The organism is Desulfovibrio biadhensis, assembly GCF_055388615.1.
Genome location: NZ_AP042477.1, coordinates 1835959 through 1951301, shown reverse-complemented (window position 1 = coordinate 1951301; position 115343 = coordinate 1835959). Strand labels below are relative to the sequence as shown.

At 56.5% G+C, this 115343-nt stretch carries 101 protein-coding genes, 1 tRNA gene and 3 pseudogenes (2 of these 105 only partly in view); 41 read left to right on the top strand and 64 right to left on the bottom strand.

Features of this window, described 5'->3' with window-relative positions; genetic code table 11:
* The 3 genes from ACZ5EH_RS08525 to ACZ5EH_RS08515 all read right to left on the bottom strand — a co-directional run.
* Positions 1–263, bottom strand: the 5' portion of a protein-coding gene (locus ACZ5EH_RS08525) for a DUF2867 domain-containing protein (RefSeq protein WP_464277693.1). Its footprint begins 238 nt before the window's first position; only the first 263 of its 501 coding nucleotides appear in the window; the start codon lies at positions 261–263; the stop codon falls past the left edge of the window.
* 108 nt (positions 264–371) lie between these two features.
* Positions 372–785 (bottom strand): GFA family protein, encoded by a 414-nt coding sequence (locus ACZ5EH_RS08520; protein ID WP_464277692.1) that lies wholly within the window; start codon positions 783–785, stop codon positions 372–374.
* A 288-nt stretch (positions 786–1073) separates the two neighbouring features.
* The gene (locus ACZ5EH_RS08515) at positions 1074–1985 is read right to left on the bottom strand and encodes a LysR family transcriptional regulator (protein ID WP_464277691.1); all 912 of its coding nucleotides are present in this window, start codon (positions 1983–1985) and stop codon (positions 1074–1076) included.
* A 135-nt stretch (positions 1986–2120) separates the two neighbouring features.
* Here ACZ5EH_RS08515 and ACZ5EH_RS08510 point away from each other — a divergent pair, with 135 nt between their 5' ends.
* On the top strand, positions 2121–2711 hold the full coding sequence (locus tag ACZ5EH_RS08510) for a hypothetical protein (RefSeq protein ID WP_464277690.1): 591 nt from the start codon (positions 2121–2123) through the stop codon (positions 2709–2711).
* Positions 2712–3114: 403 nt separating this feature from the next.
* On the opposite strand, the gene ACZ5EH_RS08505 is transcribed toward ACZ5EH_RS08510, so the two are convergent.
* The 3 genes from ACZ5EH_RS08505 to ACZ5EH_RS08495 form a co-directional block, all read right to left on the bottom strand.
* Positions 3115–3666: a hemerythrin domain-containing protein gene (locus ACZ5EH_RS08505; RefSeq protein WP_464277689.1), complete on the bottom strand. Its 552-nt coding sequence runs from the start codon at positions 3664–3666 to the stop codon at positions 3115–3117.
* Between the two features lie 1174 nt (positions 3667–4840).
* Positions 4841–5275: an acetyltransferase gene (locus tag ACZ5EH_RS08500; RefSeq protein WP_464277688.1), complete on the bottom strand. Its 435-nt coding sequence runs from the start codon at positions 5273–5275 to the stop codon at positions 4841–4843.
* A 283-nt stretch (positions 5276–5558) separates the two neighbouring features.
* Positions 5559–6194, bottom strand: a complete 636-nt coding sequence (locus ACZ5EH_RS08495; RefSeq protein WP_464277687.1) for a Maf family protein — start codon at positions 6192–6194, stop codon at positions 5559–5561.
* Between the two features lie 193 nt (positions 6195–6387).
* Between ACZ5EH_RS08495 and ACZ5EH_RS08490 the strand changes: the two genes are divergently transcribed.
* A complete protein-coding gene (locus ACZ5EH_RS08490) occupies positions 6388–6795 on the top strand; it encodes a DVU0524 family FlgM-associated protein (protein ID WP_464278283.1) in 408 nt (135 codons plus the stop codon).
* A 27-nt stretch (positions 6796–6822) separates the two neighbouring features.
* Positions 6823–7131 carry a flagellar biosynthesis anti-sigma factor FlgM gene (flgM, locus tag ACZ5EH_RS08485; protein ID WP_464277686.1) on the top strand — a complete coding sequence of 103 codons (309 nt, stop codon included), beginning with the start codon at positions 6823–6825 and terminating at the stop codon, positions 7129–7131.
* A 214-nt stretch (positions 7132–7345) separates the two neighbouring features.
* Here the strand turns inward: flgM and ACZ5EH_RS08480 are convergent, their stop codons facing one another.
* The 11 genes from ACZ5EH_RS08480 to ACZ5EH_RS08430 form a co-directional block, all read right to left on the bottom strand.
* On the bottom strand, positions 7346–8161 hold the full coding sequence (locus ACZ5EH_RS08480; RefSeq protein WP_464277685.1) for a class I SAM-dependent methyltransferase: 816 nt from the start codon (positions 8159–8161) through the stop codon (positions 7346–7348).
* Positions 8162–8493: 332 nt separating this feature from the next.
* Positions 8494–10719 carry a polyribonucleotide nucleotidyltransferase gene (pnp, locus tag ACZ5EH_RS08475; protein ID WP_464277684.1) on the bottom strand — a complete coding sequence of 742 codons (2226 nt, stop codon included), beginning with the start codon at positions 10717–10719 and terminating at the stop codon, positions 8494–8496.
* 182 nt (positions 10720–10901) lie between these two features.
* A complete protein-coding gene (gene rpsO, locus ACZ5EH_RS08470; protein ID WP_464277683.1) occupies positions 10902–11171 on the bottom strand; it encodes a 30S ribosomal protein S15 in 270 nt (89 codons plus the stop codon).
* Positions 11172–11292: 121 nt separating this feature from the next.
* Entirely contained in the window at positions 11293–12201 is a 909-nt protein-coding gene (gene truB / locus ACZ5EH_RS08465; RefSeq protein ID WP_464277682.1) for a tRNA pseudouridine(55) synthase TruB, read from the bottom strand.
* 46 nt (positions 12202–12247) lie between these two features.
* On the bottom strand, positions 12248–13222 hold the full coding sequence (locus ACZ5EH_RS08460) for a DHH family phosphoesterase (RefSeq protein WP_464277681.1): 975 nt from the start codon (positions 13220–13222) through the stop codon (positions 12248–12250).
* 28 nt (positions 13223–13250) lie between these two features.
* On the bottom strand, positions 13251–13532 hold the full coding sequence (locus ACZ5EH_RS08455) for a DUF503 domain-containing protein (protein WP_464277680.1): 282 nt from the start codon (positions 13530–13532) through the stop codon (positions 13251–13253).
* A 265-nt stretch (positions 13533–13797) separates the two neighbouring features.
* Entirely contained in the window at positions 13798–16968 is a 3171-nt protein-coding gene (gene infB / locus ACZ5EH_RS08450; RefSeq protein ID WP_464277679.1) for a translation initiation factor IF-2, read from the bottom strand.
* Positions 16965–17273 carry a DUF448 domain-containing protein gene (locus ACZ5EH_RS08445; protein ID WP_464277678.1) on the bottom strand — a complete coding sequence of 103 codons (309 nt, stop codon included), beginning with the start codon at positions 17271–17273 and terminating at the stop codon, positions 16965–16967. Before ACZ5EH_RS08445 ends, infB begins: the two co-directional genes overlap by 4 nt.
* Positions 17242–18609, bottom strand: a complete 1368-nt coding sequence (gene nusA, locus ACZ5EH_RS08440) for a transcription termination factor NusA (RefSeq protein WP_464277677.1) — start codon at positions 18607–18609, stop codon at positions 17242–17244. Before nusA ends, ACZ5EH_RS08445 begins: the two co-directional genes overlap by 32 nt.
* Positions 18610–18666: 57 nt before the next feature.
* On the bottom strand, positions 18667–19344 hold the full coding sequence (locus tag ACZ5EH_RS08435) for a ribosome maturation factor RimP (RefSeq protein WP_464277676.1): 678 nt from the start codon (positions 19342–19344) through the stop codon (positions 18667–18669).
* Positions 19345–19610: 266 nt separating this feature from the next.
* A tRNA-Gly gene (locus ACZ5EH_RS08430) sits at positions 19611–19686 on the bottom strand.
* Positions 19687–19854: 168 nt separating this feature from the next.
* On the opposite strand from ACZ5EH_RS08430, the gene ACZ5EH_RS08425 reads away from it, so the two are divergent.
* From ACZ5EH_RS08425 to ACZ5EH_RS08415, 3 genes are all read left to right on the top strand, one after another.
* On the top strand, positions 19855–20301 hold the full coding sequence (locus tag ACZ5EH_RS08425; protein ID WP_464277675.1) for a YidH family protein: 447 nt from the start codon (positions 19855–19857) through the stop codon (positions 20299–20301).
* A gap of 16 nt (positions 20302–20317) precedes the next feature.
* The gene (locus ACZ5EH_RS08420) at positions 20318–20812 is read left to right on the top strand and encodes a hypothetical protein (protein WP_464277674.1); all 495 of its coding nucleotides are present in this window, start codon (positions 20318–20320) and stop codon (positions 20810–20812) included.
* Between the two features lie 103 nt (positions 20813–20915).
* Complete coding sequence (locus tag ACZ5EH_RS08415) at positions 20916–21836, top strand: DMT family transporter (protein ID WP_464277673.1); 921 nt, start codon at positions 20916–20918, stop codon at positions 21834–21836.
* Positions 21837–21893: 57 nt separating this feature from the next.
* Here the strand turns inward: ACZ5EH_RS08415 and ACZ5EH_RS08410 are convergent, their stop codons facing one another.
* The 13 genes and pseudogenes from ACZ5EH_RS08410 to ACZ5EH_RS08350 form a co-directional block, all read right to left on the bottom strand.
* Positions 21894–23411, bottom strand: a complete 1518-nt coding sequence (locus tag ACZ5EH_RS08410) for an ABC transporter ATP-binding protein (protein WP_464278282.1) — start codon at positions 23409–23411, stop codon at positions 21894–21896.
* Positions 23412–23486: 75 nt separating this feature from the next.
* Positions 23487–24407, bottom strand: coding sequence for an ABC transporter permease (locus tag ACZ5EH_RS08405; protein ID WP_464277672.1), 921 nt, complete (start codon positions 24405–24407; stop codon positions 23487–23489).
* Positions 24404–25498, bottom strand: coding sequence for an ABC transporter permease (locus ACZ5EH_RS08400; RefSeq protein ID WP_464277671.1), 1095 nt, complete (start codon positions 25496–25498; stop codon positions 24404–24406). Before ACZ5EH_RS08400 ends, ACZ5EH_RS08405 begins: the two co-directional genes overlap by 4 nt.
* 28 nt (positions 25499–25526) lie before the next feature.
* A complete protein-coding gene (locus ACZ5EH_RS08395) occupies positions 25527–26594 on the bottom strand; it encodes a BMP family ABC transporter substrate-binding protein (protein WP_464277670.1) in 1068 nt (355 codons plus the stop codon).
* A 54-nt stretch (positions 26595–26648) separates the two neighbouring features.
* Positions 26649–27170: a xanthine phosphoribosyltransferase gene (gpt, locus tag ACZ5EH_RS08390; protein ID WP_464278281.1), complete on the bottom strand. Its 522-nt coding sequence runs from the start codon at positions 27168–27170 to the stop codon at positions 26649–26651.
* Positions 27171–27342: 172 nt separating this feature from the next.
* The gene (locus ACZ5EH_RS08385; RefSeq protein WP_464277669.1) at positions 27343–28182 is read right to left on the bottom strand and encodes a sugar phosphate isomerase/epimerase family protein; all 840 of its coding nucleotides are present in this window, start codon (positions 28180–28182) and stop codon (positions 27343–27345) included.
* Between the two features lie 74 nt (positions 28183–28256).
* Positions 28257–28967 (bottom strand): hypothetical protein, encoded by a 711-nt coding sequence (locus ACZ5EH_RS08380; RefSeq protein WP_464277668.1) that lies wholly within the window; start codon positions 28965–28967, stop codon positions 28257–28259.
* Position 28968: 1 nt separating this feature from the next.
* On the bottom strand, positions 28969–30330 hold the full coding sequence (locus tag ACZ5EH_RS08375; RefSeq protein ID WP_464277667.1) for a L,D-transpeptidase family protein: 1362 nt from the start codon (positions 30328–30330) through the stop codon (positions 28969–28971).
* Between the two features lie 234 nt (positions 30331–30564).
* The gene (pyrE, locus tag ACZ5EH_RS08370) at positions 30565–31095 is read right to left on the bottom strand and encodes an orotate phosphoribosyltransferase (protein WP_464278280.1); all 531 of its coding nucleotides are present in this window, start codon (positions 31093–31095) and stop codon (positions 30565–30567) included.
* A gap of 72 nt (positions 31096–31167) precedes the next feature.
* Positions 31168–32454 (bottom strand): annotated as a pseudogene (gene purB, locus ACZ5EH_RS08365) (adenylosuccinate lyase); the annotation flags it as partial.
* A gap of 117 nt (positions 32455–32571) precedes the next feature.
* A complete protein-coding gene (locus ACZ5EH_RS08360) occupies positions 32572–32970 on the bottom strand; it encodes an FmdB family zinc ribbon protein (RefSeq protein ID WP_464277666.1) in 399 nt (132 codons plus the stop codon).
* 878 nt (positions 32971–33848) lie between these two features.
* Positions 33849–35018, bottom strand: a complete 1170-nt coding sequence (locus ACZ5EH_RS08355; RefSeq protein WP_464277665.1) for a homocysteine biosynthesis protein — start codon at positions 35016–35018, stop codon at positions 33849–33851.
* A 170-nt stretch (positions 35019–35188) separates the two neighbouring features.
* Positions 35189–35728: a helix-turn-helix domain-containing protein gene (locus tag ACZ5EH_RS08350; protein WP_464277664.1), complete on the bottom strand. Its 540-nt coding sequence runs from the start codon at positions 35726–35728 to the stop codon at positions 35189–35191.
* Positions 35729–35889: 161 nt separating this feature from the next.
* On the opposite strand from ACZ5EH_RS08350, the gene ACZ5EH_RS08345 reads away from it, so the two are divergent.
* Positions 35890–36378 (top strand): YbaK/EbsC family protein, encoded by a 489-nt coding sequence (locus ACZ5EH_RS08345; RefSeq protein WP_464277663.1) that lies wholly within the window; start codon positions 35890–35892, stop codon positions 36376–36378.
* 160 nt (positions 36379–36538) lie between these two features.
* Here ACZ5EH_RS08345 and infA read toward each other — a convergent pair whose 3' ends face one another.
* Positions 36539–36757 (bottom strand): translation initiation factor IF-1, encoded by a 219-nt coding sequence (infA, locus tag ACZ5EH_RS08340; protein WP_464277662.1) that lies wholly within the window; start codon positions 36755–36757, stop codon positions 36539–36541.
* A 272-nt stretch (positions 36758–37029) separates the two neighbouring features.
* Positions 37030–38352 (bottom strand): malic enzyme-like NAD(P)-binding protein, encoded by a 1323-nt coding sequence (locus ACZ5EH_RS08335; RefSeq protein ID WP_464277661.1) that lies wholly within the window; start codon positions 38350–38352, stop codon positions 37030–37032.
* 126 nt (positions 38353–38478) lie between these two features.
* Between ACZ5EH_RS08335 and ACZ5EH_RS08330 the strand changes: the two are divergent.
* The 4 genes and pseudogenes from ACZ5EH_RS08330 to ACZ5EH_RS08315 all read left to right on the top strand — a co-directional run.
* Positions 38479–39450: pseudogene (locus ACZ5EH_RS08330) on the top strand (glycosyltransferase family 9 protein); the annotation flags it as partial.
* A gap of 731 nt (positions 39451–40181) precedes the next feature.
* Positions 40182–40784 (top strand): DUF8043 domain-containing protein, encoded by a 603-nt coding sequence (locus ACZ5EH_RS08325; protein WP_464277660.1) that lies wholly within the window; start codon positions 40182–40184, stop codon positions 40782–40784.
* A gap of 13 nt (positions 40785–40797) precedes the next feature.
* Positions 40798–41163 carry a hypothetical protein gene (locus tag ACZ5EH_RS08320; protein WP_464277659.1) on the top strand — a complete coding sequence of 122 codons (366 nt, stop codon included), beginning with the start codon at positions 40798–40800 and terminating at the stop codon, positions 41161–41163.
* A gap of 110 nt (positions 41164–41273) precedes the next feature.
* Positions 41274–42200, top strand: a complete 927-nt coding sequence (locus ACZ5EH_RS08315) for a pseudouridine synthase (protein ID WP_464277658.1) — start codon at positions 41274–41276, stop codon at positions 42198–42200.
* Between the two features lie 21 nt (positions 42201–42221).
* Here ACZ5EH_RS08315 and ACZ5EH_RS08310 read toward each other — a convergent pair.
* The 6 genes and pseudogenes from ACZ5EH_RS08310 to thiC form a co-directional block, all read right to left on the bottom strand.
* A pseudogene (locus ACZ5EH_RS08310) lies at positions 42222–42779 on the bottom strand (methyl-accepting chemotaxis protein); the annotation flags it as partial.
* A gap of 21 nt (positions 42780–42800) precedes the next feature.
* A complete protein-coding gene (locus tag ACZ5EH_RS08305; RefSeq protein ID WP_464277657.1) occupies positions 42801–44393 on the bottom strand; it encodes a PDC sensor domain-containing protein in 1593 nt (530 codons plus the stop codon).
* A gap of 359 nt (positions 44394–44752) precedes the next feature.
* A complete protein-coding gene (locus tag ACZ5EH_RS08300; RefSeq protein WP_464277656.1) occupies positions 44753–45400 on the bottom strand; it encodes an Lcl C-terminal domain-containing protein in 648 nt (215 codons plus the stop codon).
* Positions 45391–45660 carry a hypothetical protein gene (locus ACZ5EH_RS08295; RefSeq protein WP_464277655.1) on the bottom strand — a complete coding sequence of 90 codons (270 nt, stop codon included), beginning with the start codon at positions 45658–45660 and terminating at the stop codon, positions 45391–45393. The genes ACZ5EH_RS08300 and ACZ5EH_RS08295 overlap by 10 nt, the downstream gene beginning before the upstream one ends.
* A 9-nt stretch (positions 45661–45669) precedes the next feature.
* Complete coding sequence (gene gpmA, locus ACZ5EH_RS08290; protein ID WP_464277654.1) at positions 45670–46416, bottom strand: 2,3-diphosphoglycerate-dependent phosphoglycerate mutase; 747 nt, start codon at positions 46414–46416, stop codon at positions 45670–45672.
* A 140-nt stretch (positions 46417–46556) separates the two neighbouring features.
* A complete protein-coding gene (thiC, locus tag ACZ5EH_RS08285) occupies positions 46557–47849 on the bottom strand; it encodes a phosphomethylpyrimidine synthase ThiC (RefSeq protein WP_464277653.1) in 1293 nt (430 codons plus the stop codon).
* 296 nt (positions 47850–48145) lie between these two features.
* Between thiC and rpmE the strand changes: the two genes are divergently transcribed.
* The 8 genes from rpmE (at position 48146) to ACZ5EH_RS08245 (ending at position 56398) form a co-directional block, all read left to right on the top strand.
* Entirely contained in the window at positions 48146–48364 is a 219-nt protein-coding gene (rpmE, locus tag ACZ5EH_RS08280) for a 50S ribosomal protein L31 (protein WP_464278279.1), read from the top strand.
* A gap of 173 nt (positions 48365–48537) precedes the next feature.
* The gene (locus ACZ5EH_RS08275) at positions 48538–49497 is read left to right on the top strand and encodes a DUF1385 domain-containing protein (RefSeq protein WP_464278278.1); all 960 of its coding nucleotides are present in this window, start codon (positions 48538–48540) and stop codon (positions 49495–49497) included.
* Entirely contained in the window at positions 49497–50570 is a 1074-nt protein-coding gene (prfA, locus tag ACZ5EH_RS08270) for a peptide chain release factor 1 (protein ID WP_464277652.1), read from the top strand. Before ACZ5EH_RS08275 ends, prfA begins: the two co-directional genes overlap by 1 nt.
* A gap of 6 nt (positions 50571–50576) precedes the next feature.
* A complete protein-coding gene (gene prmC / locus ACZ5EH_RS08265) occupies positions 50577–51473 on the top strand; it encodes a peptide chain release factor N(5)-glutamine methyltransferase (RefSeq protein WP_464277651.1) in 897 nt (298 codons plus the stop codon).
* A gap of 158 nt (positions 51474–51631) precedes the next feature.
* Positions 51632–52564, top strand: coding sequence for a UDP-3-O-acyl-N-acetylglucosamine deacetylase (gene lpxC / locus ACZ5EH_RS08260; RefSeq protein ID WP_464277650.1), 933 nt, complete (start codon positions 51632–51634; stop codon positions 52562–52564).
* 201 nt (positions 52565–52765) lie between these two features.
* Positions 52766–53626 (top strand): DMT family transporter, encoded by an 861-nt coding sequence (locus ACZ5EH_RS08255; RefSeq protein WP_464277649.1) that lies wholly within the window; start codon positions 52766–52768, stop codon positions 53624–53626.
* Between the two features lie 49 nt (positions 53627–53675).
* A complete protein-coding gene (locus ACZ5EH_RS08250) occupies positions 53676–55112 on the top strand; it encodes a B12-binding domain-containing radical SAM protein (RefSeq protein ID WP_464277648.1) in 1437 nt (478 codons plus the stop codon).
* 137 nt (positions 55113–55249) lie between these two features.
* Entirely contained in the window at positions 55250–56398 is a 1149-nt protein-coding gene (locus ACZ5EH_RS08245; protein ID WP_464277647.1) for a PAS domain S-box protein, read from the top strand.
* Positions 56399–56409: 11 nt separating this feature from the next.
* On the opposite strand, the gene ACZ5EH_RS08240 is transcribed toward ACZ5EH_RS08245, so the two are convergent.
* Positions 56410–58734: a sensor histidine kinase gene (locus ACZ5EH_RS08240; protein WP_464277646.1), complete on the bottom strand. Its 2325-nt coding sequence runs from the start codon at positions 58732–58734 to the stop codon at positions 56410–56412.
* A gap of 10 nt (positions 58735–58744) precedes the next feature.
* The gene (locus ACZ5EH_RS08235) at positions 58745–59368 is read right to left on the bottom strand and encodes a DUF4390 domain-containing protein (RefSeq protein ID WP_464277645.1); all 624 of its coding nucleotides are present in this window, start codon (positions 59366–59368) and stop codon (positions 58745–58747) included.
* A 248-nt stretch (positions 59369–59616) separates the two neighbouring features.
* On the opposite strand from ACZ5EH_RS08235, the gene ACZ5EH_RS08230 reads away from it, so the two are divergent.
* The 3 genes from ACZ5EH_RS08230 to ACZ5EH_RS08220 all read left to right on the top strand — a co-directional run bounded on the left by ACZ5EH_RS08230 (position 59617) and on the right by ACZ5EH_RS08220 (position 61641).
* On the top strand, positions 59617–60714 hold the full coding sequence (locus ACZ5EH_RS08230; protein WP_464277644.1) for an SO_0444 family Cu/Zn efflux transporter: 1098 nt from the start codon (positions 59617–59619) through the stop codon (positions 60712–60714).
* Between the two features lie 347 nt (positions 60715–61061).
* On the top strand, positions 61062–61247 hold the full coding sequence (locus tag ACZ5EH_RS08225; protein ID WP_464277643.1) for a hypothetical protein: 186 nt from the start codon (positions 61062–61064) through the stop codon (positions 61245–61247).
* A 103-nt stretch (positions 61248–61350) separates the two neighbouring features.
* On the top strand, positions 61351–61641 hold the full coding sequence (locus tag ACZ5EH_RS08220) for a hypothetical protein (RefSeq protein WP_464277642.1): 291 nt from the start codon (positions 61351–61353) through the stop codon (positions 61639–61641).
* A 136-nt stretch (positions 61642–61777) separates the two neighbouring features.
* Here ACZ5EH_RS08220 and treS read toward each other — a convergent pair whose 3' ends face one another.
* The 9 genes from treS to ACZ5EH_RS08175 form a co-directional block, all read right to left on the bottom strand.
* Positions 61778–65155, bottom strand: a complete 3378-nt coding sequence (gene treS / locus ACZ5EH_RS08215; RefSeq protein ID WP_464277641.1) for a maltose alpha-D-glucosyltransferase — start codon at positions 65153–65155, stop codon at positions 61778–61780.
* Between the two features lie 96 nt (positions 65156–65251).
* Positions 65252–66742, bottom strand: coding sequence for a 4-alpha-glucanotransferase (malQ, locus tag ACZ5EH_RS08210; RefSeq protein WP_464277640.1), 1491 nt, complete (start codon positions 66740–66742; stop codon positions 65252–65254).
* Between the two features lie 248 nt (positions 66743–66990).
* On the bottom strand, positions 66991–67560 hold the full coding sequence (locus ACZ5EH_RS08205) for a GNAT family N-acetyltransferase (protein ID WP_464277639.1): 570 nt from the start codon (positions 67558–67560) through the stop codon (positions 66991–66993).
* The gene (locus ACZ5EH_RS08200) at positions 67557–69332 is read right to left on the bottom strand and encodes a GNAT family N-acetyltransferase (protein WP_464277638.1); all 1776 of its coding nucleotides are present in this window, start codon (positions 69330–69332) and stop codon (positions 67557–67559) included. The genes ACZ5EH_RS08205 and ACZ5EH_RS08200 overlap by 4 nt, the downstream gene beginning before the upstream one ends.
* A 9-nt stretch (positions 69333–69341) precedes the next feature.
* Entirely contained in the window at positions 69342–70433 is a 1092-nt protein-coding gene (locus ACZ5EH_RS08195; protein WP_464277637.1) for a D-alanine--D-alanine ligase family protein, read from the bottom strand.
* Positions 70427–71476: a D-alanine--D-alanine ligase family protein gene (locus ACZ5EH_RS08190; protein WP_464277636.1), complete on the bottom strand. Its 1050-nt coding sequence runs from the start codon at positions 71474–71476 to the stop codon at positions 70427–70429. The genes ACZ5EH_RS08195 and ACZ5EH_RS08190 overlap by 7 nt, the downstream gene beginning before the upstream one ends.
* On the bottom strand, positions 71461–72966 hold the full coding sequence (locus ACZ5EH_RS08185; protein WP_464277635.1) for a KamA family radical SAM protein: 1506 nt from the start codon (positions 72964–72966) through the stop codon (positions 71461–71463). The genes ACZ5EH_RS08190 and ACZ5EH_RS08185 overlap by 16 nt, the downstream gene beginning before the upstream one ends.
* Positions 72956–73216 carry a hypothetical protein gene (locus ACZ5EH_RS08180; protein WP_464277634.1) on the bottom strand — a complete coding sequence of 87 codons (261 nt, stop codon included), beginning with the start codon at positions 73214–73216 and terminating at the stop codon, positions 72956–72958. The genes ACZ5EH_RS08185 and ACZ5EH_RS08180 overlap by 11 nt, the downstream gene beginning before the upstream one ends.
* A 247-nt stretch (positions 73217–73463) precedes the next feature.
* Positions 73464–74882 (bottom strand): sigma 54-interacting transcriptional regulator, encoded by a 1419-nt coding sequence (locus ACZ5EH_RS08175; protein ID WP_464277633.1) that lies wholly within the window; start codon positions 74880–74882, stop codon positions 73464–73466.
* A gap of 169 nt (positions 74883–75051) precedes the next feature.
* On the opposite strand from ACZ5EH_RS08175, the gene ACZ5EH_RS08170 reads away from it, so the two are divergent.
* Entirely contained in the window at positions 75052–78141 is a 3090-nt protein-coding gene (locus ACZ5EH_RS08170) for an ABC transporter substrate-binding protein (protein ID WP_464277632.1), read from the top strand.
* Here the strand turns inward: ACZ5EH_RS08170 and ACZ5EH_RS08165 are convergent.
* Positions 78080–79507 (bottom strand): sensor histidine kinase, encoded by a 1428-nt coding sequence (locus ACZ5EH_RS08165; RefSeq protein WP_464277631.1) that lies wholly within the window; start codon positions 79505–79507, stop codon positions 78080–78082. The two genes, ACZ5EH_RS08170 and ACZ5EH_RS08165, sit on opposite strands and share 62 nt — an antisense overlap.
* A 16-nt stretch (positions 79508–79523) precedes the next feature.
* The gene (locus ACZ5EH_RS08160) at positions 79524–80201 is read right to left on the bottom strand and encodes a winged helix-turn-helix domain-containing protein (RefSeq protein WP_464277630.1); all 678 of its coding nucleotides are present in this window, start codon (positions 80199–80201) and stop codon (positions 79524–79526) included.
* Between the two features lie 232 nt (positions 80202–80433).
* Between ACZ5EH_RS08160 and ACZ5EH_RS08155 the strand changes: the two genes are divergently transcribed.
* Positions 80434–80676 carry a hypothetical protein gene (locus tag ACZ5EH_RS08155; RefSeq protein ID WP_464277629.1) on the top strand — a complete coding sequence of 81 codons (243 nt, stop codon included), beginning with the start codon at positions 80434–80436 and terminating at the stop codon, positions 80674–80676.
* A 33-nt stretch (positions 80677–80709) separates the two neighbouring features.
* Here ACZ5EH_RS08155 and ACZ5EH_RS08150 read toward each other — a convergent pair whose 3' ends face one another.
* From ACZ5EH_RS08150 to ACZ5EH_RS08140, 3 genes are all read right to left on the bottom strand, one after another.
* Positions 80710–81120: a glutaredoxin domain-containing protein gene (locus ACZ5EH_RS08150; protein WP_464277628.1), complete on the bottom strand. Its 411-nt coding sequence runs from the start codon at positions 81118–81120 to the stop codon at positions 80710–80712.
* Positions 81121–81535: 415 nt separating this feature from the next.
* Entirely contained in the window at positions 81536–81811 is a 276-nt protein-coding gene (locus ACZ5EH_RS08145) for an HU family DNA-binding protein (protein WP_464277627.1), read from the bottom strand.
* 692 nt (positions 81812–82503) lie between these two features.
* Positions 82504–82770: an RNA recognition motif domain-containing protein gene (locus tag ACZ5EH_RS08140; protein WP_464277626.1), complete on the bottom strand. Its 267-nt coding sequence runs from the start codon at positions 82768–82770 to the stop codon at positions 82504–82506.
* 929 nt (positions 82771–83699) lie between these two features.
* Here ACZ5EH_RS08140 and ACZ5EH_RS08135 point away from each other — a divergent pair.
* The 3 genes from ACZ5EH_RS08135 to serB are packed head-to-tail and all read left to right on the top strand — an operon-like array spanning position 83700 to position 87096.
* Positions 83700–84656, top strand: a complete 957-nt coding sequence (locus tag ACZ5EH_RS08135) for an MBL fold metallo-hydrolase (RefSeq protein WP_464277625.1) — start codon at positions 83700–83702, stop codon at positions 84654–84656.
* A gap of 26 nt (positions 84657–84682) precedes the next feature.
* Positions 84683–85876, top strand: a complete 1194-nt coding sequence (locus tag ACZ5EH_RS08130) for an efflux RND transporter periplasmic adaptor subunit (RefSeq protein WP_464277624.1) — start codon at positions 84683–84685, stop codon at positions 85874–85876.
* Positions 85877–85878: 2 nt separating this feature from the next.
* Entirely contained in the window at positions 85879–87096 is a 1218-nt protein-coding gene (gene serB / locus ACZ5EH_RS08125) for a phosphoserine phosphatase SerB (protein ID WP_464277623.1), read from the top strand.
* 133 nt (positions 87097–87229) lie between these two features.
* Here serB and ACZ5EH_RS08120 read toward each other — a convergent pair whose 3' ends face one another.
* The 5 genes from ACZ5EH_RS08120 to ACZ5EH_RS08100 all read right to left on the bottom strand — a co-directional run bounded on the left by ACZ5EH_RS08120 (position 87230) and on the right by ACZ5EH_RS08100 (position 93371).
* Positions 87230–88192 carry an ABC transporter substrate-binding protein gene (locus ACZ5EH_RS08120; RefSeq protein WP_464277622.1) on the bottom strand — a complete coding sequence of 321 codons (963 nt, stop codon included), beginning with the start codon at positions 88190–88192 and terminating at the stop codon, positions 87230–87232.
* Positions 88193–88209: 17 nt separating this feature from the next.
* Positions 88210–88968, bottom strand: a complete 759-nt coding sequence (locus ACZ5EH_RS08115; RefSeq protein WP_464277621.1) for an ABC transporter ATP-binding protein — start codon at positions 88966–88968, stop codon at positions 88210–88212.
* On the bottom strand, positions 88965–89840 hold the full coding sequence (locus ACZ5EH_RS08110) for an ABC transporter permease (protein WP_464277620.1): 876 nt from the start codon (positions 89838–89840) through the stop codon (positions 88965–88967). The genes ACZ5EH_RS08115 and ACZ5EH_RS08110 overlap by 4 nt, the downstream gene beginning before the upstream one ends.
* A gap of 243 nt (positions 89841–90083) precedes the next feature.
* Complete coding sequence (locus tag ACZ5EH_RS08105; RefSeq protein ID WP_464277619.1) at positions 90084–91508, bottom strand: sigma-54-dependent transcriptional regulator; 1425 nt, start codon at positions 91506–91508, stop codon at positions 90084–90086.
* A gap of 15 nt (positions 91509–91523) precedes the next feature.
* A complete protein-coding gene (locus tag ACZ5EH_RS08100) occupies positions 91524–93371 on the bottom strand; it encodes a hybrid sensor histidine kinase/response regulator (protein WP_464277618.1) in 1848 nt (615 codons plus the stop codon).
* A gap of 381 nt (positions 93372–93752) precedes the next feature.
* Between ACZ5EH_RS08100 and ACZ5EH_RS08095 the strand changes: the two genes are divergently transcribed.
* From ACZ5EH_RS08095 to ACZ5EH_RS08045, 11 genes are all read left to right on the top strand, one after another.
* Positions 93753–95129 (top strand): glutamine synthetase family protein, encoded by a 1377-nt coding sequence (locus tag ACZ5EH_RS08095; RefSeq protein WP_464277617.1) that lies wholly within the window; start codon positions 93753–93755, stop codon positions 95127–95129.
* Positions 95130–95225: 96 nt separating this feature from the next.
* Positions 95226–96335, top strand: a complete 1110-nt coding sequence (locus ACZ5EH_RS08090; protein ID WP_464277616.1) for a C45 family autoproteolytic acyltransferase/hydolase — start codon at positions 95226–95228, stop codon at positions 96333–96335.
* A gap of 40 nt (positions 96336–96375) precedes the next feature.
* Positions 96376–97371, top strand: a complete 996-nt coding sequence (locus ACZ5EH_RS08085; RefSeq protein WP_464277615.1) for a radical SAM protein — start codon at positions 96376–96378, stop codon at positions 97369–97371.
* Entirely contained in the window at positions 97319–99319 is a 2001-nt protein-coding gene (locus tag ACZ5EH_RS08080) for a molybdopterin-dependent oxidoreductase (protein WP_464277614.1), read from the top strand. Before ACZ5EH_RS08085 ends, ACZ5EH_RS08080 begins: the two co-directional genes overlap by 53 nt.
* Positions 99316–100077 carry a type 1 glutamine amidotransferase gene (locus tag ACZ5EH_RS08075; protein WP_464277613.1) on the top strand — a complete coding sequence of 254 codons (762 nt, stop codon included), beginning with the start codon at positions 99316–99318 and terminating at the stop codon, positions 100075–100077. Before ACZ5EH_RS08080 ends, ACZ5EH_RS08075 begins: the two co-directional genes overlap by 4 nt.
* A 125-nt stretch (positions 100078–100202) precedes the next feature.
* Positions 100203–101768: an ABC transporter substrate-binding protein gene (locus ACZ5EH_RS08070; RefSeq protein ID WP_464277612.1), complete on the top strand. Its 1566-nt coding sequence runs from the start codon at positions 100203–100205 to the stop codon at positions 101766–101768.
* Between the two features lie 117 nt (positions 101769–101885).
* On the top strand, positions 101886–102845 hold the full coding sequence (locus tag ACZ5EH_RS08065) for a carbohydrate ABC transporter permease (protein ID WP_464277611.1): 960 nt from the start codon (positions 101886–101888) through the stop codon (positions 102843–102845).
* Positions 102845–103705, top strand: coding sequence for a carbohydrate ABC transporter permease (locus ACZ5EH_RS08060; RefSeq protein ID WP_464277610.1), 861 nt, complete (start codon positions 102845–102847; stop codon positions 103703–103705). Before ACZ5EH_RS08065 ends, ACZ5EH_RS08060 begins: the two co-directional genes overlap by 1 nt.
* Entirely contained in the window at positions 103702–104820 is a 1119-nt protein-coding gene (locus tag ACZ5EH_RS08055; RefSeq protein WP_464277609.1) for an ABC transporter ATP-binding protein, read from the top strand. The genes ACZ5EH_RS08060 and ACZ5EH_RS08055 overlap by 4 nt, the downstream gene beginning before the upstream one ends.
* Before the next feature lie 3 nt (positions 104821–104823).
* Positions 104824–105930, top strand: a complete 1107-nt coding sequence (locus ACZ5EH_RS08050) for an ABC transporter ATP-binding protein (protein WP_464277608.1) — start codon at positions 104824–104826, stop codon at positions 105928–105930.
* Between the two features lie 62 nt (positions 105931–105992).
* Positions 105993–106469 (top strand): pyridoxamine 5'-phosphate oxidase family protein, encoded by a 477-nt coding sequence (locus ACZ5EH_RS08045; RefSeq protein WP_464277607.1) that lies wholly within the window; start codon positions 105993–105995, stop codon positions 106467–106469.
* Between the two features lie 67 nt (positions 106470–106536).
* Here the strand turns inward: ACZ5EH_RS08045 and ACZ5EH_RS08040 are convergent, their stop codons facing one another.
* Positions 106537–107439 (bottom strand): LysR family transcriptional regulator, encoded by a 903-nt coding sequence (locus ACZ5EH_RS08040; protein ID WP_464277606.1) that lies wholly within the window; start codon positions 107437–107439, stop codon positions 106537–106539.
* Between the two features lie 93 nt (positions 107440–107532).
* Here ACZ5EH_RS08040 and ACZ5EH_RS08035 point away from each other — a divergent pair, with 93 nt between their 5' ends.
* From ACZ5EH_RS08035 to ACZ5EH_RS08025, 3 genes are all read left to right on the top strand, one after another.
* Entirely contained in the window at positions 107533–107937 is a 405-nt protein-coding gene (locus ACZ5EH_RS08035) for a CidA/LrgA family protein (protein WP_464277605.1), read from the top strand.
* A complete protein-coding gene (locus tag ACZ5EH_RS08030; RefSeq protein ID WP_464277604.1) occupies positions 107927–108616 on the top strand; it encodes an LrgB family protein in 690 nt (229 codons plus the stop codon). The genes ACZ5EH_RS08035 and ACZ5EH_RS08030 overlap by 11 nt, the downstream gene beginning before the upstream one ends.
* A gap of 306 nt (positions 108617–108922) precedes the next feature.
* Positions 108923–110638, top strand: a complete 1716-nt coding sequence (locus ACZ5EH_RS08025) for a mechanosensitive ion channel family protein (RefSeq protein ID WP_464277603.1) — start codon at positions 108923–108925, stop codon at positions 110636–110638.
* Positions 110639–110759: 121 nt separating this feature from the next.
* Here the strand turns inward: ACZ5EH_RS08025 and ACZ5EH_RS08020 are convergent, their stop codons facing one another.
* The 4 genes from ACZ5EH_RS08020 to ACZ5EH_RS08005 all read right to left on the bottom strand — a co-directional run.
* Entirely contained in the window at positions 110760–111839 is a 1080-nt protein-coding gene (locus ACZ5EH_RS08020; RefSeq protein ID WP_464277602.1) for a glycosyltransferase family 4 protein, read from the bottom strand.
* A gap of 81 nt (positions 111840–111920) precedes the next feature.
* A complete protein-coding gene (locus ACZ5EH_RS08015) occupies positions 111921–112916 on the bottom strand; it encodes a glycosyltransferase family protein (RefSeq protein WP_464277601.1) in 996 nt (331 codons plus the stop codon).
* A 9-nt stretch (positions 112917–112925) separates the two neighbouring features.
* Entirely contained in the window at positions 112926–114626 is a 1701-nt protein-coding gene (locus ACZ5EH_RS08010; protein ID WP_464277600.1) for an FAD-dependent oxidoreductase, read from the bottom strand.
* On the bottom strand, positions 114623–115343 hold the 3' portion of the coding sequence (locus ACZ5EH_RS08005; protein ID WP_464277599.1) for an RluA family pseudouridine synthase. It continues 260 nt past the right edge of the window; 721 of the gene's 981 nt are visible here — the last part of the coding sequence; the start codon falls outside the window, past its right edge — the gene reads right to left on this strand; the stop codon is at positions 114623–114625. Before ACZ5EH_RS08005 ends, ACZ5EH_RS08010 begins: the two co-directional genes overlap by 4 nt.

Below are 115343 nucleotides of genomic sequence, written 5' to 3'. Positions count from 1 at the left end.
AAACTGCCCATATCACCCGGCGCAAAGATAACGTCCTTTGGGCTGACCCTGTCAGCTCCTGGATAGCCGTCTTGCTTCATGCCCAGCAGTCGAACAAATACTGCTCTGACCTTGTAAAGCGCCTTCATCCAGCCAGGCATGTAGGATAAGGCGGCGGCTATGAACTCACGCATGGACGTGACGGAATCCGCATGCGTAATGTCAACGTGGTCCGCACCTTCCAAAAAGCCTCTAATTTCCGGGATGGTATCCATATAGGCCATTTTGAAGCTCCAATTGTTCTATGTCTCCAATTGCCCTGCCTCCACCTGCTGCCCCCCCACACGCCTCCTACTGCCGATGCCCATGCAGCAAACGTGCTATCCCCTTGCTCACCCTTCACTCTCTCCGGGAAGCCGGTCATAGGTGGGCACACTCTCCAGTTCGTAGTCCCAGTTGGCTTTGTTTGCCATAAAAATGTGGCCATCCGGCCTGATCGGTAAATCAGTGTCGAGGCTGCCCGCGGGAACGACAAGAAGGGCTCCTTCCATTTGAATATTTGGAAGAGCCGATCCACACGTGCTACAAAAACTTTTGATATGCCCCGTTGCATTGAAGTTGAATGTCCGCACTTCCTCTTCCCCTGCCAGCCATCTCAACGTGGCTGTGGAGGAAAACAGATTCGCGGCATGGGAGGAACCGGTGTCCTTACGGCAGCGTTCGCAATGACAAAGGAAAAAATTATCAAAATCCCCTTCCACCTCAAAAGCGACCTTGCCGCACAGGCATGCCCCTGTGTATTTCATTATACCTCCTTCTCGTGTACAGCACTTTTTCTGGATCGATCCACTGCTTGCGGGTCACAGAGGATACACGCATCCCTGGCGGGGGAGACGTCTCCACGATCCGGAGCTTCTCGTCCAGCCAGTGCCCGTTCAAAATGGGGGTTACTCCAGATTTTACCTGGATAATACTGCGAGCACACCATCTTTCTAGCCTCCCCCGGCACCATCACCCCCCCCACTCGATTAACACTTCCAACACACGCGCCAGGGGCAGCCCCCATGGAGCCCCGGGTGGGAGCCGCGCCAGCTCTACGAGTAAACATCCCTGTCGCCATCACAGAACCTTTTCATCTGTCTGCCTAAAATCATAAAATCGTTTAGCAGAGGGAATATAGTTCGCTGCTTGAGCCAAACCATGATCAGATCCATGGTTAGTTCATTCATCCATGCCAATTCAATGAGTTTTTGTTGCAACATTTCGTTTTGAATCGAAACTTTCGGCAGGATGGCAATAGAGTCATTAGCAAGAACATACTGTTTGATCGCTTCAATGCTTGTAAATTCCATGATGGAAGATGGGGTTGCAATATCCAATCCCAACATCTGCTTGATCATAAGACCATGCCCACATCCAGCCTTTGGCAGTAGTAATATCTTTTCGTTCAAATCAGAAACGTCTAAACGCTTCTTTTTTGCAAGCTTTGAATCTGTTTTAGTCACCATTGAAAACTCTACTTGCATGATCACTTCTGATTTCAAGCATGCCGAATCAATATGACTGGAGAAGATAAATGCGAGGTCAATTGATTCCGTCCTGAGTTCATTCTCAAGGCCACTCAGTGAACAATTGCTAATGTCAAAGTTCACCTTTGGATGTGATATTAACAGATTTTTAATCAAAGGTGTAAGGTAGTTGGCAGCAATTGCTTCGGGAGCTAAAAGTCTGAGCGTTCCAGTAGGACAAGCTTTGTTTGAGATATTGTCTCGTGCTTCTTTTTCAAGATTCAACATTTTGTCCGCATAAAACAGCATTGCTTCGCCCGCTTCGGTGAGCATAATTTTTTTATGTACCCTTTTAAACAACAGCTCACCTAGCTCGTCTTCCAAAGAACGGATTTGCGTAGATACCGTTGACTGAGCAATGTTAAGGACTTCGGCTGCTTTATTGAAGTTCAGCAGAACCGCCGCCATTCTAAATGTCTTAAGCTTGCCCAAATCCATCCAACACCTCCGTAATCGAATTATTCGATTAGCGTTATCAGCCATTATCGCTGGACTCAAGGGACGGTTGCCGGCAATTGTTCTTGTTGAAAATTACTACAATCGGATTTTGTTTTCTAAAAAGAAGGCTGGCGATTGATAGAAATTCTGCTTCAAATCTGGGGAGGGCTTTTTTATCTCCTGAACAAGGTTTTCTTTTCAAGAGCGGAAAGAACAGGCGGTGTTGCTGGTCGGAAAATCTGGCGCATCAGGTCATGGGCTGTCTATTTGGCCGGGCTCCCGGCCTGGGTAATAGTATTTGTGTCTGAGCGTAACTGGATAGCGGCAGCGGTGGAATCTGGTGGTGCACCGGCCATGATAACGGGGCTGATTATTGCTTGGTCTGGATATGGATCAGAGCCAAAGTGGCTGGACGTCCTAGCGAAAATATCTGTCCTGGGAGGGCTTGCTTTGAGCCTCTACGAGTACGGTGGACTCACCGACGTCAGCCAAATCTTCGAACTAGGCATCGCAGCAGGCTTTCTTCTTGGAACATATATGATGGCGCAAGACTCTCAACAGGGATACCTTTGGCTTATACTCGGCAATGTGAGTTGTTCAACGCTTATGTGTCTCGAGGGCTATTACATTCTCATGTTCCAACAGCTCGTTTCTCTAGGATTTGTTGTCGATGCGCTCCTAGTGCGTAGAAAAAGGCATTCCAAAGTGTGTTTTGCTAAAAAATAAATCGCTTGTCTTCAATGACTTCTTACTTCACCAGACGTAGTGGTGTGGCAACTAAGTGGGGAATTTGCCTCAAGCAGCTAATGAAAATACCTCAAATGTATCTTTTCTTAGCCCTCCCCCGGCACCACCACCCCCCACTCGATTAATACTTCCAACACACGCGCCAGGGGCAAGCCGACGAAGTCGCTCAGAGGGCATGAGCTGTAACTATCCGTAGTCATTCACCTTGACACACCTTTGAAGGGAAATTGTGTTGGACTGCCCAGCCCCCCCTGATGCTCCCCACCGTGGGAACTTGGAATGCGGTGACTTTTTGGGATTACCCGGGGTGTACGCAGCCGGATATCCTTACCCTTCCGCGTTGCAGGCAGGGGGCGCCGGGGTAGACACTGCCTGGTGTGAATCAGGCAGGAGACACGTGCCCTTTTTCAAGGTTTTCAATACGCTTGAGGTAGTCCTCATGAGGCATGTTCTGCTCGAATTCGTCGAATTCCTCGAGCATTGCGTCCCGTTCGTCTTCGCTAAAGTACTCCATACAGGGGAAGAAAAAATGCTTGTCCTCCTTTACAATGTGCCCGGGGTAATGGTCGGCGATACGCTTGAGCTGGGCCTTGATGTCCATGACAGCAGTGCTCTTGCCGGATTTGAGTTCGTTGTTGGATTCTTCGAGCTTCTGGACCATCTCCCTGGCCTCCACGTGTTCCTGAACGAGTTCCTCCATTATGCGGCGGTGCTGTTCGCTGAGATCCTTTTTTTCAAGGTCACGGAATAAAATGTCCTCTTCTTTTCCGTGGTGGCAGGCGTCTGCAAAGCCCCGCATCAGAAAGATGAACTCTTCTATGCGTTCGGGCTCTGGCTTCTTCCCGGCAGCCAAGTGCTCGACCTCCCCCCTGATGAGGGTGATGACTCGTTCAATGTCGCGGTGCTCGTGCATTAAAGGGCCGATTGGTTGCATGACGATATCCTCCCGTTGTTGTTTCCAGTGCGTCCAAGCATACGTCCTGAATGAGAAAGTTTTCTGTTGGGAAACACCGGTGGCGCTACGGAGACAATTCCTATTAAATTAGGACATATTCTGTTAATCGGTCATGCATCAAGGGTGCTTTTTGGTGATAAAATGGGGAGCATGGGCACATCTGGCAAAACCATGCGCATACATCTGGGTCAAATGACCTTGCAAGTGTGTGGTAGCGTTTAACGGCCCCTCTGCCTTGCATTTCTTACTGCTCGCTGCTTTCAGCCTTGACGTCACTCCCTTGTTCATAACTTCTGCGGGGGGCAACGGGTCGAGTCGCAGGCAATCTTCAGCAAGTGGATGTTTGAGCGACTCCTGACGGGGCTCGTTGGGGTGTATGCGGCGCATAAGGCAGGTCGAAGAGCAGAACGAGGGCATACAACGGGAAGACAGCTCACGGATGATTGACTAGCCAGAGAGGGGGAACTGCTGAAGGCCCTGCCCAATCGCGTTCTCTTCATTGAGATGCTCTAAACGCAAGCGCAAACAGTATAGCTTTCCGTAAGATATTCAGCATCTTGTTGACACGCTCACTTAGCAGCGACATGAGACGGTGGCAACAAGCCTCCTCTTCCTTCATCTGCAGGAACCCGGTGGACACTTGTGTTGGAGTCTTCCATTATGAAAAGGCGACCCAGGGTTACCCCTTGAGCCGCCACCATTGCATACCGTTCCCGCCAAATTCGTCTCTGGGGAGTCTGCACGCCCCCATGAGGCAATATGATCTAGGACTTTTTTTTCATTTCCTTGCCACAACAGGTCAGAGGAACCGAACAGCAGTCTTCACCGCCAGGGGCGCAGGTACATGCTGTTTCTACTTTCAGTGTTAACCCGCAGCTTTCACAGTAAAAAACATCGCCTGGTTTCATGTCGCAACAGTTTGCCATGAGTATCTCCTTCGGGTTTGCTACTATTTGACCTCCCCATAGCTATGGAGAGGTATTTACTCCTCCAGGGGCTAGTAGCATGCATGTAGATTAGTCGCAATTGATCTTAGCAGAAGACCTAGCTGGTAACATACTGTTGCCAATTGGCTTTTACTTCGCCAGTCGCAGCCCTGTGGGGACTTGCGTGCATGTCTCGTTATCCTTTTCGCAAAAACATCAAGCAAGCTTCAGCCCAGCTTCATGTGTAGTAATGGGTAGGGCTTACCTTGTCCGTCCTTTGACGACCTACCTATAATCAAAAATCCGATGTGTTTATAGAACCCAATTGCTTGTGGATTCTGTTCGTTTACGTCAACGGTCGTGACATGCATGTTTTCAATGGCATAATGGCACAAAGCGGAGCCGATTCCTTGTCCTCGGCTCTCCGGTGACACGAACAACATTTCAAGATTGTTGTCCGCAACGCCGCAAAATCCGAGAATCCCGCCACGTTGATCCTTTGCGCATCGTAATTCCACCGCATCAAAGTACTGTTCAAGAATCAGCGGTCGTAATAAATCAATATCTTCCTCTTTCAGAAAATCATGCGTTGCTCGAACGGAAGCTTCCCATATTGTTATCAGTTTGGGGTAATCATTTTTGTCTGGGATTGTTATATCCATACAACCTCTTGAGGAAAGGAAGGATTGGAACGTTCTCTAGAAACGCACTCTATTTCACCTTAGGAGCCACCACGACTCCCCATTCCAGCAACACCTCCACCACCTCTGCCAATGGCAAGCCAATCACATTGATCAGACATTTTTAGCTGTAACTATCCGTAGTCATTAACCTTGTCATTCGCTTGATGGGGAGTTGTGTGGGACTACCCAGTTTTCCCCTGGTGCTCCCCCCGGTGGGGATTCCGTGGGAATTTCGCCTGGCGCCCCGTGAATATACGAATTTTTAGCCCTGCTTCGGCACCACTACCCCCCAATCCACCAGCACCTCCAGCACACGCGCCAGGGGCAGGCCCACGACGTTGGAGTACGAACCCTTGATCTCGCGCACCAGAAAGCCCCCCACGCCCTGGATGGCATAGGCGCCGGCCTTGTCCATGGGCTCCTCGGTCGCCACATAGGCCTTTCGCACCGCAAGGGGGGTGGGCGTCATGGTCACATCCGTGCTCACGCTGAATTGCATACTCTCTTCTGCATTGGCGCCCTCTTTTCCGGCCTTGCATATGCACACACCGGTGACTACCTGGTGGGTGACAGGGGCCTCCTGGCCGCAGAGCAATTCCAGCATGGCAAGGGCGTCATCGGTATCTGCAGGTTTGCCCAGGATGTTGCCTGCCGCCACGACAACGGAATCCCCCCCTATGATATACGGAAGGGGCGTTTCGTCCTTGAGTTGGCGCGCTATATCGCCTGCCTTGGCGGTTGCGGCGCGCATGGCGTACTCTGCCGGATTCTCGCCAGGATATGGTGGGGGCTCCACAGGACTGGGGCGAACGGCAAAGGCCACACCAAGGGACCCCAGCAGCTCGCGACGCCGGGGCGACCCGGAGGCAAGCACAAGGGGGTGAACGGTTTTGAACACGACAACTCCTCCCCGACCCGGCAGCAAATGCATCTGGGCCGATTATTTTTTCACTCAATGCTTCAGGGCGCAACATTTTCATCAAAAACGGAATGTTGCAAGCCCCTGCCAAATACAAAAAATTTCACCGCCCCCCCTAAAGTCCTCCTGCGAATTACCGATAAGACAGACGAGAGGGAAAACTACCGTGACGATGAAGCCGTATTACCTACGCAACATGCTGCTGCAATACGACAGGCAGCTAGTAACAGCTCGCCGGCTGGCCCGCTACAATCGTTCCATGGGTCGGGGGGTGACAAGCGAGGATCCTGCGGCTCGTGAAGCGAAAAGGCATGCGTTGGTAGAACGCGTTGCCAGAGAAATCGTCGAGAATCTACTGATGTCGGGGAGCAACAGCCCCATCGTGGAGCAGATTCGCGAAGAATTGGAAAAGGCGTTCGATGCTTCACTGCTCTTTGAATACCCCATCGAGCAGCCCGATTTGCACATTTTCAAGCAAACGTCATCCGGTCCAAAGGAGGTAACATCCCAGGAGCGAATGCAGATTATGAACACTTTGTGGCAATTAACCCTTGATAAGGTCAACGAGACCATGTTGTAGTCTCTGACCTGAAGGGAAGTTGAGATTATGGAAATAAAGAATACCCTTACGGGCCTGAATCCTTACGAGCGTACAAAGCTCGACAAGGCCGAGGGCGACAAGGCAAGGCAAAAGCGCGATACCGGGGCGACACAAAGCTCCAAAGGCGACCACGTCGAATTTTCCGACGAGGCCAGCCTGCGCGCCGAGGCCTTCAAGGTAGCCAGCAATACGTCTGACGTACGTAGCGACAAGGTCGAGATGCTCAAGGCAAAGATCGCGGCGGGCGAGTACGAAGTCGACTCCCGCAAGATTGCCGAGAATCTCATCCGCGACGACTTGGACCTGAACAGCTGACACTGCGCTCTCGTTCTTTTTCCCGCCAGCCCTTTACGGATATGCTCCGTAACAGGGGGTGGCTTTTTTGCGTCCCCAGATCATCATCCTAAGTGCTACCCACTTGCGCCAAGGGCACCGGTATTTTCCGAAGGTCCCCCAGCCGCCCCGAGATTTGAGACACGGGGCGCGTTCTCTCCACGGCCCAAGGCTTATCATCAGATTCTGCAATTGCTCAAGCTATCTCATAATGAAGCATCTTAAAGGCCTTTCGCATGCTCGGGAGTATGTTTCCGATAATGCCCACCACCCCCCAGCGACGCAACTCCTGAGAAAAATAATATGTCGTGTCGACGTACCGGATATTTGCTGCCCACTGTTCCAACTCCCTGTCGTCATCGAGCGCCCATTTGAAACTGGCATTGGTCTTTTTCACAGTATCGTGCTTGTGGCTTCTTGCCACTCCCCAAGAGGAGCACGCATCGAAATGAACTGCACAGGAGTCAAAATTTTCAGCCATGGCCTGCACCAGCGGCTTTATCTGCGCTTTATCGAAATACATGAACACGCCCTCTGCTATGAGCATGAAATCCGCTTCTTGATGCCTTTCACGCAATAACTTCATCCATGCCGCATCAAACATGGAGTAGGGAAGAAAGGGATTGTGCTCCGATTCTGGCAGGACCTTACGTCGAAAATCCAGCACTTCAGGCAGGTCCAACTCGTAGTATATTCCCTTTCCCTTGAATGTCCGTAAAAAGCGTGTGTCCAGTCCAGCGCCGATGTGCACCACCACCGGATTATCCTTTTGGGCGACAAATCGTGTCACCGCTTGATCGAAATGCCTAATCCGGATAGACGTCCCAATCTGAGACATCTTCGACTCGTTATATTTTTCAAAATCATAATCTATGCTTTCGACCAGTTCACACGCTTTATGGTCGTTGATTATTCCATGCGCCCTTTTTGTTTCCAAGCTGCGCATGTACAGGGGAATAAAGAGGGTGTCCGAAACAGAGTCTGATATGTTGGCGCTCAACCTTTTTTCCATGACTGTCTCCAGATGTCGTTAATGAGAATAAAAATCATTTTCAACACGAGACAGGCTAAATGTACAGTCTAATTTTTCTATGCTTCCAGATTGATTCCATCATATTTTCTAATTGGTCGCTTTTTTCACCTGGGGGGAGAGTCATTCGAAACTTCGGGGCCTTGCGGCCCAATACCTTTCCAACTCCCTATTCTCCATTGTCTTGTCTTCGCTCTCCCACACAAAAAGCCCGTGAAGCCAAACGGCTCCACGGGCTGTATTCTCAAGCAGAGGTAGAAAACCGGGAACGAGCGCTTACTGCCCCATTTCCTGGTATTCTCCCTTCTTGATCTTTAGCGACGGTCGCCGCCGCGACCGCCACGGCCACCGCGGTCATTGCGGTCATTGCTGCGTCCGCCCCTGTTGTTGTCGCGGCGTCCACCGCCGGAACGAGGAGGCGTATCCTTGAACTCGATGCCCTGCTCCTCGGCCAGCACAGCGGCACGGGAAAGGCGCATCTTGCCATCAGGCAGCACTTCCAGGCACTTGACCTTCATGGTGTCGCCCAGGTTGGCCACGTCGGTGACCTTTTCCACACGCCCCAGATCCAGTTGGGAAATGTGCACCAGACCTTCGACGCCGGGCAGAATTTCCACCAACACGCCGATTTCAAGAATCTTCTTGACCGGGCCTTCGTAGATCTTGCCCACTTCAGGCTTCTGGTCATAGTAGAGCACACGCTCCTTGGCAGAGCGCATGGCTTCCTCGTTGGGCGCGAAGATTTCGATCTTGCCGGAATCTTCAATGTCGATGGAAGCGCCCGTCTCAGCGGTGATGGCCTTGATGTTCTTGCCACCCGGGCCAATGATGACGCGTATGATGTCAGGGCTGACCGTGACCACTTCATATTTGGGAGCATGGTCAGGCAGTTTTGCACGGGGGGCGCCCAGCACTTCGTTCATCTTGCCCAGAATGTGCATACGTGCTTCACGGGCTTGCTCCAGCGCCTTGCGCATGATCTGCGGCGGAATACCGGCGATCTTGATGTCCATCTGGAATGCGGTCACGCCCTCTTCGGTGCCTGCAACCTTGAAGTCCATATCGCCCAGAGCGTCTTCTTCACCGATGATGTCGGTCAGCACGAAGTACTCGTCCTCTTCCTTGATAAGCCCCATGGCAATACCGGCCACAGGGGCGCTGATGGGCACACCGGCGTCCATGAGCGCCAGGCTGGCGCCGCAAACAGAGGCCATGGAGGACGAACCGTTGGACTCCATGACTTCCGCCACGATGCGCAAGGTATACGGGAAGGATTCCTGGGAAGGCAGCACCGGAGTAACGGCGCGCTCCGCCAGAGCACCGTGCCCAATCTCACGACGGGACACGCGCATCATTTTGATCTCGCCCACGCAATACGGGGGGAAGTTGTAGTGCAGCATGAAGCTCTTGCTCTCGTCACCAGCAAGCCCTTCGATGCGCTGCTCGTCGCGACCGCTCCCCAGGGTGCAGACAGCGAGAACCTTTGTTTCGCCGCGGGCAAAAAGCGCGGAACCATGCGTACGCGGCAGCAGGCTCACATCAATACCGATGGGGCGCACCGTGGTCATGTCACGACCATCCAGGCGAACACCCTCTTCCTTGATGCGCTTGCGGACCATTTCCTTTTCCATGGCGGAAAGGATCTCGCCGACCTTGCCGGCTTCAGCGGCAAACTCTTCCTTTTCGGCAATGGCCTGCTGCACTTCGACCTTCACGTCTTTTTTGGCCTGACGGCGCGCCATTTTTTCCTTGATGGACAGAGCCTTTTCCAGAGCCGGAGTGGCCAGCTCGGCCACGGCTTCCTGAAGCGCCTCGTTCTTGACCGGAGCCACAAACTCGACCTTGGGCTTGCCGGTCTTTTCACGCAGCTCTTCCTGCATGTCCAGAATGGGAACGATGGCCTTGTGGGCCCAGTCCATGGCTTCGGCCATGAGATCGTGGGGCAGGAAATTGGCGCTGCCTTCCACCATGACCACAGCCTCGCGAGAAGCGGCGAATACCATGTCCAGCTCGCTGGATTCGAGCATGGGCGCAGTGGGGTTGATTACGAATTTTTTGTCTATGTAGCCGATGCGCGCGCCTGCAATGGGGCCCTGGAACGGGATATCGGAGATGTGCAGGGCGGCAGAGGCGCCACTCACGGCAAGAACATCGGGGTTGATCTCGGCGTCCGAGGAGAGAACCGTTGCAATGATCTGAACCTCGTCACGGAATCCTTTGGGAAACAAAGGGCGGCAAGGGCGGTCGATCAGCCTGGCGCAGAGCGTCTCGCGCTCGCTGGGGCGGCCGATTTCACGGCGGAAGAAGCTGCCGGGCACGCGGCCGGCGGCATACATCTTTTCCACGTATTCAACGGTCAGGGGAAAGAAGTCCACGTCGCGCTCCATGGGGAGCGAAACGCAGGTCACCAGTACGACTGTGCCGCCGCACTGAACCCAAACAGCGCCGTCGGCCTGATTGGCCAGGCGGCCGGTCTCCATGGAAATTTCCATGTCGCCTACGGGTTGGGCGACCCGGGTAAAAGAAAATGCAGAATTCATAAGCGTTCCTTATGTAGTTTGCCCCCTGTCAGGCTCCTGGTCCCGCAATCTGGTACGCGTCCGACGCCATAAGTGGGTCGGCCGGGTTCCAGATTGCGCGAGAGAAAGCTTCCAGAGGGGGCGTCCAAAAGCAGTCGGGGCCGCCGCATGCGGCGGCCCCGATGTATAGGACGCGTGGTTGCCTACTTGCGCAGATTCAAGCGGCCCAGGATGTCCCTGTAGCGCTGAACATCTTTCTTTTTCAAGTAGTTAAGCAGTTTGCGACGCTGACCGACCAGCTTCAGCAACCCCGTCCTGGAGTGATAGTCCTTGGCGTGGCTTTTGAAGTGTTCGGTCAGGTACTGAATGCGCGAAGAAAGCAGCGCAATCTGCACCTCAGGCGAGCCAGTGTCGCCATCGTGCGTCTTGAAATCATCGATGATCTGAGCCTTTTCGTCCGGCGTCATGACCACAGCGGTATCCTCCTTGCCAATTAATGTCGTCTGTCAGGCCTTTTTGTCTTGATCCGCGGCGCTCGGCTTTGGCGTATTCGCGGCAATGACAAAAGGGCCGGTCCTTGACCAGACCCGCGGGCTACCAAAGTCCGCGGAGTATGGCCCACACCGGTTTGCCATCCGTAATGGCGGCTTCTGCCAGAGCAAGGGCTTTACCGCTTTGCTCCGTAAGCATGGCCCGTTCGCCAGGAGTAACAACCGTACCGGCAGCACCGGGCGCGCATTCGATGCGCGTTCCGTTCTTGACCATCTGGCTTTCCTTGGCGTCCAGGACAACCTTGCGCCAATGGGGCAAGGCCTCGGACAGGGGCATTACCCGCCCTGGCAGTTCGTCCGGCTCGTTCAGGATCGTGTCCAACTCCCAAGCCTGATCCAGACCGAACGGATGGCTATGCTCCCGAACCAATGCACTGAGCACCGCGCCACACCCCAACCGAATCCCCAGGCTGTGGACCAGGGACCGGATGTACGTGCCAGCGCCGCACTCTACGCGGAAGCTTACCCCGGGAAGGTCCATTTCGAGAACCTCAGACCGGGTTACAGTCAAGGGCTTGGTCTTGACTGGAGTCTCCTTACCTTCCCGCGAAAGCTTGTACAAGGGTTTTCCCTTGTGCTTCGCTGCGGAATATGGGGGAATCACCTGCGATGTCATCTTGGTCCAGTCCCGGACCACGGCCGCTACGTCATCGGCCTCGAGATGCTCCCAGGGCGCTTCAACCACTTCCTGACCTTCCATATCATAGGTCTCTGTGGTTATGCCCAATTGCAGGGTTCCGGAATATGTCTTGCCACCTTCGGTAAGGTAGCTGGCCAGTTTGGTGCCTTGTCCCAAAAGCACCAGCAGCACGCCGCTGGCCATGGGGTCCAGGGTGCCGGCATGGCCTATTTTCTTTTGCTTCAGCGATCGTTTGATCATCTCCAGGCAGCCTGCGGAAGTAGGCCCCTTGGGTTTGTTCAATACAAGCACGCCATGTTGTTGTTCAGGCATAGTATTCCTTAAAGGCAGGCCGGTTGCCGGGCCGGCCGGATTCGTCTCAAAGGGCCATCTCTTCCTGGATAGCTTTGATGAGTTGCTGCTTGGCGACTTCCATGGTCTCGGGCACCATGCCGCCAGCGGCGTTCTTGTGCCCGCCCCCGCCGAAACGTTTGGCCACCTTTTGCACATTGTCGGCGCCTTGGGAGCGCAGTGAAAACTTGATCAGGTTGTCACGTTCCTCGCGCATGGAAATGGCCACCCGAACGGTTCTGACTCGCCGCATGAATTCAACCAGCCCCTCGCAGTCCTCAGAGGTGGTGCCATGCCGCGCCAACAAATCCCGAGTTACCTGTACCACTATCACTTTTTCATCAACGTGCAACTCGGCGTCGCGCATGGCTTCGCTCCACAAGCGAATGCGCCCTATCTTCCATTGGTTCTGATACTTGGAGCTGAATTCGGCAATATTGAGCCCTCTGCGCATGATTTCGGCTGCAAGCTTCAGCGTTTCGGGCTTGGTGTTGCCATAGGAAAAGTTTCCGGTATCGGAGACAACGGCCAGGTAAATCGCCTCGCCAAGCCCCCCCGCCAAGGGGATGCCCAACTCTTTGGCGACCATGGCCACCATCTCGCCCACGGCAGCCATGTTGATGTCCACCCAGTTCACAGAGCCGAACATGGGGTTGCCGACATGGTGGTCCATGTTAATGATCGTTTTGGGATCAACGACCTTGAGCAACTCTTTTCCCATGCGGAAAGGATCGCCGCAGTCCAGCACAATGACCCGGCCGGGCGCAAAGTGCTGCACTTCCTCGATCTTCTGTTCTATGTTGGCAGGTGTATTCAGCCACGTGAAGTGGTCGGGCAGGCCGCTTGGGTTATACAGCATGTATTGCTTGCCCAGGCTCTGCAGAATCCAGCCCATGGCCACGGTGGAGCCCATGGCGTCTCCGTCAGGGCTTTCATGGCTGACCACCAGGAAGTCATCCTCGTTCACGAGGGTCTTTGCTATTTCCTGACACGGTCCAAACATGATTCACTCATCTTTGCGACAATACGACTCAAATCATTTCGATGTCGCTGTAAGTAAGCTCTTCCGGAGTAATGGCCTCGACCATGCATAGCGCCTTGTTCAAGGTGCTTTCTACCCGCTTGTAGTCGCTGCCGACCATGGCGGCGGCAAGCACAAGGCTGGTATGGCTTTCCTGATTCGCCACCTCGGCTACGCTGACGTTGAACTTGTTGCACAATTTGCGCTTCAGGCTCTGTGCAACGTTACGTTTCCCTTTCAGCGAATCATTGCCGTGCAGCGTGAATTCCATCGTAAGCACGCCGATATGCATGGCTAATCACCCTGCCCCTGCCACCGGGGCTGTGCCTCCGTCTAAAGGAGACATGGCGGCGTTGCCTTTGGCTCTCTGCTGTTCCGGCTTTTGTACTGAAGCAATATTACATTTTTTCAGCAAAATGCGCACGGAGAGCAGAACTTGCAAAGACAACGCAGCCTGGCGATTTATCGCCTTGAATCAAGGCCTTTCTCTGAAACAATTATACATTGTTCCAGTCATATACATAAAAACGTCGCATCCATTGCAAAGCAGGGTCGCTCTAATCGAGAGACCTGGCTTCCTGGACTTCGTCAAAGGCTTCAATAATGTCACCGACTTTGACGTCGTTGTAGTTCTCAAGGCCGATACCACATTCGTAGCCCTTGACCACTTCCTTGACGTCGTCCTTGAAGCGCCGCAACGAGGCGATCTTGCCTGTGTAGACAACAACACCTTCGCGCAGCAGGCGAACACCGGCATTGCGCAGGATCTTGCCATCAGTGGCGAAACAACCCGCAACAGTGCCGACCTTGGGAACGCTGAAGGTATCGCGAACTTCCGCCTGGCCAAGGTACACTTCCCTGGTCAACGGCGAAAGCATGCCGGACATGGCGTCCTTGATCTCGTTCACCAGCTTGTAGATGATGTCGTAGAAGCGGATATCCACATTCTCGCGCTCGGCAACATCCTTGACCTTCGCAGTGGGGCGCACGTTAAAGCCGATGATGATGGCTTCAGAAGCCGAGGCGAGCAGAATATCGCTCTCCGAAATGGCGCCGGTGCCGCCATGGATCAGATTGACCTTGACCTCGTCGGTGGACAGCTTGGTCAACGCGTCGTTGACGGCCTCCAGGGAGCCCTGCACGTCGGCCTTGACCACCAGGTTGAGGGTCTTGACCTCTGCATCGCCGGGGCGCTGGGAGAGGAAGGTCTCGAGAGTGACCTTGCTTTCCTTGGCCAGAGCCCGCTCGCGTTCTTTGAGCTGGCGGGATTCGGCGATGCGGCGCGCAACCTTTTCGTCCTCGACCACGGCGAATTCGTCACCTGCTTCAGGCACGCCTTCAAATCCCTGTACTTCTACAGGCATGGCCGGGCCGGCTTCCTTCACCTTTTTGCCCTGGTCGTTGAACATGGCGCGCACGCGCCCGTTGAACAGACCGCAGACAAAGTAATCGCCCTGCTTCAGCGTGCCTTCCTGAATCAGCACGGTGGCCACTGCGCCGCGTCCCTTGTCCAAACGGGCTTCCACAATACGGCCTCTGGCGGGCTTGTCGGGATTGGCTTGCAGCTCCATGACCTCGGCCTGCAGCAGGATCAACTCCAACAACTCGTCAATGCCGATGCGCTGCTTAGCAGACACGTTGGCGAATATGGTCTCACCGCCCCAATCTTCCGGAAGCAATCCGAGTTCGGAAAGCTCGCGGCGGGCGCGGTCAGGCTCTGCGCCTTCCTTGTCTATCTTGTTCACGGCCACCATGATGGGCACGCCGGCAGCCTTGGAGTGGTTCACGGCTTCACGGGTCTGGTCCATAACGCCGTCATCGGCGGCAACAACCAGAATAACGATGTCCGTGACCTGTGCGCCGCGGGCGCGCATGGCGGTAAACGCTTCGTGACCAGGCGTATCCAGAAAGACCACTTCGCCACGGGGCGTATTCACATGGTAGGCGCCTATGTGCTGGGTAATGCCGCCAGCTTCACCCAAGGTGACGTTGGACTGGCGGATGGCGTCCAGCAAGGAGGTTTTACCATGGTCAACGTGCCCCATGATGGTCACTACTGGAGGGCGCGGACGCAAATCTTCCGGCTTGTCGGCCTCCTGCGGCAGCAGGTAGCTTTCTTCGGAGAAACCGACCTTTTCCACTTCATAGCCAAATTCGGAAGCTACCAGGGTAGCCGTATCCATATCCAGCGACTGGTTGATGGTGGCCATCACGCCGAGGCCGAAAAGCACCTTGATAAGGGCCTGGGCCTTGATGCCCATCTGGTGGGCCAGATCCTGGAGCCGAATGGCTTCATCTATCTTGATTTTACGCTTGGACGCTTTGACCGGTTGCGTGGTTTGCTGATTTTCCTGAGCAAACTGCTGGAAATCATCCTGAAAGCCGCGGCGCCGCTTGTTCGGACGCGCTTTACCGCCGGTCTTGTCCTTGACGGTCATGCTCTTCTTTTTCTTCGCCTGCATATTGGCCTGGCGACGACCTTCCTCATCACCTCCCTGAGGAAACTCTACAACGCGCTTGTCCTTACGGCGCTTTTTGCGGCCGCGGCTGTCGGCATCATCCCCAGGGGCGCCGGGGGCGCCGGGAGCACCCGCTGCCGGAGCGCCGGGACGTCCGCCTGGAGCAGGACGACCACCAGGCGCAGGACGTCCGCCAGGTGCGGGACGACCGCCAGGTGCAGGACGACCGCCAGGTGCAGGACGACCGCCAGGTGCAGGCCGCTCGCTCTTTTTGGGGCGAGGGGCAGCCGGTTCCGTAGCCGGATCAGGCAATGAAATAATGCGCACTTGAGATTCAGTGGCCTGCGGCCCTTTCTTCTTGCGCTTTTTCTTATCCTTGCGCTCCCCTTCTTCAGCGGCGGTGGCGGCGTCGGCTTCGGGAGCCTTCTTTGCTGCAGGCTTGTCCTCTTTGGCCTGTTGCGCAGCCTCAGCCCCACCGTCTTCGGCGGCAGGCGCTGCCGCTTCAGAAGCCGCCTCATCCTGGGGCTCTTCTGCAGCGGGTGCGACGTCGGCCGCAGCAGGCGCCTCTTCAGAGACTTCTGCAGCGGGCTGGTCTGTGCTCTGGCCTGCGCTCTGGGCAGTAGCATCTTCTGCAACTGCATCAGAAGCGGCGACGGCATCCTGGGGCTCGGACTCCACCGTAGCGGCCTCTGGTTCAGCTTCCGGCTCTTCTGCAGCGGCGCCCGGCAGAGTTTCACCAGGCGCTGCAACTATGCGAGCAGTTGCCGGCTTCTCAGGTGCAGCGGCTGCGGGTTCTGCAGCGTGTTCGTCTTCCGGAGCGGCAGAGGATACCTCTTCAGGCTCTTCAGGAGCAGCGGGAGTTTCAGAAGCCGCAACGGCTTCCTCCTCTTCAAATTCTTCGGGAGCCTCAGGAGCAGCAGGAGCTTCTTCAACATGCTCAGCCGCAGCGAACTCTGGCGCATCAAACGCTTCATGCTCCTCGTCCTCTTCTACAACAGGCTCTTCGACTGCGGCGCTGTCAGGCTGCTTGGGCACGGACTTGCGGCGACGGCGCACGATCACGCCAGGCTGCACTTCCTTGCGCACCACTTCGGTCCTTGTCTTGGTGTTCTTGAACTTGGACCTGATCTCCTCGACCTCATCAGAATCCAAGATGCTCATATGGCTCTTGGCCTGAATGTCGAGCTCTCTCAAGGCCTGCAACAAATCCTTGTTGCTGACCCCCAGCTCCGCTGAAAGATCTTTGACTCGTATCTTTTCCGTCGTCATACTTTCACAACCCCTTTGCACTTCCGCCGCCAGCCTTGGTAGCGCGCGCCGCGTTCCTGACATTCCGCATTGTCGCAGATGTAAAAGCCCCTGCCCGGCAGTCTTTGCTCCGGGTCCAGCACTGGCCGCAAGGCGGCTTTGTCCTCTGCAGCACCCTGCCCGGGACGGGGGCAGACGTACCTGTTGAGGACGTCTTTAGTCATCCGCTGTCTGCAAATGACGCAAGAACGGATGGGGCCACGGCTCTCGGGCCGTTTGCATTCATTTCTGCTTTTATGCCTGCTCAGAGTTCTGCTCCGTTTCATTATCACTCTTATCAGCCTCGCCCTCGTCCGTGGCGGAGGCTTCCGGCTGTTCGTCCGCCGGCACATCTGCATCGGCCTTTTCTGCAGCCACCTCTTCAGGCGTGCTTGCATAGCCGAGGAAATTGATGGCCGAGCGCACATCGTTGATCCTGTTTTCAGTCAGGTTCAAATTCTCAGCCAAATATTCGTCACTTGCCTCAGCCACCTGCTGAATGTTTTCCAGACCGGCGGAAAGGAAGTAGTCAACCGAGATTTCGGCAACGCTCGCAAGCTGCTCGAGCTGTTCGCGCCCGGCGTTGAGTTCGCTGTACTTGGTCTCGGTGTAGATGTCGATTTTCCAGCCCAGAAGCTTGGAAGCAAGCTTCACGTTCTGCCCCTTGCGACCAATGGCCAGCGTCAGCTGATCATCAGGCACAACCACTTCCAGCAGGTTCTCGTCTTCATCAACGGTAATCCGCGAGATCATGGCCGGGGACAAGGCCTTGGCCGCATAAGTGGCGATATCCGGGCTCCAGACCACGATATCGATGCGTTCGCCGCGAAGCTCCTGCACGATGTTCTGGATACGGGAACCACGTACGCCCACACATGCGCCCACGGGATCAACGTCCCGGTCGCGGGACACTACAGCGACCTTGGCGCGGCTGCCCGGGTCGCGGGCAACGTCCATGATCGTGATGATGCCGTCGTCGACTTCAGGCACTTCGCGCTTGAACAGCGAAGCCATGTAGTCCGGGTGCGAACGCGAAACAATAACCTGTGGTCCGCGGCCTTCCTTGCGCACGTCGATAATCAGGGCCTGGATGCGATCTCCGCGCTTGAAGCGCTCCTTGGGGATCTGCTCCTCCTTGGGCAAGAGCGCTTCCGTGCGTCCAAGGTTGATGATCCAGCCCATGCGGTCACGGCGCTGAATGATACCGGAAACGATATCACCCTTGCGGTCCTTAAATTCTTCGTAAATGATTTCCTGCTCGGCATCGCGCATGCGCTGAATGATGACCTGCTTGGCAGACTGGGCCGCGATGCGCCCCAGGTCTTCCACATTCAGGCGGAAGCCTATTTCATCGTCGATCTGCACACCGGGGTCATGCTCGATAGCCTCTTCGAGGGTGATCTCGTTTGCCGGATTGAGGACTTCTTCGGTGACGATCTTGAACTGGTAGACTTCAATCTCTCCGGTTTCTTCGTTGAAATTGACTTCAACGTCGATCATATCGCCATATTTCCGGGATACAGACGAGCGCACAGCCTCTTCAAGGGTATCGACGAGCAAGTCGCGGTCAATGCCGCGGTCTTTGCTGATCTGGTCGATGGCCTTTTTCAGTTCCATGCTCATGGGGTGCTCCTTACGCTATCAAACATGACAGTGAAGCGATAAAATTCCGTTGCGGGGTTAACCGTGCCGCTTGCCTTTTTTGCGCTTCTTTTCTTTCTTGGGCTTGGCCGGCACTGGCACCTCCGGCGCGAGGCGTGTCTTCTTGACATCATCCCAGCTAAACGCCGCCTCAGCGCGCTCGCCATGCGGTCCATCGACCACATCAAGGGCGAAACCATCCTCCGTCACCTGCAACAATGCCCCTTTGAAGCTTTTGCGACCAGGGAAGGCTTCCAGCCTGGGCTCATACAAGGTCACTTCAACTTCCTGCCCCACATAGGCGCGCATTTGCTCCAACCTGAAAAATGGGCGCGACAAACCTGGGGAAGAAACTTCCAGAACATACGCACCGGGGACAATGTCCTCGACATCCAGAGCCAGGCCCACCTGACGCGAAACACGGGCGCACTGGGCGATGCTCACACCCTGGGCAACATCCTGCCCCGCATCCTGGTCCACATCCTCAAAAGCCGAATCGTCGAAAGCGTCGCCACTTTCGCCATCCGCCTTGCCAGCTTCCGGTTGGACAGGGGAGTCCTGCTCGGCGCTGGCTGCAAAGGCCTGGGGAGCTTCCACATAAATACGCAGAAGCGAGCGCTTGCCGCGAGAATACTCAAGGCCCCAGAGTTCAAGGCCTTGGGCTGCGACAAGAGGAGCGACTATGGCTTCAATCTCTGCCTGCAAGGGGTCCGTCATACGCGTCCGTCATTCCCAATCCCTGCCCATGCAGAGAAGCTGCGGTACTACAATATGTTCTGCCAAAAAAACGTTCAGCGTCATTCCTGTTCACTTTTCACACGTCTTTCGTACATCTTGCCAACATCAGGACAGGTCGTCTTTGCAGCGCCCCGCCCTTTGCATTACGCGTAAAAAAAGGGGGAGCCCCTCGAGCCCACCCCGTTGTTCGACACCACCACATGCTTGTGGGCACATAGCGCGTCGCAGGATGCAACACAAAATTCTGGAGCGGGCGACGGGGATCGAACCCGCGACACCAAGCTTGGGAAGCTTGTACTCTACCAGCTGAGCTACACCCGCAAACCAAGGAAGACACAATAGAGACGCCCTGAGGCCTTGTCAAGAGCCCCACCCCCTCCCAGGGCCTTCCTGAACAAATATTTTCCCCTTTTCGGGACATATTTTCCCGTATTGACCACGAAGCCTAAATTTCAATACAGTTCTACGCAACGTTAAGGAGATTTTCAGATGCCCCGCAGACCTTTCGATGACGACGCACATAAGCCTGATCCACGTTTCGGCTGGGCTTTAGAACGCACTGAACTGGCCAGAGAACGCAACATACTGGCAAAAGAACGCAATGCCCTGGCAAAGGACCGCGTGCATCTTGCCAATAAGCGCACGTTCCTGGCCTGGTGCCGCACCTGCCTCACAATCATGAGTTTCGGCTTCATCCTGGAAAAAGTGGTCATTTTCCTGCTGCAAGAACACCTTGAGCCAGAGATGTTGGTCAAGTTCAAATATTTGGGCATTGCGTCTTTCATCATTGGCCCTTGCCTGCTTATATTTGCTGGGTGGCGTTATCTTTCCCTGCAGCGCAGGCTTGGATTGCGCAAAACGGATTATTTCGTGATTCCTGAAGTTATTCTTTTCAGTCTGATACTAGGATTCGCCCTCTTTTATACATTCCTCTAAAGCACAGGAGTTTGCCATGGCCAGCCCCTCCGGTTCGGTTTCCATGTCCGCGGCCATAAAGCGGGGTTTGTTCATGGGGCTGGCTTGCTTGCCTGTCGGCTTTGTCGCAGGGGCCTGGCTTGCCTCCCACAACTTGAGCGCGGGGTGGACGGGCATGCTCTTTGCCGCGCCTGCTGGCTCTTTTCTGGCGGGGTTTCTCTTCTGGCTTGTTTTTCAATGGCGCACCCCAACCCCCGGCCAATGGCGCGGGCTGCTTGCCGGATTGACGGCAGGCGCAGCAGGGCATTGGTTTTGCTGGTATCTTTTGATTATTATTCAGAACCTGCGTTTTGTTTTTCTGGGGGAAGTAAGCTCACTCGGAGAGCCCCCCTTGACCCCCCTGCAGGGACTTTGGGGCGCTTGTGTCTTCACTTTTTTCAGCATCGTAATCATGGGTTGGGCCACCATTCCTGCAGGCGGCGCCATAGGTTTTTTCATGGGGCGCTTGCAACGGCGCAAAGCCTCCAGTTAGCTGCCCAAAAAACGCCTCTTTGCGACGGCTGTTTTTCAGCTTGCCGCCCTGCGTCGCCCGGGGTACGTTCCCCTGCCTTCCAGGCAATAATGGTGGAGCGAACATGTGCGATAACAGTGCGATTGATGTCAGCCGCGGCAAAGGGCTTATGACGGCAGTAGCCGGGGTTCTGATACTGAGCCCGGACACCCTTCTTGTGCGGCTGCTGGACCTGCCGCAATGGTCTTTACAATTCTACAGGGGCGTGGGCATGTGTCTGTGCATCACGTTGGGCATGGCCTTTATCTACAGGGGGCGCACACTCGCCGCCTTCCGCGCCATTGGCCGTCCCGGCCTGCTTACGGCAATGTGTTTCGCCATTGCCACACTGCTGTTTCTCAATGCCTTATATCTGACCACCGTGGCGAACACCTTAGCGATCATCAGCACGGCCCCAATCTTTGGAGCAGTGCTTTCGCGCATTTTTCTCAAGGAAAGCCTGCCGCTGCGCACCTGGCTGGCCGCAGTCGGCTGCACACTTTCCGTGGCGATCATCGTTGCCGGGGATTTGCTGCACCAGGACGCACAGCAGTTAGGAATGGCCCCCCTTTTGGGGGACGCGGCTGCACTGGCCCAGGCGGTTTTTCTGGCCATGTCCTTTGTGCTGGTCCGCAGTCGCAAAGAAGTGAACATGGCGCCCTGCATGGCCTTGAGCGGCTTCATCGTGGCCATGATAGCGCTTCCGCTGGCAGGGGGCGCTTTTGCCGTGCCTGTGGAAAAACTGCCCTACCTGCTCACCCTGATAATGATTGTACTGCCGGTGTCGTTTTTCTTTTTGATGCTTGCGCCCCGCTGGGTGCCGGCGCCTGAAGTGAACATGATAATGCTGCTGGAAATGGTCTTGGGACCGCTTGCGGTCTGGCTTATCGCAGGTGAAGCCGCCAGCATGAGTACGCTGGCAGGGGGCAGCCTGCTCTTTCTTATCCTGCTGGGGCACTCCTGGCTGGGGCTGCGCAAACAAAAGGCAAGCAAGGCTGCAGCCTGAAATGCTTGCCTGTGCTGCGGCGGCAAATTCCTGCAGCGGGCCGCTTCTCGGCAAGCTCTAACGGGAAGGGAGGGTGTCTGCCTCGTCCGGATTGACGCCCGCCATCATCAGACCGATGTTCTCCACCTTTTTCTGGTCGGTGACATCAAAGACGTCCATGAAGCGCCCTTCAAAAATCACGGCGATTCGGTCCGCCAACTGCAGCGCCTCGTTCAGGTCGCTGGTAATCAGCAGGATGCCGGAGCGCCCTCTTGTCCGTAACAGGTGGTTCCACACGGCTTCCGTAGCGGCGATATCCAACCCCTGAGTGGGTTGCTCCGCCACCACCAGGGCGGGCCTTCTGAAAAGCTCGCGGGAAATGACCATCTTTTGCAGATTGCCACCGGACAATTGCCAGGCCAGGCTTTCCACCTTGTTGGGGTGGATATCGTGCTTTTCCATGAGCATGGTCATGGTCTGCTCCGCGCGCTTGCGATTCAGCCAGGGGCCCTTGGAAAAACCCTTGCGAGTGGTCAGCAGCAGGTTGTCCACCAGGTCCATTTGTTCCGCCACGGCCAGGCCCAAGCGGTCTTCAGGCACATAGGAAAGAGATTTTTTCCACGACAGGGTGGCGAAAAACTTACGCCATGGCTTGCCCATGATGTGTATGGTGTCCTGCGGCGGCTTGTGCATGCCGCAAACCATCTCGACCAGGGTCTTTTGCCCGTTGCCGGCCACGCCGACCACGGCCATGATTTCCCCCATGTGCACGCGCAGATTCAGATCATGCAGCCCTTCAGCCGTGAGTTTGCGGATATCAAGCACAGTCTTGCCCGCTTTCACGGGCTTTTTGTTCACCTTGAGCAAGACTTCGCGTCCCACCATGCGACAGGCCAGGTCGGCCTTGGAGGTCACTGCTTCGCGGGGGATTTCCGCTTCCACGCGCCCCTTGCGGAGAATGGCGATTTCGTCCGCAATATGCAGCACTTCCTCCAGCTTGTGGCTGATAAAGACGATGGCCTTGCCCTGATCAGCCATGATGCGCATGGATTCGAACAAGCGTTCCGCTTCAAGTTCGGAAAGCACGCTGGTGGGTTCGTCGAAAATCAGCACCCTGCTCTGGCGATACAGCAGTTTGATGATCTCCACCTTCTGCCGTTCACCCATGGACAGCTTGGAGACAGGCAACCCAGGATCGATTTCCATACCGAAATCCCGGGCCAGGCTGCGCACCTTGTTTTTCATTGCCTTTTGCGAAGTGAAAAAGGAAGTTGTCTGCCCCAGAAAAACATTTTCCGCCACGGTCATGGAGTTCACAAGCATGAAGTGCTGGTAAACCATGCCTATGCCAGCGGCGATGGCGTCCTTGGAGGAATGAAAGAACTGCGGGCTGCCGTCGACTTCGATGTGACCGTCATCTGGGGCAAAGCGGCCTGCAAGCATGGACATCAGCGTGCTTTTGCCAGCGCCGTTCTCTCCCAGCAACGCCTTGATCTTGCCTGGCCGGATGTCCAGCGAAATATGATCGTTGGCAACGTTGGAGTCAAACCGTTTGGTGAGCTCCACAAGACGCACAATAGGGGGCGGTCCTGCCATATCGCCGCTCTGGCTGGTTGCATTTTCTTGCGCATGGAGGCGTGCTTCGCAGCGGGGGGACTCTTTCACCATGGTCTAGTCCTCGGGCTCGATATTCACGCCCAGGGCATCCGGGGCATTGGTGTCTGCGCCGCGAAAGCTGGACACGGCAAGGGCGATGATTGTCAGGGCATACGGCAGCATCAGCAGCAATGACGAAGGTAAATGCGTGCCCGCAGCCTGCAACCGAAGCTGAAAGGCCATGACGCCGCCGAACAGATAGGCGCCCAGCACAGCTCGTCCCGGCTTCCAAAACGCAAATATAACCAGGGCCACGGCGATCCACCCTCTGCCTCCGGAAAGTCCGTTGGACCAGAGATGGGTGTAGGCAAGGGAGAGGTACGCCCCGCCAAGGCCAATGAGGAATCCGCCCAGAAGCAGCGCAATCCAGCGCATCTTCACCGGGTTGAGCCCGGCGGAAAAACCTGCCGCGGGCATCTCACCCGCTGCGCGAATGGCCATGCCCAGGCTGGTGCGGCGCAGCAGCACCCACACCGCAACGGGCGCCAGAAAGGAAAGATAGACCAAGGCGTTGTGTTTGAAAAATATGGGACCGAGCACGGGGATGTCGGCGAGCACAGGCAAGGCCCAGGCATCAAACCCCGGCGCGGCCTGCCCGATGAAGGGTGTGCCGAAAAAACTGGTGAGGCCCACGCCTGCGATGGTCAGCGCCAGCCCCGAAACAACCTGATTGCCCAAAAACGTGATGCAGACAACGCCATGCACAGCTCCCATGGCGGCGCCGCAGAAGCCGCCGGCAACCAAAGCCAGCCAGGGCGACCCCGTTGTGTACGCCGTGAGGAAAGCCCCCAGGGCGGCAACGCTGAGCATGCCTTCCACACCCAGGTTGAGCACGCCCCCCTTTTCCGTGAGCATTTCACCCAGGGTGGCGAACAGCACGGGCGTGCCGGATTGTACCGTGGCGGCCAGCAGCGCGACAACGAATTCGAGGCTCATGCCATCTCCTTTGTCGTCGCTTTTTCACGGGGCAAACGGGTGCGTTCAAAACGGTAGGTGTAGAAAAACTGCCCCGCCAGAACGCTGAGCAAGATCACCCCTTCCATGACGGAGCCAAAGGCGGCCGGAATCTGCAACTCAAGTTGCAGGTTTTCCACACCGACCCGGAATGCGGCCAGCATGAAGGAGGTGATGGCAATGGCCAGGGGGTTCAGCCTGGCAAGCCAGGCAACGACAATGGCGGTGTATCCATAGCCGGCCATGATGGTGGGCTGCAAACGCCCCATGGTGGCAGAGGTTTCTATACAACCGGCCCACCCGGAATAGGCGCCGCTCATGAACATCACCAGGCAGACCAGAAAAGGGTACGGCAGCTTGGCATACGCTGCCACTCGCACGCCAGAGCCGCTGGCCTTGATCTCAAAACCGGTGCGCGTATAGCGCAACATGGCCCAGAGGAACAGGGCGGCGGCCACGGCGAAAGCCAGCCCCCAATGCTGCCGGGTGCCGGGGATGATGCCGATGATGGCGGCGTCCGCAAATTCCTTGCTCATGGGAAAACCAAAACTGCTCGGGTCTTTCCACACGCCGTAAATCAGGTAATCGAGGAGAAGAATAGCAATGTAGTTGAACATCAACGTGGAGATGATCTCATTCACGTTGAGCCAGATGCGCAGTACAGCAGGGATGAGCGCCCACAAAGCGCCTGCTACGCCTGCGGCAATAAACATGACGGGGAGCACGCTCCACCCCGGCAGCCAGGACATGTGCAGCGCGACAAAGGTCGCGCCTATGGCGCCGAGCGCAAACTGACCTTCTGCGCCGATGTTCCATATCTGCATGCGGAAGGCGACAGCCACCCCCAGCGAGCAGAGGAAAATGGGCACGCTTTTCAGCAGTGCATCCGACAGCGCCCAGCCCGCACCAAAAGAGCCCTGCCAGAGCACGGTCAGCCCGTGCAGGGGGTCCAGCCCCTCCATAGCGAGGAGCAGAGCGCACACCACCAGCGAAAAAGCCAGGGCGGCCGGTACCACGACCAGACCGCCCCAGCGCATGGCGTGTTCGCGTTTGCGTTGCCGCAGTCCGAACATCAGCCTATCTACGCTTTGTAATCCGGTTTTATTCGGTCGTTCCCACTACGTTATCCACGAACCAGGTCATGCCAAGCAATTCCTTGTCTGTGGGCTTCGCACCGTCTGCTACCACGACATTGCCGTTCTGGTCTTTGATGGGGCCCTGGAACACCATGTCATCGCCACCCTTGATGGCGGTGGCGGCCTTGTCGGCAATGGCGCGCACGTCTTCGGGCACCATATCACCGTAAGGAGCCAGGGTTACGACATTTTCAGCCATACCGGGCCAGATGGCCTCGGCTTTCCAGGTGCCTTCGGAAACTTCCTTGGCGAACTTTTCATACAGGGGCGCCCAGTTCCACATGGCAGAGGTCAGGTGCGCCTTGGGTGCAAACTGCGACATGTTGGAGTTGTATCCAACGGAGTAGACGCCGGCTTCCTGAGCAGCTTCCTGCGGGCCGGGGGAATCCTGATGCTGGGCAATAACGTCTGCGCCCATATCCAGGAGCGATTTGGCGGCGTCCTTTTCCAGGGCGGGGTCGTACCAGGTCTTGGTCCAGACCACATGCACCTTGGCGTCGGGATTGACCTTTTTCACGCCCAGGGCAAACGCGTTGATACCGCGGATAACCTCGGGAATGGGGAAAGCGGCCACGTAACCGAGAATGTTGCTTTTGGTCATTTTACCAGCAACCAGACCGGTGAGGTAGCGCGCCTGATAAATGCGGCCGAAGTAGTTGCCCATGTTTTCTGCGGTCTTGAAACCGGAGCAATGTTCAAAGGCGACGTCAGGGAACTGCTTGGCGACCTTGAGCATGGGGTCCATATAGCCGTAGCTGGTGGCAATGATCAGGTCGAACCCTTTGCGGGCCATGTTCAGCATGACACGTTCGGAGTCGGGGCCTTCCTGCACGCTCTCCACATAGGAGGTTGTTACGTAGGGCAGCTTGTCTATGGCCTGGCGGCCAAGATCATGCGCATAGGAATAGCCAGCGTCACCGACAGGCGAAACATAAACAAAGCCGACCTTGATGTCCTTGCCGGCTGCAGCAGGCAACGCTCCAGCTACAAGCAGAGCCAATGCCGACAAAGCAATCCAGAACGTTTTTTTCATGGCGCATTTCTCCCATGTGATGTTTGTGTTGTTCTCAAATAAACGCCTGAACGCTCATGACCTGCCGGGCATGGCGCTCTGATAGATCGGTTGCACGAATTGCGGCTCGGAGTCCCAGGGGAACAGAATCCATGTGTCCTGGCTGACCTCTGTGACAAAGGTATCCACCAGGGGGCGTCCTTCCGGCTTGGCGAACACTGTGGCGAAATGCGCCTCGGGCACCATTTCCCGTACAGCTCGGGCGGTCTTGCCCGTATCCACCAGATCGTCCACAAGCAGCCAGCCTTTGCCATTGGTGTTCACGGACTTCAGCACGTTCACGCTGCCAGTCTGCTTCACGTCGACATTACCGGAGGCGCTGTTCCAGTCATAACTGAGGACGCAAATGGTATCGATAAGCCGGACATCCAGCTCACGGGCAATGATGGCCGCAGGGATCAAGCCACCCCGCGTCACCGCGAGGATGCCTTCCCAGGGGCCTTTTTCCACCAGCCGCCAGGACAAAGCCTTGCAATCCCGGTGCAGCACGTCCCATGTAACCGGATACATTTTTTCATAACGGTTCGACCGTGAAATTTCTTGGGGCACCTTCAAAGACTCCTCATTAGTCAGCGCGCAATGGTCACTGTCGCATCATTCCTGCGGCTGCGGCGCTCAAGATTGAGTAATAGAAACTCAAACAGCTGCCAAGCGTAAAAGCAATTATTTGTTACGTTCCGTATTCCGTAAGCCGGGTCATGCTGCGCCTTCAGTCTTTGCCAGCGAGTCCGGCAAAAAGGCTCGGATGGCCCTGAAAAAAGGCCAGACTCTGGGCAAACGCCTCTTCGCTGTGGGGTTCGAATGTTGCACTGGGGCGCGCGCCCGACTGGGCAAGCAGGGCGAAAAAATGCCCGAAATCAATATCCCCTTTCCCCATACCCAAATGCTGATCCCCACTGCCATCGTTATCATGCAGATGCAGATGCCTTATCCAAGGGCCGAGGGCGGATATCCATGCGTCCAGATTTCCAAGCGCACCGCCATGGGAAAAGCTATGCCAGTGCCCTACATCAAAACAGACGCCGACGTTATCTTCGGCTGCAAATGCCTGCATCAGGGCCACAAGCGGTTCAGGCCCCGCCTCCCTGATATTTTCCAGAAACAACGGCGGGTGCTCCGGCCACCCTTTGATCAGGGCACCCCAGGTAGCCAGCGAACGCTCTACCCACTTCTCATGCTGCCCTTCCCATGCTTCCGCATGATACAGCGGATGCCCCACCATGTGGTCGGGGGCATACACCCTGGCCAGTTCAAAAGCGCTTTCCAGCCGCGCCTGTGATGCCTGGCGGATCAGCTCGTCACCGCTCCCCGGCGAAAGGTCCTGAAAGGGCAAATGCATTGCCAGGCGCGCACCGCTTTCACGCAACTGTGCGGCCAGGGCCTCATGCCAGGTGCGCGGCAAATGCTGCAGGGAAAATGCGTCCATGCCCAGTTCCAGCCCAAAGCTCTGCCCGCCTTGCTGTAAAGCACCACCACGGTATTTTTGAAACAGCTCCAGGTAGCGCGCATCACCATGGATGTAACGCAGGGGTAAATTTACATAAAACATGATTCGGCTCCAAGGCGTTGCACTGTGGCAAAACACGAACGCCCTTTGGTGCGTGCGTCAGGTGTTCGCGCTGTTCAGGAAGTCTGGATGGACCCTGCCGGATAGGTCTTGCTGTACACCACTTCGCCGTCTTCTGCGATGACTTGCAGCCGCAGGGCGTACACATCGTTTATGACCAACCCGCGTGGCAAGGAAAAAACGGATGAAAAGGTGCGGAAACGCTGGATGTGAAAACTCATCTCATCTATGGGGAACTTCAGCTCAAGCAGATGCCCGTCCCTGCTGATGAGCGAGGCTTCAATATACCCAGTGAGGTTTTCGTCCCCCTTGTCCAGATTTTTCAGGACAAAGCGCAGACGATAGCCACCCTCGTCCAGTGTTTCCAGGGCGACATCTTCCAGGGTTGCCCCTTTGCCTTCCACACTCTTGAAAATGTCCTTCAAGTCCACAACATCGGAAAGTTCCGAGGCAGGCTGCGGCGTAGCGGCCGAGGCAATGAGCATCTGCAACTCTTCAGGGTCATGCAGTTCCAGGATGCGCTCCATATTCTCGAGGCTTGTGAGCTTTACCTCCTGCTGCTGCACCCTGTGTTGAAGCTGCTGCACCTCTCCCGTCAGTTCGATATTGTCGTGCCAGAAGGTCCAGGAAAAATACAAACCGCCTACGGAGACCACCGCAAGCAGAAAAAATACAAACAGGATAACGCGAAACCAATTCGGATGGATGCGGAAACGCTTGACCTGGAGGTCGTCCCGCATCAGCAGGACGCTGAATTTCTCCCCCATTTTAGAGGGCGCTCCAGTTCTCGCTCACGATCTTCCAGGTCTCGCCCTGTGGCTCGAGATAGAGCGTTTTCACGCCCCTGTCGCTGAACCCTTTGGCTTGATATTCCTGAATGAAGCTGATCTTCACGCCATCGGCGTGGAGCGAGACTTCCATGTCGTCAATGCCCACCAAGAGCGGTATCTTTTCCCGCCACAGGTCGACCTTGTGTTCTCTGATGGAGCGCAGCCCGTGACGGCCGCCCTGCTCCGCATTCTTGGCATAGAACGACATGTAGGTGTCGAGGTCGGCAGTCTCCCACGCAGAGCGCCAGGAGTCTATGAAGCTCAGGGCGTCGTTGCTGACCTTTTGCACATAGAGGTCTTCAAGCCCGAGGGGAACATTATCCCACTCTTCGCCCACGATGCGCAGTTGCCCCTTGTCGTCCTTCATCCAGTACAGGCGTTTCACACCTTCGCTGATGAGTGAGGGGGAGCGGTAGAACTGGCCGAAATATGTCACCCAGTAGTCCGGACCGGGGAGCACGCGAACATCGGAAACCATAACCTGAATCCAATCCAGGTTTCGGAAAAGATTCTCCTTGTGATCGCGAAAAGCGCTGAAGGGACGGCCGCGGCCTGCAGCAAAACGGCTACTGTCGTAGAAGTCGAAGAAGTCCTCTTCCTTGCCCTGCCAGGCCTGGGCCCAGGAGTTGACCTGGTCAACCAGTTCGTCAGGAACCTTGGAAGCAAGCTGTTCCCTGCGCCATTCCACATCACCGGCAATGACCACAGGCGTGCCGCGCGTCAGCTTAGTATCCAGGGCATGCACATCCTGGGTCGCCAGGGCCATGCAGCCCTTGGTTTCCCGACGCGTAAGCGCGTGGCCGCGACCATGAATCCAGATGCCCGAGCCGGTCTTCTGCTTCAGCCGGTCCACAGGATTGGGATAATCCAAGGTGAAGGCAAGGTCACCGTAGAGTTGAAAATCCAACCCGCCGTCCAGCCGGTTTTGCACAAAGTAGATGCCCTCCGGCGTCTTCAAGTCGCCTTCGCGCTGCTTGTCGCCGGGTTTTTCACCGGTGGAGCAAAAAAAGCTGGCCGTGGCGGAAAGAGGGCTGCGTTGCTCCATGATATAGAGCTGCTGCTTTTTCTTATCTATGGCCAGGAAAAGGGAAGGCACTGCGGGATGGCTGCCCAGCTCCACACGCCATTTGTCAATATCGACGGCGTTGCCGGCTTGCCCTGCGTCCGCGCACCAGCCTGGAACGGCGTACAACAAGAGGGGAAGCATCATGACCACGACAGTCAGCGCAAGGGCGCGCCTGGTTGTAGCAGCCCTTGAGGCGTCACTGTGGGTCAGACTGTAAAGCGCTCTATGCGTCATAACTTTTTGCGATCCGCGGTATTGCTGCGCGATGTCACCGCGCTTGGGATGAGTTGGGGTCTAGCATAATGCCCAGACCCTTGCAATGCACGCCGTCACACACGTCTCAGGCTGTGTGGGGCGAACAGCCCTCTCACCGAATAAGGCCTTGCCAAGCTGATTCAGACCTTATTTGTCTTCTTTGCGTAAAGCTATAGAAAATGTCCAGAAAAAACACCCTTCTGAACAGAAAATCTAAGCACCCTTGCCGGCTGCGGCAAGCAGGCTGCTACGCGTAAAAATCGACTCCAGTTTGTAGCCTCGCGCCGCCAGGCTTTCCGTGCCGCCTTCTTCGCGGTCCAGCACGCACAGCACGCAGGCAACCTTCAGGCCCGCCGCCTCGATGCGGTCGATGACCTTGACCAGGGTGCCCCCGGTGGTGACGACATCTTCCAGAAGCGCCACCTGGCTGCCGGGTGCAAAGTTGGCCAGCCCTTCGCAATATTGCTTTGTGCCGTATCCCTTGGCTTCTTTGCGCACAATGATGGCAGGCAGCGGCTTTTTTGTTTCCGTAGAAAGCACGGAAACCGAAGCGACCAGGGGATCCGCCCCCATTGTCATGCCTGCCACGCCGTCGACATCGCGATTTTCGAGCATGTGCAGGAACAACTGGCCGATAAGACGCCCCCCTTGGGGGTTCAGCGCGGTCTGGCGGCAGTCGAAGTAATAGTCGCTGCGTTTGCCGGAAGCCAGGGTGAAGTCGCCTTCCTTGTAGCTGAGCTTCACCAGCAGGCGAGCCAGGCTGGCCTTGCGCTCCGCGATCTCAGCGGCGCCGTCTGCACCTGTGGGCCCGTGTCCAAAGACGCGGGTGAAAATAAGGTCTTCAAAGCGCATATAATAGGACGGGTCCAGCAACTCGTCCAACTTGCCCTCTGGCAGCTTGGAGGTGATGTCCTTGTCCGCGCGCACAAGCTCAGGAAAGGACTGTTTCTCATCCCAGCTCTGCATGGCGCGGCGCTGCACCATCTCGTAGGCTTCCTGACGGGCCATGCCGTTTTCCACCAGGGCCAGCAGCACGCGCTGCGAAAGGTAGAGCCCGTGGGATAAGTCTATATTGCGCTGCATGTTTTCCGGCAGTATGCGCAATTTTTCCAACACACCGGCCAGACGGTTCAAGATGTAATCCATCAGTTCCGTGGAGTCAGGGAATATAACGCGCTCCACAGATGAGTGGCTGATATCGCGTTCATGCCAGAGCGCCATGTTCTCCATGGAAGCCAGACAATTGGAGCGAACAACCCTGGAAAGACCCGTAAGATTTTCTGCAGAAATGGGATTCTTTTTGTGCGGCATGGCTGAAGAACCCTTCTGCCCTTTGGCGAAGCCTTCTTCAACCTCCAACACTTCTGTACGTTGCAGGTGGCGAAGCTCCACGCAGAGGCGCTCCACCCCGCCCGCCGTCAAGGCAAGAGCGGTCATGAACGCGGCATGCCGGTCACGCTGGATGATCTGTGTGGAAATGGGATCGACCTTCAGCCCGAGCCTGTTGCAGGTCAGCGTCTCCAGCTTTGGCTCCAGATGGGCGTAAGTGCCTACCGCCCCGGAAATCTTGCCTACGCGCACGCCTTCGAGGGCTATCTTGAACCGCTCGTAATGGCGTTGCATCTCGGCATGGAAGCCGGCCATCTTCAGACCGAAGCTGGTGGGTTCCGCATGGATGCCGTGGGTGCGCCCCATCACCAGGGTGGAGCGGTGGCGTTCCGCTAGGTCGGCCAGTGCGGCAAGCACCCGTTCAAAACCCTGCGCCACAATATTTCCTGCACGGGTAAGCAGCAGGCCGTTGGCCGTGTCCACAATGTCAGAGGACGTGCACCCCAGGTGAATCCAGCGCGCGGCAGGCCCCACCTTCTCTTCAACCGCCGTCAAAAAGGCGATGACATCGTGGCGGGTCTTTTCCTCTATTTCAAGGATACGCTCCAGCTCAAAATCCGCCTTGTCGCGAATCTCCTGCATGGCGTCTTCCGGGATAACGCCCATCTCGGTCCAGGCTTCGCAAACGGCCATTTCCACCTCAAGCCAGGCGCGGAACTTGTTTTCCAAAGACCAGAGTTCCAGCATCTGGGGGCGCGCATAACGCTCGATCATCGCAGACTCCTTGCTGTATCCTTGCCGTATATCCTGCTATCGGAAAAGGAATCAAAAAAAAGGCAACCATTGAGGTTGCCTGGAAAAATACAAGCCGGGTTCACGGGCACAACGACATCAGGATGCGGCAGTGCCGGCAGAGGTGCTCTTGCTGCCAGAATCCTTGGAAGCGCTCTTGCTCTCGCCACCAGACGCACAGGAACTGGAGGACTCGCTCTTGGCGGGCGCGGCCTTGGATTCACCGGCAGCACTGCTGTCAGCGCTCTTGCCATTGCCATTGTCGGCGCCCTTGGCAGTGTCGCCATTGCCGTTGGCGTTGCTTGAGCAACTGCTGCCATTACGGGCGTAGTCGGTCACATACCAGCCAGAGCCCTTGAGAATAAATGCGGTGTTGGAGATCAGCCGGTGGCTCTTGCCGTTGCATTTTGGGCATGGCACATCGCGATCTTCGAAATCCTTCTGCCACTCTTCGAAAACATTTTCGCAATCGTCGCAGCGATACTCGTAGATAGGCATTATCGCTCCTCCCTAAATAACCTGAAAGAGTATGGATACGGCCAGGCGTGGCTGGATGCGCCTTCGCGTGGTCGGTGTATTACGCATGCACGCCGGCAGTCGGCCCATGGCGTTCATGTTGGCAACTTCAAAACATGCGTCATTTAATTACCTGAGGGGCCTTGTCAAGCCCGCACAGACGCATTCTTGAAACGCTTTTGTCAATTCGCACGCAGGCATTCGCCCAACCGGAGCCGAACTCCGGAACGGCAAAACACGCACCCCTGCAATGAGGAACAGGCCACAGCAGCCAGACGGCTGCCAATGAACAGGGAAAAGCCGATCTCTTCCGGCGTTACGCCGAAAGAACCCGGCAGAGCGATCCTTTAAGGACCGCCCAGCCTGGAAGTGTTCTCGATTCTCGTGGCTATCCGTAATGGCTGGCATATCGCCATCGCCATCATGGGACAGGGTGCGGCGCTGGAATGTTCAGGCCAGGGCGCGCCCCGGCGCTGCAACAATGCGGCTAGCTGCGGGCCTGGGCCTTGGCCTCGCGCACACGAGCCTTCAGGCTCTTTTTGCGGCGATGACGCTTGCGGTCCAGTTCTTTCTTACGCTCATGCTTCTTGTGGCTACCCATGAAAAAACTCCTTTAGTGGAATCAAAACATTCCTCATATATGACAAAAAATGGCGTTGTCCAGCTTTTTTTCCGTCCATAATTCCCGCCAGTTGGACACTTTTTGTCTGTTTCAACCAATTTAATGTGATTAAAAAATGACGCTCGTCACTTAGAAAGAACGCTAGAAAGGCGCTCCAGCGCCGCAACATCCTTCTGGAAGTGGAGAAGTGAAGGAGAAACCCGGTCAGAGCTTCCCCTTCCTCATTAACTGCAGTGAATCAGCTTGCCGGGATGCGCTCCTGGGCCTCCGTCAGCAAAAATTCTCCGGACTCGATCATCTTCTTGAGCTCGTCGGCGACTTCCAGGGATCTGGTGTAGCTCGTCAGCGGCACGGTGCCTACTTTCTTGCCCATAACGTCTATTTCGCCGCTTTTCAGCTCTTCCATGGTTACGTGCCCCAAAACGCGGGGCAGCCCCTGCGGATAATCGTGCCCATAATCTTTGACCGGCATGCGTATATCCGCATCGCTGACACCCGTAAACCAGGCGATTTCCTCATCCAGAATGGGAATGGGAATGCCCACCCCCACATGCAGGGAGCAGCCATAGCCCACAATGCTGGCGCCACGCAGGAAACGCGGCTTCATGCCCTTCATGTCGCCACGCACCATCAGGGTGCCGGCAGGACTTTCCGGCAGACCGCGTTCGGTACGTTTGGGCGAAGCCACATGCTGCGTGCCTGCGCCCAGAACCCAGCCCACACCGCCGCCAAGAAATATCTTGGTGCCCAGGCCTATGGTGCGGAACATCGGATCATTAAATAGGGGCGACAGCTGCCCTGCCGTGGCAAAATTGGCGTTGCGCGCGTTGGGCTTGAGCGGCCCCATGTATGTGTAGATGATTCTGCTGGTGAGGTTCACGGCGCAATTGTAGTTCTGATAGCAGTTGCGGGGATTCAGCAACTGGGCATAGGGCAATTGCGCCAGACTTACGTCGCGCACCAGCTCCTTGCGAGGATAGCAATCCGTGCCATAGGCCTTGGCGCGCATGTGCACCGGCTTGCCGCTGACCAGATCTTCGATGACATGGCCGCCACCGTATTTGAACTGCCCGGGATAGACCTTGTTCAGGGGGTCGTCCTCACTGGGCTCCGTGCAGCCGAGGTAGGCGTCCACAGCGGCCAGGCCGCCATGGGCCGGCACACCGTTCATCCATATCTGGCTGACCTTCATGGAAGGTGGCTGCTGCCCGATGTTGAAGAGCATGCCCGAAGAACACATGGGGGAAAACGTACCCGTGGTGACGACGTCCACTTCCCTGGCTGCACGTTCCTTGCCCATTTCGCGCACCGCCTTGGTCATTTCCTCGGCGTTGAGCACGACGGCCTTGCCCTGCTTGATACGCTTATTGATGTCCGCGATGGTCCTCTGGACCCTGGTATTGCTCACGACACGTCTCCTGCCAGCAGTTCTGGTCTTTCGGATTTTGTCAGGTGGGATGCCCTTTCAGGCAACCAGCAAGGGCACCACTTCTACGCCATTTGCCAGGGCAAGACAACTTGCCGTGAACAAGCAACACAGGCAGCTGCCCTTTTACTGCATCTTCCGCTGTTTCCAGATCATGTATAGTTGATAATATTAAGAAACAGGGCGCCAGCAACACCCAACGCCGCATAACCATGGGGCTGGTCCGCATGAAAACGCAAGGGGGCGCCTGTCGGTACTTCCTGCCATGCACCGTCGTGTAATACCGCCACACGCCCTCTCTGGACGACCACATGCTCAATGACGCCAACATGGTGGGCATCAGATTGCTGCTGGTGGCGCCTTGCGAGTTCGACCTCAAAAACTTCCATCCGTGTCTGTTCATTATAAGGAAAGAGCACCCGCACCTGCATGTTCGGATCATCAGGAAAAATTTCTTCTCCTGCCAAAGGAACAGCCTCCACGGCAAAGAAGGCGGAGAAGGATGTTTGCAGGCCACTTGCGATTTTCCACAACAGGGCGATGGTCGGTGTTGATTCCATACGCTCGATCTGCCCCAACATGGCTTTGGAAACTCCCGTCGCCCTGGCCACGGCGTCCAGACTCATGCCGCGATGCATGCGAAACGTCTTCAAACGGGTTGCAATGGTTTTTCTGAACTCTTCAGCCCGCATCCTACCCTGCCTTGTAAAGATACTCTTGTGCGTTTTAACGCACAATGCTACACGCCATCAAACACTGCGTGCGTTATGACGCACAAAAACCAGATAGCACGACACCAGAACACGAGCAATGCCACCGCTCCTGGTCGTAAACGTGCAACAGGGAGTAAAGCATGACAATAGCACTCAATAGCAGCGCGCAACGCGTGCAGGACTATCTTTCGGCAACGGGGGGCGCATACAAGGTTCAGGAACTGCCAGGCTCCACCCGCACAGCGCAAGACGCAGCAGACAGCGTAGGCTGCAGTGTCGCACAAATTGCAAAGTCGCTCATCTTCAAGGAAAAAGGCGCTGACCGGCTGATGTTGATAATTGCGTCAGGCGTAAATCGGGTCGATCTGAACAAGATCAAGGCAGCGACAGGCATCTCCCTGGAGAAAGCCAAAGGCGCAATGGTCAAGGAGAAAACAGGGTTCGCCATCGGCGGCGTTCCACCAGTAGGGCACACCACCCCCATTGAGACCGTGCTCGACAGAGACTTGCAGCAGTATCAGACCATCTGGGCGGCTGCGGGCACACCCCACGCGGTGTTTCAACTGACACCGCAGGATCTGGCGCAGCTGACGGGGGGCGCCTGGATCGAGCTTGCTGAAGATATGTGATTTTAGGGACTAAGAGCAGATCTGCAACATCCGGCACGCAGGACGCACCACAGCCCCTCCCTCGCCACAAGCAAGGGCTACAAAGCGACCATGGAAACCTTATATACGCCAGACAGGAAACGCGCCCAGGGCCCGGACGGGCCACGCGCGTGGCACAAAACTAGCGGGGGCGGAAGGTGATGCGCCCGCGGTTCAGATCGTAGGGGCTGAGTTCGATATTGACGGTGTCGCCAGGCATCACACGGATACGATACTTGCGCATCTTGCCGGAGATGTGAGCCAGAACTTCATGATCATTCTCGAGAACTACGCGGAACATCGCATTGGGAAGGGCCTCTTCCACAGTGCCGGTAACTTGGATTCCTTCTTCTTTAGCCAAAACAACCTCCTGGTTTGTGATACGAAAGGGGAGCCGGCCAGTCTGCCACGCCGCGCTCCGGCGGCTTGCTCCCCCCTTGCGCCATAAAATGCGGCGCGGTGCTCCTGTGTCGGCCTTTGCATCAAGAAATGTCTGACATTGCCTGCCAAGTCATTTCAAACGCGGCCGTAACAATGAACAGTTAGTTGTGAAATGCTGTTTTGTCAAGCAGCCAGCCGGGGCAAAAACCACCCCGGCCAGCTGTGAAAAGGCAAATCATCACAAAAAAGCTGCTACATATCCAGATCGTAGCTATCCACAAAGGCTTCGATGCGTTTGTGGGATTCGGCCAGCCGATTGCGCAGGCTCTCGGCGTAGGCTTTCATATCACTAATGGGGCGCTCTGCCACACCGCTGTCCATGGCGGCCTGGGCCACTGCCGGCGCCTCCCATTCCAGCACGCGCAGATCCAGCGCCTTGGGAATGATGTAGTCGATGCCGAACTCCAGCTTGTCCACACCATAGGCCTGGCACACGCTGTCCGGCACGGGCTCCTTGGCCAGGGCGGCCAGAGAATTGGCGGCGGCCACCTTCATTTCCTCGTTGATCTTGCGCGAGCCAACATCCAAAGCACCGCGGAAGATGTAGGGGAATCCCAGTACGTTGTTGACCTGGTTGGGGTAATCGGAGCGGCCCGTGGCCATGATGCAGTCGGGGCGCGCTTCTTTGGCGTCGTCGTAGGTGATTTCCGGGTCCGGATTTGCGCAGGCAAAGATGATGGGGTCCTTGCCCATGGAGGCGACCATATCCTTGGACATGATGCCGCCCCTGGAAAGTCCAAGAAAGCAATCCGCCCCCTTGATGACTTCCGCCAGGGGACCGTAGTACTTGTCCTGGGCGAAATACATCTTGTGTTCGTTCAAATCGGTGCGCCCTTTGTGCAGCAATCCTTTGGAATCGAACATGAAAATCTTGTCGCGGGCAACGCCCAGGGCCTCGTAGAACTTGCTGCAGGAAATGGCGCTGGCGCCTGCGCCGGAAACAACCACCTTGATGTCGCCGATGCTCTTGCCTGCGATTTCCACGCAGTTCAGAATACCTGCGCCAGAGATGATGGCCGTGCCGTGCTGGTCATCATGGAACACGGGAATCTGCATGGCTTCGATGAGCTCGCGTTCAACCTTGAAGCACTCCGGCGCCTTGATGTCTTCCAGGTTGATGCCGCCGAAAGTGGGCTCCATGGCCTTGACGATGGAGATGAACTTATCGGGGTCCTTTTCCGCCAGGTTGATATCAAAGACATCAATGTCAGCGAAAATTTTGAACAGAACACCCTTGCCTTCCATGACCGGCTTGGCGGCCAGGGGACCGATGTCGCCCAGGCCCAGCACTGCTGTGCCGTCGGTGACAACGCCCACCAGGTTTGCTCTGCCGGTGTACTTGCTTGCTTCGAGTTCGTCTGCCGCGATGGCCCTGCAGGCTTCTGCCACGCCTGGGGAATAGGCCATTGAAAGATGTTTTTGGGTTTTGCAGGGTTTGACGGGGATAACCTCGGTCTTGCCCGGTCTGCCATCGGAATGATAGCGAAGGGCTTCCTCTTTGGTAAACAGGGCCATGTGCTTCCTCCTCTGGATTGATCTGGAAATCAATCCATAGAGGTATCCGGTAAGAAAAGCAATAAGCTTGAAAAGAAATCGTTTTATTCGACAAATGGATGAAAAACTTCCTGTTCAGGGGCGCTCATGAGCATGTTGTTCCTCAATCTAACACGCTTTGGTGATCTGTTGCAGACCCAGCCTGCCATTTCCGCCTGCGCGGCAAAGGGCGACAAAGCAGGCCTGTTGTGTCTGGACAACTTTGCCCCGGCCGCTCAACTACTGCGAGATTTGGACTACATACGCCCCATTAAAGGTGGCGCCCTCCTCGCTGCCTTGGATACGGACTGGCGCAAGGCTTTGGATATCGGCCTCGCCATTGGCCGCGATGTGGCCAGGGATTTCGCTCCAGACACGGTTGCCAACCTGACAGCCATGATTTCTGCAGAACTCATGGCCAGGCAAACTGTGCTGGCCTGCGCCAACGTGCACAAGAAAACGCCTGATCTTGTCGGTTTCGGCCTGGACACCCACGGTTTCGGCTACTGCTCCGGCCTCTGGGCCGCGTTTCTGCAAGCGGCCACCGGCAAACGAGGGTGCAGCCCTTTCAATCTCGTGGACATCTTTTGCAAGGCTGCAGGGCATGACGCCGGCCCCTGGCGCAATGAGCCTCTCCCACCGGACGAGGGCGCTTTTGCCGCAGCCAAGGCCCTGCTGGGCGAGCCGCCCGAGGATTGTAGCGGATTCATAGCGCTGCAGCTTGGCGCCAGCGAAGAACGCAGACGCTGGCCCGTTGAGCGTTTTGTCACACTAGGGGCGCTTTTACGCAACGAACTCGGCCTTATGCCCGTCCTTGTGGGCAGCAAGGGGGAAGTCCACCTTGCCGCACGCTATCTTGAAGCCGGCGGCCCAGCCGTGGACTGCATCGGCAAGACCGGCCTCCCAGAACTTGCAGCGGTGCTGTCCTTGTGCAAAGGGCTCGTGAGCAATGACACGGGCACCATGCACCTGGCCGCCGGGCTGGGGCGCCCTGTCGTGGCCATATTCCTTGCCACTGCGCAGCCCTGGGATACCGGCCCATATCAGGAGGGCGACGTCTCCCTGGAACCGGACCTGCCCTGCCATCCCTGCGAATTCGGCCAACCGTGCCCGAACAGCGAGGCATGCCGGCAAACCATTCCCCCTGCGACCGTGCTCGCACTCACCCGTTACAGACTTGGCCTGACGAAAGCCCCCTCCCTGCAGGACATGCCTGGCGCGCGTGTCTGGCAAAGTCTTCGAGAAACCGACGGCCTGGGCTTCATGGATTTGCATTGCCTGTCCGACCATGAAACGACCGACCGCGTACAATGGGTGCGGCTGCAACGCCACATCTACCGTCATTTTCTTGAGCAGCAGGCAGTGCCCGCCGGCGATACGCCCCCTTCTCTTTCCGCCACGCCCCTGGCGGAAGCCCAGCGCACCCTTTCCGCCTGTGCGCAATTGCTTTTGCTCATGCGCCAGCAGGGAGTGCTTTTGCAGCAAGCCCCCCGCGAAGCGCTGAAGCACAAGTTTATCGCCACATGGCAACGCCTGCAGGCGCAACTCGGCCAGAGCCCCCTGTTCAATGTTTTGTCCTACCTCTTTGCCGTGGAGTCACAGGAAGCAGGGCGCGACATGCAAAACGTATTGCGCTTCATCGAGCGCTATCAAAGTCTTATCGAGCAATGGCAACGCTTGCTCAACGCCTGACACCTTTTCTGCCCCCCCTTTGGCTCACCCTTTGGCACGCTTATTGTATCACTGCTTGCACAATCATTTTGTATGGAAAAAATTGCCTGCAACAATACAATGCCAAGGGAGAATGTATCATGATCGTAGTCGACGGTGTGAAAAGTGGACTGCAAGTCAACAATTTCGGGAACCTGGAAGAGCTGCTGGTCAAGGTGGCCGAGGACAACAACCTGGAAGAACGCATCGTGACCGATGTGCTGGTCAACGACGAGAGTTTTAGCGAAATTTACCCGCACCAGGCTGAAGACATCGACACCGATGAAATTCAAAAGGTTGAAATCATTTCCGTTCCTGTCCAGGAAATGGCCATCGACATCACCGAGGAGCTGGTCAAGGTCGTAAACATCATGGACCACGGCGGCAAGCGCGTCGCCGATCTGTTCCGTCAAGCGGATGACGCCGAAGCCCTCGAAGTCTACCAGGACCTGCTGGATGTCATCCGGGATTTCATGGGGACGATCAGCGTTTTGCGTCACGAGTTCAGCCTCGATGACAACAAGGACTTCAACGATGCAGTCAACGACATTTCCGAGCTCTTCACAGAAATGAGCGATGTCATGGAAAACGAGGACTGGATTCTTTTGGCCGATATTCTTGAATACGAATTCGCGCCATCCATCGAGCGTTGGAAAAAGGTCGTCAACCACCTGCGCACGGATATCCAGGCCATGGCCGCCTAGGAGAACGCCAGTGATGCCCGCACCACATGAAACGCAAGCAATGTTGGAAGAAGCTCTCCGCCTCGGGGATTTGGAATTGCAACTTCTCCAGGCAGGTGAAGTTGACGAGGCAGGAGCCAAAGCTCAACAAAGGGGCGATCTGATCAAAAAAGCCCTGAAGGATGAGCATGGCAACAATGCCGGCGTTGAACTCCCCTTGCTGCAAGACAAGCTCGAACAGCTCATGTCCTTGCAAGGGCGCCTTACCACCGAAGCACGCAAACTGCATGAAAGTGTGCGTAGCGAACTGCTCCGCACAAAGCAGGAAGGCGTCCGCCATGCAGGCTACGGTCAAACCACGCGGCGCAACCGGGCTTTCTCACTGCACAAACGCGGCTAACCCTCGGCATCAAGGCAATTTCAGCCGCCCCCCCCGCCCTGCATTGGAATGCAGGCGCGGGGCGGCGGCATTTGCTTGCGCTCCCTTGGCTGGGAACGCTATATTGACGCATGGCCGCGCTTACTTCCCTCCCTCACATGTCAGTACACATTTCTGACGCCTTTGCCGGATCGCGTCTTGACCAGGCATTGTCGCTGCTGCTCCCGGACATGGGACTCAGGGGGCGCAAGCGCCTGATCGCCTCCGGACGCGTTCTTCTGGACGGACGATTGGCAAACAAGGGGCAACGGGTCGCGGCCGGGCAGGTGTTGGCCATCTTGCCGCCCCCACAACATGACCTGCCCCTGTCGCCTGATCTCCGTGTTCTTGTGCAGAACCACATGTATGCCGCCATCTGTAAACCGGCCGGGATGCACTCCGCATCGCTTGCCGGAACGGAAGGCGCCCACCAGAGTGTGGAGGCGCTGCTGCCCTCTTTGCTCCCTGTGGAGGACGCTCCCCCGTGGCGACTTCTGAACCGCCTGGATTTTCCCACGTCCGGCATTTTGCTGGCAGGCAGAGGGGCTACGGCTCAGGAACAATTTCGCAACGTTGAGGACCAGGGACTGGCCATCAAATGTTATCTGGCAGTGCTGGTGGGATTTTTTGGACAGGCGAGGGGTGAAGAACACCTTGCAGACCGGGCCCTTGATACTGCCGATCGCGTACGCACCAAGGTGCTCGACGACACGGCTGCGCCCTTGCGCAGAACTGTTTTCCGCTCGTTATGCCATGCAGAAGCCAACGGGGGGCAACGCCTGACCCTGGTGGAAGCCCGCATAAAAAAAGGGGCGCGCCATCAGATACGCGCCCACGCCGCCCACCTGGGACATGCAATTCTGGGAGATGCACTGTATGGGGATGCAGGAGCAGACGCCCCTTTGCACCTGCACCACGCCTTTTTTTCAATACCAGGTTGCAAGGCGCGCTGCCTGCCTACCTGGCTGGATTTATTCCCTGGCTTTGCGGATGCGGCAGGCGCCCTCTACAAAGTATAGCGCCCGCCGCATTGTCTGAAGTTAGGATTCCTTCTTCAGCTCATTGATGAGCGAACGCAGCTCCTGACTCTGGCTGGTAAGCTCGTGCGCCGCGTTTTCAACTTCGCCGGCCGCGCTCGCCGTTTCCTCGGCAATCATATTGATCTCTTCCACGGCCCGGTTGATTTCCTCAGAAGAGGCAGACTGTTCCTCAGTCGCGGTGGCGATGCTCTGAATGCGATCCGCCGAGGCCTCTACCCCTTCCGTGATGGTATTGAACACCTCTCCCATGCGCTGTGACAGCTGGGATGCCTGGTTGATGCTTTCCACGGCGGTGTCCATGCCTTCAATGTTGGCCTGGGCCACATTCTGAATGGAGCGGATGGACTCTCCCACCTGTTTGGTGGCGCCCATGGTTTTTTCCGCCAGCTTGCGCACTTCGTCTGCAACAACGGCAAATCCGCGGCCCGCCTCTCCGGCCCGGGCCGCCTCGATGGCGGCGTTCAGCGCCAACAGGTTGGTCTGGTCGGCAATATCTTCGATAACGGTCATGATATTGCCAATTTCCTGAGCCTGGGTGCCAAGCTGGGCCATGCTGTCCTTGAGTTGCGAGGTCTGCTCCTAGATATTGCCCATGGCTTTCATTGACTTGCCAACGACTACGACGCCATCAAGAGCGTTATCTTTGCTATGGGTGGCTTGTTCCGCGGTCTCACCTGCATTGCGCGCCACCTCCAGCACCGTGGCGTTCATTTCTTCCATGGCGGTGGCGGTGGAGGTTATACGCTCGCGCTGTGTTTCCGTGCCGGAACGGATTTCCGAAGCCTGTCTGGAAACATCTTCCGAGGCGGCAAAGATGTGACTGACGATCTCCTCCAGCCGCCGGGCAGCCATTTGGCGGCCTTCCTTTTGGGCGGATTCGGCCTGGAGACAAGCGTTTTCCGCCTCTTCCTTGGCCTTCTCCGCCTGCTGGCTTTTTTCCTCGGCAATGGCTTTTTGTCTGGAGATGTCATCCATATGGTACTGCAGTTCTGCAGCCATATTATTGACTGCCCCTTGCATACGGCCGATTTCGTCCTTTGATGCGGCCGGCAGGCGAACGGAGAGATCGCCCCCTGTAATGGTGTCCAGAGCGGCCACGGTTTCACGCAGGGGTTTATCAATGGTTCTGGCGATGTACAGGATGAAAAGCACGATCAAAACAATGGCGGCGCAGCTTACCGCCAGGGTCAGGTTACGCTGGTGGCTGACCTCGGCCAGCATTTCATCCATGGGGATATGCAAACCAAAAATGTACGGCGAGGTGGAACGGCCAACAGTGACGGGGGCGTAAACCGACAGCATCTCGCCCTTTTCACCCTGGCTGTACATGGTAAATACGGAGCCCTTGAGCACCTTGTCCTTCAGCCCTTTAACAAGCACTTCCGGCGTGTCCTTTTGCTCGAAAATATTCAAACCACCGGCAACGTATTTTTCACTTTCCGGATGCGCGATGTATCTGCCCGCGTGGGAGAGCAGGACGGCGTACCCCGAATCCAGCACCTTGATATTGCGCACATAGGAATCGACCGTATCCATGGGGTAATCCACACCTGCAACGCCAATGAACTTCCCCTGCTGTATGATCGGCACGATCATATCCACCATGAGTACGGATTTTCCGTTGATATCGTAGGCCCATGGCTCCATCATCACTTCCTGCTGCGTCTTTTTGGGCAGATAGTACCAGGCCAGGTTGGGGTCGTCCGGATCGGTTGGATTCAGCGAAGGCTGCATGGATATCTTGCCCCCGTCTCTATAAATCCAGGGGCGGAAACCGCCGTCTTCTGCATGACCGGGGGCATTTGCATATTCGGCGTCCTTCCCATCCAGGGCGCCTGGCTCAAACGCTACATAAACGCCAAGAAATTCATCATTATCAGAAAGCATGCCCTGCATGGTGTCCAGATAGACCTGCCTGGCAGGCGGATTATCCGTTCCGGCCAACCCTTCATACATGCGCGCCATGATTCTTGCGGTTACCATGGCCTCGCTCATCTCCACATCGATCTTGTTGGCATACCGATGGGCCATTTCCAATGCCCTGGCTTCCACAGAGCTGCGCATCAATTGCGAAAGCGTCTGTGTTTGATACAACGTAATTCCCAACAGGACAGGAACCACAAGCACCAGGATCAGCATTATTTTCCAGCGCAAGTTCAGGCTACGCAACATGATAACCTCACATAAGATTTAGAGATAGATGACATGCAGCGACAGAAATACAGCCATCAAGGCGTACGGCCACATAAATTTACTCGAGGAGAAACCGAAATGGTGGGTCCAACAATCTGGATATCTGCTTTTACAGCAGCAAGTATGGCCTACCCCCCTACTATAACAATTCTTTCAAACTATGCCGAAAACATACATACTCCGTCAAGACAGAATGAGCAATTTACTACTTTTGGAATACAATTATAACGCAAACGATTCCTAACCGCCCGAAACCGCCCTCTACTTACAGATGGGAGCACAACTGGGCAAGTGAAGATTACGTTACGAATTCAAGGGGATACTAAAAGAAAGGGAATTTAGGAACCAACATCCCAGACACGCTTCAGCTGCCCTTTTACGGGCCAGACGGAATAGTGCTGGGACATTTCCGAGATGCCAAGCACGCCATTATAGAGGTACATGTACCAGGCGCTCTTGTCTTCGAGGTGGGTGCTAGACCAGTAGTATTGGGAGCTTACGCCCAAAAAGGGATCGCCTTCAGACCATTTCCCTGTGCCCATGCTGTTGGTCAGCGCCGGGTTGAAATACTCGATCATGGGCAGGGTCATGATTTCGCGGATGCTGGGCAAACGCCATTCTCCTGGGGAAGAGCCATCCGTCAGCTCCATATCGCCACACAGTTCGCCATTGGCCAGCGAGGCGGCAAGCTCCAAGGCTTCATTCCAGGATTGGGTGCCAAAGCAGTCGGCGTGCTTCAGCCAGGTCAGTCCGCTACGCAAATCCGTGACCGTGCCGTCCTTGTTATCCACAAAGCGCTGTTTTTGTAATGAAACTTCAGGCTGCCCCAGAGAGGCCAGCTCCACAGGGTCAGGGTCGGAAACGCCGTTATTGGCTTCTTTTTGTGGTTGCGCGTTGGAAGAGGTTGCTGCGAAATACGACCCCAGACAAACGCCGGCCAGAAGGCCAACAAGCAGTAAGGAAAAAATGATGCGTCTTATTTGCATTTCCAGCAGGCCGCCCAGGCCGCGTCGTTGGCGGTATTAAATGTTTCTTGTCCCGATATGCCGTTGCATTGCACATAGTAGACATCCAGGGTGTCAACGTGTGTAATATCCGCAATTCTTTTACCATTGCGAAATATCTGTACGTTACGCAGCCAGCCGCGTTGGTCGTAGTTGGCCTTTCCCCAAGTACAATCCCAGGCAGCCAGCGCCGGCTGTATAGCCAGCATTAGCGCGACAAGACAGAACGACAAGATACGCATGCGCCCCTCTTACTTCCGGCTGGCCTGTTCTGCAACGGCCTTTGCTTTGGCTTCGATTGCAGCAGCATCCCCCAGGTACATGTGCTTGATGGGAAAAAGATTTTCATCCAGCTCATAAACCAGCGGCACCCCGGTGGGAATATTCAGCTTGGAGATGGCGTCTTCAGACATCTTGTCAAGATACTTCACTATCGCACGCAGGCTATTGCCATGGGCTGCAACAAGAATGCGCTTGCCGGTACGGATCATGGGTGCAAGCTCGTCGTGCCAGAAGGGCATGACGCGCTCGACCGTGTCCGCCAGACTTTCGCAACGGGGGAGCTCATCGTCGGCAATATCTGCATACCGCCGTTCCTTGCCGGGAAACCGCGGATCATCCGCTTCCAGGGCAGGCGGCGGTGTGGCGTAGCTGCGCCGCCACGCAAAGACCTGGTCGTCACCGTATTTCTCTGCGGTCTCTGCCTTGTTCAAGCCCTGCAACGCACCGTAATGCCTTTCGTTGAGCCGCCAGGTCTTGAGCACCGGCAGCCACATCAAGTCCATGGAATCCAGCACCAGGTCCAGGGTTTTGATGGCCCGGCGCAGGTAGGAGGTGTAGCAGAGGTCAAAGTCGTAGTTTTCCTCGCGCAGGAGTCGGGCGCCTTCCAAGGCTTCCTGCCGCCCCTGTTCGGTGAGGTCCACGTCGGTCCACCCCGTGAAGCGGTTCTCCAGGTTCCAGGTGCTTTGCCCGTGGCGAATGAACACAATCTTGTACATGCAACACCTCCTGCCCCGCGCTTTCCAAGAAGTCTCAGATGATCACGCGCAGCATAATCGTCTTGAAGTTCATTGTTTTCTGCTGTCCGATTGAACAGTACAGTAGAGCGTTCAAGACATGTATAATGACGTAAACAGCTCTAGATTGTTTCCTGTTCCAGCATACGCACTGCGCAGAACTTGCCGCACATGGCGCATTCCTTTTCGTCCTTGTGATCCTTGCGGCGCAACGCCACGGTTTCGGGGTCCAGCGCCAGGGCCGCCATGGCGTCCCAGTCCAGTGCCTTGCGGGCCTTGGACATCTCGAGGTTGCGCTCCAACGCTGCAGGACGCCCAAGCGCGACTTCCGCACTATGCGCTGCAACACGCGAGGCCATCACCCCCTGCCGTACGTCATCCACACAGGGCAGAGTAAGGTGTTCAGCGGGGGTAAGATAACACAGAAAATCGGCTCCTGCCATCACTGCCTGGGCGCCGCCTATTGCTCCGGCTATATGGTCATACCCGGGGGCCACATCCGTGGTCAAAGGTCCAAGCACATACAGAGGAGCATTGGCGCAGAGCCGTTTCATGGTCTGAATCTGTCCGAACACCATGTGCAGGGGCACGTGTCCGGGACCTTCTATCATCACCTGAACGCCGGCTTCTCTGGCGCGGCGGGCGCATTCAGCCAGCACCCCGACCTCGGCCCACTGGGCGGCATCGCCCGCATCGAACCCAGCGCCGGGGCGCAGACCGTCTCCCAGGCTCAGGGTCACGTTGTGCGCAGCGCAGATGTCCAGCACTTCGTCATAGTTATCGAGCAAGGGATTCTCGGCGTTTCTGCGGCGCATCCAGCGCGCAAGAATGGCTCCCCCGCGGGAGACGATCCCCATCAAGCGGCCGCCATCTTCAAAGGCGCGGTCCGCCATATCCGCGGCATGGCGTGTAACGCCGACGTGCAGCGTCATGAAATCTACGCCCTGTTCCGCCTGGGTTCTGATTTCGCTGCTGAACTCCTGCCAGGAAAAATCGGCAGGGTCTTCATCGGCCTCGGTACGCTTGTGCGCCATGGAATAGATGGGCACCGTACCCAGAGGCAGCGGGCTGCCATCAAGCATCCCCTTGCGTATAGCGTCCAGATCGCCAGCGGTGGAAAGATCCATGACCGTGTCCGCGCCTGCGCCTTCAGCCACCTTCAATTTTTCCATCTCGGTTTCGAGATGCTGCATAAGAGGCGAAGTACCTATATTCGCATTTACCTTGATGGAAGCGGGTTGCCCAACCAGGGTGGGGCGGATATTTTTGTGGGCCGGGTTGCCCAAAATCACCATGCTGCCCTCGGCGATTGCCGCGCGAATCTGCTCTTTCTCGAGACGTTCACGGGCTGCCAATTCGTCGAGATGCGCATCCAGCAGTGAGGAAACGACTGAAGTGAATTGCATTTCTTTCATAACCATGCCTGTTTTTTGATAAAATCCATATAAAGACGCAGCCGACCCTTGCGCTCGGGTCGGCCAGTACTTATGATACATGGAAGCAGTTGCTCAATCAACAATTGCCAAATAAAAACCACAAGCTTGCGCAAGTTGCCGAAAAAGCACACATCGCAGGGCTTGAAGGGCCCCTGGAAGGGGATTTTTCAGTCTCACCGAAAACAAATGCGCAAATGACACAAAGAGGGCTTGCCAAGCGAAAAGCGCTGATGTATGTAATCCCTCTTTTTGATTTCACCAATAGGGAGTTTCCCATGAAAAAAGATCTGCATCCTAAGACCTTCAAAGCTACTTTCCGCTGCGCGTGCGGCTACGAGTCCCAAATTTTCTCCACCAAGGGTGAGAACCTGGACGTTGAAATCTGCTCGCACTGCCACCCGTTTTACACTGGTAAGCAGCGCTTTGTTGACACCGCTGGCCGTATCGACCGTTTCCGTAAAAAATACGCCAAGTTCGACAAGTCTGGGAAGTAAGGCGACCACGGCCGCAAGGCCCTTCGCACCACCTCGTCAGAGGAGCATACGTGCACAGCAGCAGGAAGCATCAATCGGTGTTTGAACACAGCCGTGGCAGCGCGGCCCGTAGCGCCTTGCGCGCTGTGTCGGGCCTTTTTGCCGCTGCCCCCAGTGTTGGCGGCCAGGCAGTCATGGAAGGCGTGATGATGCGCAACCAGGACCGCATGGCCGTTGCCGTGCGCAAGCCAGATGGCACCATCAGTGTCGGGGCATGGTCATGGTTTTCCCTGACGCGGCCATGGATGCGCAAACCTTTCCTGCGCGGTTTTCCCGTTTTGCTGGAGACGTTGGTCAACGGCATCAAGGCTCTGAACTGGTCTGCAGGGCAGGCTGTGGAAGACGACGAAGGCACTGAGCTCAAACCCTGGCACCTGGTGTTGACCTTGATTGTCTCCATCGGCCTGGCGCTTGGACTCTTTGTCGTGGTGCCGCACCTCTTTTCCCTGGGCATGACCGCCCTTGGATTGGGGGGCGATGTCGAAGGCCTCAGCTTCCATGTATGGGATGGCTTCTTCAAGCTCGCCATATTTCTGAGCTACATCGTCGCCATCTCCTTTGTGCCAGACATCCGTCGCGTCTTCGAATACCACGGCGCTGAACACAAGCTCGTCTGGTCCTGGGAGAAGTACGGCAACCTGGACCCGCACAAGGCTAAGGTTGAAAGCCGGCTGCACCCACGTTGCGGCACGGCCTTTCTGCTTTTTGTGCTGAGCATCAGCATAGTGATCCATGCCGTGCTCGTGCCTGCGCTGCTGACTTTTTACGCGCCGGCATCGCCCATTTTGAAGCACGTTTACATCCTGGGTATGAAGCTTCTGCTCATCATCCCCATCAGCTGCATGGCCTACGAAAGCATCAAGTACGCAGGCAAGCACAGCAACAACGTTCTTTGCAAACTCATCAATACGCCCGGCCTGCTCTTGCAGCAGCTGACCACCAAGGAACCCGACGAGGGGCAGCTCGAAGTCGCAGCCGCGGCCCTGGAGCACGCCCTGGCCGAAAGCGCCGACACCGCCCCCAGCCTTGACGGCTCCAGCTATACCGACGCCATGCCCGATCCTGCGGCTGGCAAGCTGGCCGGAGGCCTCTAATGTTTCAAAAACTCGCCGATATTGAGCGGCGTTACCTGGACCTCGAGCAGCAACTCAGCCAGCCCGAGGTATACAGCGACCAGGACCGCTATCGTACCCTGACCAAGGCGCATGCTGATATCAAGGAGATCGTCGACGTCTATCGTGAATACAAGACGATCTACCAGCAGGTGGAAGACAGCAAGGAAATGCTCCACGACGCCGACCCCGAAATCCGGGAGATGGCCGAAGAGGAGATGAAAGCCGCCAAAGAGCAGCTTCCCGACCTCGAGCACAGGCTCAAGTTACTGCTGTTGCCCACCGACCCCCTGGACGAGAAGAACATCATCCTTGAAATCCGCGCCGGTACGGGTGGTGAAGAAGCCGCACTCTTCGCTGCGGAACTGTATCGCATGTACCTGCGTTATGCAGAGCAGAACGGCTGGCGTGTCGAGGAAATGAGCGTCAGCGACACGGGCACGGGGGGCGTCAAGGAAGTTATCGCCCTTATTGCGGGCGGTAAGGTATACAGCCGCCTCAAGTATGAATCCGGCACCCATCGCGTGCAGCGCGTACCCGCCACGGAAAGCCAGGGACGCATCCACACCTCCGCCGTAACGGTCGCCATTCTGCCGGAAGCCGAGGAAGTGGATATAGAAATCCGTCAGGAAGACATCCGTGTGGATGTTTACCGCTCCTCCGGCCCTGGAGGTCAGAGCGTTAACACCACGGACTCCGCTGTCCGTGTGACCCATATCCCCACCGGCCTTGTGGTCATCTGCCAGGATGAAAAATCCCAGATCAAGAACCGCGCCAAGGCCATGAAGGTGCTGCGTTCCCGACTGTTGCAGATAGAGCAGGACCGCCAGGCTCAGGAGCAGGCCGACAACCGTCGCGCACAGGTTGGCACGGGTGACCGCTCCGGCCGCATCCGCACCTACAACTACCCCCAGAGTCGCGTGACCGACCACCGCATCAACCTCACGCTTTACAAGCTGGAGGCCGTGCTGGAAGGTGACCTCGACGAACTCATTGACTCGCTCATGACGCATTACCAGACAGAGTCGCTCAAGCAGCAGGCCGAGACCTCATAACCTGGTATGTCTTCAGGGCCTCACCCTCTGCGTATCGTGTCCAGAGCGCTTGCCCTGGCGCAGTCGATTTTTGCGCGCAAACAAGTGGACAGCCCCGCCCTTTCTGCCCAATTGCTGCTCGCTGAGACATTGGGGATGGGGCGCATGCAGGTGCTTTTGGAGCGCAACCGGGCGTTGTCTCCTGCCGAGTGGAAGGCGTTCTGGCAATTGGCCGCCCGCCGCGCAAAGGGCGAACCCGTGGCCTACATTCTGGGGCGCAAAGAATTTTACGGTCGCGACTTTAGCGTAAACCATCACGTGCTTACCCCGCGCCCAGAAACGGAACACATGGTGGAAGCAGTGCTTGCGCGCTTTGCAGAGCACGATTCCATCCGCTTTGCCGACCTGGGCACAGGCAGCGGCATTCTGGCCGTGACCATTGCCCTGGAGCTTTCGGGCAGCCGTGGCCTGGCCATGGACATCAGCGCCCCTGCCTTGGAAACGGCACGCGCCAACGCCGCAGCCTTGATGCAAGGAGGCAGAAACAGGCTGCAGTTCTGCCTTGGAGATTTTGTGGCGCCGCCCCTTTCTTCACGCAGCCTTGACCTTGTGGTTTCCAACCCGCCCTATGTTGGGGCGGTGGAGTATGACACCCTGAGCCATGAGATCACCCGCTTTGAGCCAAGACACGCGCTGGTGCCGCTTCAGGATGAAGGACGCAGCGGGCTGGAAAGCATAGCCTGTGTGCTGCACGCTGCGGAAAGATCCCTGCGCCCAGGGGGCTGGCTGCTGATTGAAATAGGCTGTGAGCAAAAGGATGATGTTTTGCGCATGGCTGGCAACGCCTCCTGGCAAGAGCAAGAAGTACTGCCTGACCTGGCCGGTCTTCCCAGAGTCTTTGTCGCCAGGCGACGGTCTTCGTAAAGACTCTCCGCTCTTCTTTCTGTCGTCTAAAAACAACATTGATGTTTTTTTTCCACAGTTATTGTTGGCGCTTTCAAATTTTATACTAACGAATATAACAAGTTATATTTTGTCTAAACCTGGAATGTTTTTTGCTTCCAATGATTCCAGGAGGAATTATGCAACAGACGACAATCAGACGCAGCATAGAATGCGCAGGCATAGGGCTGCATTCCGGTGAGAGGGTTCGGCTTAAATTGTTGCCGGCTTCTGAAGACACCGGCATCATATTTTCCCTCCGTGGAGAGCACGGCGCGAGCTTCCTCACGCCCCAGCCAGAAAACGTCATCGCCACCGGCCTTTCCACCACGCTGGTCAACGGACAGGACCGCGTCGCCACTGTGGAGCATCTGCTTGCTTCCATCCGCGGCCTGGGCATAGACAATATTCATATCGAGGTGGAAGGCGGCGAAGTTCCCATCATGGATGGCAGCGCAGCCTCTTTTGTTTTTCTGCTTCGCTCCGCAGGCATCCGTCGCCAATCCAAGCCGCGCAAGGTTCTCGCCCTGAAGCGCGAATTACTTATGGAACACGACGGCAAGATGGTTAAAGGCGAACCTTACCGCGGTTTCATGGTGGACTTTACCATTGACTTCGCGCACCCCATCATTGGCGTGCAGACAATGCGCTTCGACCTTTCACCGGAGAACTTTGTACGCTCCATTGCAAAGGCGCGGACTTTTGGCTTCTTACGGGATGTCGAGGCATTGCAGCGCGCCGGGCTCGCCTGTGGCGGCTCTTTGGACAACGCTGTCGTCCTGGATGAATTCGCCGTGGTCAACCCCGAGGGCCTGCGTTTTCAGGACGAATTCGTACGCCACAAGATTCTCGACTTCATCGGCGACATGGCGCTGCTGGACCTCCCCCTGCAGGGGTATTTCGAAGTCCGCTGCTCCGGCCATGCAATGAACAACGCCTTCTTGCAGGAGCTGAACGCAAACCGCGCAACCTATCTGGAAGAAATTACAGAACAGGAGGAAGCGCAGCCCGTTCCTGCAGCAGAACACGCCACCAGCGCCTCCCCCCTTGGGGAAGCCATGCCTGTTTCCTGAGACGCAGCTGCACTGCATGTTTGTAATGGCCCCGCCTATTGGCGGGGCTTTTTTTTGCCTGAAAACACACCCTTCCGTATGCAATAATAGCAAAAATTAAGATTCATTTCCCGCCGCACAACTTGACGGCACTGCCCCTGGCTTTTACTGCAGTACCCGGATTACATAATATGCCCATACCCCCAGGATTATCTCTGAACTATGCAGGACAAGTCCAAGGCCGTGCTGCTCATGGCGACCACCGCCCTTTTGTGGAGTTCGGGAGGACTTGCCATCAAGCTCGTGGCGTGGAACCCCATGGCCATCACCGGTGTGCGCAGCGCCCTCGCAGCACTGACGCTCATGGTTCTATGCAAAGGAGGGCTGCATTTCCGTTTGTCACCTGCAGTTATTGGCGGGGCCATTGGATATGCCGGGCTATTGATAACCAATGTTGTGGCCACCAAACTGACCACGGCCGCCAACGCCATTTTGCTGGCGTATACCGCCCCCGTCTATGTGGCCCTGCTTGCACCGCTGTTCCTGAAGGAACGAACAACCCGTACCGACTGGTTGTGCATCACCATGACGTTTGGCGGCATGATCCTTTTCTTTCTGGACAGGCTTTCGCCCATAGGCTTGTGGGGCAATATCATAGCTGTCGGCACGGGGCTCTCCTACGCTCTCTTCACAATCTGCATGCGGGCGCAAAAAGACGCATCACCAGTGGAATCGGTCATTTTGGGGCACGGTATAACAGCACTGTGCGGCCTGCCGTTCATGTTTGCCGCACTTCCAGACATTGCAGGCTGGCTGGGGCTTGTTTACCTTGGCGTACTGCAGCAAGGCGTGTCCCTGGTATTGTACACCTGGGCCATCAAACGGATGGGAGCGCTGGAAGCCATCCTCATCATGACCCTGGAGCCCATCTTTAATCCTGTGTGGGTTGCGCTGGGATACGGCGAAGTTCCAGGCCCGTGGGCCTTGGCAGGCGGCGTTGTGGTCATCGGGGCTGTTACCTTGCGTGCGATTGTAACCACCTTGCACCAGCAACGGACACGCCTGAAACTGGCGGTTGAATAATATATGCGAACGGCAGGAATTCGCTCCTCATAAGGTAAAGCACACAAGCATGAAGATAACGCTCATCCAATCACCCCATGGCTCTGGCTGGAACCGCGAATCATTTCCTCCTCTGGGCCTGCTCTCCCTTGGCGCAAGCGTCAAACGCCTGGACAACGTCCAGGTCGAGGTCATAGACGCCTACAGCCAGGGACTTGACCCACAACAAACCTGTGCGAAAATTCTGGATAAGGCTCCTGCACTCCCCGATGTGGTGGGCGTTTCCATGACCAGCAGAAACATCAATGACGCTTGTGCGCTTCTGCATGAGATCCGGCGCTCCATGCCCCAGGCCACCACAATTTGCGGGGGCATTCATCCCACTCTTTTTGATAATTTTTTGCTCGATGAATTGGACGACCTGGATTTCGTGCTGCGTGGCGAGGCGGAAAACTCGCTTTTGGAACTGTGCCAGCGTCTGGAAAATGGCCAGGACGTCACTGGCATAGCCGGGCTATCGCATCGTGCAAATGGAACAATTGTCAGGGGCGAACCACAGTGGATTCAGAACCTCGATGCGCTGCCCTTTCCGGACAGAACGCTTCTGGATTACGGAGACTACGGCACCCAGTGGTACGGGTTTTCCCTGCCGGCCTTTCACCCCATGACCACGGCGTTTTCCTCCCGCGGCTGCCCGTTCAAATGCACCTTCTGCGCCGGGGCCGCACTCTACGGGGGGCGTTTGCGCACCCGCAGCGCGGAAAATGTCTTTCAGGAACTCCAGGAGATATACGACCAGGGGTATACCACCGTCATCTATTTTGACGACAACTTCGTGGCCGACATCCCCAGGCTGCGCAAAATATGCGAACTGATCATCGCATCAGGCATGAAACTGCACTTGTCCTGCGCCGGCACATTGCATTTGTTGCCGCAAGATACCGTGGAGCTGATGCACCGCGCAGGATTTGACGTCATTTATCTGGGCGTGGAAAGCGGCAGCGACGCCATCCTGAAGGAATACAGAAAGCCAGCACGGGTGGCGACCATGAAGGAATCCGTGCGCAAGGCCAAAAAGGCGCACATCGTGAACATCGCCAGCTTCATCACGGGGCAGGCGAAAGAAACGGAGGAAGACTTCCAGGCCAGCCTTGATTTCCTTAAACAGGCAAAACCCTTCATTGCAGACGTCAACCCCCTCATGGTGCACCCGGGCAGCCCCCTTTTTAATGACCTGAACGCGGCTGCGCCCCCCCAAAATTTGGGGCAGACCCACAGCAAGCTCGTTTCACGCTATCCGGAGCAGCACACATCGGAAACCATCAAAGAACGGGAAAACCGCTTCCGCAAAGCGTTTCAGGAAACCTGGAAAGACTGGCGCACGCGCGTACCCGAAATGGTCACCCTTTTCTTTACAAACCGGACCGTGCGCAGATTCATTATGTCATTTCTCGCTTCCCCTAAGCTTTTACGGCAACTCATACGCGGCGCCACAACAAAACGCTGACCCATAGCGTTTCCTCCAATTGTGGTTGCCTCTCGTCAGGGCAAATTGCCCTTTCAGCTCTTCTCACAGCCCCACTCTTGAATTATTGTATAGATAAAGATAATTCTTTAGTGCCATAATGCTTTGGGGAGAGTATCATGCACGACGAGAAAAGCCTGCTACAAGAACTTCTGGAAGCTCGTGAACGCATTGCGGAGCTCGAAGAAAGGCTCAACGAAACCGAATCCAGGTGCTCAGAGCTCGAACAAGAGGCGCAACAGCGATTCCGTGAATTTGTCGAGAAAACTCCCGCAGGCATCTGCATTACGGATGAAAACGGATTCTTCGAATACGTCAACCCTGCGTACTGTGAAATTTACCAGTACACGGAAGAAGAACTCATCGGCAAACATTTCACCATTGTGGTGCCGGAATCCGCACGAGATGCCCTCTCACAAAGACATGAAGCCTTCATAGCCGGGAAAGGGGAAATCCGCGGCGAGTGGAGCGTCCTGCGCAAGGATGGGACCGAGCTTACCATTCTTGCTGACGCAGCCAGACTCAATGGCGAGCATGGCAAATTCAGAAAAGCCACCTTTGTTCAGGATATTACCGACCGCAAGCTCCTCGAGGTCATGCGTGAGCGGGTGGGTCGCATAACCCGCCATGACCTGAAAACGCCTTTGAACGGCATCATCAACATTCCAGATTTCTTACTGAGCAGTTATGATTTTGATGAAGAACAGCGAAACTTTCTTCAATTGATCCGTGAAGCCGGCGTCAACATGCTGGAATCAATCAATTTGTCTCACAACCTGATTAAAATGGAAACAAATTCCTACATTTTGCAACCCGTATCATTGGATTTGAAGTTCATTGTTGCCCGCATTCTGCGGGACCTTGGTTCCTTATTAAAGGGAAAAAAGCTCGACGTATGTATAGATTGGGGCGTGGAAGAAAAGGAACCATTCACGGTGCATGGCGAGGAACTGCTATGCTACTCCATGCTGGCGAATCTACTGAAAAACGCTGCCGAGGCATCCCCTGACAACGCCACCCTGTCCATCCGCGGCAAAATGGACGTTTCACGCGGTATGAGCTGCCTTGCACTGCACAATGAAGGCGCTGTGCCACTGGAAGTCCGGGATGTTTTCTTTGATATGTACAGCACACACGGCAAGCGAGAAGGCATGGGGCTGGGCACCTATTCCGCCCGTCTCATTGCGGAGACCCAAAAAGGTACGATAAGCATGCGGACCTCTGAAGAAGAGGGGACGACTGTAACGATCTGCCTGCCACTGCCCTGACTCCCCCCTGCTTATCCTTCCGGGGCGTCCACGGGAAGCTCCACCACAAGCACAGTGCCGCCAGAGCTTGCGGGACGGACGCGCACGTATCCCCTATGGTCTGTGACTATTGATTTGAGGATCGTCAGCCCCAGTCCGGTGCCCCCTTTCTTGCGTGAAAAATATGGCTCGAACAGCCGTGATCGCTCTTCCGGCGTGAGGCCTGGGCCATTGTCCTCAAATTCCAGGCGCACAAGCCCGAGGGCCTTGTCGTAGCGCCCCTGTATCCGCACCCGGGCATCCTTGCGGGTCTCGTTGTGTTCCGGCGTTTCCAGGACTTCCACCGCATTGGTCAGAATATTGATAAACCCGCGGCGCAGTCCTTCACGGTCAAAGCGTAATTCGGGGAGTTCTTCCACATCCACATCCCAGGCGATGCTGCTGTGACTATGGCGGAAAAGGGTTGTCACTTCCTCCAGCAAAGGCTCTATGCGCCCAATTTGTGGTGAAATTTCAGGCAGTTTGGCAAAGGCAGAAAATTCTTGCACCATCTGCTGCAAGTGCTCCACCTGCTGCACGATGAGCCCGGTGCATTCATTGAAAACACTGTCTCCCACCTGGCTGCCGAACTTGCGCTCCAGCCGCTGTGCAGAAAGTTTGATGGGTGTGAGCGGGTTCTTGATCTCGTGTGCTATGCGCCGCGCGACTTCGCGCCAGGCCGCCATGCGCTGCATCTTTTCTATTTCCGTAATATCCTCGAATACGGAGACCATACCGCTGGGGCCAGTGGCGTCGCTGGCGCCCAGGCCCACCACATTGACCAGCAATGTGCGCTCCACCCCCCGCATGCGAACGTTGAGCTGCCGCTCCCAGATGGCGCCAGGATTGTCCTTCACAAAGGCGTTGATGTCTCGTAACAGGGAAAAATCGAAATTATCGAACACCTGCTGGGGCAATTTCCCGGGCAGCGATTCCCTTTCCACCCCCAGCATGGCCGCCGCGGCCTTGTTCACGGTGGAAATACGCCCCAGACCATCTACGGAAACCACCCCTGCGGCAATATTGTCCAGCACCGTCTCGATATAGCGGCCGCGTTCGGCAAGCTCGAGATTCTTGTCACCCAATTGTTTGTTGGCGTACTCCAGCCCCTCTCGCATGGCCTCCAGGTCTTCGGCCATACGGTTGAAGGAACGCACCAGCACGCCCATTTCGTCTTTGGAGGTATCCTCAAGGCGCACGGAAAGATCGCCCTTTGCAATCCGCTCCGTGCCCTCCGCCAGAGCCATTATCGGCTGGGTCAGCTCCTTTGCCAGGCGAAATCCAAACCACATGGCGCCGAAAATAATCAAAAGCGTCAGCACGCCCATGATCAGAAACAGCGCCACCTTCAAGGGGCGTTTCATGGTCTGCAACTTCTTGTATTCTTCCACGCCCTGGGCAATGAGATCCAACCGATACAGCAGGTTCACGCCCAGGTGCTCGCACAGCACCAGATACCCGCCGCCAGCCTGTCCGTCTTCAATGCCCAGGGGCATGACCCCGACCACGAAATCCTCTCCGGCTCCCGGCCACCACATTGCCCAAAACTGGGGGTTCTCCTGCAGGGCGCGCCAGTCCACCGCAGAACGCATTTCTGTATTCCATGCGTGCTGGAAACGGGGGCTCCAGCTCCAGGCAAGGGCTTCGCCCTGGGAGTCGAGCACGCCCAACATCACCAGGCCAAGGTCCTTGCTTTTGGTATCGAGATACCCCTGCAGACTTTTTTCCGCAGCCTGCGGCACCTTTTGCTGTACGCCAAAATCCTGGCCCAGGTTACGGGCAAGCCCGCGGGCGATGCGCGCCAGCCGATCCCGGCCAGAGGCATAAAAATCCTGCCCCACGTCCAGAGCCTGCTCCATGGCTGCGCCCACTTGATTGTTGAACCAGTATTCCACAGAGGTCTGCACGAACTGGGCGCTGACCATATACATCAGCACCGTAGGCACCAAGGACAGGGAGATAAAGGCCAGCACCAGACGGGAGCGCAGTTTCGCCCCCAAAACATTGCGCCGACGCTCCAGCAGGAGTTTGACGCCGTTGCGTATCACCAGCAACAGCACAACAAGCAGAAAAATGAAATTCAGATTGAAGAGCGCCATGAAGAGCCAGGCATTGACGCCCAGATACTTCAACTCCACAACGGAAAGCACGACAACGACGAGGAAAAGCAGCGCGGCAAGGAGCAACTCCCTGCGCCGGCGTTTGCGTTCACGCGCATCCGTGGCGCTTATGCGGATGGTCTCCCGGCCCTTGGCGTCTGTGGCGCCCTCGTTTTGGGAGCTGGCGGCAGTATCGTGGAGCTCAGATTGTGGCGGCATGATGCAATTCTCAGTACTCGAAATCCATCAGATAACGCGCCCCTGGCACTATTTCGAAAGAGCGGAAAAACATGCTCCAGCGCTTCCAGGCGGGAACTTCATATTGCTTCAGTGCAACATCCAGCTCCACACTGTAGGTGGCGTTGCGCTGCAGCACGGAAAAAGATCCCATGGCAATGGACATGTTACGCCAGGCGCCTCTCAGCAGATCCTCCAGGGAGTCGTTGCGCACCTCCCCACCGCCTTCCTGCACCAGCACGTAATTATCATGCTCCTTGTCAGCGCGCAGCAGATTGACGAGCTTGCCCTTTGCCAAACCCTTGTCCACCCAGTACCCACGGTGGCGGGAAAGCTCTGCGCTGCACTCCAGGGCCAGGGTTTCGCCCTCCAATAGCGCCACGCGCACCGCATCAAGGCTTTTTTCCCCTTCAAGGTCAAGACTGTAGCGCACCGTCATGTCACCTTGCTGGTTATCGAGCACGAAGTTGCGCAGCACCAGTCCTTCCGCAGCCTGAGCGTTTACCGCGCAGCACACAACCACCAAACATGCCAGAAGGCATAGTGTCAGGCGTTTCAGGTGAGCTCCACGCTCGAAAAGGGAACCGTTTCCGGTGATCATGGCGGCATCTTGCATGGGTAATCCCGCCCCGCATACTGCCTGAAAAAGCATGGACCGTACACGGAGGCCGAGCTTTACGCTACGTCAGACTGGTTATGCTGTAAACGCCTCTTTGCATTGCAGCACAAGCGCCCAACTATTTCTATATTGCAACATCCTTCAAAAATCTTGATTGTCATACTATTTGGGTTTACAGCTATTCTCCGGATGATTAGTTTGTCAACATGGTATGAAATTTTTGCAAAATATTCAGGATACTTCACATGCAACTACTGCTTAACATCCTGGCATCTTGCTGGGAAATCATGTTAGATGCCTCCCCGTTCATGCTTTTTGGATTCGTCATGGCAGGCCTGCTTCAGGCATTTGTGCCCCGCTCCATTGTCACGCGTTACATAGGCAAGCCAGGCCCAGCAAGCGTGTTCAAGGCCGCCATACTTGGCGCCCCTTTGCCCCTGTGCAGTTGCAGCGTGCTGCCCGCCGCGGCCGGCATCAGAGATCAGGGCGCCAGCAAAGGTGCCACCATGTCCTTTCTCATCTCCACCCCTGAAACGGGCGTGGACAGCATTGCCGTCAGCTGGGCGCTCCTGGATCCTGTAATGACAGTCCTGCGGCCCGTCGCCGCGATCATAACAGCCGCCATGGCAGGACTTGGCGTTGATATTCTGGACAGGAAAGAAGAGCGCAAGTCGCTCATCACCCCCCCGCCTAAACTGGAGCCGCTGCAACAGGAAAGCGGCTGCGGCTGTGCAGGGGGGTGCTGTGGCGGCGCGACCGCAGAAAACGGTGAAAAGAAATCCATACTACAGCGCGCAGCTGGTGGTCTCTATTACGCCTTCACAGACCTGCTGGGCGATATCGGCGCATGGTTCCTGCTTGGCGTGGTCATTGCGGGCATCATTACGGCGCTGCTGCCCTCAGGCTCCCTGGCGGACTGGCTCGGCACGGGAGCCTGGCCCATGCTGGCGGCCCTGGCAGTGGCCGTGCCCTTGTATGTCTGCGCAACAGCCAGCACGCCCCTGGCCGCAGCACTCGTGCTCAAGGGACTTTCACCAGGGGCGGCCCTGATATTCCTGCTGGCAGGACCGGCCACAAACATGGCCACCATCACTGTCGTGGCCAAACTGCTCGGCAAGCGCGCCGCCGTCATCTACGTGGGGTGCATCGTTGTAGCATCCCTGGCGCTCGGCGCCCTCACCAATCTGCTGTATACAAATATGGGACTCTCCACTGCCGGCTGGCTGGCGGAGGGTGAAAGCGAAGTATTCGGCGTTGTGGCCATCGCTTCAGCCATTGTTCTGCTCGCGCTCATCCCCTGGGCCTGGTGGAAAGAACACCGCGCCCACGCACATGCTCAATAAAATCAGATACATGGTTTACTAGGAAATACCTTTATCTAAAAGCCCCCACCTGTTTCCCAATCATAGTGCCCGCCTTATTCTCACAATAAGACGGGCATTTATTTTTAACTGTTTTGGGTTTTATACCAAAGTATCTGTGAATCGTGGCAACAGTTTTTCACATTTTATTATACTTCTTATAATAAAACTGTTTTGTTTGATAAAATTGTAATCTAGTCGTATTGCATTTCGACGATACACACACCTACCCGACTTCAAGGTTTAAACATTTCGATCCCCCCTAACTACATAAAACACATCCAACAGTATGAAATACAACACAACACGGGGACAGCACAGGATTTATTATGGATAAAACCGCTGTACAGGAAAAAATGAATCGACGTCTGCCCGAGGTGCAGGAGCTCATCCAGGATATGGTTGTTGAATTGCGATTCAGAGGCTGCGATGACAATCATAAGCTCATCCAACAGGCCCACATTGTGAATGGCTGGCTTCAAGAGGCAAACGCTGCCTTCAAAACTTCACTTTAACATTCCAGGAAAAACCATGCGTTATTGTGCGAAGTTAGGATTGATAGTGGCTTGTATTCTTTTTTCTTCCCACGTCTCCTATGCCGGATACGTGGAAGTCATCATGGCCTTGACCGATGTAAGGGAGGCAGTTGAACAGGGAACTTCAGTATCTGAAGGGGACTTCGGTAAGCTGACATTGCTAGCCAAATTACAGATCAACAAAGCAGTGAGAGAAGATAACATCGGCATGGAGTTCATCAATACTGCCAATGAGTCGATAGAGTACTTCACGGCCGCAAGGAACGAGTATCTTAACTCTCTGGGATTCTCCGATAAACCATTTTCTCCAAGCGAAAGCTATATCAAAGGCGTTGACGATTTATGCGCCCTTGCCACAATGGTTGAAGACTAATTTACTGTTTAACTATTATAGTAAAAGCCCCGTCTTGCTTGCAAGACGGGGCTCTATTTTTTGGGAGTACCGAGGAAAGGTAGCGCATTCGCTGCCTCACGAGACTGGTAGAGTTTTTCCCCTCGCAGTTCTCCGGCTATTCCTCTTTATCCTTTTGCGCGACTGTGTCCAGAATACCCGCCAGGCAGAGCAACGGTAAATGGGCGCGCGCCTGATCGTGCATGAGCGTGCGCTCCAAATCCAGAACGCAACGCTCGACCAGAAAGCACCCCAAGAGTGTTTCCAGGGCGGCGCGGTCCTTGGGTACAAATCCGGCGCCTTCACTTTCCGCCAGCCAGGTCTGCAAAAAGATATCAGAGGCTGCCATGCTCCAGGTCATGGCCCAGGGGCCCAGGGACTCCACGGCTTCAGGATGCAGCGATTGTTCCTGCGCCAGGGCGGTGCGCGCCACATGATGAAAAGACAGCAGCATCCCTGCCAGGTCCCGCAGCGGGGAGCGTTTCAGGGAGCGGTCCCCCAATGAACGCTCGGGCTCGCCTTCAAAGTCCAGAATGACCCAGTCCTTACCCGTAAACAGCACCTGCCCCAAGTGGTAATCACCGTGGATGCGGGTCTTGTCCGCCTCCACCTTGACCTTGGTGATGCCCTCCAGGAAGGCCAGCAGCCGGCGCTCATCATCCACAAAGGCCTTGACGCGAACGGCAAGGTCCTCTGGCAATCCTTTGACCTTTTTACGGCAGAGCGCAACGGTGCGCCGCACCAGGTTGCGCATGGATTGGTAGACCGAGCGTTGATATAGCTTGGAAAAAGGCTCGGGCTTGAAGGAATTGAGCCGTTTGGGTGCGGCCAACGTCTTGTGAAAAGCGGCTGTCCTGCGCCCCAGCAATTCCACCATTTCCACGAAGAAGCCGCCAAGGCTCTCCAGAAAATGTTCCGGCCAGGCATAGGAAGAAGCATCGAACAGTTGGCGCTGCGGCATGGCGATGACGCAGTGGGCCTCAGTGCCTGCCAGACAATGTTCAATGCAGCGCGTGGCGTGCTCCAACGCATGGGTGTAGCCGTCAACCGCCCCTGGAATGAACTCCTTGAGCACACCCAGCGTATAGCGCTCCCCTTCCTTGCGCTGATATTCGATGGCGCCCAGGTAGCGGGGCGTATGCTCGAACCCGGCCTGTTCGCTCAGGTACTGCGCCAGCTCCAGTTCCGGATTCACCCCACTTTGCAGGGGGCGATACAGTTTTAGGAACAACCGCCCGTCGTAGGTGACGGCAGTATTGTGCATGGCGCCCTTGAAGCGTGAGGAAGGCATGTCCACAAACGCCCCGTTCACCTGTCGGTAGAGCTTCCCGGGCTTGGCGACCACAGAGCCCCGTGCGCCGCGGAAGCGGCGTTTTCTGGCAATGGCCTCCAGCAGGGCGTAGCGGCAGCGCTCGTCAGACAACCCGTCGTAAAGCACGCCCTCTTCACTCCCCACACGAACCTTGGCGAGCACACTGGAAGGCTCGCTTTCCAGGAGCTTTTCTCCCCATTCGCCCGCCGCCATGGAGATGGGCAGCACCAGCATATCGGCCGGTCCGTCGGAGTATTGCAATTCCAGGAAAAAGAGCCTGGGAAAGGCCTCGCCCTGCACCAGCGGTATGGAGTCCAGCACCGCGGCCTTGCGCACCTTGCCCGAGGTGGCGCCGAACCATTGCAGCGTGTTGCACCGGGGCAGCGCCTGTTCTTCCAGCCCCTTGTGCAGCAGGCTGAAGTCCAGGGATTTGCTGCGCGCGCTGATGGCCAGTTCCGGCAAAGCCTGTTCCGGTTCGGCCGGCTCATCCAAAGAAATGTTTTCTTCGTGCAAAGGCTTGAGCTTGAACCAGAAATAATCATGAAAACCAAGGGGCAGCACATAGGGTTCCTTGCGTATCTGCGGAAACCGCGTACGGCTGAAAACATCTTCCGGCACCTGCCCGGCGTAATCGGACAGGTCCATTTCCACCACCTGGGAAAAACGCGAAAGGTTGACCACCACAAGAATGCTTTCTGTGTTGCCCTTTTCGTCCACATGGCTGCGCACAAAAGCCAGAACCTTGGGGTTCTCACAGGTCACGAACTGGATATCCCCCCTGCCGAATGCCCGGAAGCGTTTGCGCATGGCTATGACCCGGCGCATCCACCACAGAAGTGAGGAAGGATTGCGCTCCTGGTTCTCCACGTTGACCATTTCGCTGTGGTATTCGGGGTCGATTATCACGGGCAGAAAGAGCTTGTGCGGATTGACCTTGGAGAAGCCGGCGTTGCGGTCCGGGCTCCACTGCATGGGCGTGCGTACGCCATCGCGATCGCCCAGATGATAGTTGTCCCCCATGCCGATTTCATCGCCATAATAAATAATAGGCGTGCCCGGAAAGGAAAACAGGATGAAGTTGATGAGTTCTATCTTGCGCCTGTTGTTGGACATCAGCGGCGCCAGCCTGCGGCGAATGCCCAGATTGATGCGCGCGCGGTTGTCTTTGGCGTAGACCCGGTACATATAGTCGCGCTCTTCGTCGCTGACCATCTCCAGGGTCAGTTCGTCATGGTTGCGCAAAAACATGGCCCACTGGCAGCCCTCGGGAATTTCCGGGGTCTGCTCCAGAATATCCATGATGGGATAGCGGTCCTCCATCCACAGGGACATGAAAATGCGCGGCATGATGGGAAAATGGTAGCACATGTGGCATTCATCGCCCTTGCCGAAGTAGGCCACGGCGTCTTCCGGCCACTGGTTCGCCTCGGCCAGGAACATCTTGTCCGCATAACGCCCGTCCACATATTCGCGCAGTTCACGCAACACATCGTGGGTTTCCGGCAGGTTTTCGCAGTTGGTGCCTTCTCGTTCAAATAGATACGGCACGGCGTCCAGACGCATGCCATCCACGCCCATGCCGAACCAGAAGTCGATGACCTTGAACATGGCCTTTTTGACCTTGGGGTTCTCCCAATTCAGGTCAGGCTGGTGGTGGTAGAATCGATGCCAGAAATAAGCGCCCGCCGCCTGATCCCAAGTCCAGTTGGATATCTCGTAATCCTGAAATATGATGCGCGCTTCCTTATAGAGGTCCGTGTTGTCGTTCCAGACGTAGAAATCGCGCGCCGGCGAATTGGGCTTGGCGTGGCGGGCCTTTTGAAACCACTCGTTGCGGTCCGAGGTATGGTTCAGCACCAGCTCGGTAATGACCCGCAGGCCGCGGTCATGGGCCTCCTTGAGGAACCGCTTGAAATCGCGCAGCACCCCATAATCCGGGTGGATGTCGTAATAATCTGCAATATCATAGCCGTCATCCCGCAGGGGCGAAGGATAGAACGGCAACAGCCACAACGCCGTGATGCCCAGATCACGTAAGTAGTCGAGCTTCTCGCACAATCCCTTGAAATCGCCGATACCGTCGTTATTGCTGTCAAAAAAGGCTTTGACGTGCAGTTCGTAAATTATCGCGTCCTTGTACCATTGGGGATCGCCTGCAGCAGCTTGCATCTTGCGTGGTGGCATATATTGCAACTCCTTATACGTACGGGCCGTATAAACACGGCCTGCCCTTGCGCGCCGATCAAACAGAAGAGGCCGCGCATGGCAGATGAAACGTCATTATAAAACCCTGTCAAAAAATGCGGTCATTTCCTTGAACCAGGCCAGCCGCTCCAAATCCATTTCCGAGGGGAGCAGCCGCCAGAGCCAGTTGTCGCCCAAAGTGGCGGGCCGGTTCATACGATGGGTGGAGCCAAGGCCAAGAACATCCTGCATGGGGAAAATGGTGGTGTTGGCCACGCTTTGCATGGCCAGACGGATGAACGCCATGTGCACATCTTCCGGCGTTGGCACACGCCCCAGATAGCGGGCCAGGGTCTGGCGCTCCGTCTGGTTGGCCTCGTTCACGAACCAGCCGGCGACAGTGTTGTTGTCGTGGGTGCCGGTGTAGGCCACGCAGTCCTGGTCATACAGATGCGGCACATGCTTGGCCCATTCCTTGCCAAAGGCGAATTGCACGATCTTCATGCCCGGAAAGCCGAACACATGCTTGAGCTCGCGCACGTCCGCCGTTATCACGCCCAGGTCCTCGGCAATAAGCGGCAATACGCCAAAACGGCGCAAAAGCACGGTGAACAGTTCCTGCCCCGGGGCGTCCACCCACTCCCCGTTCACAGCGGTTTGCTCGTCTGCCGGGATGCTCCAGTAGCCGCAGAACCCGCGAAAATGGTCCACTCGCATGAAGTCGCACTGCTTCAGCCCGTGCTTGAACCGCCGTGTCCACCAGGCGTACTTCTCGGCGCGGTGCGCTTCCCAGGCGTATACAGGGTTGCCCCAGCGCTGCCCGGTCGTGGAGAAATAATCGGGGGGCACGCCCGCTACGAAAATCGGCTTGCGCGTGGCATCCAGCTGGTAAAGTTCCGGACGCGACCAGACATCCGCGCTGTCATAGGTGACATATATAGGCATGTCGCCAATGACATTCACGCCCTGGTCATTGCAAAATTCCCTGAAGCTCTCCCATTGGCGGTGAAAAAGGTACTGCACAAAACGCTCTCGCGCCAAAAGGCGTGAGCCTTCATCGCGCCACTTGTCCAGCGCCTCTGCATCACGGTAGCGATACTCTTCCGGCCAATCACACCAGGAGACGCGGTCAAACCGGTCCTTGAGCGTGGCGAACAACGCCCAGTCCTCCAGCCAGTCGGCATTGTGGCGCAAAAAGGCCACAAAAGAGGGATCGCCCGTGATGTCCGCACCGCTGTATTCAAAAGCCTTGGCGAACATTGCGTCGCGTTGGTACCCTACGCGGGAGTAGTCCACCCGGCGCGGATCAGCATTGTTCCGCTCGGGCATGTCCTGCTTGCGCAGGAACCCCTCTTCCACCAGCATTTCCGGGCTCAACAAATCGGGATTACCGGCAAAGGCTGATGTTCCGGCATAGGGGGAGCTGCCATACCCGGTGGGGCATGTGGGCAGTATCTGCCAGTAGCTCTGGCCAAGGGCAGCAATGAAGCTGGCAAACTCACGGGCTGCGGGGCCCAGGTCCCCGATGCCGAAGGCCGAGGGCAACGAGGTTATGTGCAATAGAATTCCGCTTGCGCGAACGTGCATTTAGGCCTTCCTCCGGTGGAGATTGATATCATTTCAGGAGCGGCTGCAACTCAGACGCAAAACTGCACGCCGTGCATCGCGCGCCGCGATTCACAGTAAGGTATACGCATAACTGCGCCCCCATGCAAAGGGGGGCATAATTTGGGTAAAATATGTGTCGAAAAAGAGTCGGAATGCAGGAAAAAACTGACAATGGAGGCCCTGCCCCCCCGAGAAAAAAACACGCCTTTATCCGGCGGACAAAAGAACTATACCGCGGGAGAAAACAATTGTTTTTCAAACACCAGCTTGGCATCACCAGGGGCGTAAAAATCCGGGAACAAGGCCCGCTGCGCAAACCCCATACGCACGTAGAACTGCCGCGCGGACGCATACCGCGCCAAAGAAGACGTTTCTGCAAACAGTCGCTCACCGCCTGCCGCCTGCACCCTTTTTTCCACGTCTTCCAGGAGCAGACGCCCCACTCCCAGGCCTTGGGCCTGGGGCGCAACCACTATCCAGTACAGGTCCCAACTGCTGCATGTGCAGGGTATGCGCCCGAAACATGCATACCCGAGAAGCCCCATGCCAGTTCCAGCCCCACGCCCTTCCTTCACTGGTACGGAGCTGGCCTGTAGCCCCTGCGGCGTGTCCATCAACACGAACTCATACCCGCTGCGAACTCCCTGCCGCAGCGTTTCCTGCGCCAATTCTTCGGCCACATCCACTTCTTCTGCTGTAAAATTTGCGGTTTGCGCAACAAGAGAGCGGATTCTGCGCGGGTCATGTGCGCGCAGCCGTTGCCGCAGCGCAGATTGTATCACACTGTGCCCGTTCATACGCGCCCTCCGTGCTCAATTGTTGCGTGCCGGCCAAGCTGTGGCACGTGCAGGCCTTCATGCAGACCGGTAAAAAACTGCAGCGCATTGCCTCCAAGAGACGGCACACGGTAGCCGCCCTCTTGCACCACAAGCACAGGCAGGCCCAGCCCGCCTATAAGGCGTCCGTTCTCACGAAAATCCGCAGGCTGCAACGTCCATGTGCCGGTGGGGTCGCCTTTGGCCGTATCCAGCCCCAGCGCCACCACCAGAAACGTCGGTGCAAATCGCTGCACAAGATCGAGGGCGCTGCGCAACACCTTGTGATAAGCGGCTCCGTCCACATGTTCCGGCAGGGGAAAATTACGGTTCGCCCCCCGCCCTTTGCCTTCGCCCCGCTCATCGGCAAATCCGCTGAAATAAGGGTAGGCCAGGCTGGGGTGTCCGTGGATGGAAATGGTCAATACGTCCTCGCACTCATAGAATATATCCTGGGTGCCATTGCCATGGTGGTAGTCAATATCCAGAATGGCTACTCGCCCGTAACCGCACAACATTTGCGCCGCAATGGCTGTGTTGTTCATGTAGCAGAAACCACCGAACACCTTGCGCTCCGCGTGATGTCCAGGGGGGCGCACCAGGGCGTAAGCAGCCCTGTACCCATGCAGCAAGGCATCCGCCGCGGTGCAGGCTGTATCCGCCGCATCCCGCGCCGCATTCCAGGCGTTACTGTGCAGTGGAGTAAACGTATCGATGCAGTAGTACCCGGCGCGCACCGCCAGTTCCTTTGGCGGCCGGGCGGCATTGCGCAGCGGAAACACATACGGATACACCGCCTTGCCAGGGGCAATCAGCCCGCAGCACCGTTTCATATAACGCAACAGTGCCGGATCATGCACCGCTGCGGCCAACCGTTCCGGAAAATGTCTGGTTTTGAGCCGTTGGAACAAGCCGCTGTTTTCGATCCTGGCCAGGATATGTTTGACCCTGACCGGCGCTTCCACATAGCCGCGTTCGTGCACATGATGGATGGCGTGCTTCTCGCTGACAACCAGGGCCATGTCGCCTTGTGCATCACTTGCAGGAAAAGGCGTCGGGGGCGCCTTTGGCGCACGCAACTGAACGGGGTCGTCCTGAAAGCTCTTTACCACCCTTTCGATGTACCCCTCGGGACAACGCTCAGCGTACTTGCGCTCCAGAATGGCGCGCACTATCGGCCTGGCGTTGTTTTTCGCCAGCCTTCCCCGCCTGCCCTGCCGCCCCAACCCGTCAAAAAGCAGCAGCGGCGGGCATGTGTCGCCTTCCGAAATGGGGGTGGCGTATTCCGTACCCTCTATAACCCGCATGCCGCACCGCTCATAAAATCGCAACCGGGCGGCGTTCTGCCGCAGCAAAGTTCTATCGCCACAAAGGTCCGAAGTTTCGGGAAGACATTCGCAAAAAATGCCTGTCACGTTCAGGTCCATGGCCTCGCGCTGCAGCCGCTGGTACAAGGCGCTGCCCACACCGCCCCCAGTACGCCCACTGGCGGCGGCCAGGTAATCCAGATAGCAGAATCCGGCATCCGGGGCGTGCAACATAATGGCAACGCCCACCACACGATCCTGGCGCTCCGCCGTGAAAAGCACGGTGCGGAAGCGGTACGCCAGAGGGTCGCGCAGCTTTTTGGGCAATGACGCGAACTCTCCCTCTGGCGCATCCGGAAAATGATTTGTCAGGATATCCACTGCCTTGGCTATTGCCGCAGCATCGGCCGGCAGCAGATCATCGAACACGCGACGTATCCTAAACATGCCCGCCCCCTATGCCACGCGATGACGCAGCTTAGCGCTGCGCTGCATGGCGGCCAGAAGCAGATACTCCATGACGTCTCCTGGCTGCAGCTCGGCCTCCTTTGCGGCGGCGATGAAACCTGCATCCGGACTCAGGCAGGGGTTGGCGTTGATGTCAATGACCCAAAGCCCTCCCAGAGAGTCAACGCGCATGTCCACACGCGCATAGCCTTCCAGCCCAAAGGCTTTCCAGCAATCCAGTGCAAGTTGGCGGGCGCGGTTCAGGATGGTGTTGTCCTTTTCCGCAAAGCGGAAACTCCTGTTCGTATTTTTAAAGGCAGCATCGTCCTCGTTCCATTTGGCCGCAAAATCCACGATCTGCGGACGCTCCTCGTCCCATTCTCCAAAAACGATTTCCGCGGGGGGCAAAACACTCACCCCCTGCGGCGTTTCCAAAAGGGATATGTTCAGCTCGCGCCCTGGAATGAATTCTTCGGCAAACCACTCCCCCCCGAAACGTTGGCAACGCTCGGCCAGCTTTTTTGCAAGCTCTTCGCCCGTAGGGTGCTTTAACACGCTCCCTGCATCCAGCCCCAGGGAGGCATGCTCCCAAACGCTTTTGACAATACAGACATCGGTCATCCGCTCTTGTGCAGCCTGGGACAGTCTGTTCACCACAGAAGGCGTGGGAAGGCAGTTTGCGCGCAGGATTTGCTTGGCCATCAGCTTGTTGGTCGAACAAAGCAACGCATGGGCGCTACTGCCTGTATAGGACACGCCGAGTTCATGCAGCTCCTGCGGCACTAGGTGCGCATCCCTGGCGCTGCCCCCGATTCCTTCCACCAGGTTGACCACCACCGATGCGCCCGTCTTTGCAAGCCCCTGCCTGAGGGCGCTCCCGGTTGCAGCATCCTCCAAAGATTTCTCCGTCCCTTTCACTTCCGCAATGGGCAACAACACGGCTTCGAACCCCAGGGAGCGCGCAAGGGATGCAGCGTATTCAGCCTGAACAAGGGTATCCTGTTCCTCAGGACCGGCGTCTTGCGGCACTGCAGTATGCACAACGGCCACCAGCAAAGGGTGCTCGTTTGGAAGCATACGCACCATATCAGATATCAGCATGCCACCGCCTCTGCCCTTTCTGCCGCCATGGGGGCAGCCGGGATATGCGTTGTCTGCAGCAAACCTTCTCTTTCAAGAGCGGCATGCAGGATCATGGAGATGAGTTCTCTGTAGGGAATCCCCCGTAAGCGGCAAATAATGGGCAGGTCTGAGTGCACCGGGTTCAGGCCAGCCAGGGGGTTGGCCTCGATAAAATGCACTTCGCCCCTTGCGTCTGCGCGCAGGTCCAGACGCCCCCCGTCGCGGATGCCCAGCCCCCGATAGGCGGCCAGGGCCACTGTTGCAGCGCGGCGGGCCAAGGCGTCGTCCACCAGATGGTACTCCACCAGACTTTCGTACTGGTCTTTTGTGCCGTAGCCATACGCGCCCTGCTCAATATCATGCAGCAGCACAATTTCGATAACGCCCAACACGCGGGCGCTGCGCCCCGTACCGACGATTCCCACAGTAAACTCGCGCCCCGGCAGATAGCTTTCCACCAGCACAGGCTGCCGGAAACGGTCGAGCAACTGACGACACGCATCTCTCAGGGATTTGAAATCATTGCAGCGCGAGGCCGCCGTGACGCCCTTGCCTGTGCCTTCCGCCACCGGCTTGACAAAAAGCGGGTATCCCATGCGCGCTGTGTCTATTTTTCTCAGGTCGCGCAGGTCCTGCACCAGGGCGAAATCAGGCGTGGGCAGACCCAAATCGCGCACAACATGTTTTGTCATACCCTTGTGCAGGCAAAGGCCCAGAATAGCGGGATCGGAAAAGACATAGGGTATCTGCCAGGCATCCAGCAGTGCCGGGACCAGGGACTCACGCCCCATGCCGTGGAGGCCTTCGGCAATGTTGAAGACCATGTCCCAGCGGCGCCCCAATGCCAGGGAGCGCGCCAAGGCCTGGGCGCTGCCGATGCGCTCCGTCTCGAAACCTTCGTCCTGCAGGGCCTGCTCGATGCCGCAAATGGTCTCTTCGCGGTCAAATTCAGCAGTTTCCTCCGGAGTGTACCCCTGGTCGAGATACTCCTGTTTCAGATCGTACGTCAGGCCAATGCGCATGGCGCCCCCTTTTGTGCCGGAAAATCCGGATAGCTGAAGGTTTTTCCCTCGTAATTGCGGAGCAGCAGATTACCTGATGCATCGCGGCCAATGACGGTTTCCGGAAGCAACGGAATCTTGCCGCCGCCACCAGGGGCGTCGATCACATACTGCGGCACGGCATAGCCCGAGATATTGCCACGCAATTCCTGCAGAATTTCAAGCCCCTTACTGACAGGGGTGCGAAAATGCGCGCTGCCGGGAATGGGGTCGCACTGGTACAAATAATAGGGGCGCACACGCATCCGCATCAGTCCTTTGAAAAGCGCTCCCATGGTTGCAGGCGTGTCATTCACCCCCGCAAGAAGCACGGTCTGGCTGCCCAGAGGCATACCGGCATCCGCAAGACGGGTGCACGCCTCCTGCATTTCAGGGGTCAATTCAGCGGGATGGGTGCAGTGCAGACTCATCCACAACGGGTGATATTTTTTGAGCATGGCGGTCAGTCCCGGCGTAATGCGCTGCGGCAAGACGGCGGGCGTCTTGGTGCCAATGCGCACAACTTCCACATGGGGAATGTTCCTGACCCCCGCCAGCAGCCATTCCAGGGCGTCCTCACGCATGGTAAGGGGATCCCCCCCGGAAAGAATGACGTCACGGATCTCAGGCCGGGAGGCGATATAGTCCAGGGCGGTCTGCCAGCGCTTGCGGCCGGGCAACCCCTTGCGGCGGCCCACCAGGCGGGTGCGCGTGCAATAGCGGCAATACGCAGCGCAACTGTCCGTGGTCATGAACAGGACACGGTCCGGATACCGATGCACCAGACCGGGCACGGGACTGTCGTGCTCCTCACCCAGGGGGTCGGCCGCCTCGCCAGAAGCATGTACCAGTTCGTTGACCGTGGGCACCATGCATCGCCTGAGGGGGCTGTGCTCGCCAGATGGCGAATCCGCCAGCAGGGATAAATAATAAGGCGTGACGGCCAAAGGCAGCCCTGCGCTGCAGCCACCGCCCAGGGCGGATGCGCATGCTGCACGTTCTTCGGGCTCCAGAGCCATGACGCGCTCCAGACCGGCCATGCCGACAACCTTGTTGGCCAATTGCCAGCGCCAGTCACTCCATCTGGCTGCCGTCACTTCAGGATAGTATTGCTCCCGGAAGGCTTTGGTCCGGTCGCTTTCCACAAAAGGCGTGGAATGGGAGGTACGCCTGCTCCGCTGCCCCCTGACTGGCGCCAGGGTCATGCACGAAGCAGAAGCGGTTTTCTTGGGGCAGGTTTTGGTTTTTTTTGTCCGCCTAAGGGCAGCCCCGGAGTCCGGAGGTTCCTGCGCAACATCGCAGGCGGTTTCCTGTTCAGGCTCCTGGTGTACTTCATGGGGAGCGGAAGAAATGGGGCGCAGCTCCATTTGCATCGTTGCAGCCTCCTCTGCGGGTGGCTCCGGCTGTTTTACGCCGGGGTAAAGCCCCTTCAATTCCGGGGGGCGTATGAGTTGCAGGGCGTCAGTCGCCAAAGTCCTTTTCACAAAAGGAAACAATCCGGATCCGTTGCGGCGTGCTGTCCTTTTCCAGCACACAGCGCGCACTGACGCGCTTGCCGCAAAGAGGAATCATGGCCATGCCTTGCGCATCCATGATGACGAAATAATCCCGTTCGCCCGTGGCTGAGATGAGCACATTGGTCACGTTGTTGCGAGCATCCCACCCCCAGGGGCAGACAATGCCTTCACATTCAATGGTATTCTTCCCCAACTGCATATCCATGGCATCACCTGTTCCGATTCAGGAGGACCGTTTCCTCCGCACGCAATAGCAATCGCCGTTCCACAACGTTAAAGTACTTGTATTACGGGAGAATCCACTCAAGACAGGGATAAAACAGGAACTTGATATTCCTGTTTGCAGCAAAAATGGGACACGCCGTATCCGGCAATGATGCGGGCAAGGGGTAAGACGCCCCTCGCAAGAGGGGAGAATATAAGGGAGACTACCGCTGTTAAGCCCGCGCTTGTCAGTCCTGGCCGCGGGTTTTGTAGCTTTCTTTCTGGATGCCGTATTTTGTGAGCAGCTTGTGCAACTGGCGCGTGCTGATGCCCGCCTGCTCGGCAGAATGGTTTATGCGCCCCTTGTGACGGGTCAGAAGCTCCTCCAAGTACTGGCGTTCCGCCACTTCCTTGGCGGCTTCGCGGTACTCGTAGAGGGTCATGGGGGTATTGGGCAGCAGGAGTCCCTGGCCGCTGCAGTCCGAAAAAAGCTCCTGGGGGAAGCTTTCCGCGCTCAGGACATTTCCGGACTCCAGGATGAAGGCGCGCTCCACCAGGTTTTGCAGTTCGCGTACATTGCCCGGCCAGTCATACGCCTTCAGCCCTTCCACCACCTCCTGGTGGGCATCGGTGATTTCCTTGCCATATTTTCGGCTGAAATCTTTCAGGAAAAACCGCAGCAACAAAGGGATGTCCTCCTTGCGTTCCCGCAAGGGCGGAATCTCAATGGGAAAGACATTGAGGCGGTAATACAAATCGGTCCTGAAAGAACCGCTTTCTGCAAGCTTTTTGAGATTTTCGTTACTGGCCGCAATGATTCTGGCGTCCGTTTCCAGGCTGCTTTCCCCCCCCACACGCTGGAAGGTGCGTTCCTGCAGGACTTGCAGCAGCCGAACCTGGGCGGCATGGGTGATGGTGCCGATTTCGTCCAGAAAGATGGTCCCGCCATGGGCGATTTCAAACTTGCCGAGTTTGCGCTTGTGCGCACCGGTAAAGGCGCCCCGCTCATGCCCAAAAAGTTCGCTCTCGATGAGGGTGTCCGGAATGGCGCCGCAATGGACACCGATGAACTGGCGGGTTTTCCGCTCACTCAAACTGTGCACGAGGCGGGCAATGACGCTTTTGCCCGTGCCGGTTTCGCCGGTCAGCAGCACCAGCGCGCTGGTGGGCGCGGCCACCTTCACCTTTTTGAACACTTCCCGCATCAGCGGGCTGTGGGTTTCTGGAATATCCGGAAAGCTCTGCCGTATCAGATTGCTGCGCAAATAATCGAGCTCAGACGCCACGCGCGAACTTTCGCGCATGCTTTCAACCACATATACGAGTTCGTCAGCATCGATGGGCAAAGCCAGGTAATCTGCAGCGCCGGCTCGCACGGCGTCCACGGCAAAGCGAACCTTGTCCGGCGGCGCCAGCACAACAGTCTCCACGTAATTCCCTGCCTTGCGCACGGCCTGCAGCTCCTGTTTCCAGTCTCTGCGACCGTACTGTACGGGCGTGGCCAGAATGTCCTGATCCACAAAGAAAAGATCATGAGGATGGTCCGCCAGAATGTCCAAAGCCTGAGCAAGCGTTTGACAAGACGTAACGCGTCGTTTCTCGCCAAATACGCGGCGCAGAGTCTTAACCGCTTCCGGATCACGGGTGGCGGCCAAAATGTTGGGCATCGACGGCTTCCTCCTTCGTAATGGGAGGATTCTATACGCTATTTGCCTCTTCTTGCCAGCATCTTAATGAAGTTTTTGCAAATCCATGGCAATACTTGCAAATTTGGAATATTCAGCGCATATAACTGAAGTATGCTGGATCAGTTGGGCTACTACGTCCGGGGGGCGCATGGTCTGCAATAAACCATTCACCAACATTTCCCCCTTTTCCTTGCGCATGCTCTGCGCAGGACTTGTGTTTTGCTTTTTCGGGCTTTTGCCTTGTAATGCCATGGCAAAGCAAAAGCTCGATCAAGTCAGCCTGCAGCTGAAGTGGAAACACCAGTTCCAGTTTGCAGGGTATTACGCAGCCCTGGAAAAAGGCTTTTACCGCGAAGCCGGCCTGGATGTATCCATCCGGGAAGGATCCATCAACCCAACCTATTTGCAAGACGTGCTTTCAGGGAGTGCCACCTATGGCGTTGGCGGCTCTGACATCCTCAATGCCTTTCTGAATGGCGCCCCGCTTGTGGCCTTGGCAACCGTATTCCAGCACACCCCCACTGTCCTGCTCGCCCTGGGCGGTTCGGGAATTTTCGGGCCGCAGGATCTACCAGGGCACACCATCGCCACGGCGCTGGATACCGAACCTGAAATTTTGCGCATGCTCGAAGCTGAGGGCATTGACCCGGGTACTGTGACTTTTGTTCCCAGAAAAGAGGGCATGAGCCAATTGTTCGACCGCGAAGTGGCAGCGTTTGCCGCCTATCTGACCAACGAGCCCTGGTACCTGGACAAACAGAACATCCACCACATCACCCTTGCGCCCAAGGACTATGGCGTAGATTTCTATGGGGACGTGCTTTTTACAAGCCGCAAGGAAGTGCTTGAGCATCTCGACAGGACAGACCGCTTTGTAAAGGCCAGCATGAAGGGGTGGGAATACGCCATGCGCCATCCCGAGGAAATTGCAACACTGATCCGCACGCAGTACGCCTCTGAAAAAAGTCAGGAACAGCTATTATATGAAGCTGCGGTAATGCAGGGCCTTATCCTTCCTGAACTGGTGGAACTGGGGCACATGAACCCCGGCAGATGGCGCCACATGGCTGACAGCTTTTACGAGCAGGGGCATGTAGACGCTGCGAACCGCCCTGATATCACCCCTTTTCTCTTCTCCACCTACACAAATTCAAACCAATCCTGGATGTACAGCGCCCTGTGGTTTTCCGCTGCGCTTTTACTGATGGCAATTGGCGCTGCAGTTACGCTTTTTTTCGTCAACAAACGCCTGAAGCGTGAAGTTAACGAACGGATTCAGGTGGAGGCCAGCCTGTTACGCAGCCGCAAACGCCTGCGCAGCATCATCGACAACACACTTGCCGGCTACGTCTTCATCGACAAAAACGGCATTATCCAGGATGTCAACGATGCGTGGCTGCTGATGCACGGCTACGTGCGCCCCTCCGAGGTGCTCGGTCGCCATTGCACTGGTTTTGTTGCGCCAGAAGAGCGGGAAAGGGCCTTCTCCTTGCTTGAGAGACTGCTCAAAGGAGAGGAGATTCCCACTGGAGAGATCACACGCCTCATGAATGGCGGCAACACAGGGGTGCATGTCTATTCCTACAGCACGGTCTACCTGGAAGGCATGGTCATAGGCATCCAGGGATTTCTCATCGATGTATCGCAGCAGAAACGATTGGAAACCGATTACAAGGCCTTGATCGAAAACATGCAGGAAGGCGTCGCCCTCCATGAGATGCTGGTGGACGATCAAGGCAGGCCCATCGACTACCGCTTTCTCAACATCAACCCAGCATTTGAACGAATAACAGGCCTGAAAGCCGATGACATCATCGGCAGCACTGTGCTGGAAATAATGCCAGATACCGAGCCGTATTGGATTCAGACCTACGGACGGGTTGCCTTTACCGGCCAGCCCGAGCTCATCGAACAGTACAGCAACGTTCTGGACCGCCATTACTCGGTAAGCGCCTACTCTCCCCGCGTGGGGCAGTTTGCCGCCATTATCAATGATATCACCACCCGCAAAATGGCGGAAGAGCAGATGTTGCGTTCCAAGGACAAAGCCGAAGCCGCCAACCGCGCCAAGGGGGAGTTTCTGGCGAACATGAGCCACGAATTGCGCACGCCTCTCAATGGCGTTTTCGGCATGATGCAGCTTATGCAACAGACACCGCTGACCCAGGAGCAAAAAGAGCTTTTGGATACGGCCCTGGCCGCAGGCAAGGGCTTGATGACCATCATCAACGACATACTGGATTTTTCGCGCATGGAAGCCGGGCAGCTTCTCGTCAATATCCAGCCATTTTCCCTGCGCGAGACATTCCACCTGGTCCTGGAGAACTTTACCATATCGGCCCACGACAAGGGGCTGCACATGGAACTGAACCTGGACGGTAGCGTGCCTGAAGGTGCAGTGGGAGACGAAGCGCGGCTGCGGCAAATACTCTTCAACCTTCTGGGCAATGCCGTTAAATTCACGGAAAGTGGTGGCGTGCATATCGCATCCTGGGTGGTGCCCGGCAAACCTGCTCAGTTAAAGGAAAAGGACTTTTTGCTGGCCATCCAGGTCAGCGACACCGGCATCGGCATTCCGGACAACAAACTGGATACGATTTTTGAGCCTTTTGCCCAGGCGGACGGCAGCTTTACCAGGCGATTTCAGGGGGCAGGCCTGGGGCTGGGAATTGTGAAAACCCTTGTCCAGCGACTGGGCGGAAGCATCTGTATAAACAGCAAATCTGGTCAAGGAACGACCTTTATCGTGACCCTGCACATGCACTGCATCGAAATAGAGCAGCACAAAGACAGGCCACAGCGCCATGCCGCCCAGTCTGTCGAGCGTTTGCGCGTTCTCATTGCCGAAGATGATACCGTCAACCAGATTGTGATTCGCCGGCTTCTGGAAAAGAATGGCTGTGAAGTGGCCAGCGCTGAAAACGGCCGCAGAGCTTTTGAACTGGTGGCCGCTCAGGAATTCGACGTGGTATTGATGGACGTACAAATGCCGGAAATGGACGGCCTGGAAGCCACCCGAGCCATTAGGGAGAAGGAAAAAACCGAAGGGCGCCCCCCTGTGCCTATCATAGCCCTCACAGCTCACGCCATGTCAGGCGACAAGGAATTGTTCCTGGAGGCGGGCATGAATCACTACCTGGCCAAACCTGTTGACCTGCAGGAATTGCTTGCCACCCTCAGGGATTTTTGTGACCGGGAGACGTTGCCCCAAGCCACGAAAGATCAAAAACCACTTTGACGCGCAAGCCTGGCCTGTTGTCCTCCAACAGCAGATCTGCGTTATGCAGCTTGGCCACCGCAGCCACAAGGGACAACCCCAGCCCGCTGCCTGGAGCATTGCGACTGGACTCCAAACGATAGAAGCGCTCCAGAACCCTTTCGCGTTCAGCATACGGAATGCCCGGGCCACTGTCCGCCACCTGCAATGTAGCCAGCTTGCGGTTGCTGGAAAGCGAAACCGTCACCACGCCATCTTCCGGCGTGTATTTAAGCGCGTTATCCAGCAGGTTCGCCATGGCCTGGGAAAGCAGGTGCCTGTCGCCGGGCAGGCAGACATCATTGCCGAAATCGGTATCCAGACGTATGTTTTTTTCCTCCGCAAGGGGCTCGTAAAGCTCCACCATATCCCTGGCAATGGTGACCAGGTTTATTTCCTCTATCTCCTCACGGTTCAGCCCGGCCTCGGCCCGTGCGATCTTGAGCAACGCATTGAAGGTGCGGATAACCTCATCCGTGCCGGCAATGGTCTGCTCTATGGTGGCGCGATATGTCTCCATATCCGGCTTTTGCAGCATGGCCACTTCGAGCCGCCCTCGCAATCGGTTGATGGGGCTGCGCAAATCGTGGGCAATATTGTCTGAGACCTGCTTGACCCCATCCATGAGGTTCTCGATGCGGTCGAGCATGTCATTGAGATTCTGGATAAGCTGGTCGAATTCGTCGTTAGTTCCCAGCCTTGGTATCCGGCGTGAGAGGTCCCCGCGCATAATCTCCCGGCTGGCACGGTTGATGACGTCGATGCGGCGCAACATGCCCCGGCTCATGAACAGGCCGCCAATGATGCCCAGAACAAGGGTAAGGGCGAATCCCCAGCCCATTGATTTGACGATGAGCTTTTCAACGCGCACTTTTTCCGTGTCATCACGCCCGACCAGCAAGTGAAAGCCGCCCTTGAGCCGGATATGCTTGGCCATGGCGTCCCGCCCGTCATCCATGCCAACGCCGCTAAGGGCAAAGTGCAGCCATTCTTCACTTTTGTTCGCCGCTGCGTGCGCATCCCTGGTGACGTCGCTGGGCCAGCGCTCCAGATTGCCCGCCAGAGGGTTGAACTCCATGTCCGTGAGCAGATAGAGGCTTGACCGCGAAGCATCATTGCCAATGCGTTCGTTAATGATATGAATGACGCCTGCAAGACCGAGCAGTTCGTAACGTTCAGACAATCCCAGGATTTCGGCGTTGACGGTTTCCTCTATCTGGCTTTCCAGAAACCCTTCTGTGCTCCAATAGATGAACCCCAGGAGCATCAGCACGCTCAAGGCGAAAATGGCCATATACAGCAGGGCGAGCCGAAACGGCGTGGAGCGGAGGACGTTCAACGAGGACATGGGCGAAAAACGTGGGTCAAGGCACGTCGTGGAGCGAATAACCGGCGCCCCGCACCGTATGCAGCAGAGGGCGTTCGAAACCTTTGTCGATCTTCTGCCGCAGCCGGCTGATGTGCACGTCTATGACGTTTGTTTGGGGGTCGAACGAGTAATCCCAGACCTTTTCCAGCAGCATGGTCCTGGTCACTATGGAGCCCGCATGGCGCATCAGGTATTCCAAAAGAGAAAATTCCTTTGGTTGCAGGTCGATGGTCTTGCCTGAACGCTTCACCGATCTGGTGACCAGGTCCATTTCCAGGTCGGCCACCTGCAGCACCGTATTGGCCGACTCCACCTTGCCCCTGCGTTGCAAAGCCTCGATCCGGGCCAACAACTCCGCAAATGCATAGGGCTTGGTCATATAATCGTCGCCGCCGGCACGCAGGCCTTTGACACGGTCATCCACTTCGCCCAGGGCGCTCAAAATCAGCACCGGGGTTTTATTGCCCGCTGAGCGCAGGGTTTTGATGATCGTCAGACCATCCATGCCAGGCAACATGCGGTCGATTATCAGCGCGTCATAATTTTCCGAAGCGGCCATGAAAAGACCGGTCTTTCCGTCTGCAGCATGGTCCACGACAAACCCGCTTTCCTTGAGCCCTTTGACCATATAGGCGGCGGCTTCCAGGTCGTCTTCAACCACCAGAACGCGCATGGGGTCCTCCTCGCGATGCTCGCCTTTTCCTGCAGCAGGTTTCCAACCACCCGGGCGCGATGAAAACATACATCCCGAACGATCAGGAAAGCCCCTTGCCCCAGACAGAAGGCGGGTGTATTATAGTATGAGGAAACCTTTCAGCATTACCGGACATCTAACACTGTGTGCACTATACACCAGATGTCCATAAAGGCAACGCACGCCCATCCCGGGCAGTCGGAGCAGGAACATGGCAGAAGCATTCTTTTACAACATCTATCCGAGCACCCCCATAGTGGGGGGCGGTCCCGGCCCCTGGATATACTCCGTTGCGGAGCAAAATCTGGATGCAGCCCTGGGCGCACGCCGCGTGCAAGCTGAAAACGCCATCAAGGCGGAAGGCTACATGCGCATAGGCGCCTATTTCCCCGTGGAAGCCGCCCAGACAGCCCTTGAAGAAAGCGGCGGCGTTCTGGTGAACAGACGCATCTGATCAGGCATTGATGCCATTTTTCAGGCGAGACAGCTATTTCCGCGCGCTAAGCGCCTTGTCGTATATCCCCGGCGCAAAGCCTATCACCGGCTCCCCGTAAATCATGGCAAAAGGCACGGCTCTGCTGCCTTTGCTTAACTGCAGCATGCGCTTTGCCGCCCCCTGGTCCCTTTCCACGTTATAGACGTTGAAGCGCACGCCCTTGCTTTGCAGATAGCGCATGGCCTGTTTGCAGTAAGGGCACCTGTCCGTGACATAAATATCAACGGAAGCACTTGATTTTTCTTTTACCTGTTTGGGGGCGTTGGCGGTTGTCATGCCCTGCTTCGGAGGACGCTGGCCAAATTGCATGACCCCGTTATCATCCTTCCAATAGTACAGGTTCCCGGCGAAAACGGTCGCTGCGACAAGCAGCGTGATTGCCAAAAGTATCCAAAAGCGCATGGCTTTTTCTCCTTGCTTTACGGCGCTGGAGGCGCTCTTTCCCCAGGCGCCCGCCATCGCTTGCATGCACCCCGCGCTCTATTGCGAGGGGCCACAATGCAACCGGCACGTAATTATTGAGTACAAAGGTCTAGTATGCCATCGCTGGGCAGACTGGTAAAGCCGCCAGTCCAGACAAAAACAAACTCTGAGCTATGGTAACGAAATGGGGGGGATGCAGAGAAGAAGAGAAGGTTGAACCCATGCCTCTTAGACGGGCAATGGTTCCGGTTGCAGCTATCATACGCACCCTGCAGGCCTGGTATGCGCTTGCTTCTGCTTGCTGCCGCCATAGGGTGCAGCTTTTTCAAAAATTACACCCGCCCCCTCCGAACCAAAAACAAGTCGGAGGGAACGGGCGTGAAAATGAGCGCGTCTAGCTTACTGCATCTTTGAGACGCTTCCCCGGGGCGAACTTAACAGTCTTAGCCGCGGGGATCTGGATTTCTTCGCCGGTGCGGGGATTGCGACCGGTGCGTGCTGCGCGCTGGGAAACCTTGAAGGTGCCGAAACCGACGAGGGTGATGTCGTCGCCCTTGGACAGGGAATCGGAAATCGCTTCGAGGGTAGCGTCGAGGGCCTTGCCTGCAGCAGCCTTGGTCTCCAGGCCAGCCTTGCTTTGAATGATACCGATCAGGTCCGCTTTGGTCATCGCACTCTCTCCCGACTTAACGGTTTCTCACCGTCTGTTTACTGGTTGTTCATGAAAACGCTTGCCTGGCCTCACATAGCTTGTCACGTGTAAATGTGCAAGGACTAAGGCGCAGGTGCTCACCACCTTCAGGTTGTTGCGCCTACCAGGAAGACGTTTTTTTGTCCACGCTGTAGGAGGAAAAAAACGACAGGTTTTCGCCCAAAGAGTGAACGAGCGCCACTGAACATCCACGAATAACTAATCATTTGCAGCCCGACGCCGGGCGCAAAAGAACACACTGAGGTAGCCAGAGCGCCTCTGGCCACTCGCATCAGGGCACAAACGCACATTTGCCCCCTGTAAAAAAGCCAGCTCGCCTGAGTTGCAGACCACCACCGGGTACGTGCACGCCGAAAAAAGAATGGCGCACCACAAGACACGACGCCTGCTTCCTGCACCTGGCCAGTCGGTTGTTGCCCGACAAGCGCGGTGGAACAAAGCGACTATCACCGTGCCGCGTAGATAAAAAAAGGGCGAACAGGACTGTTTCGAACACCTCCACAGGGAGGAAAAGCCACAAGACTTCCCCTGCCTGACAAGGCACCCTGCCAGTCTGACCACCCTCCCCCTATACCAACGGTGCTGGTCAGCCTTACCATGGTCCGCCCGAAAAACTCGGGCGGACGCATTTCAGACGAATATATGCGCCGCTAGCGCCTGGGGGCGCGCGGCTGCTTGGGCTGCGCCTGATTCACTTTCAGGCTTCTGCCGCCCATGTCAGTGCCGTTTATGGCGCTTATTGCCCTCTCTGCATCATCCTTTTCCATCTCTACGAAACCGAAGCCCCTGGAGCGACCGGTCTCGCGGTCCATGATGATCTTGGCGGAAAGCACTTCGCCATGTTCGGAAAACATTCTGGTCAAATCTTCTTCGGACGCACTCCAAGGCAAGTTACCCACATAAATACTCGTAGCCATTGATCTGATTGCTCCTAAAAGCTGAATGGATGATGGAGCGCATGGGGAAAACGACTCCTGATCATGCGTCCTGTAACAAGGGCTGAAGCCCAATTCCACCCTCTCGACAACAACAGAGAGGTCCATACCTGTGGAATACCTATTCCACTTTTCTGCCTATAGCCGAGTACAAAGGTTCAAGTCAAGCACTTGGCGGTTTTAGGGCAACCTTTTTACATACATTTTTTATGTACCCGATCAACTCTCTTACCAAGCTGGTGATTCAAGGGAATACTCTCCATGGAAAAAAACGTCTCCGGCATCTGCCAAAACTCCATCGGGGATTGTTAAATTAATTACTCAACATTCTGTGCAGAATAACCCTTTCCATGCTTTTATGACGCGCACACGGCCAAACAGTATAAAAAATATATTGAAAATCGCTCCATGCACGATGCCAATGCCAACGACACACTCTTTGCATCATGGCTCTCTGAAAAACTTATGTCCGCTATCACAAGCACGAAGCAAAATACTGCAGTATGAAATAGCTTTTTTACACACATCACCTGCAGTTTTCGGCTTTTGTTTACATGCCAGCAAAGAGCCTTCCCGTGGCCCCTTCCCCCTTTGAGTTTCATAACATACTGAAACAACAGTTTATATTTCACGCCCTATTGCTTGTTATGTGTACAATATATTTCCACAAAATCCTCCCTCTCCTTGCTGGCATGCCGGATTCCTCCAGCCTCGATGCTCTGAAGCACCCTTCTATATACCGTAGGTAACCTCACACGCAGGCAAAAACACCCGCACCACGTAAGGGGGCGGGCAGCAAAAAACGCCTTACACAAGAGAATCGCCTTCATCATTGCCAGCATACTCTTGTTACGCTATTGATGTGCAGTCTTGAAAATTTACCCGGCAGAAGTCCCAAGCAGGAGAAGCCCATGCAGATCAAGTTCTGGGGCGTTCGCGGTTCAGCCGCACCTTCTAACAATGCTGCAAAGATCCGTTCCAAGGTGGTGCGCGCCATCCAAGCCGCTCTGGACGCAGGGTTGCAGGATACGGATGCCGTTGATGCGTTTGTAGACAACCTTCCATTCCCCATCAGGGGTGGCTATGGCAGCAATACACCGTGTCTGGAAGTGATGCTTGAAGGCGACACGTTTCTGCTTTTGGACGCCGGCCTGGGGTTGCGCGACTTCGGGGTCAACCACTTTGCCACCCGTTCCGGCGCTGCCGGCTCCATTTTCCACATTCTGATGTCGCACCTGCATTGGGACCACATCCAAGGCATGCCCTTTTTCCCGCCACTCTATCTGCCAGGCAACAGAATAAACGTGTACGGCTGTCACGATGGACTGGAGGAAGCCTTTGTCCAACAGCAGGAGCCGCCTTTTTTTCCGGTTCCTCTTTTTGAAACTGGTGCGGTTTTTCAGGCGCACAAGCTGGAGCCACAAACACAATACACCATTGCCGGACACCAAATCACGGCAATACGGCAGCATCATCCCGGCGTCTCCTATACTTACAAAATCCAAAAAAACGGCAAGACACTGATCTACGCCACTGATTGCGAGCATCACCTGACCCCTGCCGGACACGACCGCACCTTTGTGGATTTCATACGGGGGGCCGATCTGGTGGTTCTGGACGCGCAATACGACTTTGCCACCTCCCAGACCCTGAAAAAAGACTGGGGGCACTCCAGCAATGTTGTGGCAGTTGAAATGGCAAAGGAAGGCGGTGTGAAACAGCTTTGCCTTTTTCACCACGAACCTGCCGAAGACGACGACGCCCTTGAACTTTTTTTCCAGCAGACCGTTCGTTACTCCAGCCTGCACAAGCCAGAGCTGCCTCTCGAGGTTTTCATGGCCTATGACGGGCTAGAAGTGACGATTTGAAGCGGCCCACGTCCAGGCAGATGACCATGGGCAACAGCGCCCTCTTTTCAAGCCATGCAGCGGCTGATAAGACCCGGGACGCATGCTTTCCCTTGATTGATATGCAACTGCTCATGACTGCAGCTATTCACCGGGCTGGCAACATTTACCTGAACGTGCTCATGCAACGCTTTTTTTACGCTTGGTTAGCCATCTCTTGCCTGTTGTACGGCATTGTTCCGACTGCATACGCCGGAGATGCCTCCACTTTCACGCCTGAACCCACCCTGCGTGTGGAAACACTTGCTGCCTACACCAGGGCGGATGTCACCCTTACATTGTCCAGCGAAGCCTCCGGAAAAATTCTGGACGTTGCCGCCGATGTGGGCGAAGCCATCCCTGAAGATGGTGTTTTCGCGCACATAGATCCCGTTTATGCCCGCCTGAATCTTTCGGAACTGGAAGTGGAGCGCCGCAAGACAGCCTCCAGGCGCGACTATCTGGAAGTCGAAACAAATCGCTACCGCGACCTGGTAAGAGGGCGCCACGCCGATCAATCCTCCCTGGACAAATACGAGCAGGACCTGGATCAGGCGGAATTGCAAATCGCCTCACTGGACGTGGAAATCGAACGTGCAAAAGAGCAACTGGCACGGCACACGGTCCAGGCCCCTGCCGGATTTATCGTCATCGAGCGCATGATAGAACCGGGAGAATGGGTGACAGCAGGGCAGTCCCTTGCCACCGTCGGCGACTTCAGCACACTGGTGGCGCCCTTTGCCCTGGACGAAGAGCAGTTTCACTGGCTGCGCGCCCACCCTCCAGAACTTGTTCTACGCAGTGCCGACGGCAAGGAGCATAAGGCGAAGCTGCATCAGGTATCCCCGGCCTTTGATCCGGAAACACGTAAAATCAATGTGGAACTTGCTTTTTCTGCAAAAAACATGGAAGCCAGGGGAGGACAGCGGGTAGAGCTCGACGTACTGCTGCCGGATCGCGCCGGCACACTGCTCGTCCCCCGGTCCAGCTTGCAGAAAAGATACGAGCAGTATTGGCTTACCACGCCTGCAGGCAAGCGCCGCAAGGTCGTATTGATGGGGCAGGAGCAAGGAGACCAGGTGCGTGTCTTTGTTCCCGACTACACACCGGGGGAGCAGTTCCTCCTCCAGCCCGAAAACGCCGGCGCACCATCTGCCGGCGCCTTTGATGACGCAGCAGATAAGGACCAGCAAGGGAGCTGAGAATGCACGATTTGATTTTGATCCAGGTTGCCGGGGAAGATCGCCCCGGCGTCATGTCTGTGCTTGCCGGCGTTTTGGCTTCATACGACGTGGAAATTCTGGATATAGGGCAATCCGTGATCCACGACACCCTCGCCATGGGGGTTTTGATCCGCATACCTGCGGAAGCGGAAAGCGCCCCAATTCTGAAAGACCTGCTTTTTACGGCCCACGAGCTTGAAGTGAATCTGAAGTTCACGGCCATTACCGACGAACGCTACGAACGCTGGGTCGGCCAACAAGGACGCCAGCGCCACATCGTCACCCTTTTGGGGCGCACCATCAGCGCCAAGGCATTATGGGGCGTTTCCCAAGCCCTTGCCGACAATGGCCTCAATATAGACGTCATCACCAGACTGTCCGGCCGCCCTCCCCTGGAAGAAGGTGTCAAGGGGCGCGCCAACGGCTGTGTGGAATTCTGGGTGCGCGGCACAGCGGCGGACCAGGGCGCCCTCCGCAAGAGCTTTCTTGATGTTGCCGCTGCCGAAAGTGTGGATATTGCCATTCAGGAAGACAACATCTTTCGTCGCAACCGCAGACTGGTAGCCTTTGATATGGACTCCACCCTGCTGCAGGTGGAAGTCATAGACGAACTGGCCAAGCTTCACGGCGTGGGCGATCAGGTCGCGGCAATCACAGAGGCGGCCATGCGCGGCGAGATGGACTTCAACGAAAGCCTGGCCCGGAGGATGGCGCTTCTTGAAGGACTGCCCGAATCCGCCCTGGACGAGGTGGCCGACAACCTGCCCCTTTCCGACGGGGCCGAACGGCTCATCGCCAACCTCAAGCGATTCGGCTACAAAATCGCCATCATTTCAGGTGGATTCAGCTATTTTGGCAGACGTTTACAGGAGCGTTTCGGCATAGATTATCTGCACGCCAACGAGCTTGAGATCAAGGACGGCAAAGTCACGGGGCGCGTCCTGGGCGAAATAGTCAACGCAGCGCGCAAGGCGGAGCACTTGCGCAGCATTGCAGACCATGAAGGCATCGACCTGCAACAGGTCATCGCCGTTGGCGACGGGGCTAACGACCTGCCCATGCTCAACCTGGCAGGACTTGGCATTGCCTTCCACGCAAAACCCAAGGTGAAGGAAGGCGCAGGGCACGCCATTTCCACCTTTGGCCTGGACTCGATCCTCTACCTCATGGGCATGCGCGACAGGGACATTGTGGATTGATCCGGCACTGCGCACGCGCACGTTTTTTCCACTACCAGCACATGAAAAAACCCCCGGCACCTCCGGGGGTTTTATTTATGGGGAGCGTCATGCGCCCCTTCTGTAATATGCGAGAACCGGGCGCACCGGGCGACTATTTTTCAAATGCCTCTGGCAGGCAAAGTGCGGCTGGATCAACGTCTTTGGCCAGCATGCCGTTATCAGAAAGGAACGCGACGTCCTCCCGCATGACCTTGAGATCATCCGGCACGAGATGCGTAGTGAAGTCTGCCCAACCAAAGAGCGTCCTGGCGTCCTCCACGGATATGCCATGCTCCGCCGCGCCGATGCGAATGGCTTCTTCCTGATACTGCTCGATAAACGTCATTGCCTGCCGCGAAACCTCCATGAAACGCTGCACAAGGTCCGGATGTTCTGCAGCAAATGATGCAGAGGTCGCGCTCACCAGAATGGGCGTCACCAGCCCCTTGGCTGTTACCAGCACCCGGGCTCCGGCCTCCACAGACTTTATGACGAGGCTCGCCGCCAGGAGCGCGGCATCCACCTGCCCCCCGAGCATGGCCGTGCGCGCCGAGGGCAAATTCATCTGTACGAACTCTACGTCTGATTCCGCCAGCCCTTCACGCGCCAACGCAGCCACCAGAAGCTGATGCAGCACCGTGCCCTTGGGACCGGCCACGGTCTTGCCTTTGAGTCCCGCCACAGATGTGGGACCATCCTTTCCCACCACAATGGCGAATGATTCACAGGGGCGGCTTACCCCGCCTATGATCCTGACCGGATTGCCCCCTGCATTCGCCAGCAAAACGGATGTGGTGTTCACCACCGAGGCAATATCCAGGGACCCCGCAGCCAGCGCCTGGGTCTGCTTGGCTCCGGAGGTGATTTCCCGCCAGTTGACCGTGATGCCGTCAGCCGCAAATTCCCTTTCCAGCATTCCCTTGGACTGCATCACCATAATCTGCAGATTGAACGGCGCTTTGACGTACGAGACATTGATTGCATCCGGTGAAGCGGCTGCAGCGCTGATCGCAAGCAGCATCACAATCACAAATACGCCTGCCGCCATGAACATACGCCGCATTGTTTCAACCATTCCTGCTCCTACAAGCATCAGGGGCGCTCCTTGTTGTTGGTGTCCAGAATAAAATCAAGAATTTCCCCCCGCAGTGCTTCAAACTCAGGCTGCCCCCATCTCCGGGGGCGCGGTAATGCAACCTCCCATTCCGCCACCATGCGGCCGGCCACCATCACCAGCACCCTGTCTGCCAGAATCACGGCTTCCCCAATGTCATGGGTAATGCACAGCACCGTCATGGGGCGTTCGCTCCAGATGCGCGCCAGCTCTACCTGCAATTGCAGACGGGTCAGGGCATCCAGTGCGCCAAAAGGCTCGTCCATCAGCAGCACATCCGGCTTGCGGCACAGCGCCCTTGCAAGGGCGGCGCGTTGCGCCATACCGCCGGAAAGCTGATCCGGATACGCGGCCTCGAAATCTTTCATGCCCACCAGAGATAGCGCCTCGCCGACCGTTCCTCCCTGGTCGGGCACGTCTGTACGTCGCAAGGCCAGGGCAAGATTTTCGCGCACAGTGAGCCAGGGCAGCAGTCTGGGTTCCTGAAACATTACACCCAATCTGGCGCGCCTTTTCGTGCCGCCTTCAAAATCTCCGGGGAACGTGACGCCCCCTGCATCAGGTTGATCCAGACCGGCTATATGGCGGATCAGCGTTGTCTTGCCACAACCGCTGTAGCCAATGACCGCCACAAAGGTCCCGGGCGCCACAGAGAAGTTAACGTCCGCCAACGCCTGAACACGTTTGCCCCCGGTCTGGTAGCGCTTGGAAAGGCCAGCCACAGCCAGGCCAATCATGCGCCTGCCCCTTGCACCAGATGCAACCGGCGGCTCACCCAGGCGGTTGTCCGCGAAAGCGCGGCATCAAAGATATACCCCAGCAGCCCGATAACGCAGATGCCCACAAACACCCTATCCGTACGGGCAAGCTGCTCGGCGTCCAGAATCATGTACCCGAGGCCCGAGGCAGCGGCGATGAGTTCCGCCCCAATGAGGGCGCGCCAGCTATACCCGAAGCCGATACGCAGCCCAGTAATGACAGACGGCAGCGCCGCAGGCAGCAGAACACTGCGAAAGGTATCCCATGGCGTCAGATCGATGGTCGCCGCCATTTCCAAAAGACGGCTGTCGACATTTTCCAGGCCATCATAGGCGTTGAGAAAGATGGGAAAGAAACTGGCCAGGACAATGATCGCCAGCTTGGAGCCCTCGCCTATGCCCAACCAGAGGATCAACAAGGGGATAAGCGCCAGGGGTGGTATGACTCGAAGAAGTTCCAGGGGCACGCGCAGCAAACGTTCGCTCTTGGGATAAAAATACAGCAAGGCGGCAAGCGGCAACGCCAGGCACACCGTCAGGAGGAAGCCGGCGAAAACCCTGGCCAGGCTGACGCCCGCGTGTATCCACAGCTCCCCTGTGCGCAGCGCCTCCACCCCCGCGCTTAAAACCTTGCCGGGGGAGGGGGTGAGGTAGGGGTTCAATACCTCCCAGTGGGCCAACAGCCACCAGGCAAGGAGCACCACTCCCGGAATGAGGGCGATGAGGGTCGCGTTTTGCAGCCGAGACGCCCATGGAGCAGGACGAGGTCGTATTTTGGCCGGTGCATCGCGATGTTCTTCTGGGGAAAAAAGCACAGTTGCCTGTTCCTGAAATGATGGAAATGGTGCCACGTTACCTCAACTTTCCTCATTCTAGCACGGTACCCGATCCCGAGTGAACACCCCGCCCCTGCCAAATTCAAAACCCTGACGTACAACTGCATACATTTTTAATTTTCGTGTTACCGGCAAAGAGAACTACGCCTCCGGATATTTGCTGTCAAGCAGGACCGTAAATACAGCCGCCAGCAATTGATAAGGCGCGAAGCTCCGCCTTTCTAATGGCAGGAGAAGACGCTGAGAAATGTGGTAGAATCAACCTTTCCGGCTGTTTTTTGTGGGGATGCCAGCCAGGGCCAGATAGCGGTAGACGCTGGGAACGCTGAGGCCCGAGAGCTTGCTGGCCTGCGTGATGTCCTGTCCGGTCTCTTCCAGAAGGCGTGAGAAATAGTCACGATCACACTTGGCCTTGTAATCGCGGTAGGAGGGCAGCTTCTCCCCCTGCCTGCGCAGGGGCAGCACTGGCTGTTCAGAGCGGGGCGCATGTTCACGTAACTTGCCGTTCTTTTCTCGTAAAAAAGAAAACCTGACATTGCCCGGTAAATGTTTGGGGTAGATGGTCGGCGCGCTGCCGGCATTTATCACCGCAGCCTCCATGACGCTTGCCAGCTCGCGCACATTACCTGTCCACTTGCTGCCCCGGACCACGTTGAACAGTTCCTTGGACGGAATTTTCGCCTCCAGGCCATAGCGATCACAATATTGATTGATGAACTCCGCTGCCAGAAGCTCCTTGTCGCGCCCCCTGTCACGTAACGGGGGCAGTACAATCTCCATGGTGCGCAGCCGGAACAGCAAATCCGTACGAAAGGCGCCGTCGGCAGCCATTTTACCCAGGTCACGGTTGGTGGCGGCCACAAGACGAAAATCACTGCCAAGCTCTCTTGTCCCCCCTACAGGGCGGTAGGTGCGCTCTTGTAAAATGCGCAAAAACGATTTTTGCAGAGTCAGGGAAAGCTCGCCTATTTCATCAAGAAACAGCGTGCCCCCGTCCGCCTCGGCAACCAACCCCTTATGGTCTGCGTGAGCGCCGGTAAACGAACCTTTGACATGGCCGTAGAGCATGCTTTCCACCAGAGAATCCGTAACGTTGGAACAGTCCACAACCACGAAGGATTTGTCCTTCCTGTCGCTGTTGGCGTGGATGGCCCTCGCGGCCAATTCCTTGCCCACCCCAGTTTCACCGCAGATCAACACACTGGCGTCGCTTTTGGCGGCTTTTTCTATGTCGCGCATGATGCGCTGCATGGATTCGTCCCATGTCTTCATGCCGCACGGATCAAACCCGGCTGTCTGCTTTGGCTTGCTGGTCGTGGCTTCATTGCGGAAACGCAGGGCCCCTTGCAATGATTGCTTCACGGCCTGGGGCGTTGCCGGTTTGGCGATATAGTCCCAGGCGCCGCTGTCCATTGTTTTTTGCGCGCCATAGCTGGAGCCCATGCCCGTGATGACGATCACTTCGGGCTTGCTTGGCGTGGCGGAAAGTCTATCTATGGCTTCCAGACCATCACCGTCGGGCAGGTCCAGGTCCAGGTAAATGATGTCCACACCCATGGCTGCGAGCTCATACCCCTCGCTCAGACTGGAGGCCATCAGCACCTCGTGCTCCAGGTCCTCGAACAACCGTGCCAGGCTGTTACGCACCAGGGGGTCGTCATCAATAATCAGAATATTCGCCATACTTCATACCTGCCATCAAGCGTGGGCCTTGCCGGCGTACTGCCGTACTGTTTCCACAAGCACAAAAGGAGACATGGGCTTGAGCGCAATGGCCAGAACCCCGGCGGCCAGGGCCTGTTCTTCCAGCTCGGGCTCTGCAAAACCGGTGTAAATAACGACATTGGCTGCCGGCGTATCGGCCAAAAGCCGCTTGGACATTTCCAGACCAGACATGCCGGGCATGGTCTGATCCACCAGCACCAGACCATATTTTCCCGGATCAGGGGCCAGCATCTCCAGGGCTGCGTCGCCCGTGTCCGCCTGGTCCACGGAGAATCCCGCGTCGCACAAGGTCCGGGCCATGGCCTGCCGGGCAGGAACATTGTCATCCACCAGCAGAATGCACCCCCCCTGACTGTGCAGAATGCAGGGCTCCCCCCTGAGCATGGGCTGGTACACTGGGCTGGAAGCCTTTGGGAAATACAGGGTAAAACAGGTGCCAATGCCAGGGGTGCTGTCCACCTTCACCACGCCGCCGGCGCTGTTGACGATGGCGTAGACAAGGGCCAGCCCCATGCCGCTGCCCCCTTTTCCTTTGCGTGTCGTGAAAAAGGGTTCGAAGATGCGGTCTATGTGTTCCTTTTCTATGCCTTTGCCCGTGTCGCAAATACGCAGGGTCGCATATTCTCCCGGCTTCAAGTCCGGGTGGGGCGGTTTATGCTGCGCCTCCACCTGGTATTCCCCCAGGTAGACGTTGATGGCGCCCCCTTTTGCCATGGCCTGCACCGCGTTGTGCAGCAAATTGGCCAGCACCTGTTCCAGTTGGGCTTCATTGGCTTTTATAACGCTGTTTCTGGCGCCCACATCCACCCCCACATCAATATCAGGGGGCAACTTGTCTCTGAAATCCTGCATGACCCGCTGCACAATATGGGCGAAATCCAGGTCAACACGCTTTGTGTCGTTCTGCCGGCTGTATTCCAGCACCTGCTCCACCAGCTTGGCCGCACGATAGGCTGCCTGCAGCGCCTCGCCCAGGGTTTCCCGGCAACTTTCCTCCTGCACATGGCTCAGGGCATGGTCAATATTGAAGATGATGGGCACGAGGTTGTTGTTCAGATCATGGGCCATGCCGCCAGCCAGCACCCCGATGGCGCGGAGCTTGCGCGCCTCGAACAGCTCCTTTTCCACGCGCTTCAACTCGGTGACGTCGATGCCAAGCTCCACAACCATGGCTTCGCCGTTCTCATCTTCATAAGGGTAATCATAGATATGAAACGTGCGCCCCATGTCATCTGTGAATTCCCACTCTACAGGCATGCCGGTTTCAAAGACATCAAAAGTAGGGCAATGGGGGCACGGTGACGTACGCCCACCAAAAACTTCATAACACAGCCGGGATTCCGTTCTGCCGTAAAGGTCCCTGACGCGCTTGTTGGCATAGGCAACGGTGTAGTCCTGCCGCTGCATGTAAACAAAGGCGGGGAAGCGATCGAGGATGGCGAAAAAGCGGCTTGTACCCGTATTGTCCGCATCATTGCCCTCGGACTGCTCGGTGCTGTCCAGCTTCAATTCCGTAAGAAAACCTGCGTCACTGGCGGGGATGACCCGGCACGCGAATTTGTGGCGCGTGTTCACCAGCTTCTCCCACCGCGTAAAACGGCGCTCGGCCCTGGCCCTGTCTACGGCGTCCATGGCCATGGCAAGGTCCGACGCCAATCCCTCCGGCAGCCCAAGGTCTTGCAGTTCCGTACCTTTTGCATCGCTGAGCGGCAGAAACAACAGCTCCAGAAACCGCTTGTTGGCGAACAAAAGCTGTTTTTCTTTGGAGAAGGCAGCCAGAGCGTCTGGGCTGTTCGCGGCGAAACGTTCAAAATTTTCCATGCCAAGCAACCAGAATGCAACAGGTTTTATACAAAATTGAAAATTCAACTTCACACAAACCTTATCCAAGTCGGACGACATCGTCAACGCGCCCGCCACAAACAGTAAATGCTTAATATAAAAAGAATTAATTTAATACCACTCAAAATGCAGATTTCTTAATTTTTTAAATTTGATTCTCACTTTCTTAAATTCGATACAGATTCACCCTCTTTGGTCCATTCTGCATAACGCCCGTTTTTTTTACCACATCATATTATAATAATTAAGATACTAAAGAAATAACCAGAATGGCATGAATAATGCTTCTTAGTGTCCATTGACAAATATGGTAGGGCTACACGCGTATTTTGTAACAAAATTATATTTTCGGGAGATACTGTGAACATCCCAAAAAGCAGCATGATCGACGCCATCAAGAAACAGATCAGGGACAACGACATCCAGTTCATCCGCTTTGAACAAAGCGACATCCACGGCGTTTCCAGAAGCAAGACTGTTCCCGTGGGCTGCTTCATGAACTACATCGAGGATGGATTGAATTTCTACGGCGGACTGCTTGGGCTGGACATTCAATCCATGGTGCCCGCCGGAACCGGGTATGCTGAAGAAGTGGCCTTTGCAGACCATTGCACCAGGCCGGACCTCTCCACCTTCACCGTGCTCCCATGGGTGCCCAACACGGCCAACATCACCATCGACCCATACTGGTACGATGGCACGCCGGCCATGGCTTCCCCCCGCCTGCTCCTCAAGAAGCTCATCGATGAATTCGACAAGATGGGCTACATCTGCCGCCTGGGGTACGAATTCGAATTTTACGTCCTGAACAAGGACACCCGCGAGCCCGTTTACAACGACCAGCCCATCTTCGTCACCCTGAAGAACAACTTTGACATCGACTTCACTTACGACCTGATGCGCAAGATGGACCAGGCCGGCGTTCGGATCATCACCCAGAACTCCGAACACGGTCCCGGCCAGCAGGAAATCAACCTGTACTACAAGGACGGCCTCGCCGCGGCGGACACGGCCTTCCTGTTCAAGATGGGCACCAAGGAAATCGCCCTGCAGCATGGCTACATGGCCACCTTCATGACCAAGCCCTTCATCGCATCCAGCGCCTCCGGCTCCCATTTTCATATCAGCCTCATAGACAAAGAAACCGGCAAGAACATGTTCGACGATCCCAACGGCACCTGCGGCCTGAGCGGACTAGCGCGAGACTTCCTTGCCGGCTTGCTGCAACATGCCCCTGCCAATTCCATTTTCACCGCGCCTACCATCAACTGCTACAAGCGCTATCGCGTAAACTCCTTTGCCCCCCACAGCGCAACATGGGGCATGGAAAACCGCACCGTGGGCATTCGTCTGAAAGGATGCAGGGGGCAGAGCACACACCTGGAAAACCGCCTGGCCTGCGGCGGCACCAACCCCTACCTGCTGGCAGTGAGCACACTGGCTGCCGGCTTGGCCGGCATCCGCAACAAGCCGGAACTGCCAGACGCCATTCCCGACATTGCCTACGAACGCGACGACGTGCCCAGACTCCCCTTCAGCCTGGAAGAAGCCATCACTGAATTCGAGAAGGACACCGAACTGCACGAAGTGCTGCACCCCGAATTTGTGAAGCTGATGATTGCACTGAAAAAGTTTGAAGTGGAGACAGCCAAAAGCAAGTTCGACGATTACGGAACGGCCGAGTTCAACAACCGTGTCGATCCCTGGGAATGGGATTACTTCATGGAACTCATCTAATAATAACATCTGTTTGCAGCGGATCGCTTATCGACCCGCTTCAAGCGGATGTCTTGCCAGGGGCGCGCACCGCCTCAGACGATTTTGGAGCAGACCATGTCATTTGGAATTCCCGTTTTGGAGCTGACAGGCACCCCCTATGAAATGGGTGTCGCCCACGGCGAAACGTTGCGTACCTCCATCCGTGACTTCGTCGCCTCCATCACCCGGGTGCACCAGGAAAACAACACCCACCTCAAGGTGGACGATGCAACGCTCAAAGCCTTTTGCATGCGCAACATAGGTTTTGTGCAGAAGTTCTCCCCCGACCTGCTGGATGAAATGCGCGGCATTGCGGACGGCGCAGGTATGGGCCTGGAAGACATCGTCTACCTGAACACCTTTCTCGAGTTGGAAGACCTGCGTGCACCCGGCGTGGGCGGGCGTATCCTGCCCGACGCTCTGTGGGGCTGCACCACGTTCAATGTGACCGCGGAAGCCACGGCAGACGGCGCCGCATACATCGGCCAGACCTACGACATGGAGCGCTACTACGAGAAGTATCTGGCGCTGTTGCGCATCAAACCTTCCGAGGGGCCAGAAGCCCTGGTGGTGACCATGTCCGGCCTCCTGGGCATGAACGGCATGAACACCGCAGGCGTTGGCGCCGTCATCAACAAAATAGTGGCCCCGGACGCAAGGCCGGGCGTCATCTACCCCTGCGTAATGCGCAAGGCCCTGGCCGCCGAACGCATCGGGGACGCGCTTGGCGCTGTCATCTACACCTCGCGCGCCACAGGCATGAACTACCAGCTGGCCGGCAACGGCGTGCACTTTTGCGCCGAAGTCTCGGCAACCAGCTACGACCTCTTGCCCGTGGACAAGGCCCTGGCCCACACGAACCACTACCTCAGCCCCACCATGCGCAGGTTTGAGACGCCAAACTGGCTCAGTCATGGCGGCACCATGGTCCGCAAGCAGGTGGCGGACAACTTTCTGCGCCGCAACACCGGCAAGCTGACCCCTGAACTGCTGCAGGAAATGACCAAAGACCACACCAACTACCCGCGCTGCATCTGCGCCCATGGTTTTCCTGAAGAGGGTGAAAACACCGCCTTTGAAACCATTTTCGCCGTGATCATGCAGCCAGAAGCCGGGTGGATGCAGTTGTGTGTCGGGAACCCCTGCGAAAACGAATACCAGACGTTCTCGCTCCAGGCGTCATAGTCGCAAGCAACGCTGAAATCTTAACCGGAAGCGTATCCAGATGATCAACATCTTTGTCACCTACCGCTGCAACCTGGCCTGCCCGTATTGTTTTGCGCGGGCGCTGCACCAGGACCACCCCCAGGATATGGGGGCGGCGGCGTTTGACAAACTGCTCGTCTGGATGCGCTCTGCCGCGCTGCCCGCGGTGGCGTTTATCGGTGGCGAGCCCACCCTGCACCCCCGGCTGCCGGAAATGATAGAAGCCACAAAAAATGCGGGCATTTCCGTTGTGCTGTTCACCAACGGCCTGTTCCCCGCTTCTCTTGCCGAACGCCTGGCGCCGTATGTCGACAACTTTGTGGTCAATTACAACGATCCCGGCGTCTACGGTCCGGGGCAGCATGAACGTCTGCACCAGAACCTGGAACTGTTGGCCGGGCGCGATGCACGACTCACCTTTTCCAGAAACTTCACCATGGAGACTCTGGACTATGGGGCGCTTATCCAAGACGCCCGCCGCTATGGCGTGAAGGCCGTGCGCTACGATGTTTCCCGCCCTGCCAATGATGCGGACAACGACTTCGTCAACATGGACGGGGCTTCTTCCATCATGCCGCGCATCGTTTCCTTTGTGCGGGAATGCCAGGCCGCAGGCATCCGCACCGGCATGGATTGCAGCGCCAGGCTTTGCGATCTCTCCCCGGACGACAGGGCCTATATGAAGCGCACGTCCATGAAGTTCACAGGCATTTGCCACCCGTCCATTGATCTGCATCCTGATCTCTCGGCCTGTTACTGCCTGCCCCTTAAAGATGTGCGCGTGGACGACATCACCGATTTTTCAGATGAGCAGGCGCTCATACAGTATTTTGCCGAAACCGTGCGCCCCACACGGTTTGTTACCGACGATCCGGCTTGCGCCGATTGCCAGGATTTCAAACGCCTTTGCCAGGGGGGGTGCATGGCCCTCAAGCGCTTGCCGCAAGACTGTGCAAACACACATGAAAGCACGCCTGAAACCAAAGGATATGGTCTGCAACATGTCGCCTTATAAAGAGCTGTTCACCACCTGCACGCGGGATTGCCCCAACACCTGCGGTCTTACCGCCAGGGTGGAAGAGGGGCGGCTCATCAAGTTGACGGGCTCCCCGGCTCACCCCCTGACCAAGGGGAAATCCTGCGTCAAGGCCATGCGTTATGTGCAGCGCGTGTATCACAAGGACCGCATTCTGCACCCCATGATCAAAGTGGACGGCGCATGGCAGCGCGCCTCCTGGGACGAAGCCTTGGACCTGGTGGCTGAAAAGATGCAGGCCATCAAGGATCAGGACGGTCCCGAGGCCATTTTGTACTATCAGGGGTACGGAGAGCGTACGGCCCTCAAGCTTTTGAACGGTTATTTCTTCAATCTTTTCGGCGGCGTCACCACGCTTTACGGCTCCCTGTGCGGCGGCACCGGACAGGCCTCACAGAACCTGGACCTGGGCGACCGCATCTCGCACGATCCGTTGGATCATTACAATTCCACCTCCATGATTCTTTGGGGGCGCAATCCGGTCTCCACAAACATCAGCCTGGTGCCGATCATCAGAGACCTGCGCAAACGCGGCGGTTCCGTGGTGCTGGTGGATCCCTTCAGGAACAAGTCCGCCTCTCTGGCAAGCAGACACATCGCTCCAAAACCTGGATACGACGTGTTCCTGGCCATGGCCGTTGCAAAGCTGCTTCTGCTGGCCGGCGCGGAAGACCGGGATTTTTTGCAAAACCACAGCAAGGGCGCTCAGGAATACCTGTCCATCCTCGAGCAATACACAGTCGCTGATTTGTGCGCTTTGGCAGAGGTTTCGGAAGATGATGCCCTGTACCTTTCCAGAATGCTGCAAAATGAGCGCCCCACTTCGATTCTGCTGGGGTGGGGATTGCACCGCCACGAGCACGCCCACCTTTCCATACGCGCCATAGACGCGCTGGGCGCCATTTCCGGAAACATCGGCGTGCCAGGAGGCGGTGTCAGCCAGGGATTTGAAGAATACGGCCCCTATGATCAGCAATATTGGGGCGATGAACTCCACCCGGAACACCGCAAACTGCTCATGCCGCGCATAGGCGAAGAAATCCTGGAAGCGGCCAATCCACGCATCCGGATGATCTTCACCTCAGCATCCAATCCCATTTGCATGGCGCCCAACTCGGACAAAATCTGCAAAGCCTTCGAACAGACCGAGTTCGTGGTCTATAACGGCCATTTCATGGACGACACCGCGGACTATGCAGACGTTTTCCTGCCGTCCACCACATTTGTGGAAGAAGACGATGTCATGGCCTCCTACGGGCACAATTATGTCGGCCCAGTGAATAAAGCCATTGAACCGGTTGGGGAGTGCCTGTCCAATTTCGATATGTTTCAGGAACTTGCAAAACGTTTTCCCTTTGCAGACGAATACTGCCGCCCACAGCAGGAGTGGCTGGAAAAAATCTGCTCCCCCATCTGGGCGCAAGGGTGCACCCCCGAGCAATTGCGACAGGGCGCCTTTCGCCTGCAAGCGCCCATAGTGCCCTACACGGACGGCGTCTTCCCCACCGCATCGGGCAAATTCGAATTCATGACGTCTTTCGATCCTTCGGTATTGCAGCAGAGCTCTCCAGAGTATCCTTACAGGCTGCTGAGTATCGCTCCCCATGACTATATTTGCTCGGAACGCACCATGGACGACCACCCGCCCTTGCCTCCCGTCTGGCTGCATCCGGAAGAAGCCGCAAAACACGGTGCCACGGAGGGCGAGACCATCATCGTGGCCAGCCCGGTGGGTGAGATCAAGGCGACGCTGCACCTGGACCCAAGCCTCCGCCAGGATTGTCTTGTTGCCGAACGCGGCGGCTGGATAAAGGCCGGACACGGGCTGAACCGCCTGACCAGAGACATGGCCAGCAAGGTGGGTAACGGCACGCCCTACTATGAAACGACTGTGACCATAAAAACCATTTCTGGGGGCGATGCGTGAGTCTCTTCAGTCCTTCGCGCAAGGCGCTAAATTTCCTTGTGTTCCAACATTCGGACAATGCGCCCTGCGGCAATTTTTGCAAAGCGCTCAGCGAACGCGGCGCCAATATCCACCTGGTGAAGCTCTGCGACGATGAGCCCTTTCCGGAATCGCCCCTTGATTTTGCGGGGCTGGTGGTGCTTGGCGGGCCGCAAAACGCCTGGGATGACGAACAGTGGCCCCACTTTGTGCACCTGATGGAACTGATGCGGCAATACGATGCCGCAGGCAAGCCCGTGGTTGGCATTTGCCTTGGATCGCAGATTCTATCCCGCGCCCACGGCGGCAGTGTCCATCGCATGGGCTCCCTTGAATTCGGATTCATCCACCACCAGCTCACTGAGGCAGGCAAAAAAGACCCTGTTGTAGGCGGTATCGAACTCCCGGCCCTGATGGGTTTCCACCAGGATGCCTCCGACGTACCGCCCGAAGGCACGCTGTTGATAAAGGGCGATACCTGCCCCTGCCAATGTTTCAAGGTCGGCAATGCATCATACGGGTTCCAGTTTCATTTGGAAGTCGATCTGCAAATAGCCATGAAATGGATACACCTGCTCCGAAGCGGACAGATAGAGCACTACAGATGCTACGCAGATCAATTCAATGAAGATTTCTTCAATGACATGCTTTCAAGAATCAACACCTACGCCGAAGAGTCAGAGAAATTTTGCAACACAGTTGCCGAGCGCATCGCAATGCTCTGCAATCAGGAACAATAACCAGAAAACGCATTGCGTTCATTTACAGAGACGCGCTGCGCAACAACTTTCAGATGAAAGAGAAAACGGCCACAAGGAAACTTTTTTGTTGTCATTGCAACCCCACTTTACATCAGGAGACCAGCATGAAGGACAAAACCAAAATCAACGAAACGTGTGAATCCTATGACAAAGGGAAACTCGACCGTCGTTCGTTTCTGAAGCAGATGGGCATCCTGGGCGTATCGGCTGTTGTGGCCAACGCCGTCAGCCTTTCGCCCCTGGGCGCCAAAAAGGCCTTTGCGGCCATCAGCGGCTCCGAAGAGCGCGCCTGGGAGCTGGCCAAGGCCGCTGCCGCCAAAGCTGAAAAGAAAACCCTGACCCTGCTCATCCCCACCGGTTCCATAGGCAACATGACCCCATATGTGGACAAATGGAAAAATGAACTGGGCATCACCCTTGAATTCATCGAAGAGCCCGATGAAGTCGTGCATACCAAGGGCATGCAGGAAGCCGTGGCCAAGACTGGCCGTTACGACGTGATGATGCCCACGGCCATGTCCTACCCCGACTGGATCGATTCCGGCGTCATCTACGACCTGACCGACTGGACCGAAGAGCACAAGCCCGACCTGTTCAATGAAGAATGGGGCGTTGTCTTCCCCGCCAGCCACCATGCCCAGCTGTACAACGGGCGCGTGGCCGGCCTGCTGAACGACGGTGACCAGATCACCCTGCTTTGCCGCAAGGATTACCTGGAAAACCCTGAGAAAATGAAGGCTTTCGAGGACAAGTATGGCTACCCCCTGGCCGTGCCCAAGACCTGGAAGGAATACTACAACCTCGCCCAGTTCATGCACGATCCGGACAAGGGTTTTTATGGCAGCCTGGAATACCGCTCCCCTTATTATGTGAAGTGGATGTTCATGCAGCGCCTGGTTTCCAAGGGCAAGCTGTACTTTGACGGCGATATGAACCCCACGTTCAACTCCGACGAAGGCGTGGCCGCTCTGGAAGACATGCTGGCCATGAACGACTACCTGCACCCCGACGCCTTCAGCTTCACCTGGTCCTCCAACTACAATGCCTTCGGCCGTGGTGAAGGCTTCATGAACATTGTCTGGCCCTCCGGCTTCAAGTACTCCAAGGCGCCTTCCACCGGCCCCGCCACCACCGGCAACATCGCGGCCACGGTCATGCCGGCCGATACCCTGCCCGATGGCACCCTGCTTTATGCAGGTCTGTTCTGCTGGGGATACGGGTACGCTGTCTCCAAGTACTCCGCCAACCCCGAGCTCTCTTACGCATACGCGCAGTGGATGACTTCCCCCACCATTTCGGCCGACGCCATCCCCTACCTGGGCGGCTACTCCGATCCCTACCGCATCAACCACATGCTGGAGCCCACAGAGCGTCTGGTGGAGACCTACACCAAGCCGTACCTGCAGACCCTGTACGAAAACATGGTCAACACCGTGCCCGACTTCTGCCTGCCCGGCGGTTTCGAGTACCAGGACGCCCTGGACAAGGAAGTGCACGCGTGCATGATCGGTGACAAGAAACCCAGGGAAGCCCTTGACGCCGCCGCGCACAAGTTCGAGCGCATCACCCGCCGCATTGGCAAGGACAAGGTCAAGAAGTCCTGGCTGTCTCTTGCCAAGAACCTGGCCGACCCCATCAAGAAGGCCAGCGGCGCCGACAAGTGGAGCTAACCCCCACCAACTAATCCGTAACGACCCTCCCGGCGTCTCTTTTTCCAAAGGCGCCGGGAGGTTTCCCAAAATGGGCCGATCCGGCCCCCGGATCGAAACCATCGCGAGGGTAACGTCTTGAGCGAAGCCGTCCAAAATACCGGGAGTATGACGCCTCCCGAGACCATGGCCAAGGAAAAACCATCCGGGCTGAGCAAGAAATCAGTGAGCCGTCTTATGGTCTACCCCGGGCAGATCGTCTCCGTCACTGTTCTGGTTTTTCCATTACTGGTGGCCCTTTACATGAGCTTTACAGACTGGTCCCCCACCAGGGGTTCTCTTTTCGACGCCAGCTTTGTTGGCTTTGATAACTACAGCGAACTCCTTGTCTGGGACACCCGCTTTCTCTATGCGGTCCTGCGCACCATTTTCCTCACAGTGGTCTGCCTGGGGCTGGAGTTCACCTTTGGACTGGGGCTGGCGGTTCTGTTCATGCGTAAATTCAAGGCCAAATCCCTGCTCTTTTCATCGTTTCTTACACCCATGATGGTGCTGCCGGTGGTTGTGGGCTACACCTTCTGGATGTTGTTCCAGTCCAATGGCCCCCTGAACCAGATCATCGAGTTCATGTTTGGGGCGCAAGCGGCGCTGGACTGGTTCAAGAGCCCTTCTCTGGCCATGTTGGCGGTGATCATCACCGAAGTCTGGCACTGGACGCCTCTGTTTTTCCTCATCCTGTTTTCTGGCCTGAACTCCATTCCGGAAAACCCTGTGCGCGCCGCCGTCATTCTGGGCGCCAATCCGCGCCAGGTATTCTGGAAAGTCATCATGCCCATGCTCAAGCCGGTGATTATCGTGGCCTTTGTCATCCGCACCATGGAGATCATCAAGCTCTTTGATGAAGTCTTCATGCTCACACGCGGCGGACCGGGCTCTTCCACGGAGACCATCAGTCTTTATATTTACAAGCTGGCCTTCAATGACTTCCAGCTCGCCTATGGCGCTGCCGCGGCCTTTCTGATCCTGATCGGGTGCCTGGTGCTCATTCACTTCCTGCTCATTCCGGTGCGGGATCAACTGCTCGAGGTAAACCGCTAATGGAAACCAAAAAACTTTCCCTGTTCCAGGCTATTGTGTTGTTCGTAGCCCTGGCGTTGGTGCTCTTTCCGATCTTCTGGATCGTGATGACCGCCATCAAGCCCCCTACGGACTGGAACGCCTCTCCGGCGATATGGGTGCCTTCCGAGCCCACGTTCATCAACTTCAAAACGCTCTTCGACCCCGACGCCATCCGGGAATACGGGGTGGGAGGCGTGAGCCAGTCCGCCACCAAAGCGGTTTTCGGCTCCCTTATCGCCTCCTCCATCGCCACGGCGCTTTCGGTGCTCATCGGCCTTTTTTCGGCCATCGGGCTTTCCCGCTACGCAGTGAACAACAAGGCCACGCCGCTAATCATCCTTTCCGGAAGAATGTTTCCGCCGGCGGCCATTGCGGTGCCCTTTGTCATCATTTTTTCCAATATCGGGCTCATCGACAGTTACATAGGGCTCATAGCAATCTATGTGGCCGTAACGCTGCCCTTTTCCACCTGGATGCTGAAAAGTTTTGTGGACGACCTGCCCCGCGAGGTGGAGGAAGCCGCCATGCTGGACGGCCGTTCCAGACTCCGGGCGCACATGACGGTGACCATTCCGCTCATCAAGGGCGGCCTGTTCGCCACCACCATGTTCATCTTTATCCTGAACTGGTCGGAATTCATGTTCGCCTTGGTGCTTTCCTACACCAACATAGCCACCATTCCGGTGCAGCTGGCCAAGTACGTCACGGCAACAGCCGGCACGCTCTACGGCGTGCAGGCGGCCCTGGCTGTGCTGGCCATGGCCCCGCTCATCTATGTGGGCTTTCTCATCCAATCGCACCTCGCCAGAGGCATGACTTTCGGAGCTATCAAGCAATGAGTAGACCCAAACTCGAGCTCGTCAGTCTGGTCAAGGAGTACAACGGCGGCGACGTTAAGGCCGTTGACAACATAGACCTGGCAATAGACGCCGTTGAAACCGTGGCTTTGCTCGGCCCTTCGGGATGCGGCAAGTCCACCACGTTGAACATGATCGTGGGGTTGGAATACCCCACTTCGGGAGACATACTGATCGACGGCAAATCCGTGGTCGCAACGCCTCCCGGCAAGCGCAACGTCGGGTTGGTATTCCAGGACTACGCCGTGTTCACCTCCATGAGCGTACGCAAGAACCTGGCGTTTGGCCTGACGGTTCGCGGCAGACCCAAATCGGAAATCAACAAGGCCGTGGAGGAAACCGCCGAACTCCTGGGCATGAAGGATCAGTTGGATGCAAAAGCCAAGGACCTTGGTGGTTCCGAACTGCAGCGCATCGCCATTGGCCGCACCCTGGTGACCAAGCCCGAAATACTGCTTCTGGACGAGCCCCTTTCCAACCTGGAAGCCGCCGCACGGTTGGCCATGCGTCGGGAGTTGCGCCGGCTGCAGAGCGAAATCGGCATCACCATCATCTACGTCACCCATGACCAGATAGAAGCCCTGTCCCTGGCCAACCGCATCGCCATCATGCATGCGGGCAGGGTTCTGCAGGTGGAAGATTCCAAGATCATCACCAGCAAGCCAGACCACACCTTTGTTGCCGGCTTTCTGGGCTCCCCCGCCATGAATCTCTACTGGGGGCGCTTTGAGCGCGAAGAAGGTCGCCCCATGTTCCTTCCGCTGGTCAAAAACCCGGAAATGAACCTGCAGCTTGAGCAAAACGCACTGCCCCCCGAACTGCCGCAGGGCGAATTCATCATGGGTGTGCGGCCGGAAAAGGTCCGCCTGGTGCCGGAAAGCGATGCAACGCTTTCCGGACGCGTTAGCCTGGTGGAGCCGCGCGGCCCGGAAGTGGTGCTCACAGTGGAGCTGGGGCTGGAGTCCATGAAAGTGGTGGCGCCTTCCCACGACTACCCACCGGTGAATACGGTAACCGGCCTGACCGTGGACACGGACAGCCTGCTCTTTTTCAGCGGCGACACACACCGCAGAACAGATATATTTGTGCAAGGATAGATCATGAGCACCACTCCCGCATCAGACCAGCACATGCTTGTGGTGGAAAAAACCACCAAGCGTTTTGGAAAAACGGTGGCCCTGGACGAGATCAGCTTCAGCGTCCCGACCGGCTCTTTTACCGTGGTATTGGGCCCTGCGGGCGCAGGCAAAACCACCACGCTACGCACCATTGCCGGACTGGACACCCCAGACGGGGGGAGCATCGTGCTTAACGGCGCAAATGTTGCCAACTGGGAGCCCAAGGACCGTAATGTGGCCATGATTTTTGACAATCTGGCCCTTTACCCTAACAAGTCGGGCTACCAGAACATCGCCAGCCCGCTTGTCATCCAGGGTGAAAAGCCTGACGTTATCAAGGAAAAGGTCACCCGCCTCGCCGCCACTCTCCAGGTGGCCCATGTACTGGACCGTCTGCCCAAAACCATGAGTGGTGGGGAAAAACAGCGCATTGCCCTTGGCCGTGCTCTGATCCGCACCCCCAACATCTATTTGTTGGACGAGCCCCTTTCCAGCCTGGATGCAAAGCTCCGCGTGGAGCTGCGCGCCGAGCTGCGCAGGCTACAGAGCGACCACGGGCGCACCTTTCTCATGGCTACGCCAGACTTTAACGAAGCCCTGGCCATAGCGGACGAAATAGTCATGCTGCGGCACGGCAAGGTCGTGCAGATTGCGCCCCCTCAGGAATTGTACGATTACCCTGTGGACAGGGAAGCCGCGCTTTTTGTGGGCTCGCCTCTCATCAACCTGCTGCCTGCGCGTTACGAAAACGGCTTTATCCTTGTTGCCGGCGCCCATGTTACGGCGCCAGAGCATGTACGCGCCATCATGGGCGATGCCACGCGCGAGTTTGAGCTGGGCCTGCGCCCCGAGAACTTTGCCCTTGCCGAAAGCGGCGTGCCGGAAGGCATCATCGGTGAACTCACGGACATCGAACCCCTTGGGTTGAAATCCGCCCTGACCGTGAAAAACGGCGCCGCCGAATTCCGCATGCTGGTGGACAGCCCCGCCACCCTGCATCTGACCGTGGGTGAAAACATCACCGTGGCGCTGACCAACACCTCCAAGATGCTTTGCTTCGATCCGGCTTCAGGCCAACGTCTCTCTTGATTCACGGGGGGATTTCGGCATAAACACGGGCGACACATAGCTACGAACCGAGGAGAACACCCGTGCGTAAAGCCAATCGCGAGATTAAAGACAAGGCCAGAGTAGAGGAACTGCTGCGCGGCTGCACCACCATGCAGCTGGGGCTGTGGGACGGCAGCGAACCGTATGTTGTCACGGTGAATTTCGGATACGCGGGGGGCGCTGTCTATTTCCACTGCGCCATGGAAGGCCGCAAAATGGACTGTATCCGCGCCAATGGTCTGGTGGCCTTTACCACGGTTGTGGAAAGCGAACTGGTCCGCGGGGATGACGGTTGTGGCTACACCACCCACTACACCTCCATCACAGGTTCAGGGTGCGCCACCATCCTGGAAGACCCCGCAGATAAGAGCAAAGGCCTGGACGTGATCCTTGCCCAGCACGGCGGCCCAACAGGGGGGTACCCAGAAAAGGTCCTGGGCCATACCGCCGTGGTGCGCGTGGACCTGGACAAGCTGGTGGGCAAGACCAATCCCACGCCGCCTTCTGCTCAGGAGTGAGCAGAATTACTACTGATATGTAAAAAAGGCCGGGAGCGCGTGCTTCCGGCCTTTTCTTTTTTCTGTATCATTGTGTCTCCCCCGCATCCCCCACGGGAAAAAATTCCTGGGTCAGATCCAGCCAGGCCTTGGCGGCAGGAGAAAGACGCGCCTCTTTGCGCCAGACAAGAGCGGCTTTCCAGCGCAGGTCGGGTTCATCCACAAGCACGGATTTAAGCGAAGTAAAACGCCGCCCCTCCACCATGACGCGGGGCAGCAACGGGACGCCCAACTCCGCTGCGGCCAGGGCCACGATGAAGTCCATCTGGCTGCTGCGGGCAGAGACCTGGGGCGTGAATCCCCGTCGTTTGCATGCGTCTTCTATAAGATGATTGAGCACGAACCCCTGCTCAAACAGGATAAAGGGCGATGGTTCAAGATCTTTCAGCTTGATGCTGCGGTGCTTATGCAAGGGGTGGTCCTTCCACAAAAGCGCCATCAAGGGGTGATCGCACACGGCCTGCCACTGGAAGGAATCGGCAACAGGCAGTAGCGAGACAGCCAACTCCAGCTCGCCGGCAAGAATCGCCGTTTCAAGGTGGCCGGACCCCTGCTCCAGCAACTCTATGTCTATCCCGGGGTAGCGGCTGCGAAACTCTGTAAACAAAGGGGCGAACAGCCTGGCGCTGCCAAAAATGGGCAAGCCCAGCCGCAAACGCCCCGTGTAACGACCTCGCAGTTCAGCCAGTTCCGACTGGACATGCTCCGCTTCTGCGAGCATGACCACGGCACGCGCATAGACCAGCTCCCCGGCTTCTGTCAGACGCACACCATCGCTCAAGCGCGTAAACAGCTCTTCGCCGAGCTCGTCTTCAAGCTGGCGCACAGCCTTGCTCACCGTTGACTGCGTGGAAAACAACACCTGTGCCGCCTTGGTGAACCCACCCTGCCGGGCAACCTCCACCAGTGCTCTGAGATTTCGCAGTTCCATGCCCATTCCGTAATGGAATAGATGACATTCTGACAAGTCATTTTCCAAATGGCGTACACATGCTTATTACTGTTCTCAAGGAGGTATTGCACCATGAAATACCACTTGGATTCAGTAAGCACTCGCGTGAAAGCGCCCCTGGCTACCGGGGCTCAGATAGCCTTTATAATCGGTTTGTGGTGGATTTGTGAGACGGCGGCCCGGTTGTGCCATGTCCCCGTACCCGGGGGCGTGCTTGGGTTGCTGGCTCTGGCCCTGTTCCTGATCTCTGGCAAGTTTCCCGTTCGCTGGATCGACAAAGGCGCTGGCAAACTCCTGGACCACTTGTTGCTCTTTTTTGTGCCTGCCGCCATGACCCTGCTGAACCACCAGGAATTTCTCGGCTGGATGGGGCTCAAGGTATTGGCGGTGATTGGTGTTGGCGTGTTTTTGGTGATGGCTGGAACCGGACTTGCTGTGGAACTGCATTTTCGCATGAGGTCGAGCCATGTTCACTAATTTTTCGCCCTTGTTATGGGTCGCTGTCACCGTGGCCTGTTATTTTCTGGCGCGCATGGCCAACCGCCGCATACACGCGTGGTGGACGTCTCCACTGCTCGTGCCTTGCGTGGTGTGTTTGATCCTGGGGTTTGCCCTGCACGCCAATTACAACGACTACATGCGCGGGGGGCGCTGGCTCATGATGCTGGCTGGCCCTGCCACGGTGGCTTTTGCCCTGCCTATTTATAAACAGCGCGCCCTGCTGCGCCGCCACTGGCCATTGCTGATTTTCGGCGTTGCTTTCGGCAGCACGCTGGCCCTTGGCAGCACCTGGGTGTTGTCCGAATGGCTGGGATTTTCAGAAGGTTTGCGCCTGTCCTTGCTGCCGCGCTCCTTTACGGCGCCCTTTGCCATGCCGTTCGCCCAGAATATTGGCGGCTCGCCTGATCTGGCCGCCGTGTGCGTGATCTGCACGGGCATCATCGGCGCGGCGCTTGGTGGGGTTATGCTCCGCATCCTGCCCTTGCGCTCCTCTTTTGCCCGCGGCGTCATGTTCGGCATGGGCGCACATGGTGCAGGCGTTGCCCGCGCCCGTGAGGTGGGCGCCGAGGAAGAAGCCGTCGCCGGACTGGTGATGGTTTTGGCAGGCGTGACCTGCGCCATACTCGGACCGATCATCGCCCTGCTGGCGACATAAAATGTGGCGACCACACAACGCGTTTCGGGAAACCTACACATCGCCCGAACAATCCACATAGATCGCGGCCAGGAGTTTTTCCTGGCCGCACTTTTTTACCCATTATTGTTGGGGCACTGACGCCAGCGCGCCATTTGCGCCTCCTCAATTCCTTTTCTGGACGAACCAGGGGCGCTCACCCTATACATTGACGCGGCCGCCCAGACTTGACTATGCACTGTTCCGGGCCGGCCGTACCTTGGTGACAGCAAAACAACTCGCGAAAACCCGTTTCGTCGTTTACGTCGATCCTTTCTTGGGGGAACAATGACCGTTGCGAAGCAAGGCTTCTCACTCCAAACAGCAAAAATAACCAGTATCCTGGGATGCTGTATTCTATTATGCAGCCTGGCCCTTCCCGCATTTGCCGTGGTTGTGAACCCTTTAGAAGCGGTAAACACCTCCAGCCCACGGGCATCGCTCAAGAACTTTCTGAAGAATGCATCCCTTGCCATGCAGGCTTTTGCCGAGGACGGCTACCGCAGCCCCAAAACAATCGCCTTCAACGAGCGCGCTGCCCGCTCGCTTGATATTTCTGAAGTAGCGCCCGCCGTGCGCGAGGGCACCACCTTTGAAGCCGTGCTCTTGCTCAAGGAAGTTTTTGACCGCATCCCCCTGCCTCCCTGGTCAGAGATACCCGGCAAGGAAAACATCGCCGCCACAAAAGACACCACCTGGCGCATCCCTGGTACGGAAATCATCTTCACACAAGTAATGGAAGGCCCCAGAAAAGGTAACTTCCTGCTTTCCGCGCAAACAGTGGCCAACGCAGCAGCCTATTACCGCTTCACCAAGGACATGCCGCAACACTCGGGCAAGGATGATGTGGGATATGAGGACTACATCTATTCCGGGGGGTGGATGATCCCTGCTCGATTCCTAGACTCCCTGCCCAAATGGGCCATGATCAGCTTTATGGACCAGGCCTTGTGGCAATGGGCTGGGCTGTTTCTGACAGTTATCTGCAGCGGTATCCTCTGGTTTTTATTCTACCGCTTGACCCACAAAAAACACAAAAACGAAATGCACACCCTGCGGCAGCATTTAGTGCGGCTGATTTTTCTTGTTGGCAGCATTTTTCTGGCCCATGGCGTCATCGAGTTCCTTGACCTGCAGATAAACATCACGGGCGATGTGCTGGTGGTGACAACCATGCTTTCCGACGGGCTCGTCTATGTGTTGACGATCTGGGCCGTGCTGGTGTTGAGCAATATCGCCATCTGGGTCGTACAGGGCTCACAGGCCACACAGAAAAGAGGGCTCGATGCAGGGCTCCTGCGCCTGCTCATCCGCATCATTTCGCTGGCCGTCGTCTTTTTCATTATCTATAACGCGGCGGCCTATTTCGGCATCCCGGTCACTGCGGTATTCGCCTCCGCCGGTATTGCGGGTGTTGCCGTGGCCTTGGCCGCGCGCGAGACCCTGGCAAACTTCTTTGGCGGCATCAGCATCTTTCTGGACAGGCCCTTCAGGTCCGGCGACTATATCGTACTAGAGCAGGGTGAACGCGGCGAGGTCACCGAGGTGGGCCTGCGCAGTACCCGCATCAGAACCCGCGACGACGTAATGATCACCATTCCCAACTCAGTGATTACCAACGTCAAGATCATTAACGAAAGCGCGCCAGTGCCCCATTACAGGGTGCGCATCGCGGTTGGCGTGGCCTATGGCTCCGACATCGACCTGGTGGAGGAGTTGCTGATGCAGTTGGCGCATGACAGCACCCTTGTTGCAAAACATCCGGAACCGCGCGTCCGCTTCCGGACATTCGGCGATTCCTCCCTTGATTTCGAATTGTTGTGCTGGGCCAAACGCCCCCATGACAGGGGCAGGCTGATCCACGAACTCAATTGCGCCATATACAAGCTGTTCGCCAAAAAAGGCATTGAAATTCCCTTTCCACAGCGCGATGTATACCTGCGCACCACAGCAAATGCTGATGCCAAGGTTGATGCAAACGCCGAAATATCCTCTGCAACATGATGCAGCAGGCAAGGGCAGTGCCCCTTGCAAGCGTTTTTTATGGAGGGGAATACATCGATTCCGGGAAGTCCAGGGCTGACCAGCAACCGTCACTACCAGGCAGATGCTCTCGTGATGCGCATCAGCCCAGCGCTGCGGCATAGATGGCAGCCGTCTGCCGGGCCGTTTCCTCCCAGGTGAAGCGCTTCACCTGGGCTGCCCCCGCCTGTACCAGCTCCTGACGCAGGGAAGCCTCGGACAACAGCCTCTGCAACGCCTGTAAACACGACTCGGGAGAGCGCATATCCGCCAGTAGCCCGGCATCGCCCACCACCTGGCGCAGACTCGACCCATCATGCGCCAGCACAGGCGCGCCGCAGGCCATGGCTTCCAGCACGGGCAACCCGAACCCTTCGTACAGCGAAGGAAAAACAAACGCCTCGGCCGCGGTATACGCCGCCACCACCACAGCTGCCGGTACTTTTTGCAGCGTATGCACCTGGTCCTTGCGGGATGAAACGGGCAACCGGCGGCCGTACCACTCGCCCCCTATGATAACCAGGTCTTGGGGCAAAGCAGCGGCGTTATCCGCGTGCACGTTTTGCAGCATGGCGACATTCTTGCGGGGCTCAGCGCCCCCCATGGTCAAGATGTAAGGGCGCGTCACACCATGGGTCGCCATGATGCGCAGCGCCGCCTCCTTTGACATGCCCGCTCCATATTGCTGGTCGCACCCTTGCGGCACAACAGCCACCTTGTCGCGCACAAATGGGGCGTAGCGGCAAATCTCATCGCGAGAAAAATCTGAAATGGTGATTATCTTTTTGGAAACCTTCAGGGAATTCATAAAGTTCCAGCGAAAATACTGAAACTTGGCAAACGCGCGACTGTAATCGTGGCGCAGAACCAGCGGGATGATGTCGTGCACCGTCGTCACCACTGGCAAATCGCCCCCAAGCGGTACGCCGTAATTCTTTGTGCAATGAAACAGATCGACCCCTGCCTTGCGCAAGCTGCGCTCCAGGCTGAACATCTCGTGACCAACGCGTAAAACGCCCCGCTTGATGCGGTTCCATCTGGTGGGAGCAATCTCCATGGTGCTGCGCAGCGGATAAATATCCAAGCCAGCCATGTACAACGGCAAACGTGCTGCCAATGCTTTGGTATAATGATCGATTCCTGTTTCAGGCAGGGCTCGGAAATCCAGGGCGATGGTGGTCATGTAGCATCATTATGGTTTTTGGCGACTAGTAAACGGGGGCGCGGTCAGCAATACGTGGCAGAGACCTTGCCTGCAAGCGCCTCACCCGATATTGCGGCGGGCCTGCTGCATATAGATTTCGCGCAGTTCACCTCCCAGCCCTTCAGCCAGGTGCAGAAACAGCACCTTCATCCAGCGCCTTCGTATTTCCGTGGTCATGGATTTTCGCTTTGCCACGAGGGCCGGCAAATCAAACGAACGCAGCCACGCATCAAAGGCCGCGGCCCGATGATTGGCTCTGTGCCCCTTGTCGATGGCGGCCAGCCCCTGGGCCGCAACTCGCTCGCGCAGCTGCCTGTCTGCCAGGAGCTTTTCAATCAGCCCAATCATACCGTCCATATCTTCAGGCGCGAAGCTGAACAGCTCTTCTCCCTCGCGAAACAGCTCAGACTGCCCGTGCCCGACATCTGGGGTGACAAGAAAGGAACGACACCCAAGGGCCTGGAACACCCGAAAATTCAAGTCTCCGCGTTCTGCATAGTTGAGCACGACTTTGGCTTTGGGGAAAAGCTCCTTGTATTTGCCCTGCATCACGGTGAGAGAAGGCAAGCGCCTTTGCAATTCCTGAAAAAAGGCATGCCGCCCCGGCATTGTCTCCGGGTTCACATTGCCCACAAAAAGCGCCTCGTACTCCTTGTCCTCTTCCGCCACCACAGGGGGAGCGCTCCCGGCATCCGCCCACAAAGGCATCCAGCGCAACTGCTCGCCGGTCAAACGTCCTTCGAACCGCGGCAGGTTGTCTTTCAGGCTCACGCAACAAAGATCAAAGGCTTGAGCATAATAAGGATGCCAGGAGTGAATGTGTGAATCCACACAGAAAAAGGCAGTGGCGCAGGGGAAATCCTCCACGCCCACCAGCAGGGGGGGCATGCTGTTATCCCCAAAAACAACCACCTCGGGGGGCGCGCCATGGAGTTCCAAAACATCCGTCCAGGAAAAGGCGCGGGGCGCCTTCACCGGAACGTGATGCACCTCGCGCCCTAACGCTTGCAAATGACGGCTGAAGTACGGATTTCCAAACCAGAGAATGCCTGGCATCTGCCCCCTCTATCCCTTTTTGTGCAACCAGTAGGGGTTGGCCAAATCCTCAAAAGCCGAGATGGCGGCTGTGGAACCTTCGCCAATGGCGGTAACTATCTGCTGCACACCGCCGGTAACGTCACCAGCCGCGTATATCCGTGGTATATTTGTCCGCATGCCGCGGTCCACCTCAATGTACCCTTCTTTGTCAAGATGCACGCCAATCATGGTGGCGAGGTCCACATTGGCGTCCAGGCCGATGGCGACGAAAACGCCGTCAACTTCCATTTCCCGGGTGGAGCCGTCCTTGGTGTTCTTGAGCCGGACCGAGGCGACAGCCTCGTCAGAGCCCTGGATTTCCTCCACCTCGTGGTCCCATACAATGGGAATTTCCGCTTTTTCAACAGATTCCTGCAGGTGTTTCTCCGCCCGGAAACTGTCGCGGCGGTGCACGATGGTGACGTCCACGCCCAGATTCTGCAGGTGCAGCGCATCAGTCAACGCGGTGTTGCCGCCGCCAACGATGATAACCTTGCGCCCCTTGTAGAGATAGCCGTCGCAGGAGGCGCAGTAGTTGACGCCGAAGCCGAAGAACCTGTCCTCGCCCGGCACGCCTAGCTTCCGCCAAGTTGCTCCTGTGGCCAGAATGAGCGCCTTGGCCAGGAACACAGTACGGTTGGTGTACACCTCAACATTGCGGCCCACCTTGATTTCCATAACGGACTCGCCTTCTCGGATATCCGCATACTGGCGGGCGTGCTCGCTCATGATGTCCATCAGCTTCTTACCGGGCACGTTGGCAAAGCCGGGGTAGTTTTCCACCACAGGCGTCACCGCCACCTGACCGCCAACGATGGCCTTTTCCAGAATCACGTTGGAAAGGCCCGAACGCTCCGCATAGATACCGGCCGTCAGCCCAGCCGGACCAGCGCCGATAATCACCAGGTCAACCTGCTGCACATCCATGTCATGGTCCTGCACATGCCCCACTTCCGCCAGATGCTTGGACTCTTCACCGCCCTCCTGCATCAACTCTTCGGCATTTTTCAGGGTCAGCAGTTCCGCGATGAAACGCTCCTCGGGCTCCAGCCCAAGTAATGAAAGTTTCTCATTCACAAGGGTATGGGGCACTGCGCCCACAGCATGCTCGGTGGCCAGGTCGGGATTTTCGTTTGTTTCCACGCACTCGGCCTTGACCAATCCTGGACGCTCGATGGCGGCCTTGAAGGCATTGACCACCTGCCCGGGGCAATAGGGGCAGCTCGGATTTACAAAAACCATGACCCGGCGCTCTTCCTGCAACTCGGCCAGCATCTTTTTGGAAGTTTCGGAAAGTTTGCTCTCTCCTTTGGACACCATCAGCAAGGCTTCCACAAACGAACGCCCTTCTTCTCCAAGGGGCGCTCCAAGAAATCGAATGTGATATGTATCCGGGCTTAAAAGCAGCGCCGGAGAAGCAGAAACACCATATTTTTCAGCTTCTTCTGATTCAAGGTCATGAAAGGCGGCAATGATGTTCTCGCCCCCGAGTCGGGCAATATCCTTTACGAACTTCACCATATACTCGTTATAGGGGTCGTTCACCCCTTCCTTTGTAAAAACCAGCAGCGTGACAGGAGACTCGAACATCTCGAAATACTTGGCCAGATGCTTGCGCCCGTCTTCGGGGATGAACCATTCCTGTTCGCCGTTTTCATTTTTTTTGTCTTTTTTGAATATCGGGCTCATGTCGACTCTCCATAAATGGGGTTGATGTCGATGCGTGCGATATGACCAGGGTGGGCCCACTCGCCACACCAGGGAGCAGGTAGTATAAAGCATTCACCGGGTAGTTCCAAGCGATAGGCGTGCAAAAACATGCCTTTCGAACAATGAGCTCCCCGTGGCAAGGGAGGGCCGCCGTATTTCAAGTCACCAATGATGGGGTGTCCGCGTGAGGCCAGTTGCACTCGCAACTGATGCGTACGGCCTGTTCCCAGCCGCAGCAGCAGCAGGCTGGCCTTTTTGCCTTTTGCCAATGGCCGCGCCCAGGCCAGGGCAGCCTTGCCCTCACCCGCCGTCACGCGTTCCGAACCCGGAGCCCCCGTTTTTTCCAACCTGTCTTCAAGGGTTGCGTCCGCCTGCCAGGGCCAGGCCCCCGAAACCCAGGCCAGGTATTCCTTGCGCACCTGATGCTGCCGGAACAGCTCCTGCAGCTCTGCAAGCTTGCTGTATGAAAGTGCGGCAAGCACCAGGCCGGAGGTATCCTTATCCAGCCTGTGCGCCAAAGTGGGGGCAAATGGCGCATCTGCATAGGCGGCCACCAGCCGGTCATGCAGGGAATCATCATGGCCGCTGCCACCATGCACGGGCAGCCCGGCCGGTTTGGAAAGCACAAGCAAATCACCTTCCTGATGCACAATGTCCAGGGTCACGGTCTTTTCAATGCTTGCCCTTTCCGGCGTG

What these genes read in the sequence shown, in the direction of transcription:
- ACZ5EH_RS08520 (WP_464277692.1), bottom strand. Translation starts at nt 785, where the DNA reads ATGAAATACACAGGGGCATGCCTGTGCGGCAAGGTCGCTTTTGAGGTG.
- ACZ5EH_RS08515 (WP_464277691.1), bottom strand. Translation starts at nt 1,985, where the DNA reads ATGGATTTGGGCAAGCTTAAGACATTTAGAATGGCGGCGGTTCTGCTG.
- ACZ5EH_RS08505 (WP_464277689.1), bottom strand. Translation starts at nt 3,666, where the DNA reads ATGCAACCAATCGGCCCTTTAATGCACGAGCACCGCGACATTGAACGA.
- ACZ5EH_RS08500 (WP_464277688.1), bottom strand. Translation starts at nt 5,275, where the DNA reads ATGGATATAACAATCCCAGACAAAAATGATTACCCCAAACTGATAACA.
- ACZ5EH_RS08490 (WP_464278283.1), top strand. Translation starts at nt 6,388, where the DNA reads ATGAAGCCGTATTACCTACGCAACATGCTGCTGCAATACGACAGGCAG.
- flgM (WP_464277686.1), top strand. Translation starts at nt 6,823, where the DNA reads ATGGAAATAAAGAATACCCTTACGGGCCTGAATCCTTACGAGCGTACA.
- ACZ5EH_RS08480 (WP_464277685.1), bottom strand. Translation starts at nt 8,161, where the DNA reads ATGGAAAAAAGGTTGAGCGCCAACATATCAGACTCTGTTTCGGACACC.
- pnp (WP_464277684.1), bottom strand. Translation starts at nt 10,719, where the DNA reads ATGAATTCTGCATTTTCTTTTACCCGGGTCGCCCAACCCGTAGGCGAC.
- truB (WP_464277682.1), bottom strand. Translation starts at nt 12,201, where the DNA reads ATGCCTGAACAACAACATGGCGTGCTTGTATTGAACAAACCCAAGGGG.
- ACZ5EH_RS08460 (WP_464277681.1), bottom strand. Translation starts at nt 13,222, where the DNA reads ATGTTTGGACCGTGTCAGGAAATAGCAAAGACCCTCGTGAACGAGGAT.
- ACZ5EH_RS08455 (WP_464277680.1), bottom strand. Translation starts at nt 13,532, where the DNA reads ATGCATATCGGCGTGCTTACGATGGAATTCACGCTGCACGGCAATGAT.
- infB (WP_464277679.1), bottom strand. Translation starts at nt 16,968, where the DNA reads ATGACGACGGAAAAGATACGAGTCAAAGATCTTTCAGCGGAGCTGGGG.
- ACZ5EH_RS08445 (WP_464277678.1), bottom strand. Translation starts at nt 17,273, where the DNA reads ATGAAACGGAGCAGAACTCTGAGCAGGCATAAAAGCAGAAATGAATGC.
- nusA (WP_464277677.1), bottom strand. Translation starts at nt 18,609, where the DNA reads ATGAGCATGGAACTGAAAAAGGCCATCGACCAGATCAGCAAAGACCGC.
- ACZ5EH_RS08435 (WP_464277676.1), bottom strand. Translation starts at nt 19,344, where the DNA reads ATGACGGACCCCTTGCAGGCAGAGATTGAAGCCATAGTCGCTCCTCTT.
- ACZ5EH_RS08425 (WP_464277675.1), top strand. Translation starts at nt 19,855, where the DNA reads ATGCCCCGCAGACCTTTCGATGACGACGCACATAAGCCTGATCCACGT.
- ACZ5EH_RS08420 (WP_464277674.1), top strand. Translation starts at nt 20,318, where the DNA reads ATGGCCAGCCCCTCCGGTTCGGTTTCCATGTCCGCGGCCATAAAGCGG.
- ACZ5EH_RS08415 (WP_464277673.1), top strand. Translation starts at nt 20,916, where the DNA reads ATGTGCGATAACAGTGCGATTGATGTCAGCCGCGGCAAAGGGCTTATG.
- ACZ5EH_RS08410 (WP_464278282.1), bottom strand. Translation starts at nt 23,411, where the DNA reads ATGGCAGGACCGCCCCCTATTGTGCGTCTTGTGGAGCTCACCAAACGG.
- ACZ5EH_RS08405 (WP_464277672.1), bottom strand. Translation starts at nt 24,407, where the DNA reads ATGAGCCTCGAATTCGTTGTCGCGCTGCTGGCCGCCACGGTACAATCC.
- ACZ5EH_RS08400 (WP_464277671.1), bottom strand. Translation starts at nt 25,498, where the DNA reads ATGTTCGGACTGCGGCAACGCAAACGCGAACACGCCATGCGCTGGGGC.
- ACZ5EH_RS08395 (WP_464277670.1), bottom strand. Translation starts at nt 26,594, where the DNA reads ATGAAAAAAACGTTCTGGATTGCTTTGTCGGCATTGGCTCTGCTTGTA.
- ACZ5EH_RS08385 (WP_464277669.1), bottom strand. Translation starts at nt 28,182, where the DNA reads ATGTTTTATGTAAATTTACCCCTGCGTTACATCCATGGTGATGCGCGC.
- ACZ5EH_RS08380 (WP_464277668.1), bottom strand. Translation starts at nt 28,967, where the DNA reads ATGGGGGAGAAATTCAGCGTCCTGCTGATGCGGGACGACCTCCAGGTC.
- ACZ5EH_RS08375 (WP_464277667.1), bottom strand. Translation starts at nt 30,330, where the DNA reads ATGACGCATAGAGCGCTTTACAGTCTGACCCACAGTGACGCCTCAAGG.
- ACZ5EH_RS08360 (WP_464277666.1), bottom strand. Translation starts at nt 32,970, where the DNA reads ATGCCTATCTACGAGTATCGCTGCGACGATTGCGAAAATGTTTTCGAA.
- ACZ5EH_RS08350 (WP_464277664.1), bottom strand. Translation starts at nt 35,728, where the DNA reads ATGCGGGCTGAAGAGTTCAGAAAAACCATTGCAACCCGTTTGAAGACG.
- ACZ5EH_RS08345 (WP_464277663.1), top strand. Translation starts at nt 35,890, where the DNA reads ATGACAATAGCACTCAATAGCAGCGCGCAACGCGTGCAGGACTATCTT.
- ACZ5EH_RS08335 (WP_464277661.1), bottom strand. Translation starts at nt 38,352, where the DNA reads ATGGCCCTGTTTACCAAAGAGGAAGCCCTTCGCTATCATTCCGATGGC.
- ACZ5EH_RS08325 (WP_464277660.1), top strand. Translation starts at nt 40,182, where the DNA reads ATGATCGTAGTCGACGGTGTGAAAAGTGGACTGCAAGTCAACAATTTC.
- ACZ5EH_RS08320 (WP_464277659.1), top strand. Translation starts at nt 40,798, where the DNA reads ATGCCCGCACCACATGAAACGCAAGCAATGTTGGAAGAAGCTCTCCGC.
- ACZ5EH_RS08315 (WP_464277658.1), top strand. Translation starts at nt 41,274, where the DNA reads ATGGCCGCGCTTACTTCCCTCCCTCACATGTCAGTACACATTTCTGAC.
- ACZ5EH_RS08305 (WP_464277657.1), bottom strand. Translation starts at nt 44,393, where the DNA reads ATGTTGCGTAGCCTGAACTTGCGCTGGAAAATAATGCTGATCCTGGTG.
- ACZ5EH_RS08300 (WP_464277656.1), bottom strand. Translation starts at nt 45,400, where the DNA reads ATGCAAATAAGACGCATCATTTTTTCCTTACTGCTTGTTGGCCTTCTG.
- ACZ5EH_RS08295 (WP_464277655.1), bottom strand. Translation starts at nt 45,660, where the DNA reads ATGCGTATCTTGTCGTTCTGTCTTGTCGCGCTAATGCTGGCTATACAG.
- gpmA (WP_464277654.1), bottom strand. Translation starts at nt 46,416, where the DNA reads ATGTACAAGATTGTGTTCATTCGCCACGGGCAAAGCACCTGGAACCTG.
- thiC (WP_464277653.1), bottom strand. Translation starts at nt 47,849, where the DNA reads ATGAAAGAAATGCAATTCACTTCAGTCGTTTCCTCACTGCTGGATGCG.
- rpmE (WP_464278279.1), top strand. Translation starts at nt 48,146, where the DNA reads ATGAAAAAAGATCTGCATCCTAAGACCTTCAAAGCTACTTTCCGCTGC.
- ACZ5EH_RS08275 (WP_464278278.1), top strand. Translation starts at nt 48,538, where the DNA reads ATGGAAGGCGTGATGATGCGCAACCAGGACCGCATGGCCGTTGCCGTG.
- prfA (WP_464277652.1), top strand. Translation starts at nt 49,497, where the DNA reads ATGTTTCAAAAACTCGCCGATATTGAGCGGCGTTACCTGGACCTCGAG.
- prmC (WP_464277651.1), top strand. Translation starts at nt 50,577, where the DNA reads ATGTCTTCAGGGCCTCACCCTCTGCGTATCGTGTCCAGAGCGCTTGCC.
- lpxC (WP_464277650.1), top strand. Translation starts at nt 51,632, where the DNA reads ATGCAACAGACGACAATCAGACGCAGCATAGAATGCGCAGGCATAGGG.
- ACZ5EH_RS08255 (WP_464277649.1), top strand. Translation starts at nt 52,766, where the DNA reads ATGCAGGACAAGTCCAAGGCCGTGCTGCTCATGGCGACCACCGCCCTT.
- ACZ5EH_RS08250 (WP_464277648.1), top strand. Translation starts at nt 53,676, where the DNA reads ATGAAGATAACGCTCATCCAATCACCCCATGGCTCTGGCTGGAACCGC.
- ACZ5EH_RS08245 (WP_464277647.1), top strand. Translation starts at nt 55,250, where the DNA reads ATGCACGACGAGAAAAGCCTGCTACAAGAACTTCTGGAAGCTCGTGAA.
- ACZ5EH_RS08240 (WP_464277646.1), bottom strand. Translation starts at nt 58,734, where the DNA reads ATGCCGCCACAATCTGAGCTCCACGATACTGCCGCCAGCTCCCAAAAC.
- ACZ5EH_RS08235 (WP_464277645.1), bottom strand. Translation starts at nt 59,368, where the DNA reads ATGCAAGATGCCGCCATGATCACCGGAAACGGTTCCCTTTTCGAGCGT.
- ACZ5EH_RS08230 (WP_464277644.1), top strand. Translation starts at nt 59,617, where the DNA reads ATGCAACTACTGCTTAACATCCTGGCATCTTGCTGGGAAATCATGTTA.
- ACZ5EH_RS08225 (WP_464277643.1), top strand. Translation starts at nt 61,062, where the DNA reads ATGGATAAAACCGCTGTACAGGAAAAAATGAATCGACGTCTGCCCGAG.
- ACZ5EH_RS08220 (WP_464277642.1), top strand. Translation starts at nt 61,351, where the DNA reads ATGGCCTTGACCGATGTAAGGGAGGCAGTTGAACAGGGAACTTCAGTA.
- treS (WP_464277641.1), bottom strand. Translation starts at nt 65,155, where the DNA reads ATGCCACCACGCAAGATGCAAGCTGCTGCAGGCGATCCCCAATGGTAC.
- malQ (WP_464277640.1), bottom strand. Translation starts at nt 66,742, where the DNA reads ATGCACGTTCGCGCAAGCGGAATTCTATTGCACATAACCTCGTTGCCC.
- ACZ5EH_RS08205 (WP_464277639.1), bottom strand. Translation starts at nt 67,560, where the DNA reads ATGAACGGGCACAGTGTGATACAATCTGCGCTGCGGCAACGGCTGCGC.
- ACZ5EH_RS08200 (WP_464277638.1), bottom strand. Translation starts at nt 69,332, where the DNA reads ATGTTTAGGATACGTCGCGTGTTCGATGATCTGCTGCCGGCCGATGCT.
- ACZ5EH_RS08195 (WP_464277637.1), bottom strand. Translation starts at nt 70,433, where the DNA reads ATGCTGATATCTGATATGGTGCGTATGCTTCCAAACGAGCACCCTTTG.
- ACZ5EH_RS08190 (WP_464277636.1), bottom strand. Translation starts at nt 71,476, where the DNA reads ATGCGCATTGGCCTGACGTACGATCTGAAACAGGAGTATCTCGACCAG.
- ACZ5EH_RS08180 (WP_464277634.1), bottom strand. Translation starts at nt 73,216, where the DNA reads ATGGATATGCAGTTGGGGAAGAATACCATTGAATGTGAAGGCATTGTC.
- ACZ5EH_RS08175 (WP_464277633.1), bottom strand. Translation starts at nt 74,882, where the DNA reads ATGCCCAACATTTTGGCCGCCACCCGTGATCCGGAAGCGGTTAAGACT.
- ACZ5EH_RS08170 (WP_464277632.1), top strand. Translation starts at nt 75,052, where the DNA reads ATGGTCTGCAATAAACCATTCACCAACATTTCCCCCTTTTCCTTGCGC.
- ACZ5EH_RS08165 (WP_464277631.1), bottom strand. Translation starts at nt 79,507, where the DNA reads ATGTCCTCGTTGAACGTCCTCCGCTCCACGCCGTTTCGGCTCGCCCTG.
- ACZ5EH_RS08160 (WP_464277630.1), bottom strand. Translation starts at nt 80,201, where the DNA reads ATGCGCGTTCTGGTGGTTGAAGACGACCTGGAAGCCGCCGCCTATATG.
- ACZ5EH_RS08155 (WP_464277629.1), top strand. Translation starts at nt 80,434, where the DNA reads ATGGCAGAAGCATTCTTTTACAACATCTATCCGAGCACCCCCATAGTG.
- ACZ5EH_RS08150 (WP_464277628.1), bottom strand. Translation starts at nt 81,120, where the DNA reads ATGCGCTTTTGGATACTTTTGGCAATCACGCTGCTTGTCGCAGCGACC.
- ACZ5EH_RS08145 (WP_464277627.1), bottom strand. Translation starts at nt 81,811, where the DNA reads ATGACCAAAGCGGACCTGATCGGTATCATTCAAAGCAAGGCTGGCCTG.
- ACZ5EH_RS08140 (WP_464277626.1), bottom strand. Translation starts at nt 82,770, where the DNA reads ATGGCTACGAGTATTTATGTGGGTAACTTGCCTTGGAGTGCGTCCGAA.
- ACZ5EH_RS08135 (WP_464277625.1), top strand. Translation starts at nt 83,700, where the DNA reads ATGCAGATCAAGTTCTGGGGCGTTCGCGGTTCAGCCGCACCTTCTAAC.
- ACZ5EH_RS08130 (WP_464277624.1), top strand. Translation starts at nt 84,683, where the DNA reads ATGGGCAACAGCGCCCTCTTTTCAAGCCATGCAGCGGCTGATAAGACC.
- serB (WP_464277623.1), top strand. Translation starts at nt 85,879, where the DNA reads ATGCACGATTTGATTTTGATCCAGGTTGCCGGGGAAGATCGCCCCGGC.
- ACZ5EH_RS08120 (WP_464277622.1), bottom strand. Translation starts at nt 88,192, where the DNA reads ATGGTTGAAACAATGCGGCGTATGTTCATGGCGGCAGGCGTATTTGTG.
- ACZ5EH_RS08115 (WP_464277621.1), bottom strand. Translation starts at nt 88,968, where the DNA reads ATGATTGGCCTGGCTGTGGCTGGCCTTTCCAAGCGCTACCAGACCGGG.
- ACZ5EH_RS08105 (WP_464277619.1), bottom strand. Translation starts at nt 91,508, where the DNA reads ATGGCGAATATTCTGATTATTGATGACGACCCCCTGGTGCGTAACAGC.
- ACZ5EH_RS08100 (WP_464277618.1), bottom strand. Translation starts at nt 93,371, where the DNA reads ATGGAAAATTTTGAACGTTTCGCCGCGAACAGCCCAGACGCTCTGGCT.
- ACZ5EH_RS08090 (WP_464277616.1), top strand. Translation starts at nt 95,226, where the DNA reads ATGTCATTTGGAATTCCCGTTTTGGAGCTGACAGGCACCCCCTATGAA.
- ACZ5EH_RS08085 (WP_464277615.1), top strand. Translation starts at nt 96,376, where the DNA reads ATGATCAACATCTTTGTCACCTACCGCTGCAACCTGGCCTGCCCGTAT.
- ACZ5EH_RS08080 (WP_464277614.1), top strand. Translation starts at nt 97,319, where the DNA reads ATGAAAGCACGCCTGAAACCAAAGGATATGGTCTGCAACATGTCGCCT.
- ACZ5EH_RS08070 (WP_464277612.1), top strand. Translation starts at nt 100,203, where the DNA reads ATGAAGGACAAAACCAAAATCAACGAAACGTGTGAATCCTATGACAAA.
- ACZ5EH_RS08060 (WP_464277610.1), top strand. Translation starts at nt 102,845, where the DNA reads ATGGAAACCAAAAAACTTTCCCTGTTCCAGGCTATTGTGTTGTTCGTA.
- ACZ5EH_RS08055 (WP_464277609.1), top strand. Translation starts at nt 103,702, where the DNA reads ATGAGTAGACCCAAACTCGAGCTCGTCAGTCTGGTCAAGGAGTACAAC.
- ACZ5EH_RS08050 (WP_464277608.1), top strand. Translation starts at nt 104,824, where the DNA reads ATGAGCACCACTCCCGCATCAGACCAGCACATGCTTGTGGTGGAAAAA.
- ACZ5EH_RS08040 (WP_464277606.1), bottom strand. Translation starts at nt 107,439, where the DNA reads ATGGAACTGCGAAATCTCAGAGCACTGGTGGAGGTTGCCCGGCAGGGT.
- ACZ5EH_RS08035 (WP_464277605.1), top strand. Translation starts at nt 107,533, where the DNA reads ATGAAATACCACTTGGATTCAGTAAGCACTCGCGTGAAAGCGCCCCTG.
- ACZ5EH_RS08030 (WP_464277604.1), top strand. Translation starts at nt 107,927, where the DNA reads ATGTTCACTAATTTTTCGCCCTTGTTATGGGTCGCTGTCACCGTGGCC.
- ACZ5EH_RS08025 (WP_464277603.1), top strand. Translation starts at nt 108,923, where the DNA reads ATGACCGTTGCGAAGCAAGGCTTCTCACTCCAAACAGCAAAAATAACC.
- ACZ5EH_RS08020 (WP_464277602.1), bottom strand. Translation starts at nt 111,839, where the DNA reads ATGACCACCATCGCCCTGGATTTCCGAGCCCTGCCTGAAACAGGAATC.
- ACZ5EH_RS08015 (WP_464277601.1), bottom strand. Translation starts at nt 112,916, where the DNA reads ATGCCAGGCATTCTCTGGTTTGGAAATCCGTACTTCAGCCGTCATTTG.
- ACZ5EH_RS08010 (WP_464277600.1), bottom strand. Translation starts at nt 114,626, where the DNA reads ATGAGCCCGATATTCAAAAAAGACAAAAAAAATGAAAACGGCGAACAG.